Annotated in this window: 95 protein-coding genes, 1 other RNA gene and 2 pseudogenes (2 of these 98 only partly in view); 52 read left to right on the forward strand and 46 right to left on the reverse strand. The window is 58.0% G+C overall.

The window, feature by feature from the left end:
• Positions 1-218: the beginning of a histone deacetylase family protein gene (locus FW764_RS16965; RefSeq protein WP_446434867.1), read on the reverse strand. The gene continues 703 nt to the left of window position 1, outside the view; the window shows 218 of its 921 coding nt (coding positions 1-218); its start codon is at positions 216-218; its stop codon lies off the left edge, out of view.
• Positions 219-293: 75 nt separating this feature from the next.
• Between FW764_RS16965 and FW764_RS16970 the strand changes: the two genes are divergently transcribed.
• Genes FW764_RS16970 through FW764_RS16980 form a run of 3 tightly spaced genes read left to right on the forward strand, consistent with a single transcriptional unit; the run spans position 294 to position 2,355 of the window.
• The gene (locus tag FW764_RS16970) at positions 294-863 is read left to right on the forward strand and encodes a GNAT family N-acetyltransferase (protein WP_446434868.1); all 570 of its coding nucleotides are present in this window, start codon (positions 294-296) and stop codon (positions 861-863) included.
• Between the two features lie 38 nt (positions 864-901).
• A complete protein-coding gene (gene tesB / locus FW764_RS16975; RefSeq protein ID WP_446434869.1) occupies positions 902-1,771 on the forward strand; it encodes an acyl-CoA thioesterase II in 870 nt (289 codons plus the stop codon).
• Positions 1,768-2,355, forward strand: a complete 588-nt coding sequence (locus FW764_RS16980; RefSeq protein WP_446434870.1) for an HAD family hydrolase — start codon at positions 1,768-1,770, stop codon at positions 2,353-2,355. The genes tesB and FW764_RS16980 overlap by 4 nt, the downstream gene beginning before the upstream one ends.
• Positions 2,356-2,395: 40 nt before the next feature.
• Here FW764_RS16980 and FW764_RS16985 read toward each other — a convergent pair whose 3' ends face one another.
• From FW764_RS16985 to FW764_RS16995, 3 genes are all read right to left on the reverse strand, one after another.
• A complete protein-coding gene (locus FW764_RS16985; protein ID WP_446434871.1) occupies positions 2,396-3,382 on the reverse strand; it encodes an alpha/beta hydrolase in 987 nt (328 codons plus the stop codon).
• Complete coding sequence (gene ypfJ, locus FW764_RS16990; RefSeq protein WP_446434872.1) at positions 3,383-4,270, reverse strand: KPN_02809 family neutral zinc metallopeptidase; 888 nt, start codon at positions 4,268-4,270, stop codon at positions 3,383-3,385. It abuts the gene before it with no gap.
• 171 nt (positions 4,271-4,441) lie between these two features.
• Positions 4,442-4,858, reverse strand: a complete 417-nt coding sequence (locus FW764_RS16995; protein WP_446434873.1) for a membrane lipoprotein lipid attachment site-containing protein — start codon at positions 4,856-4,858, stop codon at positions 4,442-4,444.
• A gap of 199 nt (positions 4,859-5,057) precedes the next feature.
• On the opposite strand from FW764_RS16995, the gene FW764_RS17000 reads away from it, so the two are divergent.
• The gene (locus tag FW764_RS17000; RefSeq protein ID WP_446434874.1) at positions 5,058-5,936 is read left to right on the forward strand and encodes a DMT family transporter; all 879 of its coding nucleotides are present in this window, start codon (positions 5,058-5,060) and stop codon (positions 5,934-5,936) included.
• Between the two features lies 1 nt (position 5,937).
• Here the strand turns inward: FW764_RS17000 and FW764_RS17005 are convergent, their stop codons facing one another.
• Positions 5,938-7,272, reverse strand: a complete 1,335-nt coding sequence (locus tag FW764_RS17005) for an MFS transporter (protein ID WP_446434875.1) — start codon at positions 7,270-7,272, stop codon at positions 5,938-5,940.
• Between the two features lie 213 nt (positions 7,273-7,485).
• On the opposite strand from FW764_RS17005, the gene quiC reads away from it, so the two are divergent.
• The gene (gene quiC / locus FW764_RS17010) at positions 7,486-9,387 is read left to right on the forward strand and encodes a 3-dehydroshikimate dehydratase QuiC (RefSeq protein WP_446434876.1); all 1,902 of its coding nucleotides are present in this window, start codon (positions 7,486-7,488) and stop codon (positions 9,385-9,387) included.
• Between the two features lie 81 nt (positions 9,388-9,468).
• Positions 9,469-10,134 carry a TetR/AcrR family transcriptional regulator gene (locus tag FW764_RS17015; RefSeq protein WP_083356659.1) on the forward strand — a complete coding sequence of 222 codons (666 nt, stop codon included), beginning with the start codon at positions 9,469-9,471 and terminating at the stop codon, positions 10,132-10,134.
• Between the two features lie 54 nt (positions 10,135-10,188).
• Here the strand turns inward: FW764_RS17015 and FW764_RS17020 are convergent, their stop codons facing one another.
• Both FW764_RS17020 and aroQ read right to left on the reverse strand, forming a co-directional pair.
• On the reverse strand, positions 10,189-11,037 hold the full coding sequence (locus FW764_RS17020; RefSeq protein ID WP_446434877.1) for a shikimate dehydrogenase: 849 nt from the start codon (positions 11,035-11,037) through the stop codon (positions 10,189-10,191).
• A gap of 5 nt (positions 11,038-11,042) precedes the next feature.
• On the reverse strand, positions 11,043-11,483 hold the full coding sequence (aroQ, locus tag FW764_RS17025) for a type II 3-dehydroquinate dehydratase (protein ID WP_446434878.1): 441 nt from the start codon (positions 11,481-11,483) through the stop codon (positions 11,043-11,045).
• Between the two features lie 308 nt (positions 11,484-11,791).
• On the opposite strand from aroQ, the pseudogene FW764_RS17030 reads away from it, so the two are divergent.
• A pseudogene (locus FW764_RS17030) lies at positions 11,792-11,979 on the forward strand (DUF2442 domain-containing protein); the annotation flags it as partial.
• Here the strand turns inward: FW764_RS17030 and trmA are convergent.
• Both trmA and FW764_RS17040 read right to left on the reverse strand, forming a co-directional pair.
• The gene (gene trmA, locus FW764_RS17035) at positions 11,962-13,041 is read right to left on the reverse strand and encodes a tRNA (uridine(54)-C5)-methyltransferase TrmA (protein WP_446434879.1); all 1,080 of its coding nucleotides are present in this window, start codon (positions 13,039-13,041) and stop codon (positions 11,962-11,964) included. The pseudogene FW764_RS17030 and the gene trmA sit on opposite strands and share 18 nt — an antisense overlap.
• Positions 13,038-14,333: an NCS2 family permease gene (locus tag FW764_RS17040; protein ID WP_446434880.1), complete on the reverse strand. Its 1,296-nt coding sequence runs from the start codon at positions 14,331-14,333 to the stop codon at positions 13,038-13,040. Before FW764_RS17040 ends, trmA begins: the two co-directional genes overlap by 4 nt.
• Before the next feature lie 210 nt (positions 14,334-14,543).
• Here FW764_RS17040 and FW764_RS17045 point away from each other — a divergent pair, with 210 nt between their 5' ends.
• From FW764_RS17045 to FW764_RS17060, 4 genes are all read left to right on the forward strand, one after another.
• A complete protein-coding gene (locus FW764_RS17045; protein ID WP_446434881.1) occupies positions 14,544-14,987 on the forward strand; it encodes a DUF4879 domain-containing protein in 444 nt (147 codons plus the stop codon).
• Between the two features lie 97 nt (positions 14,988-15,084).
• Positions 15,085-15,609 carry a (2Fe-2S)-binding protein gene (locus FW764_RS17050; protein WP_446434882.1) on the forward strand — a complete coding sequence of 175 codons (525 nt, stop codon included), beginning with the start codon at positions 15,085-15,087 and terminating at the stop codon, positions 15,607-15,609.
• The gene (locus tag FW764_RS17055; protein ID WP_446434883.1) at positions 15,606-16,595 is read left to right on the forward strand and encodes an FAD binding domain-containing protein; all 990 of its coding nucleotides are present in this window, start codon (positions 15,606-15,608) and stop codon (positions 16,593-16,595) included. The genes FW764_RS17050 and FW764_RS17055 overlap by 4 nt, the downstream gene beginning before the upstream one ends.
• Positions 16,592-18,775 (forward strand): xanthine dehydrogenase family protein molybdopterin-binding subunit, encoded by a 2,184-nt coding sequence (locus FW764_RS17060; protein WP_446434884.1) that lies wholly within the window; start codon positions 16,592-16,594, stop codon positions 18,773-18,775. Before FW764_RS17055 ends, FW764_RS17060 begins: the two co-directional genes overlap by 4 nt.
• A gap of 155 nt (positions 18,776-18,930) precedes the next feature.
• Here the strand turns inward: FW764_RS17060 and FW764_RS17065 are convergent, their stop codons facing one another.
• Positions 18,931-20,169 (reverse strand): MFS transporter, encoded by a 1,239-nt coding sequence (locus FW764_RS17065; RefSeq protein ID WP_446434885.1) that lies wholly within the window; start codon positions 20,167-20,169, stop codon positions 18,931-18,933.
• A 329-nt stretch (positions 20,170-20,498) separates the two neighbouring features.
• Here FW764_RS17065 and FW764_RS17070 point away from each other — a divergent pair, with 329 nt between their 5' ends.
• Genes FW764_RS17070 through FW764_RS17080 form a run of 3 tightly spaced genes read left to right on the forward strand, consistent with a single transcriptional unit; the run spans position 20,499 to position 23,127 of the window.
• A complete protein-coding gene (locus tag FW764_RS17070; protein WP_446434886.1) occupies positions 20,499-21,938 on the forward strand; it encodes a cytochrome ubiquinol oxidase subunit I in 1,440 nt (479 codons plus the stop codon).
• A gap of 1 nt (position 21,939) precedes the next feature.
• Positions 21,940-22,947 carry a cytochrome d ubiquinol oxidase subunit II gene (cydB, locus tag FW764_RS17075; protein WP_446434887.1) on the forward strand — a complete coding sequence of 336 codons (1,008 nt, stop codon included), beginning with the start codon at positions 21,940-21,942 and terminating at the stop codon, positions 22,945-22,947.
• A gap of 12 nt (positions 22,948-22,959) precedes the next feature.
• Complete coding sequence (locus tag FW764_RS17080) at positions 22,960-23,127, forward strand: DUF2474 domain-containing protein (protein WP_071489954.1); 168 nt, start codon at positions 22,960-22,962, stop codon at positions 23,125-23,127.
• Positions 23,128-23,192: 65 nt separating this feature from the next.
• On the opposite strand, the gene FW764_RS17085 is transcribed toward FW764_RS17080, so the two are convergent.
• A complete protein-coding gene (locus FW764_RS17085) occupies positions 23,193-24,317 on the reverse strand; it encodes a methyltransferase (RefSeq protein ID WP_446434888.1) in 1,125 nt (374 codons plus the stop codon).
• Between the two features lie 167 nt (positions 24,318-24,484).
• Positions 24,485-25,195, reverse strand: coding sequence for a helix-turn-helix transcriptional regulator (locus tag FW764_RS17090; protein ID WP_446434889.1), 711 nt, complete (start codon positions 25,193-25,195; stop codon positions 24,485-24,487).
• Between the two features lie 458 nt (positions 25,196-25,653).
• Between FW764_RS17090 and FW764_RS17095 the strand changes: the two genes are divergently transcribed.
• Positions 25,654-26,430: a ferredoxin--NADP reductase gene (locus FW764_RS17095; RefSeq protein WP_446434890.1), complete on the forward strand. Its 777-nt coding sequence runs from the start codon at positions 25,654-25,656 to the stop codon at positions 26,428-26,430.
• A 48-nt stretch (positions 26,431-26,478) separates the two neighbouring features.
• Here the strand turns inward: FW764_RS17095 and mscL are convergent, their stop codons facing one another.
• Positions 26,479-26,895: a large-conductance mechanosensitive channel protein MscL gene (mscL, locus tag FW764_RS17100; protein ID WP_110621846.1), complete on the reverse strand. Its 417-nt coding sequence runs from the start codon at positions 26,893-26,895 to the stop codon at positions 26,479-26,481.
• A 287-nt stretch (positions 26,896-27,182) separates the two neighbouring features.
• Here mscL and katB point away from each other — a divergent pair, with 287 nt between their 5' ends.
• Genes katB through radA form a run of 3 tightly spaced genes read left to right on the forward strand, consistent with a single transcriptional unit; the run spans position 27,183 to position 30,724 of the window.
• Positions 27,183-28,724: a catalase KatB gene (katB, locus tag FW764_RS17105; protein WP_446434891.1), complete on the forward strand. Its 1,542-nt coding sequence runs from the start codon at positions 27,183-27,185 to the stop codon at positions 28,722-28,724.
• 57 nt (positions 28,725-28,781) lie between these two features.
• Positions 28,782-29,321 carry an ankyrin repeat domain-containing protein gene (locus FW764_RS17110; RefSeq protein WP_446434892.1) on the forward strand — a complete coding sequence of 180 codons (540 nt, stop codon included), beginning with the start codon at positions 28,782-28,784 and terminating at the stop codon, positions 29,319-29,321.
• 35 nt (positions 29,322-29,356) lie between these two features.
• Positions 29,357-30,724, forward strand: coding sequence for a DNA repair protein RadA (gene radA / locus FW764_RS17115; RefSeq protein ID WP_017139308.1), 1,368 nt, complete (start codon positions 29,357-29,359; stop codon positions 30,722-30,724).
• 68 nt (positions 30,725-30,792) lie between these two features.
• On the opposite strand, the gene FW764_RS17120 is transcribed toward radA, so the two are convergent.
• Positions 30,793-31,161, reverse strand: a complete 369-nt coding sequence (locus tag FW764_RS17120; protein WP_446434893.1) for a PilZ domain-containing protein — start codon at positions 31,159-31,161, stop codon at positions 30,793-30,795.
• A gap of 174 nt (positions 31,162-31,335) precedes the next feature.
• Here FW764_RS17120 and FW764_RS17125 point away from each other — a divergent pair, with 174 nt between their 5' ends.
• The 3 genes from FW764_RS17125 to yjiA all read left to right on the forward strand — a co-directional run bounded on the left by FW764_RS17125 (position 31,336) and on the right by yjiA (position 34,753).
• The gene (locus FW764_RS17125) at positions 31,336-33,402 is read left to right on the forward strand and encodes a carbon starvation CstA family protein (protein WP_083356679.1); all 2,067 of its coding nucleotides are present in this window, start codon (positions 31,336-31,338) and stop codon (positions 33,400-33,402) included.
• A 15-nt stretch (positions 33,403-33,417) separates the two neighbouring features.
• Positions 33,418-33,615 carry a YbdD/YjiX family protein gene (locus FW764_RS17130; protein ID WP_003176208.1) on the forward strand — a complete coding sequence of 66 codons (198 nt, stop codon included), beginning with the start codon at positions 33,418-33,420 and terminating at the stop codon, positions 33,613-33,615.
• Between the two features lie 130 nt (positions 33,616-33,745).
• Complete coding sequence (gene yjiA, locus FW764_RS17135) at positions 33,746-34,753, forward strand: GTPase (RefSeq protein WP_446434894.1); 1,008 nt, start codon at positions 33,746-33,748, stop codon at positions 34,751-34,753.
• A gap of 74 nt (positions 34,754-34,827) precedes the next feature.
• Here yjiA and glyA read toward each other — a convergent pair whose 3' ends face one another.
• The 6 genes from glyA to FW764_RS17165 all read right to left on the reverse strand — a co-directional run bounded on the left by glyA (position 34,828) and on the right by FW764_RS17165 (position 50,105).
• The gene (gene glyA, locus FW764_RS17140; protein WP_064454215.1) at positions 34,828-36,081 is read right to left on the reverse strand and encodes a serine hydroxymethyltransferase; all 1,254 of its coding nucleotides are present in this window, start codon (positions 36,079-36,081) and stop codon (positions 34,828-34,830) included.
• 240 nt (positions 36,082-36,321) lie between these two features.
• Positions 36,322-40,173, reverse strand: a complete 3,852-nt coding sequence (locus FW764_RS17145; RefSeq protein WP_446434895.1) for a sensor domain-containing protein — start codon at positions 40,171-40,173, stop codon at positions 36,322-36,324.
• 519 nt (positions 40,174-40,692) lie between these two features.
• On the reverse strand, positions 40,693-41,298 hold the full coding sequence (gene cysC, locus FW764_RS17150) for an adenylyl-sulfate kinase (protein WP_446434896.1): 606 nt from the start codon (positions 41,296-41,298) through the stop codon (positions 40,693-40,695).
• Entirely contained in the window at positions 41,282-42,799 is a 1,518-nt protein-coding gene (locus FW764_RS17155; protein ID WP_446434897.1) for a TolC family protein, read from the reverse strand. Before FW764_RS17155 ends, cysC begins: the two co-directional genes overlap by 17 nt.
• A 48-nt stretch (positions 42,800-42,847) precedes the next feature.
• The gene (locus FW764_RS17160; protein ID WP_446434898.1) at positions 42,848-49,204 is read right to left on the reverse strand and encodes an Ig-like domain-containing protein; all 6,357 of its coding nucleotides are present in this window, start codon (positions 49,202-49,204) and stop codon (positions 42,848-42,850) included.
• 55 nt (positions 49,205-49,259) lie between these two features.
• Complete coding sequence (locus tag FW764_RS17165) at positions 49,260-50,105, reverse strand: sulfotransferase family protein (protein WP_446434899.1); 846 nt, start codon at positions 50,103-50,105, stop codon at positions 49,260-49,262.
• 660 nt (positions 50,106-50,765) lie between these two features.
• Here FW764_RS17165 and FW764_RS17170 point away from each other — a divergent pair.
• The gene (locus tag FW764_RS17170; protein ID WP_446434900.1) at positions 50,766-51,353 is read left to right on the forward strand and encodes a phage tail protein; all 588 of its coding nucleotides are present in this window, start codon (positions 50,766-50,768) and stop codon (positions 51,351-51,353) included.
• 51 nt (positions 51,354-51,404) lie between these two features.
• Positions 51,405-51,716 carry a DUF6916 family protein gene (locus tag FW764_RS17175; RefSeq protein ID WP_446434901.1) on the forward strand — a complete coding sequence of 104 codons (312 nt, stop codon included), beginning with the start codon at positions 51,405-51,407 and terminating at the stop codon, positions 51,714-51,716.
• A 56-nt stretch (positions 51,717-51,772) separates the two neighbouring features.
• Here FW764_RS17175 and FW764_RS17180 read toward each other — a convergent pair whose 3' ends face one another.
• From FW764_RS17180 to FW764_RS17195, 4 genes are read right to left on the reverse strand one after another with little or no spacing between them, the layout of a single operon-like run.
• Positions 51,773-52,267, reverse strand: a complete 495-nt coding sequence (locus FW764_RS17180; RefSeq protein WP_446434902.1) for a GNAT family N-acetyltransferase — start codon at positions 52,265-52,267, stop codon at positions 51,773-51,775.
• Positions 52,268-52,279: 12 nt separating this feature from the next.
• A complete protein-coding gene (locus tag FW764_RS17185; RefSeq protein ID WP_446434903.1) occupies positions 52,280-54,376 on the reverse strand; it encodes a site-2 protease family protein in 2,097 nt (698 codons plus the stop codon).
• Positions 54,377-55,696, reverse strand: coding sequence for an efflux RND transporter periplasmic adaptor subunit (locus tag FW764_RS17190; RefSeq protein WP_446434904.1), 1,320 nt, complete (start codon positions 55,694-55,696; stop codon positions 54,377-54,379).
• Positions 55,693-56,472, reverse strand: a complete 780-nt coding sequence (locus FW764_RS17195; protein ID WP_446434905.1) for an efflux RND transporter periplasmic adaptor subunit — start codon at positions 56,470-56,472, stop codon at positions 55,693-55,695. Before FW764_RS17195 ends, FW764_RS17190 begins: the two co-directional genes overlap by 4 nt.
• A 683-nt stretch (positions 56,473-57,155) precedes the next feature.
• Here FW764_RS17195 and ettA point away from each other — a divergent pair.
• Positions 57,156-58,847 (forward strand): energy-dependent translational throttle protein EttA, encoded by a 1,692-nt coding sequence (gene ettA / locus FW764_RS17200; protein WP_130908752.1) that lies wholly within the window; start codon positions 57,156-57,158, stop codon positions 58,845-58,847.
• A 351-nt stretch (positions 58,848-59,198) separates the two neighbouring features.
• A complete protein-coding gene (gene gdhA, locus FW764_RS17205; protein ID WP_446434906.1) occupies positions 59,199-60,536 on the forward strand; it encodes an NADP-specific glutamate dehydrogenase in 1,338 nt (445 codons plus the stop codon).
• On the opposite strand, the gene FW764_RS17210 is transcribed toward gdhA, so the two are convergent.
• A complete protein-coding gene (locus tag FW764_RS17210) occupies positions 60,533-61,027 on the reverse strand; it encodes a GreA/GreB family elongation factor (RefSeq protein ID WP_446434907.1) in 495 nt (164 codons plus the stop codon). The two genes, gdhA and FW764_RS17210, sit on opposite strands and share 4 nt — an antisense overlap.
• Before the next feature lie 70 nt (positions 61,028-61,097).
• Positions 61,098-61,454 (reverse strand): hypothetical protein, encoded by a 357-nt coding sequence (locus FW764_RS17215; protein WP_446434908.1) that lies wholly within the window; start codon positions 61,452-61,454, stop codon positions 61,098-61,100.
• Between the two features lie 428 nt (positions 61,455-61,882).
• On the opposite strand from FW764_RS17215, the gene FW764_RS17220 reads away from it, so the two are divergent.
• Positions 61,883-62,173 carry a DUF3077 domain-containing protein gene (locus FW764_RS17220; protein WP_446434909.1) on the forward strand — a complete coding sequence of 97 codons (291 nt, stop codon included), beginning with the start codon at positions 61,883-61,885 and terminating at the stop codon, positions 62,171-62,173.
• Positions 62,174-62,228: 55 nt separating this feature from the next.
• Here FW764_RS17220 and FW764_RS17225 read toward each other — a convergent pair whose 3' ends face one another.
• The 3 genes from FW764_RS17225 to FW764_RS17235 form a co-directional block, all read right to left on the reverse strand.
• Complete coding sequence (locus FW764_RS17225; RefSeq protein ID WP_446434910.1) at positions 62,229-62,534, reverse strand: chorismate mutase; 306 nt, start codon at positions 62,532-62,534, stop codon at positions 62,229-62,231.
• A 171-nt stretch (positions 62,535-62,705) separates the two neighbouring features.
• Positions 62,706-64,559, reverse strand: coding sequence for an Lnb N-terminal periplasmic domain-containing protein (locus FW764_RS17230; RefSeq protein ID WP_446434911.1), 1,854 nt, complete (start codon positions 64,557-64,559; stop codon positions 62,706-62,708).
• A gap of 90 nt (positions 64,560-64,649) precedes the next feature.
• Positions 64,650-65,138 (reverse strand): DUF3015 domain-containing protein, encoded by a 489-nt coding sequence (locus FW764_RS17235; RefSeq protein ID WP_083356699.1) that lies wholly within the window; start codon positions 65,136-65,138, stop codon positions 64,650-64,652.
• Between the two features lie 267 nt (positions 65,139-65,405).
• Here FW764_RS17235 and FW764_RS17240 point away from each other — a divergent pair, with 267 nt between their 5' ends.
• Complete coding sequence (locus FW764_RS17240) at positions 65,406-67,844, forward strand: Lon protease family protein (RefSeq protein ID WP_446434912.1); 2,439 nt, start codon at positions 65,406-65,408, stop codon at positions 67,842-67,844.
• Between the two features lie 252 nt (positions 67,845-68,096).
• Positions 68,097-68,414: a PA4575 family protein gene (locus FW764_RS17245; protein WP_446434913.1), complete on the forward strand. Its 318-nt coding sequence runs from the start codon at positions 68,097-68,099 to the stop codon at positions 68,412-68,414.
• Between the two features lie 40 nt (positions 68,415-68,454).
• On the opposite strand, the gene FW764_RS17250 is transcribed toward FW764_RS17245, so the two are convergent.
• Entirely contained in the window at positions 68,455-70,275 is a 1,821-nt protein-coding gene (locus FW764_RS17250; RefSeq protein WP_446434914.1) for a hypothetical protein, read from the reverse strand.
• A gap of 165 nt (positions 70,276-70,440) precedes the next feature.
• Between FW764_RS17250 and FW764_RS17255 the strand changes: the two genes are divergently transcribed.
• A complete protein-coding gene (locus FW764_RS17255) occupies positions 70,441-70,929 on the forward strand; it encodes a TIGR00645 family protein (protein ID WP_071485524.1) in 489 nt (162 codons plus the stop codon).
• Between the two features lie 15 nt (positions 70,930-70,944).
• Here FW764_RS17255 and FW764_RS17260 read toward each other — a convergent pair whose 3' ends face one another.
• Positions 70,945-72,378, reverse strand: coding sequence for an ArnT family glycosyltransferase (locus FW764_RS17260; RefSeq protein WP_446434915.1), 1,434 nt, complete (start codon positions 72,376-72,378; stop codon positions 70,945-70,947).
• Between the two features lie 126 nt (positions 72,379-72,504).
• Positions 72,505-73,530 carry a hypothetical protein gene (locus tag FW764_RS17265; RefSeq protein WP_446434916.1) on the reverse strand — a complete coding sequence of 342 codons (1,026 nt, stop codon included), beginning with the start codon at positions 73,528-73,530 and terminating at the stop codon, positions 72,505-72,507.
• A gap of 732 nt (positions 73,531-74,262) precedes the next feature.
• Between FW764_RS17265 and FW764_RS17270 the strand changes: the two genes are divergently transcribed.
• Positions 74,263-74,964, forward strand: coding sequence for a hypothetical protein (locus FW764_RS17270; protein WP_446434917.1), 702 nt, complete (start codon positions 74,263-74,265; stop codon positions 74,962-74,964).
• A gap of 118 nt (positions 74,965-75,082) precedes the next feature.
• Here FW764_RS17270 and FW764_RS17275 read toward each other — a convergent pair whose 3' ends face one another.
• Both FW764_RS17275 and FW764_RS17280 read right to left on the reverse strand, forming a co-directional pair.
• On the reverse strand, positions 75,083-76,768 hold the full coding sequence (locus FW764_RS17275; protein ID WP_446434918.1) for an ATP-binding protein: 1,686 nt from the start codon (positions 76,766-76,768) through the stop codon (positions 75,083-75,085).
• A gap of 8 nt (positions 76,769-76,776) precedes the next feature.
• Complete coding sequence (locus FW764_RS17280; protein WP_446434919.1) at positions 76,777-77,916, reverse strand: DNA cytosine methyltransferase; 1,140 nt, start codon at positions 77,914-77,916, stop codon at positions 76,777-76,779.
• Between the two features lie 396 nt (positions 77,917-78,312).
• Here FW764_RS17280 and FW764_RS17285 point away from each other — a divergent pair, with 396 nt between their 5' ends.
• The 3 genes and pseudogenes from FW764_RS17285 to FW764_RS17295 all read left to right on the forward strand — a co-directional run.
• Positions 78,313-79,659: an ATP-binding protein gene (locus tag FW764_RS17285; RefSeq protein WP_122300845.1), complete on the forward strand. Its 1,347-nt coding sequence runs from the start codon at positions 78,313-78,315 to the stop codon at positions 79,657-79,659.
• Positions 79,659-80,624 (forward strand): O-methyltransferase, encoded by a 966-nt coding sequence (locus FW764_RS17290; RefSeq protein WP_446434920.1) that lies wholly within the window; start codon positions 79,659-79,661, stop codon positions 80,622-80,624. The genes FW764_RS17285 and FW764_RS17290 overlap by 1 nt, the downstream gene beginning before the upstream one ends.
• A 265-nt stretch (positions 80,625-80,889) precedes the next feature.
• Positions 80,890-81,608, forward strand: a pseudogene (locus FW764_RS17295) (IS5 family transposase); the annotation flags it as partial.
• Here the strand turns inward: FW764_RS17295 and FW764_RS17300 are convergent.
• From FW764_RS17300 to FW764_RS17310, 3 genes are all read right to left on the reverse strand, one after another.
• The gene (locus tag FW764_RS17300) at positions 81,568-82,413 is read right to left on the reverse strand and encodes a hypothetical protein (RefSeq protein ID WP_446434921.1); all 846 of its coding nucleotides are present in this window, start codon (positions 82,411-82,413) and stop codon (positions 81,568-81,570) included. The pseudogene FW764_RS17295 and the gene FW764_RS17300 sit on opposite strands and share 41 nt — an antisense overlap.
• A 51-nt stretch (positions 82,414-82,464) precedes the next feature.
• Entirely contained in the window at positions 82,465-83,043 is a 579-nt protein-coding gene (locus FW764_RS17305) for a hypothetical protein (RefSeq protein ID WP_446434922.1), read from the reverse strand.
• Positions 83,044-83,221: 178 nt separating this feature from the next.
• On the reverse strand, positions 83,222-83,953 hold the full coding sequence (locus FW764_RS17310; RefSeq protein ID WP_446434923.1) for an NYN domain-containing protein: 732 nt from the start codon (positions 83,951-83,953) through the stop codon (positions 83,222-83,224).
• A gap of 1,555 nt (positions 83,954-85,508) precedes the next feature.
• On the opposite strand from FW764_RS17310, the gene FW764_RS17315 reads away from it, so the two are divergent.
• The 4 genes from FW764_RS17315 to FW764_RS17330 are packed head-to-tail and all read left to right on the forward strand — an operon-like array spanning position 85,509 to position 88,485.
• The gene (locus FW764_RS17315; protein WP_446434924.1) at positions 85,509-86,915 is read left to right on the forward strand and encodes a YfjI family protein; all 1,407 of its coding nucleotides are present in this window, start codon (positions 85,509-85,511) and stop codon (positions 86,913-86,915) included.
• Positions 86,902-87,255, forward strand: coding sequence for a hypothetical protein (locus FW764_RS17320; protein WP_446434925.1), 354 nt, complete (start codon positions 86,902-86,904; stop codon positions 87,253-87,255). Before FW764_RS17315 ends, FW764_RS17320 begins: the two co-directional genes overlap by 14 nt.
• Complete coding sequence (locus FW764_RS17325) at positions 87,239-88,219, forward strand: integrase domain-containing protein (protein ID WP_446434926.1); 981 nt, start codon at positions 87,239-87,241, stop codon at positions 88,217-88,219. The genes FW764_RS17320 and FW764_RS17325 overlap by 17 nt, the downstream gene beginning before the upstream one ends.
• Positions 88,216-88,485: a hypothetical protein gene (locus FW764_RS17330; protein ID WP_446434927.1), complete on the forward strand. Its 270-nt coding sequence runs from the start codon at positions 88,216-88,218 to the stop codon at positions 88,483-88,485. Before FW764_RS17325 ends, FW764_RS17330 begins: the two co-directional genes overlap by 4 nt.
• Positions 88,486-88,631: 146 nt before the next feature.
• Here FW764_RS17330 and FW764_RS17335 read toward each other — a convergent pair whose 3' ends face one another.
• The 5 genes from FW764_RS17335 to FW764_RS17355 all read right to left on the reverse strand — a co-directional run bounded on the left by FW764_RS17335 (position 88,632) and on the right by FW764_RS17355 (position 95,569).
• The gene (locus FW764_RS17335) at positions 88,632-89,888 is read right to left on the reverse strand and encodes an integrase domain-containing protein (protein ID WP_446434928.1); all 1,257 of its coding nucleotides are present in this window, start codon (positions 89,886-89,888) and stop codon (positions 88,632-88,634) included.
• 187 nt (positions 89,889-90,075) lie between these two features.
• Positions 90,076-90,472: a transfer-messenger RNA gene (gene ssrA / locus FW764_RS17340) on the reverse strand.
• A 103-nt stretch (positions 90,473-90,575) separates the two neighbouring features.
• Entirely contained in the window at positions 90,576-90,857 is a 282-nt protein-coding gene (locus tag FW764_RS17345; RefSeq protein WP_446434929.1) for a hypothetical protein, read from the reverse strand.
• 136 nt (positions 90,858-90,993) lie between these two features.
• Entirely contained in the window at positions 90,994-93,804 is a 2,811-nt protein-coding gene (locus FW764_RS17350; protein ID WP_446434930.1) for an FAD-binding and (Fe-S)-binding domain-containing protein, read from the reverse strand.
• A gap of 70 nt (positions 93,805-93,874) precedes the next feature.
• Complete coding sequence (locus FW764_RS17355) at positions 93,875-95,569, reverse strand: lactate permease LctP family transporter (RefSeq protein WP_446434931.1); 1,695 nt, start codon at positions 95,567-95,569, stop codon at positions 93,875-93,877.
• Positions 95,570-95,819: 250 nt separating this feature from the next.
• Here FW764_RS17355 and FW764_RS17360 point away from each other — a divergent pair, with 250 nt between their 5' ends.
• Complete coding sequence (locus FW764_RS17360) at positions 95,820-96,587, forward strand: GntR family transcriptional regulator (RefSeq protein ID WP_446434932.1); 768 nt, start codon at positions 95,820-95,822, stop codon at positions 96,585-96,587.
• 33 nt (positions 96,588-96,620) lie between these two features.
• On the opposite strand, the gene smpB is transcribed toward FW764_RS17360, so the two are convergent.
• Positions 96,621-97,103 (reverse strand): SsrA-binding protein SmpB, encoded by a 483-nt coding sequence (gene smpB / locus FW764_RS17365; protein ID WP_003235073.1) that lies wholly within the window; start codon positions 97,101-97,103, stop codon positions 96,621-96,623.
• Between the two features lie 166 nt (positions 97,104-97,269).
• On the opposite strand from smpB, the gene FW764_RS17370 reads away from it, so the two are divergent.
• Positions 97,270-97,704 (forward strand): type II toxin-antitoxin system RatA family toxin, encoded by a 435-nt coding sequence (locus FW764_RS17370; RefSeq protein WP_124418492.1) that lies wholly within the window; start codon positions 97,270-97,272, stop codon positions 97,702-97,704.
• Positions 97,697-97,999, forward strand: a complete 303-nt coding sequence (locus FW764_RS17375; RefSeq protein ID WP_446434933.1) for an RnfH family protein — start codon at positions 97,697-97,699, stop codon at positions 97,997-97,999. The genes FW764_RS17370 and FW764_RS17375 overlap by 8 nt, the downstream gene beginning before the upstream one ends.
• 63 nt (positions 98,000-98,062) lie before the next feature.
• Here FW764_RS17375 and FW764_RS17380 read toward each other — a convergent pair whose 3' ends face one another.
• Positions 98,063-98,590 carry an outer membrane protein assembly factor BamE gene (locus FW764_RS17380; RefSeq protein WP_446434934.1) on the reverse strand — a complete coding sequence of 176 codons (528 nt, stop codon included), beginning with the start codon at positions 98,588-98,590 and terminating at the stop codon, positions 98,063-98,065.
• A 98-nt stretch (positions 98,591-98,688) separates the two neighbouring features.
• Between FW764_RS17380 and fur the strand changes: the two genes are divergently transcribed.
• Positions 98,689-99,093 carry a ferric iron uptake transcriptional regulator gene (gene fur / locus FW764_RS17385; RefSeq protein ID WP_083360362.1) on the forward strand — a complete coding sequence of 135 codons (405 nt, stop codon included), beginning with the start codon at positions 98,689-98,691 and terminating at the stop codon, positions 99,091-99,093.
• A gap of 88 nt (positions 99,094-99,181) precedes the next feature.
• On the opposite strand, the gene recN is transcribed toward fur, so the two are convergent.
• Positions 99,182-100,855: a DNA repair protein RecN gene (gene recN, locus FW764_RS17390; protein ID WP_446434935.1), complete on the reverse strand. Its 1,674-nt coding sequence runs from the start codon at positions 100,853-100,855 to the stop codon at positions 99,182-99,184.
• A gap of 254 nt (positions 100,856-101,109) precedes the next feature.
• Between recN and grpE the strand changes: the two genes are divergently transcribed.
• The 8 genes from grpE to FW764_RS17430 all read left to right on the forward strand — a co-directional run bounded on the left by grpE (position 101,110) and on the right by FW764_RS17430 (position 111,577).
• The gene (grpE, locus tag FW764_RS17395) at positions 101,110-101,670 is read left to right on the forward strand and encodes a nucleotide exchange factor GrpE (protein WP_053258083.1); all 561 of its coding nucleotides are present in this window, start codon (positions 101,110-101,112) and stop codon (positions 101,668-101,670) included.
• A gap of 102 nt (positions 101,671-101,772) precedes the next feature.
• Complete coding sequence (gene dnaK / locus FW764_RS17400) at positions 101,773-103,689, forward strand: molecular chaperone DnaK (protein WP_446434936.1); 1,917 nt, start codon at positions 101,773-101,775, stop codon at positions 103,687-103,689.
• A gap of 317 nt (positions 103,690-104,006) precedes the next feature.
• Complete coding sequence (gene dnaJ, locus FW764_RS17405) at positions 104,007-105,131, forward strand: molecular chaperone DnaJ (protein WP_446434937.1); 1,125 nt, start codon at positions 104,007-104,009, stop codon at positions 105,129-105,131.
• 10 nt (positions 105,132-105,141) lie between these two features.
• Entirely contained in the window at positions 105,142-105,948 is an 807-nt protein-coding gene (dapB, locus tag FW764_RS17410) for a 4-hydroxy-tetrahydrodipicolinate reductase (protein ID WP_446434938.1), read from the forward strand.
• Between the two features lie 259 nt (positions 105,949-106,207).
• On the forward strand, positions 106,208-107,344 hold the full coding sequence (carA, locus tag FW764_RS17415; protein ID WP_446434939.1) for a glutamine-hydrolyzing carbamoyl-phosphate synthase small subunit: 1,137 nt from the start codon (positions 106,208-106,210) through the stop codon (positions 107,342-107,344).
• Between the two features lie 105 nt (positions 107,345-107,449).
• Positions 107,450-110,671: a carbamoyl-phosphate synthase large subunit gene (gene carB, locus FW764_RS17420; protein WP_446434940.1), complete on the forward strand. Its 3,222-nt coding sequence runs from the start codon at positions 107,450-107,452 to the stop codon at positions 110,669-110,671.
• On the forward strand, positions 110,668-111,144 hold the full coding sequence (gene greA, locus FW764_RS17425; RefSeq protein WP_446434941.1) for a transcription elongation factor GreA: 477 nt from the start codon (positions 110,668-110,670) through the stop codon (positions 111,142-111,144). Before carB ends, greA begins: the two co-directional genes overlap by 4 nt.
• Positions 111,145-111,172: 28 nt before the next feature.
• The gene (locus FW764_RS17430) at positions 111,173-111,577 is read left to right on the forward strand and encodes an MFS transporter (RefSeq protein ID WP_159959951.1); all 405 of its coding nucleotides are present in this window, start codon (positions 111,173-111,175) and stop codon (positions 111,575-111,577) included.
• A gap of 20 nt (positions 111,578-111,597) precedes the next feature.
• Here the strand turns inward: FW764_RS17430 and FW764_RS17435 are convergent, their stop codons facing one another.
• On the reverse strand, positions 111,598-111,906 hold the full coding sequence (locus tag FW764_RS17435) for a YhbY family RNA-binding protein (RefSeq protein WP_017139256.1): 309 nt from the start codon (positions 111,904-111,906) through the stop codon (positions 111,598-111,600).
• Between the two features lie 106 nt (positions 111,907-112,012).
• Here FW764_RS17435 and rlmE point away from each other — a divergent pair, with 106 nt between their 5' ends.
• The 3 genes from rlmE to folP all read left to right on the forward strand — a co-directional run.
• Positions 112,013-112,663 (forward strand): 23S rRNA (uridine(2552)-2'-O)-methyltransferase RlmE, encoded by a 651-nt coding sequence (gene rlmE, locus FW764_RS17440; RefSeq protein WP_017139255.1) that lies wholly within the window; start codon positions 112,013-112,015, stop codon positions 112,661-112,663.
• 200 nt (positions 112,664-112,863) lie between these two features.
• Positions 112,864-114,774 (forward strand): ATP-dependent zinc metalloprotease FtsH, encoded by a 1,911-nt coding sequence (gene ftsH, locus FW764_RS17445; protein WP_446434942.1) that lies wholly within the window; start codon positions 112,864-112,866, stop codon positions 114,772-114,774.
• Positions 114,775-114,782: 8 nt separating this feature from the next.
• On the forward strand, positions 114,783-115,343 hold the 5' portion of the coding sequence (folP, locus tag FW764_RS17450; RefSeq protein ID WP_446434943.1) for a dihydropteroate synthase. The gene runs 291 nt beyond the window's last position; 561 of the gene's 852 nt are visible here — the first part of the coding sequence; the start codon lies at positions 114,783-114,785; the stop codon falls past the right edge of the window.

Below are 115,343 nucleotides of genomic sequence, written 5' to 3' on the forward strand. Positions count from 1 at the left end.
GACAACTCGCCGTGCAGGTAGCGCTCGATATACCCAGGTTCATGCGCCAGGGCCAGAATCTCTGCGGGGCATACCTCTGGTCGCAGCAACTGACTGTCCTCGGTCAGGCCGCTGTCCACCAAGTGGTCGCGCAACAGGCGAAACTTGTCCATCGGGAACCGGTGGTCTGCCGGGAACTCAGGGCTGTAGTCATCGTGGTAGATCAAGGGCAAGGGCATGGGATTTTCTGACGGGAACCTGCGAAGGATCTTACCAGCGCTGTACACTCACGCACATGGCAAGGGAGGGGACCCATGGAGCCGATACTGGAATTGCAAAGCGCTCGTTTGCTGATGCGCCAATGGCGCGACAGCGACCTGACGGAGTTTGCGCGTATGTGCGCAGACCCACAGGTGATGCGCTATTTCCCGGCCAAACTGAGCCACTTGGAAAGCGCCGCGCTGATTGGGCGGATTCGTGGCCACTTCGCTGAATATGGCTTTGGCTTTTGGGCCTTGCAGCGCAAGGACACCGGCGAATTCATCGGCCTGACGGGGCTTGCGAATGTCAGCTTCGAGGCCGATTTTGTCCCGGCTGTAGAAATCGGCTGGCGCCTGGCCCGCGAACATTGGGGCTTGGGTTACGCCAGTGAAGCGGCCTGGACTGCGCTGCGCTGTGGTTTTGACCGGCTGCAGTTGGATGAAATCCTCGCTTTCACCACCGAAACCAATCTGCCCTCACAAAAAGTCATGCAGGCCATCGGTATGCATTACGATCCGCAGGCAGATTTTGAACACCCCAAGGTCGCAGCCGATGACCCGCTGCGCCATCATGTTTTGTACCGCATCACCCGCGCCCAATGGTTGGACACGCTGCACGGATAAGCAGCCCGGAATGCCCTATAGATTGTAGGAGTTGCTCAATGAGCCAAGTATTGGAAGATCTGGTGGACTTGCTGACCCTGGAGCCGATCGAGGAGAACCTCTTTCGCGGCCGCAGCCAGGACCTGGGCTTTCGTCAGCTGTTCGGTGGCCAGGTGCTCGGCCAGTCGCTCTCGGCCGCCAGCCAGACCGTAGAAGAAGCGCGGCACGTGCATTCCCTGCATGGTTACTTCCTGCGCCCCGGCGATGCGTCGTTGCCGGTGGTGTACTCGGTGGACCGCGTGCGCGATGGTGGCAGTTTCAGCACGCGCCGCGTCACGGCGATCCAGAAGGGCAACCCGATCTTCACCTGCACCACCTCGTTCCAGTACGACGAACAAGGCTTTGAGCACCAGACCACCATGCCCGTGGTAGTCGGCCCGGAGAACCTGCCGTCGGAGCTGGAGCTGACCCAGCAGCGTGCACATCTGATCCCCGAGCACATGCGTGAAAAACTGCTGTGCCCCAAGCCCATCGAAGTACGCCCGGTCACTGAAAAAGACCCGTTCAACCCGCAACCGTCCGACCCAGTCAAGTACGTGTGGTTTCGTGCCGATGGCGCCTTGGCGGACTTGCCGGCGCTGCATAAATACCTGCTGGCCTACGCTTCGGACTTCGGCCTGCTGACCACCTCGTTGTTGCCCCATGGCAAGACGGTGTGGCAGCAAGACATGCAGGTCGCCAGCCTCGACCACGCGCTGTGGTTCCACGCCGACCTGCGCGCCGATGACTGGTTGCTGTACGCCATGGACAGCCCTTGGGCCGGTAACTCGCGTGGTTTCTCACGCGGCAGCGTGTACAACCGCGCCGGGCAACTGGTGGCCTCGGTGACTCAGGAAGGCTTGATTCGCCATCGCAAGGATTGGGCGTGAGCCTGTCGGACGTTCAGCATTGGGTGTTTGACATGGACGGCACCCTCACGGTGGCCGTGCATGATTTTGCGGCAATTCGCGTGGCGTTGGAGATTCCGCCTGAGGACGACATTCTTACGCACCTGGCGGCATTGCCAGCGCACGTCGCGGCCGTCAAGCATGGGGGGCTGCTCGAGCATGAGCGCGAGTTGGCGCTGGGTTCGGTTGCAGCTGTGGGCGCGGTGGAACTGGTGCGCGAGTTGGCTGGGCGCGGTTATCGCCTGGGCATCCTGACCCGCAATGCGCGGGAGTTGGCGCATATCACTCTGGAAGCGATTGGCCTGGCGGACTGCTTTGCTGTCGAGGATGTACTGGGGCGTGACGATGCGCCGCCTAAGCCTGATCCGGGTGGCCTGCTGAAACTGGCGGCAGCTTGGGGCGTATCACCCAGTGAGATGGTGATGGTCGGGGATTACCGTTTTGACCTGGATTGCGGGCGGGCGGCGGGGACCAGGACGGTGTTGGTGAACTTGCCGGAGAACCCGTGGCCGGAGTTGGCGGATTGGCATGCTGAGGATTGTGCCGCTTTACGCCAGATGATCTAAACCTGGCACTACATTTTTAATCCGGTTTCGTCAGTGCCTGCTATTTCCCGAATAACACCTTCTCGCCCTCAGGCGAGGTAAACATCTTATCGCCGTCGTGCCCGACCCCCGGTACTTCCACCCATGTGTGGCTCAACTGCGGATGGCGCGCCTTGAGGTAGTCAAAATAGTTATGCCCACGAATCAACCGGTACGCGCCTTGGGTTTCGGCTTCGCAGCTTTTATCCAGCGCCGGGTGGTCAGGGTCGGTGTCCTGCTGGCCGAGCAGGTAAGTGATGTCGCGTGACACGTAAGCCTGTTCAAGCTGCTGCGCACTGTGGCCTTTGGCGTAGTCCGGCAGGTTTTGCATGCCGTACTTCCAGTCGTTGAAGCCTGGGCAACTGGCCGCGTCAAATTTCACCGGGCGCTGTGGGCTGAAATAGGCGTAGGACGATGGATTGGCTACCACGTAACGCAGGCTGATGCCTTCGGTTTGCAGCATCGGGTGGTCGTGGCCGGCGAGGGCGAAACGCTGCACCACTTGGCCGCCGCCGGAATGGCCGGCCACTACGATTTGTTTCAACGCCGGGAACAGTTTGCGGTTGCCCAAGTGCTTGAGGATCTGGTCGAGCGCGCCGTAGGAACTGACCGGGCCCGGGCCAGCGGACGGTTCGCCGGCCATCCAGTCGTTGCCGTTCCAGCGCAGCACTTGGTTGCCCAGATGGTTGCGCTTTATGTCTGACTCATTGAGAAACTGCGGCGCGATCACCAGGGTATTGGCGGCAACCCCGGCGTGTTCGGCCGCATCTTCGCCGCTTTTCAGGTAGGTCTGTGCATTGCGCAGACGGCCATGCACGATGATCAGCGCGCGGGTGACGTTGGGCAGTGGGTGGTTCCAGTCCTGGCTCAAGCCCAGGCTGAGGTCGCCGGCGTCAAGGTGAAAACGATTGGGGCTGACCACCTTGACGCCGTGCTCTTGCTCGGTGGCCCAGGTGGATGAGGAACAGGCAATCATCACGCCGAACAGCAATCCCAATCGTTTAGTCATCTAAAGACTCTTCGCTGTAAAGGTGTCGCATTGAGTGATCTGGCCCTGGGTGAAGCCGGTCTTGAACCAGCGAACCCGCTGTGCCGAGGTGCCGTGGGTAAATGAGTCTGGCACTACGCGGCCCTGACCCTGTTGCTGCAAACGGTCATCACCGATGGCGTTGGCGGCATTCAGTGCTTCTTCAATATCGCCGGGCTCCAGCCAGTTCAGGCGTTTTTGCGCACGGTTGGCCCACACCCCGGCGAAGCAGTCGGCTTGCAGTTCCTGGCGCACCAGCAGGCCGCCGTCGCCTTGCATCTGTCGGCCCTGTTGCCGCGCGGTTTGAATTTTGGCCGAGATGCCCAGTAGCGTTTGCACGTGGTGCCCGACTTCGTGGGCGATCACGTAGGCCTGGGCGAAATCGCCGGCGGCCTGGAAGCGTTGCGACATTTCCCGGAAGAAATCCAGGTCCAAATACACTTGCTGGTCCGCCGGGCAGTAAAACGGGCCGCTGGCTGACGTGGCCCCACCGCAGGCGGAATTCACCCGGCCACGGAACAGAATCAGTTTCGGGTTCTTGTAGACCAACCCGTTCTCCTTGAAGACCTGGCCCCAGGTGTCTTCGGTGTCACCCAATACTGCGCGTACAAAGTCGGCCTGCTCATCATTGGCCGGTGGCGCCTGGCGCGATTGGGTACTCACCGAGGGCGCTTGCTCACCCTGGCCGGTCAACTGGCCGAGGATCTGCAGTGGGTCCTGGCCGGTCAGCCAGCCGATTCCGACGATCAGCACGATGGCCGTGAGGCTCAGGCCCTTGCCGCCGCCAAACCGCATGCCACCACCACCACCGCCACTGTCATCGCGGGCATCTACCACGTTGTCGCTGCGTCGGCCTTTTTTCCATAGCATGGGGCAATCCTCTCGTTGATCCTGTGCGCGCTCTTTCTAAGAGCAGTGTTGTTGGTACGTATAAATGGCGCCAGCCCGGCTGTCCGACAAGAGACGCGAGTTGCCTGGTATCGCTGCTGTCAGGCCGTGAAGGCCGGGGTGCCAGATGAGCGTGGTGTTAGCAAAACCGATTCAGTCGCGGCAGTAGCCTTCGCCGGTGTCGACGATCAAGCAATCTTTTTTATCCGCCAGCCATTTAAGGCCAGTGGCTTCGCCGTCGCCAGCGCTCAGCTGCTGCGGGCCGTCCGGGCGGGAAAAGGCGATGCCGTCTTCATTGGCTTCACCTTTGAAGGTGCCGGAGTCGCCGGCATCAAGGCCGTACTGCATGGTCAGAATGTAATGGCCACGGCCAATGCTGTCGTCTTTGGCGATGGTCAGGTTCAGCCCTTCCACGCCTATCCACTTGCCGACCCATTTGTCGGTGGGCGGGGTGGCCGGTACCAGGGTGGCTTGCACCGAGGCCGGAGCGGGTTTGGGCGCTTCCTTGGACTCTTGGTTACAAGCGGTGAGCAGGGTGAGGGCAGAAAGCACAAAGAGTGTTTTTTTCATAGCAGCAAGGCCTTGGTTAAAAAGTGTGCAACGCGCGGTTGAACGTGCAGCGTTGGACTCAAATCCCGTGATTTAGTGCGCTGATCGCACGGTGTTTGGTTATGCTCTTGGGGCAGACGCAAGCCCGGCTGCTAGATTACCGGGTTGAGTACTATCGCGTTCAGTGCTCTGGGTTCAACCCGCCATGCAAGAGAATTCAATGACTGTCAGCACACCCCTTTCCGGCGTCAACCATCCCTTAAAAGGCATTCTGCTGATTGTGGTGGCGACGTTTCTTTTTTCCAGCCACGACGCCTTGTCCAAATACCTGGCCGGGTTCTATCCGATTGTGATGGTGGTGTGGGCGCGTTACCTGGTGCACACCTTGTTGATGGCCGGCATTTTCCTGCCGCAATCAGGCTTGCGTGTGCTGCGCAGCAAACGCCCGGGCATGCAGGTGGTGCGGGCGTTGTGCTTGTTGGGCACCAGCCTGTTTTTTACTGCGGCGCTGCATTTCATCCCGTTGGCGGAAGCCACGGCGGTGAACTTCTTGGCGCCGATCCTGGTGACGGCATTGTCGGTGCCCTTGCTCGGTGAGCACGTGACGCGCGGCCAATGGTTGGCGGTGATCTGCGGATTTGTCGGGGTGCTGATCATCATCCACCCCGGCGGTGAGCTGTTCACGCCCGCGGTGCTGCTGCCGCTGTGTTCTGCGCTGTTCTTCTGCTTCTACCAACTGCTCACGCGCATCCTCAGCCAATACGATACGCCGACCACCAGCAACTTTTTCGCCGGGCTGTGCAATACCTTGGTGATGAGTGCAATGGTGCCGTTCTTCTGGCAGTTGCCCTCGCTGTGGCATGGCGTGCTGATGCTGGCGCTGGGCACGTGCGGGATGACGGCCCACTTGATGTTGACCCAGGCCTTCCGCTTCGCGGCGCCGGCGTTGCTGGCGCCGTTTGGCTATTGCCAGATCGTATTTGCGGGGTTGTTGGGCTGGCTGGTGTTCAACCATACCCCCGACTTGACTACGGTGGTCGGCATCGGGGTGATCTGCATGAGCGGTTTGGCCGCTGCCTGGCAGCAGCGGCGGCGTTGAATCACTTGTCGACGGTAGGAATCTGGCGCGGCGCCATGAAGTACATCCAGGTCAGCGCAATGAAGTACATCGCCGGGATCAGGGTGAACAGCACGGTGTAGTTGTTGTTCGTGACCGTGAGGATATGGCCGACGATCTGGGTCATGAACATGCCGCCGATGGCCGCGCACATGCCGCCGAAACCGAACACCGTGCTCATCATGTGCTTGGGCGTGTAGTCCATCACCAGGCTCCAGATGTTGGCAGTCCAGGCCTGGTGCGCGCCGATGGCCAGGGAGATGGCGAACACTGCGACCCACAGCTGGCTGGAGCCGGCGGCCATGATCACGCCGACGATGCAGCAGGCAAACAGCAGCATCGACAACAGCCGTGCCTTGATCGGATTCATCCCGCGGCCGATCAGGAACGACGACAGAATCCCCCCACCCACGCTGCCGAAGTCGGCTGTCAGGTAAATGATGATCAGCGGGATGCCCATCTGAGTCACGTTGATGCCCAAGTTGTATTGCTGGTTCAGAAACGGCGGCAGCCAGTACAGGTAAAACCAGAAGACCGGTGCGGTCATTGCGTAGGCGAGGGCGAAGGCCCAGGTGCCGCGCATGCGTAGAATGCGGCTGAAGGGCACGCTCGGTTGCTGCGGTTCGATTTCCTGCTGCACGTAGTCCAATTCGGATTGTTTGACCGTCGGATGCTCTTCCGGGTTGTAGTACTTCAAACCCCAAAACACCAGCCAGATCAGGCCCAGCGATGCCATGCACAGGAACGCCGCCTGCCAGCCCCACACGTGGAGGATCAACGGCAGCAGCATCGGCGTCATCATCGCGCCCACGTTGGTGCCGGCGTTGAAGATGCCGGTGGCTACGGCGCGCTCACCGGCCGGGAACCACAACCGTGTGGTTTTGACGCAGGCGGGGTAGTTGGCCGCTTCGGTCAACCCGAGGATAAAGCGGCACACCATAAAGCCGACGGCCGACGTAGCCAGGCCGTGGGCGCCGGTGGCCAGGCTCCATAACAGCACTGCGCAGAAGAACACGCGCTTCACGCCGACGCGGTCGATTAAGCGACCTTGCAGCACAAAGCCAATGGCGTAGCCGACCTGGAACCAGAAGTTGATGTTGGCGTAGTCCATCGCCGTCCAGCTCATCTCCTTGGCCAGGATCGGTTGCATCACGCCCAGGGCGGCGCGGTCGATGTAGTTCAGGGTAGTGGCGAAAAAAACCAGGGCCAGCATGCCCCAGCGCGTTTTGCCCACGGCCATGGCGCCGCGGATTTTGTCGCCGATGCCGCTGTGCGGAATGCTGTGGCGCACGGCCACGTCGGGAGTTTGCGAAGGCATGAGGAGGTACCCGTTTTTTGAAATTTTTATGGTGTGTTCTGGGTCTTTGCTACGTGATCGATGGTGCGCAGTGGTTAAAAACTCGTCAATTCGCCAAACCGGCATAGTGTTCGGTAATCGCACAAAAAACTAACCGGTTCGTACATTTTAATTGCTGCGTGTAGGCTAGGGGCGAATAATTTGCTGCAAATAACAATTGCCGGGAGTCGCCCCATGCAACGTTCCATTGCCACTGTCTCCTTGAGCGGCACCCTGCCGGAAAAGCTCGAAGCCATCGCCGCTGCCGGTTTTGACGGGGTTGAGATCTTCGAAAACGACCTGCTGTATTACGACGGCAGCCCGCGGGAAGTTAGGCAGATGTGCGCTGACCTCGGCATTGCCATCACCTTGTTCCAGCCCTTTCGCGACTTTGAAGGCTGCCGCCGCGACCGCCTGGCGCGTAACTTGGAACGCGCTGAGCGCAAGTTCGATCTGATGCAGGAGCTGGGCACCGACCTGGTTTTGGTGTGCAGCAATGCCTGCGCCGATTGCGTGGGCGATGAACATATCCTCCTGAACGACCTGAGCCTCTTGGCCGAGCACGCTGGCCGCCGTGGCCTGCGCATTGGTTATGAAGCCTTGGCCTGGGGCAAGCATGTGAACACATGGCAGCAGGTCTGGAACCTAGTGCGTCAGATCGATCACCCCAGCCTGGGCGTGTTGCTCGACAGCTTCCACACCCTGTCGCTCAAGGGCGACCCGAGTGGCATCGCGCAGATTCCCGGCGACAAAATCTTTTTTGTGCAAATGGCCGATGCGCCGATCCTGGCTATGGATGTGCTGGAGTGGAGCCGGCATTTCCGTTGCTTCCCAGGGCAGGGCGAGTTCGACCTGGCGGGGTTCCTGGCACCGATCATCCAGAGTGGTTACACCGGGCCGTTGTCGCTGGAAATTTTCAATGATGGCTTCCGCGCGGCACCGACGCGGGCGAATGCGGCGGATGGTTTGCGCTCGCTGTTGTACCTGGAAGAGAAAACCCGCGAGCGCCTCAAGCAGGAAGCACCGGCCCAGCCCGTCGATATCTTGTTTGATACGCCCGCCGCGAGCGAATACGACGGCATCGAGTTTCTCGAGTTTGCCGTGGATGAAAACCTTGGCGCCAAACTTACGCAATGGCTGGAGCGCCTGGGGTTCGTCAAGGCCGGCCAGCACCGTTCCAAGAGCGTGAGCCTGTTGCGCCAAGGTGATATCAACTTGATCCTCAACTGCGAGCCCTATTCCTTTGCTCACAACTTCTTCGAAGCCCACGGGCCGTCGTTGTGCGCCACGGCGATTCGGGTCAAGGACAGCGCCAAGGCGTTGCAGCGGGCGGTGGCTTACAAGGGCCAGCCTTTTCGTGGCCTGGTCGGACCCAATGAACTTGAGCTGGCGGCCGTGCGTGCGCCGGACGGCAGCCTGATTTATCTGGTGGATCAAAGCGAAGGCGGGCTCTACGACACCGACTTCAACCTGCAACCGACCACAGCCTCAAGCGGCGGCCTGCTACGCATCGACCATATGGCCATGGCGCTGCCGGCCGACAGCCTCGACAGCTGGGTGCTGTTTTACAAGAGCTTGCTGGATTTTGAAGCGGATGACGAAGTGGTATTGCCCGACCCTTACGGCCTGGTTAAAAGCCGTGCGCTACGCAGCCGCTGTAGCTCGATCCGCCTGCCGCTGAATATTTCCGAAAACCGCAACACTGCCATTTCCCACGCGTTATCGAGCTATCGCGGCTCGGGCGTGCACCACATTGCCTTCGACTGCGCGGATATTTTCGCCGAGGTCAGCCGGGCCAAAGCGGCGGGCGTGCCGTTGCTGGATATCCCGCTCAATTACTACGACGACCTGGCGGCACGCTTTGATTTCGACGACGAGTTTCTCAGTGAACTGGCGTACTACAACGTGCTGTACGACCGTGACGCTAAGGGCGGTGAGCTGTTTCACGTGTACACCGAGCCATTCGAAGGGCGGTTTTTCTTCGAGGTCATCCAGCGTAAAAACGGCTATGCCGGTTACGGCGCGGCCAACGTGGCAGTGCGCCTGGCGGCGATGGCGAAATCGCGCAGTGGCGCGGTGCGTCAGGCGCGTTTGTGACGGCACGGCGAGGTGCTTCCTTCGAGGAGCGCCTCGGCCCATAATCGCGGCCTGCACAACAAAAATGGCCGTGAGCACACCATGACCCTGACCCCCGACCTCTCCGCTGTGTCAGACGCACCGCGTAAGAGTCGTAAGAACAACCCGGAAAAGACCCGCGAAAACATCCTCCAGGAAGCCATCGTCGAGTTTGTTCAGCAGGGGCTGTCTGGCGCTCGCGTGGATGCCATCGCTGAGCGCATCCACACCTCCAAACGCATGATCTACTACTACTTTGGCAGCAAGGAACAGTTGTACGTCGAGGTGCTGGAGAAACTCTACGGCGACATTCGAAACACCGAAACCCGCATGAACCTCACCGCCCTGGAGCCGCGCGAAGCGATTCGTCGGCTTGTGGAGTTCACCTTTGATCACCACGATCAGAACGTGGATTTCGTGCGCATCGTCAGTATCGAAAACATCAACAACGCCGAGTATGTGAAGCGCTCGGACTCGATCAAGGCGATGAACAGCAATATTCTCGAAGGGCTGGGTGCCACGTTGCGGCGCGGCGCTGAGATGGGGGTGTTTCGCCAAGGGTTGAACCCGTTGGACGTGCACCTGCTAATCAACTCATTCAGCTTTTACCGGGTGTCTAACCGCCATACGTTCAGTGAGATTTTTCAGATTGAACTGTCGGATGAGGCGGTTAAACAGCGGCATCGGGAGATGATTTGTGAGTCGGTGATGCGTTACCTGCAGGCCTAATCCTGTGGGAGCAGGCAAGCCAGCTCCCACATCTCTTGGATCGGTTTTCTACAGTTAAGTATTCATGCTCTGGAAGTGCGCCAACATCCTTTGTGCATCCGGCGCTTGTCCACTGAACAACTCAAACGCCTTCACGGCTTGAAATACTGCCATATTGCCACCGTCCAGCGTGCGGCAACCCAAGGCGCGGGCATTGCGCAGCAGCTCGGTTTCCAGCGGGAAATACACGATTTCAGCGACCCATAATTGCGCCCGCAACAAGGCCGGCGGCACCGGCGTGCCGGGCAGCTTGGCCATGCCCATCGGCGTGGTGTTGACCAGCCCATCTGCCTCGGCCATCGCGCTTTCCAGGTAGTTGCCGACCTGGGCGCGACCGGCGCCGAAACGCTGCGCCAGATTATCCACAAGGTCCCCGGCGCGGGCCACGTCCACGTCAAAAATACTCAAGTGTCCTACGCCCTCCGCCAGCAGCGCGTGGGCCACCGCCGCGCCCGCGCCGCCGGCGCCCATCTGCACGACACGTTGGCGGGCGACGTCATTCAAATTGCGCCGAAAGCCTTCGGCGAAGCCCAGGCAATCGGTGTTGTGGCCGATACGTTTGCCGCCCTTGAACACCACGGTGTTGACCGCGCCTATGCCTCGGGCTTCGTCGGACAACTCATCGAGCAATGCCAGGACGGCTTGCTTGCACGGGTAGGTAATGTTCAAGCCGGTGAACTGCATCATCTCGGCGGCGTCCAGCAGGTCGGGCAGGGCGTTGATGTTCAGTTGCAGCGGTTCCAGATCGATCAGGCGATACAAATAACGCAGGCCTTGAGCGTCACCTTCCTGCTCATGCAGGGCGGGAGTGCGGGAGGCTTGGATACCCGAACCGATCAGGCCAGCGAGGATGCGCGGTTTCATCGGGCTCATCCCTTCAAGGTGTGGCTGAGGTGTTCCAGGGCCAGGTGGTAGCCGTGGCTACCAAACCCGGCGAGTACCGCCTTGGCGATGGGTGACACAAAGGAGTGATGCCTGAACGCCTCACGTGCGTGCACATTGGATAAATGCACTTCGATCACCGGCACTTCACTGGCTACCAGTGCGTCGCGAATCGCTACCGAGGTGTGGGTCCAGGCTGCCGGGTTGATCACGATACCGGCGCACCGGGCGCGGGCGCCGTGGATCCAGTCGAGTAACTCGCCTTCGTGGTTAGTCTGACGAAATTCAATTTTCAGCCCGAAGTTTTCGGCGCTGCGGCCACACAGGGCAGCGATTTCAGCGAGGGTTTCATGCCCGTAAGTGGCGGGCTCGCGTGTGCCGAGCAGGTTGAGGTTGGGGCCGTTTAGCACCAGCACGATAGGCAGCATTTAGGGGGACTCCACCGTTCTTATTGGTTGTGGAGATAAAATGTACTGGATGGTTAATTAGGTCAATTGATGATGGCGGATGTGTTCGATTATCGAACCGTTAATCGAAATCTCGAACAGGGCGGCGGCGACCCCTTTTTCCCACGTTCACTATGAGTAGGACGTGCAAATCGCCGTCACCCGTCGTGATCTGGCGAATGCGCGGCCTACGTGATTTCGGTGTTTCAAATGGGGGAGCATTGCCCGCCTCACGTGCATGACAGGGGTAAGGCATGGGATGCACGGTTTGCCGGAAGAATCATTCCTGAAATCTGGATGTTTCGATCACTGGCCTGATCGCCACAAGCCAGCCCTTGATGGACCTGGCCCTGTTAGCCTCACGCAACGGTCGCAAAAGCAGCGCCGCCAAGTCGGCGGCCGCCCAAGCCAACGCAAGAAGGGCGGTCGACCACGCAACAAGGAGGAAGAGAGCGTTGAATTACCGCCGGGTCAATAACACCCCGGATTCCATATGGTGCGTCCACGGGAACTGGTCAAACATCGCACACTGAGTAATCGTGTGCGTGTCATGCAACTGCGCAATGTTCGCCGCCAACGTCTCCGGGTTGCAGGAGATGTACAGGATGTTATCGAAGCGCCGGGTCAGTTCGCAGGTGTCCGGGTCCATGCCGGCACGCGGCGGGTCGACGAAGACGCTACCGAACGCGTAGCTTTTCAGGTCGATGCCGTGCAGGCGGCGGAACGGGCGCACTTCGTTGAGTGCCTCGGTGAGTTCTTCGGCAGACAAGCGCACCAAGGTTACGTTATCCACGGCGTTTTCATCGAGGTTGCTCAGCGCAGCATTAACCGAGGTCTTGCTGATCTCGGTCGCCAGCACTCTGCGCACGCGGGTCGCCAAAGGCAGGGTGAAGTTACCGTTGCCGCAGTACAGCTCGAGTAAATCATCCGGACGATTGCCCAAGGCTTCATATGCCCAGTTGAGCATCTTTTGGTTCACCGTGCCGTTGGGCTGGGTAAACGCGCCTTCGGGTTGGCGATAGCTGAACGTGCGCCCACCCACTTCGAGTTTTTCCACCACGTAGTCGTGGCCGATCACATCGCGCTTGCCCTTGGAGCGGCCGATGATGCTGACATTCAAGTCGGCAGCGAGCTTGTTCGCAGCGGTGTGCCAATGCTCATCCAGTGGGCGGTGATAACACAGGGTGATCATCGCGTCGCCGGCCAAGGTGGTGAGGAACTCCACCTGGAACAGCTTATGGCTCAGGGCGGCACTGGCTTGCCAGGCGGCCTTGAGTTGCGGCATCAACTGGTTGATGCGTGCGCTGGCGATGGGGAATTCTTCGATCAAAATTGGCGTGCGCTTGTCGTCCTGGGAAAACATCGCGTAGTGGCGCTCGCCGCCTTCGCGCCACAGGCGGAACTCCGCGCGCAGGCGGAAGTTCTGCAGCGGCGAGTCGAAGACCTGTGGCTCAGGTGCGTCGAACGGTGCCAGCAGGTCACGCAAGCGCGTGACCTTGTCTTGCAGTTGAGCGGTGTAGCTTGCGGCGTCAAAAGTCATGCGTTGAACCAGCCCAGCTTGATCACAAACAGAATCGACAGGATTACCAGTGCCGGGTTCAGCTCACGGTAGCGGCCCGAAAGCAGCTTGATGGCGGTCCAGGCGATGAAACCGAAGGCGATGCCGTTGGCGATGGAGTAAGTGAAGGGCATCGCCAGGGCGGTGATCACCACCGGCGCTGCAACCGTAATGTCGTCCCAGTCGATTTCGGCCAGGCCGGAGGTCATCAGCACGGCCACGAACAGCAGCGCCGGCGCAGTGGCGAAGGCTGGAACGCTGGCGGCCAGTGGCGAGAAGAACAGCGCCAACAGGAACAGGATCGCGACCACAACGGCGGTCAAACCAGTACGGCCACCGGCACTCACACCCGCAGCGGATTCGATGTAGCTGGTGGTGGTCGAGGTGCCCAGCAAGGAACCGGCCATGGCGGCGGTGCTGTCGGCGATCAGGGCACGGCCCATTTTCGGCATGTGGCCGTCCTTGCCCATCAGGCCGGCGCGCTTGGCGACGCCGATCAGGGTGCCGGAGTTGTCGAACAGGTCAACGAACAAGAACGCGAAGATCACGCTGACCAGGCCGATATCCAGCGCGCCTTTGATATCTAACTGCAGGAAGGTCGGGGCCAGGGATGGCGGCATAGAGATCACGCCGCCGAACGGGGTGACGTTCAACAGGATCGACACGATGGTCACTGCCAGGATGCCGATCAGCACCGCACCGCGTACGGCCAACGCTTCCAGTGCCACGATGAGGATAAAACCAAAGGTGGCCAGGATCGGCGCCGGTTTTTTCAGGTCGCCCAGGCCGACCAGAGTGTTCGGGTTGCCGACCACGATTCCGGCGTTGTGCAGGGCGATCAGCGCCAGGAACAGGCCGATACCGGCCGCAATCGCCGAACGCAGGGGCAGAGGAATGCTGTTGATGATCCACTCACGGATGCGGAAGATCGACAGGAGGAAGAACAGCACCGCCGAAATGAATACCGCGCCCAGTGCCACCTGCCAGGTGTGCCCCATGTGCAGGACCACGGTGTAGGTAAAGAAGGCGTTGAGGCCCATGCCCGGTGCGAGTGCGATCGGGTAGTTGGCGATCAGGCCCATTACGGTCGAACCGATGGCTGCGGCCAAGCAGGTCGCGACGAACACCGCGCCCTTGTCCATGCCGGTCTCGCCGAGGATGCTCGGGTTCACGAACAGAATGTAGGCCATGGCCAAAAAGGTCGTGATCCCCGCGAGGATCTCGGTGCGCACATTGGTGTTGTGTGCCTTGAGTTGAAACAGCTTTTCCAGCATGCCGGCTCCCTGTGACGCTTTTTTGCGTCGTTATTTGTTGACCTCTAAGTCAAAGCACAAACTGCGCCAAGCGCCTGTGGTTTCAGAGAGGATCGGAAAAAGCGGCGCATCATACCAGCAGCCGACGGCCAGTGGCGCATAGGCGTGGTTTTGATGGTGCATGGCCTTGAGGCATACTGCGCCGACGTTTAATACAGGGTCGATAACAGCATGAAAAAAGCCAACGCCAGCAGTCTAGCTCTGTTCGCCGTTATCGGCCTGGGGCTGGTGGCACCGGCTTGGGGCGCGACTGCACCGCCGTTGAGCGAGGTGCGCGTATTCAAGGTTGAGTCGGCCGCTTGCACGGAAACCATTCCTGAAAGGGCGAGCAGTACCCAGATGTGCACGCACCGTGGACCAACCCAGGTTTCAGTGATGGAAGTCGGATTGGGCGAAAGCCCGATGGGCCGTTTCGATGGCGCGGAGTTGAACGGGCAGCGCACGCCTGTGTGCCAGGTCGGCACCATCAGCGAAGTGTGTAACGGCGCCGGCACCGTGATGGGCTATATCTATGTCTTCGACCTGAATGTCCAAGCGCCGGGCTGGTTCGAATACAGCAATGCCTCGATCAATGGTCCGCAAAACATCCTGAAAACGCTGCTCAATATCCGCTGATCAATTGCCTTGAACGCTCAAAACCCCGGGAAGTCGTACCCCTTGAGACGGCGACTTTCCTGAACGCCGCGGATGGATACCAACCCGTGAGGTGTTTATGAGCGCAACCCCCAATGGCGCGGCGGCTAAGCCGTTCGCCAGTCACCCGATACGCTTGACCCTGAATGGCCAAGACCGCCAACTGGAGGTGTTGCCCTGGACCACCTTGCTCGACCTTCTGCGCGAACAACTCGACCTGGTCGGCAGCAAAAAAGGCTGCGACCACGGCCAATGCGGCGCCTGCACCGTATTGCGCGATGGCAAGCGCGTGAACGCCTGCCTGACCCTGGCGGTGATGTGCGACGGCGCCGAACTGACCACCATTGAAGGCTTGGCCGACGGCGACATGTTGCACCCGATGCAGCAGGCCTTCATCAAGCATGACGCCTTCCAGTGCGGGTACTGCACCCCCGGCCAGATCTGCTCCGCAGTCGGCTTAGCTAATGAGGGTCGCGCTCACGACGCCGCACAAATCCAAGAGTTGATGAGCGGCAACCTGTGCCGCTGCGGCGCCTATACCAACATCCGTGATGCCATCGAAGAGGCCTTGCCGGCCTGTCGTGCCCAGGGAGGTGAACAATGAACCCCTTCCAATACAGCAAGCCGGCTGATGTACACGAGGCTGTGCACCTGAGCAGCGCCGCGTCGTGCTTTATCGCCGGTGGCACCAACCTGCTGGACCTGATGAAAGAGAACATCAGCCGCCCGGAACGCCTGATCGATATCACCGGTCTGCCGTTGCATGAGATTGAAGAAACTGCCGAGGGCGGCCTACGCATCGGCGCCTTGGTCAGCAACGCCGACCTGGCCTGGCACCCGTTGATCGAACAGCGTTACCCGTTATTGTCCCAGGCAATCCTGGCCGGCGCCTCGCCGCAACTGCGCAACATGGCCAGTACTGGCGGCAACTTGTTGCAGCGCACCCGTTGCTACTACTTCTATGACGCCAGCGTGCCCTGCAACAAGCGCGAACCCGGCAGCGGCTGCCCGGCGCGCACCGGCTTGAACCGCATTCACGCGATCCTCGGCGCCAGCGAACACTGCGTCGCTACGCATCCCTCGGACATGTGCGTGGCACTGGCGGCGCTGGAGGCGCGGGTACACGTAGAAGGTCGGGGTGGCGCGCGGGTCATTGAATTTGCTGATTTCCATCGACTGCCCGGCGATACGCCGCAGCGCGACAACCTGCTGGCTGATGATGAGTTGATCACCGCCATCGAACTGCCCGCCGATCAGTTGGCCAGTCACAGCCATTACCTGAAAATCCGCGACCGTGCCTCTTACGCTTTCGCCTTGGTCTCCGTCGCCGCCGCCCTCGAACTGAACGGCGACCAAATCATCGACGCCCGCCTGGCCCTGGGCGGCGTGGCGCACAAACCTTGGCGTGACCGTGCAGTGGAAGCCTCACTGATTGGCCAGACGGTGAGCCGCGAAACGTTCAGCAACGCTGCCGACGCCTTGCTGCAAGACGCCGAGTCGCTGGAACACAACGGCTTCAAGATCAAGCTGGCGCGCCGCGGGATTATCCGCGCCCTGAGCGATGCCGCGACTGCTGGAGAGCGCCCATGACCGCTATCGGCAAACCCATGGACCGCGTCGACGGCCTGCTCAAAGTGACTGGACAGGCGCGTTATGCCGGTGAGTTTCCAGGCGAAGACTTGCTGCATGGCAGCGTGGTCTCCAGCACCATCGCCAGGGGCCGGGTGGTCAAGATCGATACCTCCAAAGCGCTGGCACTGCCGGGCGTGGTCATGGTGCTTGATCATCTCAACCGGCCCACACTCGCCAGCTACGATGACGCTTTCGCTGACGCCGATGCGGCGGATGGCGCGCCGTTCCGCCCGCTGTATAACGACCGCGTCCTTTATAGCGGCCAACCCTTGGCCCTGGTGATCGCCGATAATCTGGAACTGGCGCGGCATGCTGGCTCTCTGGTCGAGATCGAGTACGCAAGCGACGCCTTTGAAACCGACTTGGTGGCCATGCAGGAGCAGGCGTATCCATCGCCGCAAACACCCCCCAAGCCACGCGGTAACTTCCAGGGCGAGTGGGCCGCTGCCGCCGTCAGCCTCGACGCTCACTACAGCACGCCGATCGAACACCATAACCCGATGGAGCCCCACGCCAGCACCGTGCTGTATCAGCCGGACGGCACCCTGCACATCCACGACAAGACCCAAGGCCCGCAGAACTGCCAGGCCTATGTGCAGAACGTCTTCGGTCTGGATAAAAGTCAGGTGCGGATTTTTGCCGCGTTCGTCGGTGGCGCCTTCGGCTCGGGCCTGCGCCCGCAGTATCAATTGCCCCTGGCAGTGATGGCCGCGCTGGCGCTCAAGCGTTCGGTGCGCGTGACCCTGACGCGCCAACAGATGTTCACCTTCGGCTACCGCCCGCGTACCTTGCAGCGCTTGCAGATGGGCGCCGCCGCCAACGGTCGCCTGCTGGCATTGGGGCACACCGCAATTGGCCAGACCTCACGCTTCGAAGATTTCAGTGAGCACGTGGTGGAATGGAGCGGCATGCTCTATCACTGCGACAACGTGCAGTTGACCTACAACTTGGTGCCGCTGGATGTATTTACGCCGCTGGACATGCGCGCACCGGGTGCGGCGCTCGGTGTCATTGGCCTGGAGTGCGCCATGGATGAACTGGCCTGTGCCCTCGGCATGGACCCGGTGCAATTGCGTCTGATCAACTACGCCGAGCGTAACCAGAACGAAGACAAACCCTGGTCGAGCAAAGCCCTGCGCGAGTGTTACAGCGAAGGCGCCGAACGTTTCGGCTGGGGCCAGCGCAACCCGGAGCCACGCAGCATGCGTGACGGCAACCAGTTGATCGGCTGGGGCATGGCCGGTGGCGTGTGGGAGGCGTTACAGATGAAGGCCAGCGCCAAGGCGCAGATCGACGCCGAGGGCAAATTGACGGTGAGCAGCGCCACCACCGACATCGGCACCGGCACTTACACGGTAATGACCCAGATTGCCGCCCAAGCCAGCGGCGTGCCGATGGCCGATATCAGCTTTTTGCTCGGTGACTCGTCATTGCCCACGGCGCCGTTGCAGGGAGGATCGTTTACCGTGTCGTCGGTCGGCACCGCCGTGCAGCAGGCGTGCGAGGCACTGAATGCCAAGCTGCTGAAAGTCGCCCGGCAGACTTATCCGGTATTCAAGGACGCTGAAGCGGTGCGCTTTGAAGACGGCCAACTGCATAGCGGTGACGTGTGTGTATCGCTGGCGCAACTGGTTAAAGACAGCGGCCAAGACACCTTGCAAGTGCAGGTTGACAGCGAGCCGGACAAGCAGCGCGAGGGTTACGCCTCGGCGACGCACTCGGCGGTGTTTGTGGAAGTTCGTGTTGACGAGGACCTAGGCACCATCAAGGTCAGCCGGGTGGTCAGCGCGATTGCGGCCGGGCGCGTAGTCAATCCTAAGATGGCCCGTAGCCAGATTCTCGGCGGCGTGGTGTGGGGCATTGGCATGGCGCTGCATGAAGAAACCCAGATCGACCATCAACTGGGGCGCTACATGAACCACAGCCTGGCTGAGTACCACATCCCGGTAAATGCCGACATCGGCGACATTGAGGTGATTTTTGTCGAAGAACATGACGCGATCGTCAACGCCTTGGGTTCCAAGGGCGTAGGCGAGATTGGCATTGTCGGCGTGGCGGCGGCGGTGGCGAACGCGATCTATCACGCCACCGGCAAGCGGGTACGCGACTTTCCCATCACCCTGGATAAGGTGCTGTAGCGCAAACCTTAAAAGCGATGGTTAACCCATGTGGGAGCCGGGCTTGCCCGCGATAGCGGTGTGTCAGCCATCAATCCGGTGCTGACCCCACCGCTATCGCAGGCTAACCAGCTCCCATATTTATTGTATTCCAACATTGGGCTAGGTGGCGGAGCTTAGGCTTTGGCCTCTTCCACCGGCACATGCATGCGGTCGCGGTTGGCCAGGGTAGGGAACAGTTTTATCCACACCCCCGTCACCAGCAGCGTGCCGATCCCGCCCATGACCACGGCGGGCACGGTGCCGAACCAGTGGGCAGTGATGCCCGATTCGAACTCGCCTAACTGATTGGAGGCGCCGATAAACAGGCCGTTGACCGCACTCACCCGGCCACGCATTTCATCCGGGGTTTCCAACTGCACGAACGACGCACGGATCACCATGCTGATCATGTCCGCCGCACCCAGCACTACCAGCACCGCCAGCGAGAACCAGAACGATGTCGACAGGCCGAAGGCGATGGTCGCCACGCCGAACACCCCGACGGCCGTGAACATCACGCGGCCGACCTTGCGGTCCACAGAGAACCGTGCCAGCCACAACGACATCAACAAAGCGCCTACCGCCGGCGCCGAGCGTAGCAGGCCCAGGCCCCAGGCGCCGGTCAGCAAAATGTCTTTGGCGAATACCGGCAGTAACGCGGTAGCACCGCCCAGCAGCACGGCGAACAGGTCCAGGGAGATCGCGCCGAGGATGTCCGGGCGGCTGCGGATAAAGCGAATCCCGGCCAGCAGCGAATCCATAGTTGCCTTGGCTTTGTTCAGCGGGGTCTGGCGGGCGGGCAGATTAAGGGTCAGCACGCAGGCGATCAGGTACAGCGCCACTGTTGGGCCATACACCCACACGCTGCCCAATGCATACAGCAAGCCACCTAGTGCCGGTGCGACGATGGTCGCCAGTTGTTGCGCCGACTGCGAGGAGGCCACAGCCCTTGGGAACAGCGCGCTGGGCACGATGCTCGGCAGCAGCGCCTGAGTGGTGGGCATTTCAAACGAGCGCGCGGCACCCAGCAGGAAGGCGAGGATAAAGATCATCTCGCGGGTCACGTTGCCGCTCAGACCGCCGACGGCCAGGGACAGGGCAATCAGTGCCTGCACGGTCTGGCAGATGGCGGCGACCTTGCGCCGCTCATAGCGGTCGGCCACATGCCCGGTGTGCAGCATGAACAGCACGCGCGGTATGAATTCCACCAGACCGACCAAGCCCAGGTCCAGCACATTACCTGTCAGTTGGTAGAGGTTCCAGCCGATCGCCACGGTGAGCATCTGGAAGCCGCTGGCAGTAAAGATCCGCGCCAGCCAGAACGCGATGAAAGGGCGGTGGTGACGTAACAGCAACGTAGGCTCACTGGGCATCGGCAATGGAGATCAGGTGCGGAGGGAATGGCGAGATTAGCATCAAGCTGTAACAAATAGTTGCAAGGGTTTGCTGGGGGCCTGGCTGAGGCAAGCTGTCACGCGTCAAAAGACCACGCCTTCCTACAGCCAAAATAGGACTACTCTTCCTGCAATGCTTGATCCAGATCAAAACCAGCCCCGGGATTGTTCTGGCGGCCGAAAGGCCGGATTCCCTACGTGTTTGGTTAAAAAAGAAACGAATTGAAATTCGCCACACTCCATATACGTGGGGGCAGTGGGTGCAGGCTCCCAGCCAGCAGCCGGTATTACCTGACAGAGGAAGACTTATGTTCGGTTTGGAGGCGCTAGATCTCGCCCGAATTCAATTCGCGTTCACCATCTCATTCCACATCCTGTTCCCGGCGATCACCATCGGCCTGGCCAGTTACCTTGCTGTGCTGGAAGGCCTGTGGCTGAAGACCCACAACGACACCTACCGTGATCTCTACCACTTCTGGTCGAAGATATTTGCCGTCAACTTCGGTATGGGCGTGGTTTCGGGCTTGGTCATGGCCTACCAGTTCGGCACCAACTGGAGTCGTTTCTCGGACTTCGCCGGCGCCGTTACCGGGCCGTTGCTGACGTACGAAGTGCTCACGGCCTTCTTCCTCGAGGCAGGTTTCCTCGGGGTAATGCTGTTCGGCTGGAACAAGGTGGGGCGCAAGCTGCACTTTTTCTCCACCGTGATGGTCGCTGTCGGTACGTTGATCTCGACTTTCTGGATTCTGTCGTCCAACAGCTGGATGCAGACGCCCCAGGGCTTTGAAATCGTTGACGGCCGGGTGATACCGACGGATTGGTTTGCCGTGGTCTTCAACCCGTCATTCCCGTATCGGCTGGCGCACATGGCCACGGCGGCATTCGTGGCCACCGCGTTCTTCGTCGGTTCCTCGGCGGCCTGGCACTTGTTGCGCGGCAAGGACAACCCAGCGATCCGCACCATGTTGTCGATGGCGATGTGGATGGCCCTGATCGTGGCGCCTATCCAAGCGGTGATCGGTGACTTCCACGGCCTGAACACGCTCAAGCACCAGCCGGCGAAAATCGCCGCGATTGAAGGTCACTGGGAAAATATCGGCAACGAACCGACGCCGCTGATCCTGTTCGGCTGGCCCGACATGAAAGCCGAAAAAACCAAATACGCGGTCGAGATCCCGTACCTCGGCAGCCTGATCCTCACTCACTCTCTGGATAAACAGGTGCCGGCGCTCAAGGAGTTTCCGCCTGAAGACCGCCCCAACTCGACCATTGTGTTCTGGTCGTTCCGGGTCATGGTCGGCCTGGGTTTCCTGATGATCTTCACCGGCATTTTCAGCCTGTGGCTGCGCCGCGGCGACAAGATGTACACGTCCAGGCCGTTCCTGTACCTGGCGCTGTGGATGGGGCCGTCCGGCCTTATCGCGATTCTCGCCGGTTGGTTCACCACCGAAATCGGCCGTCAGCCGTGGGTGGTCTATGGGCTGATGCGCACGGCGGATGCTTCGTCCGGGCATAGCTTGGCGCAGATGACGATCACGCTGGTGTTGTTTGTGGTGGTGTACTTCGCGCTGTTTGGCGCAGGGCTGGGCTACATGATGCGCCTGGTGCGCAAAGGGCCGCAGACTCACGAAGGCAGCGAGCCGACCCACGGTGGGCCTGGTCAGAAACGCACACCGGCGCGTCCGTTGTCCGCCGCCGATGACGGCAGCGATGACGACCACACCCACATCCAGCACAAGGGGAATTGAGATGGGTATTGATCTTCCGCTGATCTGGGCTGTGATCATCATCTTCGGCATCATGATGTACGTGGTCATGGACGGCTTTGACCTGGGTATCGGCATTCTCTTTCCGTTTATTCCGGGCAAAGTCGACCGTGACGTGATGATGAACACTGTCGCCCCGGTCTGGGACGGCAACGAAACTTGGCTGGTACTGGGTGGCGCGGCGTTGTTCGGCGCGTTCCCGCTGGCCTATTCGGTGGTGTTGTCGGCGTTGTACCTGCCGCTCATCCTGATGCTGGTCGGGCTGATCTTTCGTGGCGTGGCCTTCGAGTTTCGCTTCAAAGCCAAGGACGAAAAGCGTCACCTTTGGGACAAGGCGTTTATCGGCGGCTCTGTCGCGGCGACGTTCTTCCAGGGCGTGGCGCTGGGGGCGTTTATCGACGGCATTCCGGTGGTCAACCGCCAGTTTGCCGGTGGCTCGCTCGACTGGGCCACGCCGTTCACGATGTTCTGCGGCGTGGCGTTGGTCATCGCCTATGCCTTGCTCGGCTGCACGTGGCTGATCATGAAGACCGAAGGCAAGTTGCAGGAGCAGATGCACAACCTGGCGCGGCCTTTGGCCTTCGTGGTGTTGGCGGTGATCGGTATCGTCAGCCTGTGGACGCCGCTGGCGCACCCGGAAATCGCTTCGCGCTGGTTCACCCTGCCCAACCTGTTCTGGTTCCTGCCGGTGCCGATTCTGGTGCTGGTGACCATGTACGGTTTGATCCGCGCGGTGGCACGTAATGCGCACTACACGCCGTTCCTGTTGACGCTGGTGCTGATCTTCCTCGGCTACAGCGGCCTAGGCATCAGTCTGTGGCCGAACATCATCCCGCCGTCGGTTTCCATCTGGGACGCCGCAGCGCCGCCGCAAAGCCAGGGCTTCATGCTGGTCGGGACGTTGTTCATTATCCCGTTCATCCTGGGCTACACCTTCTGGAGCTACTACGTGTTCCGCGGCAAGGTCACCCACGAAGACGGTTATCACTAGGAGGGTTGTTGTATGTCCGGCAAACCGTCGTTGCATGAGATTGAACAGGCCGAGAAACAGCCGTTGTGGCGCCGCCTTGGGTGGCTGGCGATGATCTGGACCGGCAGCGTGCTGGCCCTGTTCGTCGTAGCCAGCTTGATGCGCATGTTTATGAGTGCGGCCGGCCTGACCACCCACTGACATCCCAATCCGGGCCTCGCGGCCCGGCTTTCCAGCCCTGTCACTCGTAAGAGCGGCAGGGTTTTTTATTTTCGCGCTTTGAGTATCACGAATTTCGGCGTGGTAGCGACTTGCTCGACACCCCGGAATAACCGCGCCAGCTTGGTGTGATAACCCAAGTGACGGTTGCCGACTATATAAAGGGCGCCGCCAACCACCAGCGCTTCGCGCGCCTGTTGGAACATGCGCCAGGCTAGGAAGTCGCCGACCACCTGTTGCTGGTGGAATGGCGGGTTGCACAGCACCACGTCCAACGAGTGTGCTTCTTGCCCAGCCAGGCCATCGTCGGCGCGTACGGTCACTTCGCGCCCGCCGAGCGTGGCTTGCCAGTTTTCAAGCGCCGATTGCACCGCCATGTAGGACTCATCCACCAGTGTGTACTGCGCGTCTGGGTTTTGCATTGCGCTGGCGATCGCCAGTACACCGTTACCGCAGCCCAAGTCCGCCACGCGGGCGCTGCCCAGGTTTTTCGGCAAGTGCGGGAGGAAGGCGCGGGTGCCAATGTCCAGGCCTTCGCGGCAGAACACGTTGGCGTGGTTGAGCAATTCGATGCTCGGCGTGTCCAGGGTGTAACGGGTGGGGTAGGGCGATACGGCGGTTGGGCGAGTCGCTACGGTCGCGATCAGCAGGCGGGCTTTTTTTACCGCGAGAGACGCGTGCATCGGCCCGATGTAACGCTCCAGCAACTCGCCTGCCGCCCGTGGCAGATGCTTGACCATCGCGCCGGCGATCACTTCGGCGCCCGGTGCCAATTGCCCTTGCAGACGTATCAACTGCTCTTCCAGCAGCGCCAGGGTTTTGGGTACGCGGATCAGTACGCGGTCAAACGGGCCCACCGGCACCTGGCTGGCAGGTACAAACGCTAGTGCATCAAACGCCTTGCCGTTGCGTACCAGGTTTTTCTCCAGGCCAAGGGCTGCGAGAAACGAATCGCCACTGGAGGTGAGTTGCACCTGGCCTTCGAGGCTGGCCGCCAGCGCGCCAAAGCTGTCATTGAGCACCAGTACGCGGGTAGAGGTGGTGGGTTGTTGGCTGGCCAAATGGCTGAGCAGGTACTCGTCGGCGGCATCGAAAGCCTGCAGCGGGTCGTTGTGTTGCTCTGGCTGGCGGATAAGATCGAGTTGGGCGAAGGGGCTGTCAAGCAGGGGCATGGCGGGGCAGGCTCTGGGTCATCGATGGGTGTTGCACGGGTGCTGGCAACCGGCGCAACCATCTGAGCGAACTGCGAGGCACTCCCTGTGGGGCGCATCAACACTCAGAATCGGGCGTAAATGTTACTTTTTTTTAGGTGGGATTACATGCAGTGATTCGAGGCTAGCTAAAACAACCCCGCTTTCGAGGCACAGAGCACGGCAGCGATCTTGTTATTGACCCCCAGCTTCTTGAGGCAACTGCTGATATGGAAGCCCACCGTGCGCTCTGACAGACACAGGATCGTGGCAATGTCCGAGGCAGTCTTGCCCATGGCTGACCATCTGAGGACTTCTGTTTCCCGTGGTGTCAACTTGCAAGGGGGCGCGATGCCCGGCGTGTCGGCATACTTTTGTGCCATCACCGCGTGCATCGCATGACAGAGCCACAGCACTTGGCCGGCTTTCTCGTAAAGCTCTTCAGGGCTGACTTCGCCGGTACGTCGGCCCAGGGTCAACATGCTGAACACCCCTTGGAAGTCATGCACTGCCTGACTCCATCCCAAGTGCACGCCGAACGATCGGGCCAACGCCCATAAGTCCGGAGAGGCGTTGAACGTTTTTTCCTCCCACACAATCGGCAATACACTACGTTTGCAGTGGGCTACTACGGGATCTACGTCAAAGAAATGCGCTTGGTTATAAAGGGCGTTCCATTCATTCGGATAGTTGTTCAGGTTTACGGGCTTTGTTTGGTTAGTTGGTGTTTGGGAACTCATCGTGAAAGAACAGTATTCAAATCCGAGCTGATAGGTGTGGTTGATGACCATTTCGTAAACAGTGGTGATCTTGTTCTCACCTTCCAGTTTGGGGAGCCTTGTGTTGCGCCAGTTAACCATCGGGAACTCTCCATAGGTATTAATGTGACTTGGGGACGTCCTAGCTCCCAATGCTGCACGGGCATGAGTGTAGGACAAGTCCTACATTCTTTGTGTGAAAAAAATTTGCTCGCTATGCGTATTTAATTTTAGCTAATTTGTACAAAGAGTCTCTGTCTGTACATAGGTTGTTCTGGATTGCAGAATGCGATTGTTTTCAATGTCCTATCTGCAATATTAAATTAATGGCGTTTTAAGTGTCTCCCATCATCTAGTGAGGTTAACTAAGGAATGAAATAGCTAAATGATTAGTTCGAGCTAGAGGGAGACTGCAAGGTACAAAGGTTAAAAGTACGTGAAAACCCTAAGCTCACCCCGGCCTGCAAGCGTGTGGCGCAATGCCAATGCCAGTACAAACCAACGGTGTTTCGCCGCGTGACTTTGAGGGACACTAGGGCACCTGTTCAACGGAGCCCCCCATGACGGCCAGTGCTGAGAAATTTACCCGCCAGACCTTGCTCGATGTGCAATCGCTGACCCCTAGCCTGTTTACCCTGCGTACCACTCGGGACCCTGGTTTTCGATTTACCGCAGGCCAGTTCGTGCGCCTGGGCGTGAACAAGCCCGACGGCAGCACCGTATGGCGGGCCTACTCCATCGTGTCTTCGCCGTTTGACGAACACCTCGACTTCTTCTCTATTGTCGTACCGGGTGGCGAATTCACCAGTGAATTGAGCCGCCTGCAGGTGGGCGATACGCTGATGGTGGAGCGCCAAGCCACTGGTTTCCTGACTCTAAACCGGTTTGTGGATGGGCGTGATCTGTGGCTGCTGGGCACGGGGACTGGAGTAGCGCCGTTCCTGTCGATTTTGCAGGACTTCGAGGTGTGGGAAAAATTCGAGCGCATTGTTCTGGTGTACAGCGCACGCGAGGCCAAAGAACTGGCCTATCAGTCGCTGATCAAGGAACTGGGAGAGCGTGAGTATCTGGCCGAATACGCTCACAAACTCATCTATATCCCCACCGTTACACGGGAACAGCACCCCGGCGCGTTGAACGGGCGCATCACCACGTTGATCGAGAATGGTGAGCTGGAGCGCGTTGCTGGCGCTGCGCTGACCCCGGAACACTCCCGCGTACTGATTTGCGGCAACCCACAGATGGTCGATGACACACGCCAATTGCTCAAGCAGCGCGACATGCAGTTGAGCCTGAGCCGGCGCCCTGGCCAGGTGGCAGTGGAAAATTACTGGTAATAAAAAAGGCGCCTGGAATAGGCGCCTGTCTTGCAAAAACCGGAGTGTTCAAAGCGGCTTGTCGTTCTGTGCCTTGAGCAGATCGCGGATCTCGCCCAGCAACACCTCTTCCTTGGTCGGGGTCGGCGGTAAGCTGGGTGCCACAGCTTCTTCGCGCTTCAGGCGGTTGATCGCCTTCACGCCCATGAAGATTGCAAAGGCCACGATCACGAAGTCGATCACGCTCTGGATGAACTTGCCGTAAGCCAGGACAACGGCTGGCACATCACCCTGCGCTGCCTTGAGCGTTATCGCCAGGTCCGCAAAGTCCACACCACCGATCAATAGACCGATAGGCGGCATCACCACGTCGCCTACAAACGAGGAAACAATTTTGCCGAAGGCGGCGCCGATGATGATGCCGACGGCCATATCGACCACATTGCCTTTGACCGCGAAGGCCTTGAACTCACTGATCACGCCCATAGGGTATTCCTTGTTACAGATAAGAAGGGTGGCTGTCAGTGTAAGTCAGTCGTAGAAGGCTTGCGCGACACAACCGTTAACACTGTCAGTTTTTATCGACACATTAAATCGCAAATAGTTTGCACAATGCCACTATTCGCGCGCGGATTACTCGCCATTTCAGTGGGTTACCACACTATTTTCTCAATCGGCCTGGTGGTGTTTTTCTATTTATCTTCTGACTCGCGGGTCACTAGCCTCTGGCAAGCACAACTGAATGTGCACTAAAAAAACCAGAGGAACCCTCGATGAACAATCCAATGCAGCGCGGCCCGGTTATCGCGCGACATGCGCTGATACTGGCGAGCGCCAGCCTGCTTTCGCTGTCCGTACACGCCGCCAACCTGACCCGCGATAACGGCGCCGCCGTTGGCGACAACCAGAACTCGCAAACCGCCGGCGCCAACGGCCCGGTGTTGCTGCAAGACGTGCAACTGATCCAGAAGCTGCAACGTTTCGACCGTGAGCGCATCCCCGAGCGTGTGGTGCACGCCCGTGGCACCGGCGCCCACGGCACCTTTACCGTCACCGACAACCTTAGCGACTTGACCAAGGCCAAGGTTTTCGCCGCTGGCGAGGCCACCCCAGTGTTCGTGCGCTTCTCAGCCGTGGTTCACGGCAACCATTCCCCGGAAACCCTGCGTGACCCACGTGGCTTCGCCACCAAGTTCTATACCGCCGAAGGCAACTGGGACTTGGTCGGCAATAACTTCCCGACGTTCTTTATCCGTGACGCTATTAAGTTTCCGGACATGGTTCATGCGTTCAAGCCCGACCCACGCACCAACTTGGACGACGACTCTCGCCGTTTCGACTTCTTCTCCCATGTTCCAGAGTCCACTCGCACGCTGACCGAGTTGTACTCCGACTCCGGCACGCCGGCCAGTTACCGGGAAATGGACGGCAACGGCGTGCACGCTTACAAGTTGATCAACGCCAAGGGCGACGTGCACTACGTCAAGTTCCACTGGAAGAGCCTGCAAGGCATCAAGAACCTCGACCCCAAGCAAGTCACCGACGTGCAAGGGCGTGACTACAGCCACATGACCAATGACTTGGTTACCCACATCAACAAGGGCGACTTCCCCAAGTGGGACCTGTACGTGCAAGTGCTCAAGCCTGAGGACTTGGCCACGTTCGATTTCGACCCGCTGGACGCCACTAAAATCTGGCCGAACGTACCTGAGCGCAAAGTCGGGCAGATGGTGTTGAACCGTAACCCGGCGAATGTCTTCCAGGAAACCGAGCAAGTGGCCATGGCCCCGGCCAACCTGGTGCCGGGCATTGAACCGTCGGAAGACCGCCTGCTGCAAGGCCGCGTGTTCTCCTACGCCGACACGCAGATGTATCGCCTGGGGCCGAATGCCCTGCAACTGCCGATCAACGCACCGCGCGTCACCGTCAACAACGGTAACCAGGACGGCGCGATGAACGTCGGCAAAACCAGCACCGGTGTGAACTACCAGCCAAGCCGCCTGTTGCCACGCGAAGAGCCGCAAACCGCGCGTTACAGCCAGTCGGCGCTGTCGGGCAGCACCCAGCAAGCGAAGATCCAGCGTGAGCAGAACTTCAAGCAGGCCGGTGATCTGTACCGCTCCTACAACAAGAAAGAACGCCAGGACCTGATCGACAACTTCGGTGGCTCGCTGGCGACGACCGACGATGAGAGCAAGCACATCATCCTGTCGTTCCTCTACAAAGCGGACCCAGAGTACGGCACCGGCGTGACCAAGGTCGCCAAGGGTGATTTGGCTCGCGTGAAAGCGCTGGCAGAAAAACTCACTGACTGACGTTGGTTCCGGTCGGCGCCCTTGCACGGGCGTCGACCCCTGGCAGGAGAACACCCCATGCGTATTTCGGTTGGTTTATTGATGGCGATGCTGGCTTTTGTCGCCCATGCCGAGTCGCCCGACCCGGTCGCGCTCAAGGCGCAGTTGCAGGACTACTATTTCGACGCCGCCCGCCGTGGCGATATCGACATGCTCAACACCTTCATCGACTCCGGCTACAGCCTCAACACCCAGGACGACAAGGGCTACACCGCGCTGATCCTCGCCGCTTATCACGGCCAGGGCTCCTTTGTGGAGCGCTTGCTCAACGCTGGCGCCGACGCCTGTGTGCAGGACAAGCGCGGCAATACTGCGCTGATGGGCGCGATCTTCAAGGGCGAGCTGAAAATCGCCCAGCGTCTGCTCGCCACCGACTGCAACCCCGACCAACGCAATGGCGCCGGGCAGACGGCGGCGATGTACGCCGGGCTGTTCAAGCGCGTCGAACTGCTCGATGAGCTCAAGGCCAAAGGCGCCGACCTCAACGCCGAAGACCCGATCGGCAACAGTGCTTCACGATTAGCCAGTGGTGAAATTCGGACCCCGGCACCGCGCTGAGCTATCATCGCGGTTTTTCAGTTGGAGGTTCTCAAATGGCAAAGGCCAAGCGCATGTACGGCTGCACCGAGTGCGGCGCGACCTTTCCCAAGTGGGCCGGCCAATGCACCGAGTGCGGCGCGTGGAACACCCTGACTGAAACCATGATCGAAAGCGGCGGCGCTGCGGCCCCCACCGGCCGCGCTGGCTGGACTGGGCAACAGGCGCAGATCAAGACCCTGGCCGAAGTCAGCGTCGAAGAAATTCCACGGTTTTCCACCGCGTCCGGTGAGCTGGACCGCGTGCTCGGCGGCGGCTTGGTGGACGGCTCTGTGGTGTTGATCGGCGGCGACCCCGGCATCGGTAAATCGACCATCCTGCTGCAAACCCTGTGCAGCATTGCCAGCCGCATGCCGGCGCTGTACGTCACCGGTGAAGAATCCCAGCAGCAAGTGGCCATGCGCGCCCGTCGCCTGGGTTTGCCCCAGGACCAACTGCGGGTGATGACTGAAACCTGCATCGAAAGCATCATCGCCACTGCGCGGATCGAAAAGCCCAAGGTCATGGTGATCGACTCGATCCAGACGATCTTCACCGAGCAACTGCAATCGGCACCGGGTGGCGTGTCCCAGGTGCGCGAAAGTGCGGCACTGCTGGTGCGGTATGCCAAGCAGAGCGGCACGGCGATCTTCCTGGTCGGCCACGTGACCAAAGAGGGCGCGCTGGCCGGGCCACGAGTGCTGGAGCACATGGTCGACACCGTGCTGTACTTCGAAGGCGAATCCGATGGCCGACTGCGCTTGCTGCGGGCGGTGAAGAACCGCTTCGGCGCGGTCAACGAACTGGGTGTGTTCGCCATGACCGACCGCGGGCTGAAAGAAGTCTCCAACCCGTCCGCGATCTTTCTGACGCGCGCCCAGGAAGAAGTCCCAGGCAGTGTGGTGATGGCCACGTGGGAAGGCACCCGGCCAATGCTGGTGGAAGTGCAGGCACTGGTGGATGACAGCCACTTGGCCAACCCGCGCCGGGTCACTCTCGGCCTGGATCAGAACCGCCTGGCGATGCTGCTTGCGGTGCTGCACCGTCACGGTGGCATTCCTACCCACGACCAGGACGTGTTCCTCAACGTGGTCGGCGGGGTCAAGGTGCTGGAAACCGCGTCGGACCTGGCACTGATGGCGGCGGTGATGTCCAGCCTGCGCAATAAACCGCTGCCACACGATCTGCTGGTGTTTGGTGAGGTGGGCTTGTCGGGTGAAGTGCGACCCGTGCCAAGTGGTCAGGAAAGGCTGAAGGAGGCCGCCAAGCACGGCTTCAAACGTGCGATCGTGCCCAAGGGCAATGCACCGAAGGAAATGCCGGCAGGGTTGAAGGTGATCGGTGTAACCCGACTGGAGCAGGCTTTGGATGCGCTGTTTGAGTAATCAGCACCGCCGCAAGACTCATGTGGGAGCAGGCAAACCGACCCCCACATTTTGATTTGTGTTGGTGGTTAGATTTCCAGCAATGCCGTCAACTCGCGGTGCAATTCTTCCTCGTCGCCCAAATTCAGTTCGATCAGGCGCCTTAGATGGCTGATCGACTCCAAGTCAATATGCTCACACACAAACCCCAATTGCCCATGGTCGTCATGGGCCAGCCTCACTTGCATCCTTATACGCGCCTCTGGGTCCAGGCGGATATCCACGTCGAATGACTCTGCGCGATTGCCCTGCCAGTCATCCGGTCGCTGTACTAACAAGCCTTTCAGCGACAAATCCAGCAATATCACCGGCCAATTCCAGCCGTTTTGCGTAATGTTCGTTCGTGCATCGAAGGCGATACGCCGAAAACGGCGTCGATCAGACGGCTGTTCGCTCATGCTCAAATCCTCTATGGATAGAATGATTGTAGCTGCGAGCGATCAACGGGCTTTTATTTCTGCTTTTTTTACCGTTGCAAGGCTCTAGACCAACGTAGGGGGGTGGCCTTTAAGGCCAGTAGCGCTAAACTCGGACAGGCTGTCCTTTCTGTCCACCCTGGCTGGAATATAAAAATGAAAAATAATAATAGCCTGCTACGCCACTTACCCTGGCTGGTGCTGGCAATCGTAGGTGCGTGCGCCCTAGGCGTAGTGGCCTTGCGCCGCGGCGAGGCGATCAACGCCTTGTGGATTGTGGTCGCTGCTGTGGCCATCTACTTGGTTGCGTACCGTTACTACAGTCTGTTCATCGCTAACAACGTGATGCAACTCGATCCACGGCGGGCCACCCCCGCAGTGCTCAATAATGACGGTCTGGACTATGTGCCGACCAACAAACACATCCTTTTTGGTCACCACTTTGCGGCGATTGCCGGTGCCGGCCCGCTGGTCGGCCCGGTATTGGCGGCGCAAATGGGCTACCTGCCCGGCACCCTGTGGCTGATTGCCGGTGTGGTGCTGGCCGGTGCGGTGCAAGACTTCATGGTCTTGTTCCTGTCCACCCGTCGTAACGGCCGTTCCCTTGGGGACATGGTTCGCGAAGAGATGGGGCGCATCCCCGGCACCATCGCGCTGTTCGGCTGCTTCCTGATCATGATCATCATCCTCGCGGTGCTGGCGCTGATCGTGGTCAAGGCCCTGGCCGAGAGCCCGTGGGGCATTTTCACCGTAATGGCGACTATCCCGATCGCGATGTTCATGGGCGTGTACATGCGCTACATCCGCCCGGGCCGGATTGGGGAAATCTCGGTCATTGGCGTGCTCTTGCTGCTGGGTTCAATCTGGCTGGGCGGGCAGATCGCTGCTGACCCGTTTTGGGCCAAAGCCTTCTCGTTCACTGGAATCCAGATCACCTGGATGCTGATCGGCTACGGTTTCGTCGCCGCGGTACTGCCGGTGTGGCTGATCCTGGCGCCGCGTGACTACCTCTCCACCTTCCTCAAAATCGGCACCATCATCGCCTTGGCGATCGGCATCCTGGTCACCATGCCAGAGTTGAAAATGCCGGCTCTGACCCAATTCATCGACGGCACTGGCCCGGTGTGGAAGGGCGGTTTGTTCCCGTTCCTGTTCATCACCATTGCCTGTGGCGCGGTCTCGGGTTTCCATGCGCTGATTTCCTCGGGCACCACGCCCAAACTGCTGGATAACGAAGTCAACTCGCGTTACATCGGTTACGGCGCGATGCTGATGGAGTCGTTCGTGGCCATCATGGCGATGGTTGCTGCGTCGGTAATCGAGCCAGGTGTGTACTTCGCCATGAACAGCCCGGCCGCTGTGGTTGGCGGTGACGTAATGACCGTGGCGCAAACCGTCAGTAGCTGGGGTTTTGCAATTACTCCGGAAGCGTTGCAAGCCGTGGCCCATGACATCGGCGAAACCACCATCCTGGCACGTGCCGGCGGTGCGCCGACCCTGGCGGTGGGTATCGCGCAGATCCTGCACAGTGTGTTGCCGGGTGAAAACACCATGGCGTTCTGGTACCACTTCGCGATCCTGTTTGAAGCGCTGTTCATCCTGACCGCAGTCGACGCCGGCACCCGTGCCGGGCGCTTCATGTTGCAGGACTTGCTCGGCTCCTTCGTGCCGTCGCTCAAACGTACCGAATCCTGGACCGCCAACCTGATTGCGACCGCAGGTTGTGTGGCGATGTGGGGTTACCTGCTGTACCAAGGCGTGATCGACCCTCTGGGCGGTATCAACACCTTGTGGCCGCTGTTCGGTATCTCCAACCAGATGCTCGCCGGTATCGCGCTGATGCTCGCCACCGTTGTGCTGATCAAAATGAAACGCCAGCGCTACATCTGGGTGACCATGCTGCCAGCGGTTTGGCTGCTGATCTGCACCACCACCGCAGGCTTCATCAAGCTGTTCGACGCGAACCCGGCGATCGGCTTCCTGTCGCTGGCCAAGAAGTACAGCGATGCCCTGGCCAACGGCCAGATCCTCGCGCCGGCCAAGAACATCGACCAGATGCAGCATGTGATCTGGAACGCCTACACCAACGCAACGCTCACGGCGCTGTTCCTGTTCGTGGTGTTCAGCATCCTGTTCTATGCGCTCAAGGTTGGCGTCGCCGCCTGGGGCAACAAAGAACGTACGGATAAAGAAGCCCCGTTTCAGGCTGTTCCGGACGCGTAATCGAGGATTGCAAGCATGTTCAATGACATCAGTCGCCTCGGTAAATACCTCGGTCAGGCCGCACGCCTGATGGTCGGCATGCCCGACTACGATACGTACGTCGAGCATATGCAAACCAAACACCCGGACAAACCGATGATGGACTACAAGGCATTCTTCCGGGAACGCCAGGAAGCCCGTTACGGTGGCAAGGGTGGGCCTAAGTGCTGCTAGCCCGGTATTCGGGCTGGTTGTGAATGACTGGTGGGAGCGGCTTGTGTGAGAGCTGGCTTGCCTGCGATAGCATCACCGCGGTGTAGTTGATACACCGTGGTGTCTGCATCACGGGCAAGCCAGCTCCCACATGGGCCTGCTCCCCCATTTGTTTCTGTGTTTCATCAAGGAGAATATTTTGTCCTCTCCCATCCCCGTCACCATCCTCAGCGGCTTCCTCGGCGCAGGTAAAACCACCTTGCTGCGCCACCTGCTCAAGGTCGAACACGGCCTGAAAATCGCAGTGATCGAAAACGAATTCAGTGATGCCGGTATCGACACCCAATTGCTGGGCGCCGAACCAGTGCAAGTCATGACCCTGTCCAATGGCTGCGTGTGTTGCACCATCCACACCGACCTGACCAAAGCCCTGTACCTGCTGCTGGAACGCTTGGACAGTGGCGAGATCGCCTTCGACCGCCTGGTGATCGAGTGCACCGGCTTGGCCGATCCGGCGCCGGTGGCTCAAACCTTTTTCATCGATGAAGAGCTGCGCGAGCGCTACATCCTCGACGGCATTATCACTTTGGTGGACGCGGCCCACGCCGAACACCACCTGACTCAGACTATCGCCCAGGCCCAGATCGGTTTCGCCGACCGCCTGCTGGTGAGTAAGCGCGACCTGGTGGACGAGGCGACGTTCGACGCCCTCAGCCAGCGTCTGGCCCGCATAAACCGGCGCGCGCCGATTCGTGTGGTTGAGCATGGCGCCATCGACCTGGCTGAACTGCTCGATGTGCGCGGCTTCAACCTCAATGCCGGGATGACGCTGCGCCCGGTGAGTGCCGCGCCGTCCATCGACCGCATTTCCAGCCTGGTGCTGCGCACCGACCAGCCGCTGGATATCGACCGCCTCAGTGAGTTCATGAACGCGTTGCTGGAAGACCACGGCAAGCAACTGCTGCGCTACAAGGGCGTGCTGAACATTGCCGGGGAAGACCGGCGCATGGTGTTCCAAGGCGTGCTCAAGCTCTACGGCTTTGATTGGGATACCGAATGGGCCGAGGGTGAGGCGCGCGAAAGTGTGATTGTGTTTATTGCTGACGAACTGCCAGAAGACAAGATTCGCGAGGGCTTTGCGAAGGTCTACCAATTTTGATTTGAAATGCGATCAGTGATTTCAGGCATAAAAAGCCCGGCTCTAAGCCGGGCTTTTTGTTCAAGCAACTGCAATCAAGCGCCGTATACCGGCAGCTTTTTGCAGATGGCCTTGACCTTCTCACGCACCGCGTCGATCACGGCTTCGTTGTTCAGGTCCGCCAGGATGTCGCAGATCCAGCCAGCCAGTTCCTTGCACTCTGCTTCCTTGAAGCCACGCGTGGTCACAGCCGGAGTACCGAAGCGCAGGCCGGAAGTGACGAACGGCGAACGTGGGTCGTTCGGTACGGAGTTTTTGTTCACGGTGATGAAGGCTTTGCCCAGGGCGGCGTCAGCGTCTTTACCGGAGATGTCCTGCTTGATCAGCGACAGCAGGAACAGGTGGTTTTCAGTACCGCCGGAGACCACGTCGTAGCCGCGTTCGATGAACACACCGGCCATGGCCTTGGCGTTTTTCACGACTTGCTGCTGGTAAGTCTTGAATTCAGGCTGCAGGGCTTCTTTGAAGCAGATCGCTTTAGCCGCGATCACGTGCTCCAGCGGGCCGCCTTGGGCGCCTGGGAATACGGCAGAGTTCAGCTTTTTCTCGATCTCGGCGTTGGCGCGCGCCAGGATCAGGCCGCCACGTGGACCGCGCAGGGTCTTGTGGGTGGTGGTGGTCACGACGTCAGCGAAAGGCACCGGGTTCGGGTAGACGCCAGCGGCGACCAGACCGGCTACGTGAGCCATGTCGACGAACAGGTAAGCGCCGACTTTGTCAGCGATCTCGCGAAAGCGTGGGAAATCCAGGATCTGTGAGTAGGCAGAGAAACCGGCCACGATCATTTTCGGCTTGTGTTCAACCGCCAGGCGCTCGACTTCGTCGTAGTCGATCAGGCCGTTGGCATCGATACCGTATTGAACGGCGTTGTACAGCTTGCCGGAGGAGGAAACGCTGGCACCGTGGGTCAGGTGACCGCCGTGAGCCAGGCTCATGCCCAAGATGGTGTCGCCGCCTTGCAGCAGGGCCAGGTACACGGCGCTGTTGGCTTGGGAGCCGGCGTGTGGCTGGACGTTGGCGTAATCGGCGCCGAACAGTTCCTTGGCACGGTCGATGGCCAGCTGTTCAACCACGTCGACGTACTCGCAACCACCGTAGTAGCGCTTGCCTGGGTAGCCTTCGGCGTACTTGTTGGTCAGAACCGAACCTTGAGCCTCCATGACCGCAGGGCTGGTGTAGTTTTCCGAAGCGATCAGCTCAATGTGCTCTTCCTGGCGCACGGCTTCTTGCTCCATGGCGGCGAAGAGATCGGCGTCGTACTTGGCAATAGTCAAATCACGGCTGAACATGGCGGTCCTCAAGGATCGGGGGCAGAAAAGGAGGGCATTCTAACCCAATGGGTTTTAGATGGCATATGAAAGGACATCATGTCGCGGACAAGTGGGGCTCATCCAGGGATGGGCGGTGTCTGTGCGGCCCTCTTCGCGAGCAAGCCCGCTCCCACACTTGACCGAGTTCCCTCTTTGAAATGCGCTCGAATGTGGGAGCGGGCTTGCTCGCGAAGAGGCCATCCAAAGCGCTGCAAAACCTCAGTCGAACATGAACAGCGCGTCGTTACTGAACTGCGCCTCAAACCGATTCGCCGGCATCGGCCGACCGAACAGATAGCCCTGCACTTCATCGCAACCATGTTCACGCAGGAAATCCAGTTGCTCATGGGTTTCCACACCCTCGGCGATCACCGCCAGGTTGAGGCTGTGGGCCATGGCGATAATCGCCCGGGCAATCTGCGCGTCCTGTTCGCCGGACGGCAGGCCATCGACAAAGGTGCGGTCGATCTTCAACACGTCGATGGGGAATTGCTTGAGGTAGTTCAGCGACGAATAACCCGTGCCGAAATCGTCTACCGCGATGCTCAGGCCGAGGTTTTTCAGGCTGGCGAGGATCTGCATGGCCTCGTTGACCTCACGCATCAGGATACTTTCGGTCAGCTCCAATTCCAGGCACGCCGGCGGCAGGCCGGTGTCCCTGAGGATGGTAGCGATACGCTCGCCCAGTTGGCCATCCGAGAATTGCCGCGCCGAGATGTTCACCGATACTTTCGGCACCCGCACCTTGTTCTGGTGCCAGGTCTTGAGTTGGCGGCAGGCTTCCGCCAACACCCAATCGCCCACGTCCACCACCAGCCCCAACTCTTCCAGCACCGGAATAAAGTCACCCGGCGGCACCAGCCCACGGCGTGGGTGGCGCCAGCGCAGCAGCGCTTCGGCGCCGGTCAAACGTTTGCCATCGCCGCTGAACTGCGGTTGGTAATACAGCACGAATTCGTTCTGCTCCAAGGCGTGGCGCAGGTCGCTTTCCAACTCCAGACGCTCAAGCGCGCTGGCGTTCATATCCGCCTGGTAGAACTGGAAGTTGTTCTTGCCGCGCTCCTTGGCGTGGTACATCGCGGTGTCGGCATTTTTCATCAACTGGCTCAGCTCGTTGCCGTCCTGCGGGCTCAAAGCGATGCCGATACTCGCGGTCACGAAGAATTCGCGGCCTTCGAGGACGAACGGCTTCACCAGGCTCGCCAGAATTTGCTCGGCCACGGTGATTGCGCGGTTCAGCGCCATGTCTCGGCTGGCTCGCGGTTGCAGCAGCAAAGTGAATTCGTCGCCGCCCATGCGTGCCACGGTGTCGTCTTCGGCCACGCAGCCCAGCAGGCGGGTGGCCATTTCCTTGAGCATGCGGTCGCCAGCGGCGTGGCCCAGGGAGTCGTTGATCGGCTTGAAGCGGTCGAGGTCGAGGAACATCAGCACCACCCACGACTTCTGCCGATCCGCCGCCTGCAAGGCGGTGTGCAGGCGATCCTGGAATAGGGTGCGGTTGGGCAGGTGGGTCAGGGCGTCGTAGTAGGCCAGGCGGTGGATGCGCTGTTCGCTGGCCTTGCGCTCGCTGATATCGCTGAAGAAGCACACATAGCTGGCCAGGTCGCCTTCGTCATCGAACACGGCCGTAATGCCGACCCATGCCGGGTAATGTTCGCCATTGCGCCGCTTGAGCCACACTTCACCTTCCCAGGTGCTGTGCTGATGCAGTTGCTTGAGCACATAACGCAGGTGTGCTTCCTGCTGTTCGTCGACGGTGAGCATGTTCGGCAACTGGTCGAGCACATCCGCCACGGCATAACCGCTGACACGGCTGAACGCCTCGTTGGCCTGCACGATGTAGCCCGCCGGGTCGGTGATCAGAATCGCCGAGGTGGAATGTTCGAACACCGTGGCGGCCATGCGCAGGTCTTTCTCGGCGCGGCGTTGCTGGCTGATATCGCGGCCCACACCGAGGATGCCTTCAAATGCGCCGTGCTCGTCCCACACCAGCACCAGGCGCAGCTCAATCGGCACTTTGCGCCCATCGGCGCGCAGGCAGTCGAATAAGAACAACTGGGTTTGCACGTCATCGCGTAGCTTATTCAATGCCGCAAGGTCGCCCAGCGAACGGCTGACCTGTTCCACCAGAGTGTAAATGCCGGTCAATTGTTGCGGGTTGGCAATGATCGACTGCCAGCCATTCTTGAACACCCAATCCACGTCATAACCGAGCACTGCACTGACCGACGGGCTGATGTAGTTGAGGGCCAACTGGCTGTCGGTGGAGCAGATCACGTCGCTGATACTTTCAGCCAGCATGCGGTAGCGCTGCTCGCTGTCACGCAGCGATTCGCTGGCTTCGATCTGGTCGGTGATGTCCTTGGCCACGCCGATGATCCGCGTGACCACTGCTGCCTTGTCGCGTGCCAGTGCTTGCTCGCGGATATCGAAGCGCCGCCATTGGTTATTGCGGTGCCGAAAGCGCAACTGACATTGCAACTGAGTGGTGTAACCGTCATCGCGTTGCTGTTGGCGTAAGTCGTGGTAATACTCGGCGTCTTCTGGGTGCAGCAGGATTTCCCAGAAATACTCGCCCATTTGCTGTAATTCTTCCCTGTTGTAGCCCAGGGTGTGGCCCAAATGGTGGTTGCTGAAGATCATCCGCTGGCTGATCACGTCCTGCACATACAGGTGATCCGGCACGGTGCGCACCACGTCCGACCAGAAGCTTTCGCGCTCCACCAGCGACAGCTCGATCAACTTGCGGCTGGTGATGTCGCTGATGCTTAGGATCACCGCGTTGAAGTCGTCCTGCTGCTCCGGCAGGCGCATCACCAGCCACAGGTATTGGTCATTGCCGGCGACGTCGTTGAGTTGAATTTCCAGCTCCAGCTGTTTTTGCTGGGTCAGGACCGCCTCCAGCACCTGGTAACCGATGGCCGTGGCGTTGCGCGGGCAATCATCGATCAGCCGCTCCCAGGCTTGCTCGCAAGAACTGACGTTCAACAGGCGCACAGCCACCTGGTTGACCTCGGTGATGCGTAACTCCTTGAGCAGTTGCTGGCGCTCTTCAATGTTGTTGTGCAGCCAAGCCTGTAATTGCTCGCGGGTTTGTCCATGGGCTTTGTCGAAGAACGCTTTCAACCCGGACAGATCGAGCACGCACAGCGCCACCCCTGTGCCTTCGAAAATATCTTGATAGCGGCGGCGGCCTTCATGCACCTGGCGCTGGCGGCGGCGCATGTTCAGCAGCACGATCACTGGGATCAGCGAGAAGGCCAGGCCCAGCAGGCATTTGCCGATAAACGCTGGTAGCAACTGTTCCAGTACGGCGCTGCGGTTGAACAGCCCGCGCAACTGCCAGTCGCTTTTGCTCAGGGGCGTGACCAGCACGCTTTTATTCAGCTCGTCCGGCGTCAGCGCAGACGCCCACTGTGCCGGCATGCCGGAATCGCGGCTGACCACGCGGTGGTTCAAGCGATTCTCGATGGCCCACATTGGGCGTTGGCCCTGGCCATCCTGGCGGGTCAGGTTGCTCAGGTAGCTGGGCGCCAGGCGCAGGGCCCAGTACATTTTTGAGCCGCCACTGGGCTGTTGCAGCAACAGATAAATGAGGGTGCCGTCGGCATTGTTACTCAGGTAATAAGGTTGCGAGTGGCTGCGCTGTACCAGCTCTTCAAGCCAGGCGCGGTCCTGGCTGTCTTTGGCGCTGTCACTGATCAATGCGCCGCTTGGCGCCAGCAAGGCGAAACTGCGCAGCTCCGGCAGCGAGCGTTGCAAGGTGCGCATCAGCGCTTGCTGTTGTTCGTCGTTGCGCGGCGGCTCGACCATCGGCAGCAAATTCAGGGCGATTTTTGCACTCAGGGCCATGTTCAGGCTGATCTGTTCAGCCAGGTCGGCGCTGTAGTCGATGGTGTATTGCTGCTGGTCCTTCTGGTTTTGCTGCAATTGGTCCAGCAGTTGCCAGAACAATAACGCGAGCAGCATCAGGACAAGCGTCGCCAATGCGCCTTTGAGGGTGCCGTGCAGGGGCGCTCCCGGCGCTATATGAGCGGCGCGCAGGGGAGTGGGCGGCGTGACTTTGGACAAGCTGTGATCCTGCGGTTTGGCTGGATTGGCGCGCGACGTGCACTATAAGCCGGACGCCCGGAGGGCGGCTAGCATGCCTTGAGTTGTGGCAAAGTGCCAGTCCCGCCTGGCTGGACTGCCCAAGCGCATTCAAGTCGCTTTGCCGGTTACGCGAGGGCGTTCGAGCCCCAGACATTCAGGCTTTTTGCGCACGCAGGCATTGATCACCGTCAACGGCCCGCGCGGCGCATGGCTTGCACGGGCTTGGCCCGCTCAATTGATCAGTCGCTGACGCAAGGTTCACCAAGGCACAATACGCCTGCCTATCCTATAAAGTTTTAGTGACGTCTTGTTTTTGACTGAATGGCCTCACATAGATTGGCTTGTCGGTTGTCGTCATCAGCGCCATGCCTATCCAGCCCCTCGAGAAATATTGCGTGTTGAAGTGACTGAGCCAGGCGTCTTCGGCAATCGACGCCAACGCCTGCAACAACCGTGGCAAATCTACCGGCACCGGCAGTCGTGAATACGCCGCACAGCTCATGTCTTACGCAGCACCGAGCACTCGCCGAGCCAGGTCACCAGACGATCAAGACAGGCCTCCACTGTCTGCGTACCCGTATCGAGCACCAACGAGGCCTGCAACGGTGGCTCATACGGCGCCGAGACCCCGGTAAATCCGGCTAACTCACCTCGTCGCGCCCGAGCGTAATGCCCTTTCGGATCACGCTGCTCGCACACCGCCAATGAAGCGCTGCACCAGACCTCGCGATAGTCCTCGCCCAAACGTTGGGCAAAGACTTCGCGCAGTTCGGCCAATGGCGCAATCATTGCCAGAATCACGAGCTGACCATTTTCCACCAGCAGAGCGGCGAGTTCGCTGGCGCGGCGAATGTTTTCCTGGCGATCCGCGTCACTGAATCCCAAATCCCGACTGAGCCCGATACGCAAGCTATCGCCATCAAGCACCACCGTTTGCCAACCACACCCGAACAACGTGGCGTGCAGCGCTTGAGCCAGCGTTGATTTGCCCGCCGCCGGCAAACCGGTCAGCAAAATGGCCGCACCGCGATGACCATTGCGGACCTCGCGTTGCATACGGCTGATGGTGGCGCTCGGAGCCAGCACGTCATTGCACCGAGGCATTCGCCACCACGGGCAACGAAATATCCCCCGCCGCCCACGCCGACTCACGCTTGGCCAGTGCGTTCGCGATCGCCTGCACGTCCGTGGACTGCACTTGATCCGGCAGCGGATCGAGCCCGGCACTGGCGAAAATCTGGCCGTAGGCATTGCGCAGATCGGCGTAAGAAAGATCACGACGCAGGTCGGCTTGCAGGTTGTTCAGCTCACCCTGAATCAACTCCAGTTCACCAATGCCTGCGGCCTGATGACGATTGCGCAACTGGCCAACGATTTGCCCGTCAATGTCGGACAACTGCTGGCTGGTCTTGAACTGGCGTAACGCCTCTTGATAGTTGGCGTTGGCCACATAAAGCTGCGCCAGCACTGCAATCGACATCGCCTCACGCCGTGCAGCGGCGACTTCTTCGCCAGCCTTGGCGACGTTGATCGCCGCCGGAGCTGAGATCACGTTGAACAGGTTCCAGGTGATTTTCACGCCGTAGTCGGCCCAGCCTTGCTCCACGAGGAACGAGTTGCTGTCGTAATGCCCGCCGGCCGAAAACTCCAGGCCTGGCAGCAAACGCAGCATGGCTTTGCGGGTTTCGGCGGCGCTGATGCGCGTCTGGTAATCCTGCTCGCGCAGTTCCGGACGGCTGGTCAAAGCCTCCTGTTCGAGCTTTGCCAGATCGACCTTGAGTTCGGGAACCTGATAACCATCATCAGTGGCCAACGTGAGATTTGTACCCAGCGGCAGATTGATCAGGGTGGCCAGTTCGGTTTTCGCCAGTGACAGCGCGCGGCGCTGCTCCTCCAATTGACGCGTGGCTTCGATGAGTGATCGCTGATAACCCAAGGCCTGAACCGGGTCGCCGATACGTTGTTCGCTCATGCTCTGGCTGTTTTTTCGGGCAGTGTCGACCCGTACCATCAAGCTGTCGATCTGCTTGAGCAAACGTTCGGCGGCCATCGCTCGCCAGTACGCCGAGCGCACATCCTGGACGATGGTGTTGATCACCTTGCGCCGACGTTCCTGCACGATCAGGCGCTGGTCACCCTGTTGTTTGGCGCTGATATAGCTGACGCCGAAGTCTAGGACGTTCCAGACCATGGTCAGATCCGCCACTTCGCGGTCGCGATCCTGCGAGGTCGACGGTTCCAGCGACTGGGTGCCGGTGCGCACGCTCTGGCTACTGGAAGCACTGACGTTGTTACGCCCCACATACCCGGCATCCAGCGCCATGCGCGGCAGCATGTCGAAGCTGGCCAGGTCGAGCTGCCGCTTGGCCAGCGCTTCCTCCATGATCTTCAAGCGGCCTTCAAGGTTGTACTTCACTGCGCGGGCCATGGCCTGATGCAGCGTCAGGGGGCCGCGCAGCGGCTCCTGATCCTTGTACATGTTTTGCAGGTCGGTTCTGGCCCGCTGTTCACTGACGCTGCGCTCAATCGGTTCGCTGGTGACTGCGCACCCGCTGATCGCTAGCGCCAGCAGGCTGGCGCCGAACAACTTTTGACTCTTATTCATCCCTGGATCGCCCCTAGGTCCCGCTCAGTGTTAATGAGTTGTGTGTTATCAGGCCGACATTTCGCTGATGCCGGCCTGTTGCAGAGCGGACGCCAAGTTGTCGACCCGGTGCTGCTCGCTGTCTTTGAGTTGCTGCAATTGCTCAACCAGGGACGGGGCGCCAAACACGCCGCGCAGCCCTTGGGAAACATCGCCGGCCTTGATCGAATGGCTGCCGAAGGCATTCAGCGAATCACGCGCGGCGTCGCTGTTCTGATTGAACAGACTGGAGAGCGTACTGGTGCCGAACACCCCACCATCGCCGCCGCCAAAGCCAAGAAAACCATGCCCGGCGCCGTCACCCGTGCTGTCACTGCTGGTGAACACCTGAGCAAGGAAACTCGGGCTCAGGGCACCATGGTTCATGAATATGTCGCCCAAGGGACGGATGCCGTTGCCAATCACCCGTTGTTCGAACAACGGCGTAAAGGTCAGCGGTGAGCCAAGGTCGCCCGTCGGTGCGCTGAACACTATCGGTTGCAGCGCGGTGTAAGGCACATCGGGGAACGTCACCGGATCACTGCTGCGGAACTGCGGATTCGGTGTGACTACGAAGGTCGGCGTAGCGGCCGTGTTCACCACGTAATTGTCGGACTGGCTCACACCGGTGCCACTATTGCCCGCCAGGTCACTGACGCCGCCCCGGTTGACGGTGATTGCGTTACTGGCGCTGCTGACATTGGCGCTTGGCGTCAGGGTCGCGGTCCAGGTCTTGCCGCCGTCATTGCTGCTCAGGTTGGACAAGGTGCCATTGGCGACACTGATGTCAGAGAGATCAAAACCGCTGACCACCTCATTGAAGGTGATCGTCACCTGCGAGGTCTGGCCAACACCCAGGTTCGGATTGGCAACCACCACAGTGGCGGTCGGCCGCTCACTGTCCAGGGCATAGTTGTTCGACACCGCCACGATGCTGCCGGCATTGCCCGCCAGATCCGTGACGTTGCTCGTGTCGAGCGCGATGAAATTGCTCGGGTCGGTCACATTGGCGGTTGGCGTGAACGTGGCGGTCCAGGTGTTGCCGCCGTCATTGCTGCTCAGGTTGCTCAAATCGCCGTTGGTCACGCTCAGGTCGGACAGGTCGAAGTTGCTCACCGCCTCGCTGAAGGTGAACGTCACGGTGGTGGTCTGGCCGATACCCATATTCGGGTTGGCGACCACGATGCTCACCGTTGGCCGGGTCGCGTCGAGCGCGTAATTATTGGAGATGGCGATGCTCGCACCGAGGTTGCCGGCCAGGTCCTGCACGCCGGCAGTGTCGATCACGATCAGGTTGGTCGCATCGTTGACGTTGGCAGTCGGCGTCAGCGTGGCGATCCAGGTGATGCCGCCATCGCTGCTGCTCAGGTTCGACAGCGTGCCGTTGGCGACGCTGATGTCCGACAGGTCAAAGCCGCTCACCGCTTCACTGAAGGTGATCGTCACGGTGGTGGTTTCGCCGATGCCCAGGCGATTGTCGGCCACCACGATCGTGGCGGTGGGCAGTGCGGTGTCGATCGCGAAATTATTCGAGTCCGTGGTGCCCACGCCGCTGTTGCCCGATATATTGACCACACCGCTGTTGTCGAGGGTGATGACGTTGGTCGTGTCAGTGATATTGCCGGTGGGTGTGAACGTCGCCGTCCAGGTAATGCCGCCGTCAATGCTCACGATGTTGCTCAGGGCGCCATTGACGATGGTCAGATCAGCGTTATTGAAGTCTGCGACGGCCTCGCTGAAGGTAATGGTCACCGTCGAGGTTTCCCCGGCCTTGAGCGCGGTGTCTGCGACAACAATGGTTGCGGTCGGCACTTCGGTCTGCACCGCGTAATTGCCCGAGTTGGTGGAGCCGGTGCCGGCATTACCGGCCAGATCGCTGATGCCGGTATTGTTCAGGGTGATCAGGTTGGTGAAGTCGCTGACGCCAATGGTCGGGGTAAACGTAGCCGTCCAGGTGACACCGCCGTCGCTCGACGACACGTTGCTCAGCGTGCCATTGGCGACGCTCAGGTCGGAATTGTCGAAACCGGTCACCGCTTCGCTGAAGGTGATGGTCACGGTCGCTGTTTCACCGGGGCGCAGATCGTTGTCGCTCACGACGATGGTCGCGGTCGGACGCTGACTGTCGACGGCGTAGTTGTTCGAATCGCTGGTGCCGCTCCCGGCATTGCCTGCCCCGTCAACGACACCGGTGTTGTCCAGGGTGATCAGGTTGCTGGTGTCGGTGATGCCGGCCGCAGGGGTAAACGTCGCGGTATAAGTGATGTTGTCCGAGGTGCTCAGCCCGGAAAGTGTGCCGTTTTCGGCGGTCAGGTCAGCCAGGGTGAAACCGCTCACCGCCTCGCTGAAGGTGACAGTGACCGTGGTGGCCTGGCCAATGCCCAGCGCCGTATCGGCTACCACAATGGTGGCGGTTGGGCGCTGGGTGTCGATGGCGTAATTATTCGAATCAGTGGTGCCGACCCCCACGTTGCCAGACCCGCTCTGCACCCCGGTATTGTCCAGGGTAATCAGGTTGGTCGCGTCGGTGATATTGGCGCTCGGGGTAAAGGTCGCCGTCCAGGTAATGCCGCCGTCGCTGCTGCTCACGGCGCTCAGCGTGCCGTTGGCGATGGTCAGGTCGGCATTACTGAAGCCCATCACGGCCTCGGAGAAGGTGATCGTCACCGTGGTGGTCTCGCCGATGCTCAGGCTGTTGTCGGCGACCACGATCGTGGCCGTCGGCACCATCGTGTCGATCACGAAATTGCCGGAGTTGGTGACGCCGGTGCCGGCGTTACCGGCCAGGTCAGCGATGCCGGTGTTGTTCAGGCCTATAACGTTGCTCGTATCGTTGACCCCGAGTGTGGGCGTGTACGTCGCCGTCCAGGTGATGCCGCCATCGCTGCTGCTCACGGCGGTCAACGTGCCATTGGGAATGTTCAGATCGGCGTTGGTGAAGCCTGTCACGGCCTCGGAAAAGGTGATGGTCACCAGCGAGGTTTCACCGGCACTGAGGCTGGTATCGGCCAGCACGATGGTCGCGGTCGGGCGTTGCGTGTCGATGGCGTAGTTGTTCGAATCGGTGGTGCCGCTGCCGGCGTTACCGGCCAGGTCAGCGATGCCGGTGTTGTCCAGGGTCACCAGGTTGGTGGTGCCGGTGATATTGCTGGTCGGGGTGAACGTTGCCGTCCAGGTGACACCGCCATCGCTGCTGCTCACGGCCGTCAGCGTGCCATTGGCGATGGTCAGATCGGCGTTGCTGAACCCGTTCACCGCTTCGGAGAAGGTGATGGTCACCAACGATGTGTCGCCGATTTTCAAGGCAGTGTCGGTGAACACGACGGTGGCCGTCGGGCGCTGGTTGTCGATGGCGTAGTTGTTGGAGTCGGTGGTGCCGCTGCCGGCATTGCCGGACAGATCGGAGATACCGGTGTTGTCCAGGGTGATCAGGTTGGTGGCATCGGTAATGTTGGCGGTCGGCGTGAAGGTTGCCGTCCAGGTGATCCCCCCATCGCTGCTGCTCACGGCGCTCAGCGTGCCATTGGCGATGGTCAGGTCGGCATTACTGAAACCCGTCACGGCTTCAGAGAAGGTGATGGTCACCAACGAGGTTTCGCCGATTCTCAAGGCGTTGTCGGCGACGACGATGGTCGCGGTCGGACGCTGCGTGTCGATGGCGTAGTTGTTCGAGTCGGTGGTGCCGCTGCCGGCATTGCCGGACAGATCGGAGATACCGGTGTTGTCCAGGGTGATCAGGTTGGTGGTATCGCTGACGTTATTGGTTGGCGTGAAAGTCGCCGTCCAGGTGATCCCGCCGTCGCTGCTGCTCAAACCGCTCACGCTGCCGTTGGCCACGGACAGATCGGCGGTGGTGAAACCGGTCACAGCCTCGCTGAACGTGATGGTGACCTGCGAGGTTTCCCCAGCCTTGAGCGCGGTGTCCGCGACGACAAGGGTGGCCGTCGGGCGCACAGTGTCGATGGCGTAATTGTTGGAATCGGTCGTACCGCTGCCGGCGTTACCGGCCAGATCAGCGATCCCGGTGTTATCCAGCGTGACCACGTTAGTGGTGTCGGTGACACCGCCGCTCGGCGTAAACGTCGCCGTCCAGGTAATACCTCCGTCGCTGCTGCTCACGGCGGACAACGTACCGTTGGCGATGGTCAGGTCGGCGTTGCTGAAACCGCTGACTGCTTCAGTGAAGGTGATGGTCACCAGCGACGTTTCACCGATTTTCAGGGCCGTGTCAGCGACAACGACAGTGGCTGTCGGGCGCTGGGTATCGATCACATAGTTGCTGGAATTAGTGGTTCCGATACCCACGGTACCGTCAGAGACGGCCGCCACACCGGTGTTGTCCAGGGTGATGACGTTGGTGGTGTCGGTAATGCCGTTGGTCGGCGTGAAAGTCGCGGTCCAGGTGATCCCGCCGTCGCTGCTGCTCACGGCCGTCAACGTGCCGTTGGCGATGGTCAGGTCGGCATTGGTGAAACCACTGACTGGCGCGTTGAAGGTGATGGTCACCAGCGAGGTTTCGCCAATTTTCAAGGCGCTGTCCGCGAGTACGATGGTCGCGGTCGGAGGCTCGACGTAGTTTGGGTTATACGTGCCGCCGGTACTGTAAACCGCAGCCGTGAAAATGGGCGAAGCGCCTGGCGAGCCGCCGTTTGAAGGACCGCCAGCACCACTGGCCGCCGCGTTGCCGGTCATGGCGGCGACGTTGGCAGCGGTGATCAATACCGTACCGCCGTTGTTCCAGATGGCCCCGACGCCACGGCCACCATCACCGCCGTTGGCAAAGTTGCCGCCGCTGCCACCCCCACCGCCGCCGCCACCCGCCGCGAGGTTGTTGCTGATGACTGACGTGCCGATGACTTTCAAGGTGCCGGTCGAGGCGTTGTAAATACCGCCGGCCGCGCTGCCACCAACGCCGCCGACCGCGTTCCAGCCCGAACCACCACCGCCGCCACCAATGGACAGCGTGCTATTGGTCGCGGAGCCGCCGTTGCCGCCGTGACTGTAGCCGGAGGCGCCATTGCCGCCGACGCCGCCAATGCTGGTACCGCCGCGCCCGCCCATGTCGTTCTGGGTGTAGCCGCCGCCATAACCACCGGTATTGGCAGTGCCGGCCCCACCGGCATAGCTCAAGTTGCCTGGGCCTGTCGAACCGCCATGGCCACCTTTACCGCCACCGATCCCACCGCCGCCACCGCCGCCGCCACCGGAGTATCCACCGGACACGCCACCACCGCCGCCGCCACCGGAAGCGGCGTTGGCAGTCACCGTCACGTTATTGAGCGTAAGAATACCGGCGTTGAAAATCCCGCCACCCATGGCGCCCGCCGCTGCCGCGCCACCGTTACCGCCGTTGCCGGCCACCAATCCCTTGGTAATCACCAGCCCGTCCAGTGTCACGGTACTGCCGGAAGTGACTTCCACCACACGGGTCTTGTATTGCCCATCGAGGGTCACGTCAGCCACGCCGTCGTTATTCAAATCGCCATCGACGGTGATGTTCTTGTTGATCAACAACTCGGAGTTGAGCTGCACGGTCATGCCGGCGTTGAACGTGACAATGTCGCCGTTTTGCGCAGACGCCAGTGCCGTACGCAACGAGCCGACACCCGAGTCGAGGTTGTTAGTTGCGGTCCAGGTGGCCAGGCCCCACTGATATTCGCTCATGGCCTTGGTCGACAGGACGTTGGCGCTTTCGATGGTGCCGGTGGCAATTTCCAGATCCCAGTCGCCGCCGATACCGGTGCGGTTGTTCGAAGCGGCCACATCCCGGCCGGTCAGCTGCGCCAGTGAGTCGACGAAATTCAAGCCGCGATCACCCTCGGCGGTGTAGCAGCCGTAAATCAGGATGTCGCCGCCAACGTTCATGTCCTTGCCGATTTCGCCGAGGATTGCGCTGCGCTGCGCGACGTTGTCGGCAGACAGATAACTGTTGCCCAGCCACAGATCGCCAGCGTTGCCATGCGCAATAATCTGCACCGAGCTGACGCCTTGATGCTGATCGAGATAATCGGCGATCTGCTGCAAGCCGTCCTGGGTCGCGTTGAGTTTCACCACCTGAGTGCCGGGAGCAATGCCCTGGAGCAGGCTGTCGGCGTCCTTGACCCGTGAATCGACGAATACCACGCTCTGCCCCGGCACTGCGACGGGGCTGACGGCCGGTGTCGCATCGGCCTGACCGTGGGTGTCCTTACTGGCCACCGGATGATCGGCCGTCGGCGTTTTCGCGGCTTCCGCCGTGGCGTGGCTGTCAGCCTGGGCAGCGGTATCGGCGACCGTCGCCGCAACGGCTCCGTCGAACAGCATGCGCGGCTCCAGCGACATGATCATCGGCGCGGCAAGCGTCTGCTGACATTCGGTTACTCGCGACTTCTGCTTGCTCCACCACATGCTGCTCACCCGGATTCGAACACAGTTGTTGACGCATCAATGAAAAACGCCGCGATCAGTTGACCGCGGCGTCGGACTTCATACGAATGACATTGGCAGCGCTGGCTGAGCCATCAAGCCAAAAAGACAAGTCAGCGTATTGCTTGAACAGGTCCGGCGGCAGAATCGTGCGCCGTGACTGCAGAGCAACCTTGGGTTTGACCTTGTGCAGGCCGGCAACACCAAGGGCTTGATCGAATTGCGGCGCGTCGTACTCCAGATGGTCAAAATCGTGTTCGAACCATGGCTCGCCGATAAAATCGTAGACCAGCCGCAGTACCCGCTCCGGGGCCTGGGTCAGCAAGTCGTAATCGATGATCAGCAGCGAGTCGGCGTGCTCGCCGTAATAGGCTTCCTTGAGCGCCGCCCAGGCAAAACCCACCAGCCGGTTACGCTGAGCCAGGGTTTCGCAGCGGCTGTAGACCGTGTTGCGCTCAACGGCGTCGCCGAACAGCTTGGTGTTTTCGTAAGGGTTGGCGCGGTAGAGGCGTTCAAGGCTGTCCATCACCCACGCAACGTTGCGTACGCAAGCGATGATTTTGGCGTTGGGGAACAGGTCGTTGAGCGCGGGCAGCCGCGAGCTCCATTGACGGTTGGTGTCAAACACCACCGGTTTGTCGGTCTTGTCGGCGTAGTAGGAATCGAAAAGACCACGCAGCAGACGGCGGCGCGTCTGGGTGTCGATCACCGCGCCGAACTCACTGCCGGCGCTGCACTGTTCGAGCACGCTGGAAAAAAGAGCGCCAACCGGGCTGGTCATACCGGCGTGAAACCGCGGATTCTGCAAAAGGATCGCAGAAAGCAGGGTCGAGCCTGAGCGTGGCAAACCGGCGACAAAGTGGAACTGCTGCAATCCATTCACCGTAATCGGAAGTCCTTTTGTTCGACGAAGGGTAGTTCAACATTGACCCCACGACTAGTAGTGTTTTGATATCAGCTAAGAGCAAAAAGAAATAATAAACTTATTTTTTATCGCTAAATAAAAGGTGAAACGATTAGGTCCGCGCAGGACTGATTTAACCGCCAGCTTCGCGACGAAGACTCGCGCTTGGGCTCCACCTGCGCGAACTTGCCAAGTCGCCGCAAACGCCATGCATTCGCCAGGCCCATCAAGCGCTGCCGCCAACGAGACTTGGCGATTACCCGTCAGTTCGGTCCCGACCAGCGACACCCACACCCGTACACGAGTTTACAAACGGGCGATGGCCAACGACGCGAGCATCGGCGAGCCCAACGCAAACGCCGTCAGCTACCGCTTGATGAATACCGGCTTAACTCCGTTTACCGCCATTGCTTGCTCTCGTCGTCTCACAGCGCCCACTACGTTTGAGCCTGTAGCACTTGAGGGCAGGCGCGTTGATGAGCGTCGATGCCGTTCGCTGTTCCACGACATCCGGCAACCTCGCCGATCGCGGTCTACGCTGTGGCGTGGCGTGACCTGGCCACGGAGTGCCCAAGCAAAAGCACAAGCCTGAACCCACTCGCGGCCCGCCGACAATCAATCAGAAGGGATGAGGAATTTATGGACGTTTACATGGGCACAGTTATGACGTTTGCCTTCAACTACGCGCCCAGCGGCTGGGCTTTTTGCAACGGTCAGATGATGAGTGTTTCGCAATACAGCGCGCTGTTTGCGTTGCTGGGCATCAACTATGGCGGCAACGGTGTCCAGACGTTCGGACTGCCCAATCTGCAGAGTCGAATGCCGATCTGCCAGGGCACAGGTCAGGGCCTGTCGACTCGCGTAATGGGTGAAGTTGCCGGCACTGAAGAGGTGATTCCAACCCTCAATAATCTGCCAACCCACACTCACACACTGGCCGGCCTCACGGCCACCACCACCGTGCAACTGGCCAACCCGGCGAGCAACCCGTTGGGCGCCCCGACCGCCACCAACGCCTATATCGGTGCTTCGGGCACAGGGCCAGGTCTGGCGAATATCTTCTCGGACGCACAAGGCGCTTCGCCTGTCCCCCTCAAAGGTGCGCAGACCGCGATCAGCGGCACTATCACCCCCACGGGCAACGGCCAGTCGATGGCGATCATGAACCCGTATCTGGTGCTCAACTTCAGCATCGCGCTGCAAGGCATTTTCCCTGCACGCAACTGAACGACTGCCGGGGGGCCGTCCCCCGGCTTCCTACTTGGCTGGAGCGAAACTATGTTGCAGGCGATTCAAAGCCAACATTTCCAGGAGCTGCTGGGCCGGAGCGGCATCCTGCACTTGCCTGATGGCAGTGCACTGCAAATCCATATCGAATATGTTGAAGAGCAGCCCGCCGCGAAAATGCGCTACAGCGAGCGGATGCCATTCAGTGTCGAATTGAGAAGTCTGGAGCCGACTGAATTTGTCGATGGATTGTGTGCGCTGCAACTGCCAGAGCTCGGGCAGGTGCAGGGCATCTTTGTTTCCCGGGTGCCGCCGATGGGACGGGATCCGCAGTTGGGCTACTTCCACATTGCCTTCAACTGACTCAACAAACATCCCCCCTGTAGGCGCGAGCGCGCTTATGAAGAGCCCCTATCAGTTTATTGGGGATACCAGACAAGTCTTTCGGCGGCCGGATTACTTTCTTCCACGGCAAATCCCAGTGCCAAATAGTGCCGGCGTGCCTGGCGATTGCTGCTCCACACCACCGTCGCCACCGGGCAGCGAATCTGTTGCGCGGCTTTCTGCACGCCTTGCAGCACGGCGCGGCCAAAACCCTGGCCACGCGCCGGCGGGATGAACGCCAGATACAACACGCGAATTTCGTTTGCGCCAAAATCGGTGCTCAAGGCACCGATAGCCGTACCGAGTTTTTCCACCACGTAGTGCATGGCGTTGGGGTAGTTATCCCCCATGCCCTGTTCCTGCACCTGAAACTGCTGGGCGGCTATTTGCTGCACCTGTTCCGGCTCGCCGTCGATCCATTGCAGATCCGGTCGCGCCGTTTGATAAAGGCTTTGCAGAAATGGCCCGTCGGTTGCCCGCGAAGGCCGCACTACCAATCCCTCTGCTGCCACTGCTGCGTTATTCGTCATCGCCGCTCTCCGTTAAAAACCGCTTTCCCTGACCCCCAGTGCCGCCATCCGCCGCCATGCCACACCCAGCAACGACTCGCCGCGCCCCTGCAACACGACCACGCCGCGCAACGGTTGCAGCGGCGTCGGCGCGTTATCGAGCACACTCAAGCGCGCGCCGTACTGCGCCTGCACCGGTTCCGCGCGTTGCTGTTGACCGCGGCGCACGGCAATCGGCCCATGGTGATCGGACGTCAGTGCTTCCTGATCGACGTAGGCAACGCCGTTGGTGTCGACTTCGTCCAGTTGCACCGCGAGCGCCGGGTGCATCGGGTCGTCGGCAATGAACCGGCCGCTGGCGCCGGGCTCGACCCGCCACAACTGCGCTTCGGCCAAATATCCACGCAGGCGTATGCCGTCTTCGACGACCCGGGCCAGTGCATCCTTGCTCGAAATCCAGCGCCCGACGCTCAGGTTTGGCAGCAAATCACGCACATGTCCGGCGTGCGGCGCGCGTAGCAACAGGCGTTCACGGCGGGCCGTGAGCCCGCGGTATTCGGCCACCGCTTCGGCCAGTTTTTGCTCAACGACACCGGCGTCTGCCGCTGTTTCACTGCGGCCAGCCTGTCGGCGCATCAGCAACTGCTGGATCTGGATCTCCCGCCGCACGATGGCGCGCTTCGAATCGAGATCCGGAGATTCCAGTTCGATCAGCACATCCCCTTGGGCGACCTTCTGGCCGTCCTGCACTTTCACCGCTTTGACCCGCGCCGCAGTGGGTGCATACAGAGCGCTTGCGCGTCCGGCCTCTAACATCGTCGGCAGCTCCACGGCGCTGCGCCAAGGCACAATCAGCACTAGCATCAACCCCAGCAATGCCAGACTGAAGAGCACCACGCGGGGGCCATACGCCTGCTCACGGCGGCTCCACCACTGGCGCCATTCACGCATGATCGGCAGAAAGATGAACCACACCAGTTCCACCAGCATCAGGAAGATCCCCAGCACCTTGAAGAACAGGTGATAGACCGCCAGCGCGATCCCGAAGAACAACGCCGCACGCCATAACCACGAGCCATACCCCCAGATCAGCAAACGCCGTTGCATTTTCGGCGACCAAGGTTCCGGCGCGGGCGCGCCATAACCGAACAAAAACTCGCGCAAGCGCCAGCGACACAAGGCAAACGCACGGCCCTGAAGGTTGTCGACTTGCCACAAATCGCTGATCAGAAAGTAGCCGTCAAAACGCATGAAGGGATTGAGATTGACCACCAGCGTGGTAATCCAGGTGGCGCTGGCGAGCATGAACGCAGCCGTGCGTCCCGGGCCATCAGGCAACAACGACCATGCCAGCAGTGCGATGCACGCCAACAGCAACTCAGCCAGCACGCCACCGGCGCCAATCAACAACCGTGCACGACGATCATTGACGCGCCAGGCATCGCTGACATCGGTGTAGAACATCGGCAGCAGCACCATGAACGCCACGCCCATGCTCTGCACCCGGCACCCGGCGCGCTTGGCCATGAACGCGTGGCCGAACTCGTGACACAGCTTGGCAAAGAACAGCGCCACGGCGAACGCCAATGCGCCGCCGAGGCTGAACAGGTGCGGAAAAGTGCCGACAAACCGCTGCCAGTCCCGCGAGACCAGAAACACCCCGAGCGCCAACGTTGCCGGCAAGCCGTAGCGCAACACGCGTGGGCCGAAGCGTTCCAGCCACGGCCAGGCGCGATTGAGAAAGGCGTCCGGACGCCACAGCGGTATGCGGAAAAACAGGTACTGATGCAGAAGGATTTGCCACAGGCTCTGTTTCTGCGCCAAGGCCTTGAGCCGGTAACTGGCGCGCTGTTGATCGTCGAGGGCACTGATCAAATCGTGCCCACGGAGAAACTCCAGCAATTGCTCAAGCTCGGTGCCGTCCAGCGGCAGGCCCGGCTCACGATTGGCCGCACGCAGGACCTGCTCGGTATCGCCCAGCGCCCAGTGGCGCAACAGGCGCATCGCCGCCGCGCCCAGTTTGAAATAACGCCCGCGCACCGGGTCGGCCAGGGTCCAGCGTGGCGAGCCATCCAATGCTGGCGCTGCGGGCGACAGTTGCAGGTCGGCACGTAGGCTCGGCAGGTTCATTTACAGGCCCACGCTCTGGCGCAGACCGGCCAATGGGCGACGCAACAGATACAGCGCCAGCGGCGCACGGTCACCGAAGATTTTCGCCGTACCGCGCAGGCCGATGCGCGGCGGTGCGTCGACGAAATTGGCGTCGAGCCGATACGCCAGTTGCCCGCCAGCCGTCGGTTGTGCTTCGTAGGCCGAGCGCTCCAGCGTCGCGAGGTGGCGCTTCAAGGGATCGCTGTCGAGAAACAATGCGATCTCGGCACCGGGCTCTAAGGCTATCGCGTCGCCCACGGCCAGTTCGATACGCAGTTCGGCCTGGGTCGGGTCGGCAATTTCCATCAGGCGTTCGCCGGTCTGCACGGGTTTGCCGGTCAAGCGTTCGGCATCGGCGAACACCGCGATGCCATCGCGTTCGGCACGCACTTCGCTGCGGTTGAGCAGTTCGCGTGCGTAGTCGCGTTCGGCGCGTTTTTGCTCGACGCGCGCGGCCAGCAAGTCCATCCGCGAGTTGGATTCGGCATCGGTGAACGAGCGCTGGGAATTGGATTTGAGTTCGGCTTCGGCCACATCCAATGCCCGTTCGGCCACATCGGCCTGAGCCGTGAGGGTGGTGCTTTCGAAGCGCAGCAACAGTTCGCCGGTTTTCACCGTCTGATTGGGTTTGACCAGAAACTCGGCGATCACCCCGTCCAGCGGCGCCGCCACCACACGGCCGCCCAGCGGCACCACTTCGGCCGGTGCCAGCACCGATTGACGCACCGGAATGAACAGCCCGAGCAACAGCGCCGCGACCAGTGCCACCTGACGTTTACGCGTCCAGCGCAACCGCCAGGGTTTGCGTGGCTGCAGCGCCAGCCAGGCGTGGCTGTAGGTGTCGCCCAGTTGCGAGAGCAAAACGTGTTCGGAAGGATTCCACGGCACATCGCGGGCCAGCCACAAACCGCCGAACACCTGTCCATCCCGATCAATCAACGGCAGCCAGAACACTTGTGCGGCGGACAAACTGCGCCAATCGGCCTGGATCGATTCGCCGAGCGACTGCGGCGCAATCACCCGCGCCTGCTGCAGCACATCCTGCTTGAACAACTGCGCCACGGCATGCTCGACAAACGCCACGAACGGCGCGTTGGGCTCAACCGCGCTGACGCCGGTCACCGCTTGCACCTTGCCAGCGATCAACAACGCTGCGTGGCGAAAACCGAACAGCGACTGGCCGTCATTGACCAGGCTGTAGGCCAGTTGCGCGGCGTCGCGCGCAGCACGGGTCTGGCGTTCGAGGTCAAGAAAACGCGCAAACACCTGCTCGGCGCCGCCACCGACGGGGGCGTTCAATCAAACTCCGGAAAATGCGCCGTGCCGCTCATGCCGGCCAGCAGGCCTTTGGCTTCTGGGAGTGAGGCGACCAGCAACAGGGTCTGACTGCCCTCGTCGATTCGCGCGCCGAGGCGTTTGACCGTGGCTTTGATCGGTTGACCGGTTTCATCAGGAATAAAGGAAAACGTCTGGCCTGGCTTGAGTTTGGCCATCCAGCGCGACGGCACCAGTAGATGGATTTCCAACGTGCGGTTGTCAACCACGTCCAGCAGCGGCGCACCAGCCGGCACGCTCTCATAGCGTTTGACCTTGCGTTCGACCACTTGCCCGTCGAACGGCGCGATCACGCTGCAGCGTTTGACCTGCACCTTATAAACCTGAGACTGCGCCTGGACTTCGCTGACCTTGGCCTCAGCCCGCGCCACTTCGAAACGCCCGACGGAATTGAGTGCGGCCAATTGTTTGTTGTGCGCCAGCTCTTCACCGGCGCCGCGGCCAGCCGCCTGCGCGGCATTGAGTTGCGCCTGATAGGCCGAGCAATCGAACCGCGCCAGCACGTCGCCCTTCTTGAACGACTCGCCCTCACTGAACGGCAACTCGACAATCCGCCCGGACAGCTCACTGGCCAGAACCGCCTGATCTCGAGCGCGAAGCACACCCCGCGCCTCACTGCTTGCGGCACCCGCCCCGACCGCTGGGCTATCCAGCAGCGGATCGCCTAGCCCGGGCGTTTGCGCCTGAACTGCACACGTTATAAAGGTCAATCCAAAAACCCAACCACGAAAACGCTGCATAACCGCTACTCCCTGACGGATGAGCGGAGTCTACGACAGCGAGGGTTAACGTCAAGCGATAGGCCAGCATTGCGCCTGTTGTTTTTGGTGTAAAAAATCGAAAGAGCCCAACTCAACCCATCGTAAATATTCCTGAGTGGGATATTCCATAACGCTCATATTCGCTTTCCATGAAGGAGTGCATCGAATACACCGAGACGTTCGGCATATGGAGGGAAGACTTGGCTGAAACGAGTAGTTGCCGCTGACCGAAAACTAACCCTTGAGGCTATCAAGGGGGCTGCAAAAAACTTGGGTTGGTGATGCCGCGAGACCCTGCACTCTCACGACACTCGACAGGAATGGGAGTGCCGAGAGAACGCTTGATTCGGTTCTTGCTTTACTCGCGAATGTATAGATCCAGGCTCGAAGTTTTGATGCCCGCCTCGACTGCTCCCAGGTCACCTGAAGGTTCGGGTAGTCAACAGGCCAGTGCGCTTGCACCAACACTTTTCTTCTAGCAACATTGATGCTTATTTCTATCCTCTGATGACCCCACGAGTCGGCCCCAACACTCAACGTTTTCAACGTATAGTGACGAATCGAGTTTGGCTGAGTCAGAAGCACGACTTTTTTGATTTTTGTATCTCGTGCTCAAAATACTAAAAAGCCGAGCAATCTCCGACCCATAGGTGTAATTAAAAATGGCAAAAGGTGACAAACACGGGCAGACAGGTTCGTACGTCTTCACCATGCATCGGCTGGGAAAAGTTGTTCCGCCGAAGCGGGAAATCCTGAAAAACATTTCGCTGTCCTTCTTCCCAGGCGCCAAGATCGGCGTGCTTGGCCTTAACGGTTCGGGTAAGTCCACGCTGCTGAAAATCATGGCTGGCGTTGACACTGAGTTCGAAGGCGAAGCCCGCCCGATGCCCGAACTGAACATCGGCTACCTGCCGCAAGAGCCGATCCTGGACCCGACCAAGACCGTGCGCGAAGTGGTCGAAGAAGCCGTGGCCGTGATCAAGAACGCCCAGGCGCGCCTGGACGAGGTCTACGCCGCCTACGCCGAAGAAGATGCTGACTTCGACAAGCTCGCCGCCGAACAGGCCAAGCTCGAAGCCATCTTGCAGGCCAGCGACGGTCACAACCTGGAGCGCCAGCTGGAAGTCGCCGCCGATGCGCTGCGCCTGCCGGCGTGGGACGCCAAGATCGAATTCCTGTCCGGTGGTGAAAAACGTCGCGTGGCCCTTTGCCGCCTGCTGCTGTCGGCCCCCGACATGCTGCTGCTCGACGAACCGACCAACCACTTGGACGCCGATTCCGTCGCCTGGCTGGAACACTTCCTGCACGATTTCTCGGGCACCGTGGTTGCGATCACGCACGACCGCTACTTCCTGGACAACGTAGCTGGCTGGATCCTTGAGCTCGACCGTGGCGCCGGTATCCCTTATGAGGGCAACTACTCCGGTTGGCTGGAAGCCAAGTCCGACCGTCTGGCTGCCGAATCCAAGCAGCAATCGGCTCACGAAAAAGCCATGAAGGAAGAACTGGAGTGGGTGCGCAAAGGCGCCAAGGCCCGCCAGTCCAAATCCAAGGCACGTCTGCAACGCTTTGAAGAAATGCAGTCGCAGGAATTCCAGAAGCGCAGCGAAACCAACGAGATCTACATCCCGGCCGGCCCACGCTTGGGTGACAAGGTCATCGAGTTCAAGAACGTCAGCAAAGGCTATGGCGACCGTGTGTTGATCGACAACCTGTCGTTCTCCATGCCAAAAGGCGCGATCGTCGGCGTTATTGGTGGTAACGGTGCGGGTAAATCCACGCTGTTCCGCATGCTGATGGGCAAGGAAACTCCGGATTCGGGCACCATCGAAGTCGGTGAAACCGTGCAGTTGGCCTGTGTCGACCAAAGCCGCGAAGACCTGGATGGCAGCAAGACTGTGTTCCAGCAAATCTCTGACGGTTCCGACCAGATCCGCATCGGCAACTATGAAATCCCGTCGCGTACCTACGTCGGCCGTTTCAACTTCAAGGGCGGCGACCAGCAGAAGTTCGTCAAGGACCTGTCCGGTGGTGAGCGTGGCCGCTTGCACCTGGCCCTGACCCTGAAAGAGGGCGGCAACGTGTTGCTGCTCGACGAACCGTCCAACGACCTCGACGTTGAAACCCTGCGTTCCCTGGAAGAAGCCCTGCTGGACTTCCCGGGCGCCGCCATTGTGATCTCTCACGATCGGTGGTTCCTTGACCGCGTCGCGACCCATATCCTGGCGTACGAAGACGACTCGCAAGCAGTGTTCTTCGAAGGTAACTACACCGAGTACGAAGCGGACCGTAAAGTGCGCTTGGGCGAAGCAGCTGCCCAGCCGCACCGTGTACGGCACAAAAAACTGGCCTGATTCGGGTGGGTTTGAAAAAGCGGAGCCTTCGGGCTCCGTTTTTTTTTGCGCGCGTTATTCAGGTGGACCGCGTTGAATTCATTCGCGAGCAAGCCCGCTCCCGCATTCGACCGCATTCCAAAGTGGCAACCCGATCAAATCTGGGAGCGGGCTTGCTCGCGAAGGCGGTTTAACTGCTGGTGCATGCTCTAAGTTGAAATCCCTCTCATGGTGCAAAAAAACACAATAATTTATATCTAATGCACCATTTAAATTCACAAAGGCGACATTTTGCACTTTTCAGGTGCAACATGAATTGCTAAGGTCCGGCTCAATCTCCTTTAAAAACAATCAATTTGCCGAGACGTTTCCATGATCGAATCTGTCGAATCCTTCCTCGCCCGCCTCAAGAAACGCGACCCCGACCAGCCGGAATTCCACCAAGCTGTAGAGGAGGTCCTACGCAGCTTGTGGCCGTTTCTAGAAGCCAACACCCACTACTTGACCTCGGGCATCCTGGAGCGCATCTGCGAGCCGGAACGCGCGATTACTTTCCGGGTGTCGTGGGTGGATGATCACGGCAAGGTCCAGGTCAATCGCGGCTTCCGTATCCAGATGAACAGCGCCATAGGCCCCTACAAAGGCGGCCTGCGCTTCCACCCGTCGGTGAACCTGGGCGTGTTGAAATTCCTCGCCTTTGAGCAGACCTTCAAGAACTCCCTGACCTCGCTGCCCATGGGCGGCGGCAAAGGCGGCGCGGACTTCGACCCCAAGGGCAAAAGCGACGCCGAAGTCATGCGCTTCTGCCAGGCGTTCATGAGCGAGTTGTACCGCCACATTGGTGCGGACGTGGACGTACCGGCCGGTGATATCGGCGTGGGCGCCCGCGAAATCGGCTTCCTGTTTGGCCAGTACAAGCGCCTCAGCAACCAATTCACCTCCGTGCTGACCGGCAAAGGCATGACTTACGGCGGCAGTCTGATCCGCCCCGAAGCCACCGGTTTCGGCTGTGTGTACTTCGCCGAAGAAATGCTCAAGCGCGACGGCCAGCGGGTTGAAGGTAAGCGCGTGGCTGTTTCCGGCTCAGGCAACGTCGCGCAATACGCGGCACGCAAGGTGATGGACCTGGGCGGTAAGGTGATTTCCCTGTCCGACTCCGAAGGCACCCTGTACGCCGAAAGCGGTTTGACCGAGGAGCAATGGTCGGCCCTGCTGGCGTTGAAAAACGTGCAGCGCGGTCGCATCAGCGAATTGGCCGAGCGTTTTGGCCTGGAGTTCCGCAAAGGCAAAGCCCCTTGGGAGTTGGCCTGCGACATCGCGCTGCCGTGCGCCACCCAGAACGAACTTGACGCCGACGCCGCCCGCACGTTACTGCGCAACGGCTGCATCTGCGTGGCCGAAGGCGCCAATATGCCGACCACGCTTGCGGCTGTGGATATCTTTACCGAGGCGGGCATTCTGTTCGCGCCGGGCAAGGCATCCAATGCCGGCGGCGTGGCCGTGAGTGGCCTGGAAATGTCGCAGAACGCCATGCGCCTGCTGTGGACGGCAGGCGAGGTGGACAGCAAGCTGCACAGCATCATGCAGTCGATCCACCATGCCTGCGTGCATTACGGTGAAGAAAACGGCCGGGTCAATTATGTGAAGGGCGCGAACATCGCAGGCTTTGTGAAGGTGGCTGACGCGATGCTGGCGCAAGGTATCGTTTAAGTCTCGGGTTCGACCTGCAGCACTTCAATTATTTGATCGCCGACGGGGCGTTTCCACAGCACCTCGTCGCCCACCTGGGCGCCCAGCAATGCGCGGCCTAAAGGCGAGCCCCAATTGATGAGGTTAGCGTGGGCATCGGCCTGGTCTTCCCCCACCAATTGAATGCGCTGCTGCTCGTCCTGCTCGTTGGCGAAAGTGACCCAACTGCCGATCTGCACCTTGTCGGTGGAGGTGGCCGGCGCCACGACTTGGGCGCTTTGCACGCGCTGGTTGAAGTAGCGTAAATCCCGCTCAAGATCCGCTTGGCGCTGCTTATCGGCTGTTTCGCCTTTGGCGGACTCCACGCTGTATTCCTGCTGTAACTGCGCGACCTTGGCCTGCAACTGCGCCAACCCTTTTGCGGTCAGGCGATTGGGTTGCTCACTGACCTGGCGCTCCACCGGCTGATCGGCCTGGGCGGCGTTGTCCTCGTTAACAAAAGCTCGGCTCATGACATTCTCCCTCTATGGAGTTTGGGCCATGGTCGCCGGGCTTTAGTTTCGCTGGATGTCTGAAAGCGACCTATTGCGCGCGATAAGCCCTGCCGGCGTCGCGGTCTTTCTCATGCTGCCAGGCGCGTTCACGGTCATCCCAGTGATTGTCCTTGTAGTCGCGCAACTCCTCGTTCTCGCGCATGGCCTTGCACTGGCGAAAGCCATCTTCCCAGCCTTCGGCGTATTCGCGGTCCTTCAGATAGCGCGGTACGTTCTTGCGAAACTCCCCGCTGATCACCCCTGCGGCCTGGCGACCGCTGCTGCAACCGTCATCAAAGCCATCGGCAAAAGCCGGTGGATAACCTTTGGCGAGTAAATCCTGATGGGTTGACTGGCAACCCGACAGCCCCACTACCGCGAACAGCATTAACGCGTACCGCAACATTACGTACTCCCTGGCCGTTTCACGGCTGATAGGGGCAGTCTAGTCAGGGATTTGTCGGGGAGGTGTGAAAGCGAGGTGAGAAAGGTGTCGGGTTAAAGGGCCATCAACGACGATTCTCTTTAAATTGCAGGACGTTTCCTAGAGAATCCTTGGTGTATTGCGCCTTAGGGTTTGGGTCACTAGTCTCCTGGCTTCGCTGTGAAAGCAGCGACCGGGTTTAGCGACCCGAATCACTAAGACTCATCCTCTTTACACACTTGGCAGGCGGTTTTGTGCTTGTCGATATCGTGTTATGGCGGCTGTGCGCGGGAGATCTTCGGATCTGCCGGGTGTCTAGGTGACCGGTTCGCTAACCTGCGTACAGCTGCCACCCCTTTATGTTTAGCGACGTGTTGTGGTGGTCCTTTATCTCACTTAGTAGGTACACCATGTCTAAAGTCGTCCCTGATCCACCCCTGTCTTCAATTACCACCCTAGGCGTCGTCACCTTTGGCGACTACGGCGAAAACCAAAAACCACTGTTCCGCGTCAATGCCGGCATGCCGATTGATCAAGCGCTGGAACACGCCTCCACCTTGCTTTTCTACTCAAAGAAACTCCCCATGGAAGCCGCCATGGATGTGCGCGGCGAACAATACGCCTGGGCCGCGCATTATCTGTGTGAGATGGGCAAGGCCGTCGTGGATGACCTGACCCAAGCGATGACACCCACAGCTTAGCAGGCAAATCCTGCTTCTGTGGCGAGCGGGGCAAGCCTGCTCGCCACAAAGGGGGTTATGCCGTCTGGTTATTCGTCAGCGCGGCATGTTCAGCCAATTCCTGCTCAATAAACGCCGCAATCATGGCGCGATACACCTGCTCAGTAACCTCAGGGTTGGCGCCCACCGCCTCGGATAACCGCCGCACCTTGGCGATCACCTGTTCAACCCGTTGCGGCGCCTTGACGCCGTCCGAGTCTTTTTTGAAGCGAGCGGCCTGGGAAACGTAGTGGCCGCGTTCAGCCAGCAGGGCGACGATTTGTTGGTCGAGGCGGTCGATGTTTTCGCGGACTTCTTCAAGGGTGGTGCAGTTAACGGCCATGTTGATGGAGCTCCTGATTGGGTGGGCAATGCGATGTGTCTGAATATACGCGAGGCAAATGTGGGAGCTGGCTTGCCTGCGATGGCGGTGGGGCAGCCAGCCTGGCTGTTACTGATCCACCGACTTCGCGAGCAAGCCCGCTCCCACATTTTGATCTTTGTCTGGCTTTGGTTAGTAGTGATACCACTTCACTTCGAGCATCACTTCATTCACGGGCGTGGACAGATGGCTGTACTCACGCTGGGCACTCAGGCGTAACCCGAGGTTGCGCGACAATTCCCACTGCTGGTTCAGGCTGATACTGCGCCGCACTTCCCCATTGGTGAAGAAGTCGCCCTTGGCCTCCAAACTCAAATTCCCCAGCGGGTTTTTCCACAGTACGCCGGTGTTGAACCCGGCAGCCGGGGAGATGGCTTCGCTGAAGTCGTTGTTGTGCTCAACGCGCACGGTGCCGAGGGCGAAGCCGAGCATGTCGTCGGTGAGTTGCCAGGTGCCGCCCGCGCCGCCGTTGACGTGGGCCACCAAGGTTTCGTCGTCGTGTTTGCCTGGTACGCGCTCCAGGCCGCCGGTCACTTGCCATGACCACGGCTGCAACAGGGCGTTGCGTGGGGTCAGGGAGCGGATGGTCGCCAGGTCCAGTTGCTGCAGCTGCCAGTGGTTGCCTTCGTACTGGCGCAGTTTCATCTGCAGGATTTCAATCTGCGCACCCAGCGGGAAGCCTTCGGCGTTGTCGTTGAGATCGTGGTAGGCCATGCGCAGGCCGTATTCGCCGAATGTCTTGCTGCCACGGGTGCCGATGCCGGCTTGCCAGGTGCGTGATTCATGGCCGTTCTCGGGCAGGCCCGGGCGTTCGACTTGGAGGTCGGGCGCTGGGTTCTGGTTGATCGCGCGCAGCAGTTCGAAGCTGCGTTGCGAACGTTCGGTGTCGCGTTCCAGGCCATTGGCGCGGTAGCGGCCCAGGCGATAGGCGGCGTCGATGATCAGGGCTTGGCGGTCGCGTGGCAGGGCTTTGAACGTTGGCTCCTGCAATTGCTTCTGGTCATCGCTGATTTTCAGCACCCATTGTTGCTCGTCGCCATCCAGCGGCTTGGCGCGTTCCAGCAGTTCGCGCTCACGGGAGGGGCGGTAGTCGATCTTCTCGACCAGGTCTGCCTCTTTCACCGCTTTGACCGTGTCGGTGGGGATCGCGGTCAGCGGGAACTGCTCGGTCAGGCGCAGGCTCGGGCGGGCCACTTGCAGCAGTTCCAGCAGGCGATAGGAGCAGTTTTCGTCGAAGAAGAAGTAGTCGAACTGGATTTGCTTGAGCTCCCACACGTGCCGGACCATGCGCTCGGTCTCGACTTGAGTGAGATTCAGGCGGTATTCCCACAGGTCGCGGTTCTCAAGGCTACGGTATTCCGAGAGTTTTTCCTGATACGGCACCAGGGCGAATAGGCCGGGATAGCCGCCCATCAGACCTTTCCAGGCGTAAAGAATGCTGTTGTCGGAGCCTTCAATATAGGCGCCGAAGTTGATCGCATAGCTGAGCAGGGCGGTCTTGTCTCTCTGCACGTCAGCCTGGTCGATACGCAGCAGGGTGTGACCGAACATCGACGACGGGCTGTTGAGGTAGGCCGCCGGGAAGATCATCACCGCGCTGTGAGGGGCGACGTCCTTGAACCATTGGGTGAATTCTTTGCAGTCCAAGGCGGGCAGGTCGGCCAGGTGCAACTGATCTTTGAGCCAACGGGTACGGGCGGGGTAAACGCACTGGGCGTGTTTTTCGCCGAGGCTTGCCGGGGCATACAGCGCCTCTACGGTCGCCCTCAGCTCTTGGTCCGGGTGGTGCGCGCCATCGGGGGCGAGGAAGAATTTCTTGTCGCTGACATAGCTGCGCCAGCCACTGATCTTGCCGGCTTCGTAATGGCCCAAAGACAGCCAGAACGGATCGTTGGCCAATTGCTGCAAACGTTGATCATCAATATGCGGGGCCGCGTACAGCGGGGCGCAGGCGAAGAGTGCCAACCAGGCAAAGCGTTTGAGCATAGGGGCAACTTAAGTCGGAAATAGTGAGACCCAAAGGGGAGGCGGGTCCAAAATAAAGCCCGCGCCTCGAAAGACGCGGGCGGGTCGAGCTTAAGCCTGGGTCGCGTATTTGGCCAGGCGGGCATCGCTTTTCAGTACAGCCAGGGTGTTGTTGTGCACGTCGTCAGCGGTCACGTCAGCTTTGCTGAAGATCTGCTGGAAGTGCTCGTGGGTCACGGCCGCGAAGTGATCGCGATCTTCCGGTGCAACGCCCAGTACCACCGCGTAGGTGGTCAGTGCTTCGCCGTTGCCTTTGGCCATGTCTTCGGACAGCTCGTTCATCATGCCATTCATGGCAATCCAGGACTTGCCGCCGTAGGTCAGGGCGCTGTTGGTGCTGCAACCGTTGGTGCCTGAGGTCATACCGAAGGTGGCGTTACCCGAGGTGCCGTTGGTGGTGGATGCGAGGAAATGCGCTGGCGTACCGCGCTGGCCTTCAAACAACATGTTGCCCCAACCGCAGTTCGGGCCACCTGGTGCTTCTGCCATTGCATTGAGGGAGACGACGGTGAAGAGAGTACCAAGAAGGATCCGTTTCATAGCTTTGTTCTCTTTGTGTGCAAACCAATGGACAAGGGTTCAGGCGCATCGCAGCGCCCTAGGGGCCAGTTATTAGTCCAACCCGCGCAGTTTGGAGTTTAGGCACGTTCCTAGGGTTCCGTGATTTTTTATAAAACAATCAGTGTTGCCGCGATTTTTTTGTAAGACGTGTCCCCTGGCTATGCTTTCCCAAAGTCGCGCCTTGCCAGAGCGCGTAACCGGGAGCCAGAATGCCGTCATCTGCCCCGCCTGATGTAAGGAAGCCCGATGCCTGATCCTGTTGCTGCCAGCCTGCGTCTAGCGCCCGACGCGCTGACTCGCCCTTTCTCCGCTGAACAGTTCAGCTTCTCGACCACCAATGATTTGGAGCCCTTTCGCGGCGTGCTTGGCCAGGAACGTGCGGTTGAAGCCTTGCAGTTCGGTGTGGCCATGCCACGCCCCGGTTACAACGTGTTTGTCATGGGCGAGCCGGGTACTGGCCGTTTTTCGTTCGTCAAACGCTACTTGAAAGCTGAAGGAAAACGCCTGCAGACCCCGGCGGACTGGGTCTATGTGAATAATTTTGATGAGCCACGTGAGCCGCGTGCCTTGGAGTTGCCGGGCGGCGGCGCGGCGGCGTTCATCGCCGATATCAACGGTTTGGTCGACAATCTGGTCGCCACCTTCCCGGCGGTGTTTGAACACCCGACTTATCAACAGCGCAAAAGCGCCATCGACCGCGCCTTCAACCAGCGTTACGACAAGGCCTTGGACGTGATTGAACGCCTTGCCCTGGAAAAGGACGTGGCGTTGTACCGCGACAGCTCCAACATTGCGTTCACGCCGATGCTCGACGGCAAGGCGCTGGACGAGGCGGAGTTCTCGCAACTGCCGGAGGCTGACCGCGAGCGCTTCCACACGGATATTTCCGAGCTGGAAGAGCGCCTCAACGAAGAGTTGGCCAGCCTGCCGCAGTGGAAGCGCGAGTCGAATAACCAACTGCGCCAGTTCAACGAAGAAACCATCACCCTGGCCCTGCAGCCTTTGCTGGCGCCGCTGTCGGAAAAGTACGCGGAAAACGCGGCTGTCTGCGGTTACCTGCAGGCCATGCAGGTGTATTTGCTCAAATCCGTGGTCGAGCAGTTTGTCGACGACGCCAAGACCGACGCCCAGGCGCGCAAGCTGCTCGAAGAGCAATACTGCCCGAGCCTGGTGGTGGGCCACTCGGTCAACGGCGGCGCGCCGGTGGTGTTTGAGCCGCACCCGACTTACGACAACCTGTTCGGCCGTATCGAATACAGCACCGATCAAGGCGCGCTCTACACCACGTATCGCCAGTTGCGCCCGGGCGCGTTGCACCGTGCCAATGGCGGTTTCCTGATTCTTGAAGCCGAAAAAATGCTCAGCGAGCCCTTCGTGTGGGACGCCCTCAAGCGCTCCCTGCAGTCGCGCAAGCTGAAGATGGAATCGCCGCTGGGTGAGCTGGGGCGCCTGGCCACCGTGACCCTCAACCCGCAAATGATCCCGTTGCAGGTCAAGGTCATCATCATCGGCTCGCGCCAGCTGTACTACGCGTTGCAGGATGCCGATCCGGACTTCCAGGAGATGTTCCGCGTCCTGGTGGACTTCGACGAAGACATCCCGATGGTCGACGAAAGCCTGGAGCAGTTCGCCCAGTTGCTCAAGACCCGCACTTCGGAAGAAGGCATGGCGCCGCTGACGTCGGACGCAGTGGCGCGTCTGGCGACCTACAGCGCACGCCTGGCGGAACACCAGGGGCGTTTGTCGGCGCGTATCGGCGATTTGTTCCAGCTGGTGAGCGAGGCGGATTTCATTCGCCACCTGGCTGGCGATGAGATGACCGATGCCGGCCATATCGAACGGGCGCTCAAGGCCAAGGCCACGCGTACCGGGCGGGTGTCGGCGCGGATTCTCGACGACATGCTCGCTGGGGTGATCCTGATCGACACCGCCGGCGCGGCGGTGGGCAAATGCAACGGGCTGACGGTGCTGGAAGTCGGTGATTCGGCCTTCGGCGTGCCGGCGCGGATTTCCGCCACGGTGTACCCAGGCGGCAGTGGCATTGTCGACATCGAGCGCGAAGTTAACCTCGGCCAGCCGATTCACTCCAAGGGTGTGATGATCCTCACCGGTTACCTGGGCAGCCGTTATGCCCAGGAATTCCCGCTGGCGATCTCGGCCAGTATCGCGCTGGAGCAGTCTTACGGTTACGTGGATGGTGACAGCGCGTCCCTGGGCGAGGCGTGCACCTTGATTTCGGCGCTGTCGAAAACGCCGCTTAAACAGTGCTTTGCGATCACCGGCTCGATCAACCAGTTTGGTGAAGTGCAGGCGGTGGGCGGGGTCAACGAGAAAATCGAAGGCTTCTTCCGCCTCTGCGAAGCACGCGGCTTGACCGGCGAGCAGGGGGCGATCATTCCGCAAGCCAACGTCGCCACGCTGATGCTCGATGAGAAGGTGCTGAAGGCCGTGCGCGACGGGCAGTTCCACATCTATGCTGTGCGTCAGGCGGACGAGGCGTTGAGCTTGTTGGTGGGCGAGCCTGCCGGTGAGCCGGATGAGGAAGGGCAATTCCCGGAAGGCAGCGTGAATGCGCGCGTGGTTGAGCGTTTGCGCGCGATTGCCGAGATGATCAGCGAGGATGATTTGAAAGAGGCGGAGAAGGAGCTGGCGCAGCAGGCGTTGGCGCAAGCCAAGCCGAGCTGATTGTCGTGACGCGGTCAGTGTGGGAGCGAGCAAGCCCGCTCCCACATTGGATCAGCGAAGTATTTGGAAGCGGCGGTGAATTCGCCACTAAATTGACTCCATTCTCAGGGACCAACGCCCGTTGGTCCCTACAGCCTTGGTTTGTACTGGTTTTATTCTATTCTGAGCTTAAGGGATATCTACAGGAGTCGCTGGACAGAGACAGCTTCGCCACGCGCGAGGTTGAACACCGATCTACCGAGGGTCGCCGCCATGCCGCGCAACCTTTGCCTTACCCGCCAATGCCTGGGCCTGGTCACCCGTATCGAATGCTCCATTCGCCCTCTTGCGGGGGATAACGGGATGTGGACGCTGTTGTTTGCGGCCGGAATGACCGGTGAACAGCCTTCCACCATCAAGTCTCAAGGCCCTTTTCATGGGCCTTTCGTGGCAGAAACCATTCTGAGATCAATCGTCGAAAGCCTGATGCTGCACGGCTACGAGCTGGCGGGCGACCCGCAGATATGGTGCCTGCATATGCAGGCCCATCTGCGCCAGCTCAATGGCGGGCATGAGCGCCTGGCCTTGTGATTGATCGCTGCCACGCAGAGCGGGCAGCGATCGGCTGGGGTTATTTGCTCTGCGGCGCGTCCAACTTGACCTCAAAGCCGTATTGCACGGTGTCGAGGTCAGTGCGTTGGTAGCTTTCCAGACTGGTTGGCTGGCCGTAGAAATAATGCACGTCAAACAACGCCGTGCCGTATTCTTCGGCGCGGTGGCTCACGCTGAGGATTTCTTTGAGGTAGTTGCCGCTCGCGTCCTTGGCGTAGAAGCGCCAGCTGTCGGCGGGGAACTCTTTTTGATCAATAATCAGCGCGTTGTCCTTGAGGGACAGGCCTTTGGGCAGCTTGGCCACGTCAATCGTGGCCTTCTCGATGGTAGCCAGGAACAGCGGCACCGAGCCCACTGCAAATGCCGGGGTTTCCGGGAACAGGTTAAGGTCGTACGTGAGCGTGCTGCTTCCCGCGTTCAGCTCGAAAGCCTCTGTCGGCAGTTCGATGGGCTCGCCGCGTTCGCCTTTGTCATCCGCCGTGAAGAAGGTGATGGGCGCATCGCTGTTGTTGCGCTCGGCGCCTACCAAGTCGTCGTTGAACGTGAAGGGGTGGTCAAACACGATCTTTGCGGCGCTGGTGTCTTCAGTCGACTGGCTGATCGTGACGCTTTTTTTCAACTGATCCTCGGTCATTGACGCGTCTTTGAGCCAGCTAGGGGCGCTGTCGTCATAAACTGTGACCGGCATCGGCAAGGCTTGCACGGTCTTTTGCAGGCTGTTCTTGTCGAAGCGCAGCACTGGCAGCTCAAGGTTTTTGTGGGTGAGTGTGGCCTTGGAGAAGTCCAGCACATTGACCTTCAGGTTTTCGATCAAACCATTGAAATAGACCTTGGCGTAATGGCTGCTCTGTTTATGTTCGAAGGCTTTCTGCTCTTCGATCAATTTCTTTTCAAAGGCATCCGACCAGGCCTTCTGTTTTTGCATCTCGGCCAGTTGTTTCTCGTAGAACGCCACTTGTGCGGCGTTTTCATTGATTGAGCCCGCGCGGGTGAGAAATTGCCCGGTGCTGTCGCGGGCTTGCACCAGCAAGGGGTTAGGCGACTCGTCGCCGACCTCCGGCGCCAGCGGCTCGCTGTTGGTCAGCTCGATCTCGGCGTAGTTTTTCTCAAGCCGCAGCAGGTTGAGGGTGATATTGCCCTCGGTGCGTTTGTGACCCACGTCTTTTTTCGACAAATCGAACGTCAGCACCTTGCCCGGTGCGACCACTTCCACCGCGCCCTTGAGGCTGACGGGCTGCGGTTGGCTCTTGTTGTCGGTCTCGATACCCTCGATGAACGGGTAAGTCACGGTCAGGTCATCGGGGTTGGTGAGGCTGGAACTGCTCGGGCTCAGTTGGATACCTGGGTCGGTCTCCGACCATTCCGGCTGAAAGGGGATGACTTTATTGTTGCTCAAGGTCACCGACTGCCATTCCAGGCCGTGGGGGAAGGGGAACTGGTCCGGGGTGTTGAAGTTGAACGGGAACACCGGCTGCAAATCCGTCAGGTAGTCGGAGTGTGAGGCTTTGCGCAGCACGAACAGGCCATTGATGTAGGTGTCCACCAAGGCTTGGGGCGTGGGGTAGTGCTTGAGCAAGGCCAGGGTGTCTTCGCCGTATTCGGCTTCGATGGGCTTGGTGGCAAGCTTGGCTTGCGCGCGCTCCAGCAACAGCAGCGAGCCGCCTAGGTCGGCGATGGCCTCTCTGAGCTTGGGGTCTTGAATGGTGTCCAGTGATTGTTCGAACTTGGCGGTTTTCTCTTCGAGGGTAGCCTGCTTCTGCTCTTCTTTAGGGGAGCAGCCGCTGGCCATCAGCAACACCGCACACAGGCCGAACGTGGCCAAAGGGGATCGCACATCCATTATCTGAGTCTTCCTGTTCGTCAGCATCGAGCCGATTTGCTGGGCTCGACACTAGCAGAAAAACTCTCTTACAGATGCCGCCCAAGTCAGTTTTCTCGCGGTGACAGGTGATTGGACGTGACTGGTATACTCGCGGCCATTTTTAACCACGCTGTGTGAGATTCAATGGAACGCTTTATCGAAAATGCCATGTACGCCTCGCGATGGCTGCTGGCGCCGATTTATTTCGGCTTGTCCCTGGGGTTGCTGGCGCTGGCGCTGAAGTTCTTCCAGGAAGTGATTCACTTGCTGCCGAGCGTGTTCTCGATGGCCGAGTCCGAACTGATCCTGGTGCTGCTGTCGTTGATCGACATGGCACTGGTCGGCGGCTTGTTGGTGATGGTGATGATATCCGGCTACGAGAACTTCGTCTCACAGCTGGATATCGATGAGAGCAAGGAAAAGCTCAACTGGTTGGGCACCATGGACTCTTCATCGCTGAAGATGAAAGTGGCCGCCTCCATCGTGGCGATTTCGTCTATCCACCTGCTGCGCATCTTCATGGATGCCAAGAACGTCGATCCGCAGCATTTGATGTGGTACGTGATCATCCACATGACCTTCGTGATCTCGGCGTTCGCCATGGGTTACCTGGACAAGCTCACCAAGCACTGATGCCCCATGCCGGCCTTACTGCTCGACGAAGTAGTAAGGCTGGCGACCGATTGCCATCTGCTTGATCACGGTGACCTTCTTAGCCAGGTCGTTGGGGCGATCCAGCAGCGCCATGTTGCCGGGCTTGGCCGCGAGAAAGCTGCGCAGCTCCTCTTCGCTTTGCAGTATCGGCAAATAGGCCTGCAGATAGAACACGCTGGCTCCGGCGATGCGCTCGTTGGGTTGGAACAGCACCACCTCTTTGTCTTCGGTTTGATACGCCTTCGCCTGGCTGATCACCGGTACGAAAGACTCACGTAAGTCGGCTTTTGGCGCAAACCAGAAGGCGGCTGTCAGGTAACTGGCGATCAGTAGCGTGAACACGCCAGCGATTACGCCGCGGTGATAACGGTGCAGCACCGGTTTATTCGTTTTGAGCCACGCCAGCAACACCCCGGCGTATTCTGCTGCGAGCACGGCAGCAGCGGGCGTGAGTGCCATCAAATAAACGGTGCGCTTGCTCGAAGCCAGAGTCAGTAATGTGAACTGCGCCACCAGCCACACGCTGAAGAACAGGCGGTAGCGGTTACGCACCAGGCTTTTGCGAAAGTGCCACAGGCCCAGGTACACCAGGATGTTCCAGGGCAGGAAGGCCTCGGGCAATTTGGCGATGTAGTAGTAGAAGGGTTCGTAATGCCCGGCCTCGACAAACGAACCGCTGAACCGCCCGACGCTGTTGGTCCACAGTACTTCGGCCACCGCCTGCATGCCGCCGCGATGAAACAGAAAGCCCAGCCAGATCATCAGTGGCACCAGGGCCAACAGCGTGAACAGCGCCGGCTTGAGCCAGTCGCCGATGCGCAGGCGTTTATCCATCAGGCTGGTGGCGGCCAGGTAAACGAAGATCACAATGCCCGGCATCGCCAGGCCGAGTACGCCTTTGCTCAAGGTCGCGATGACCATGCCTGCGGTAAACAAAGCCCAGGCCCATGTATTGGAGCCCTCGCGGTCGAGCCGCACAGCCTGGTAAAACCCGAGCAGCGCGGCGGTCACGCCAAGGCTGAGCAGCGAGTCCTCACCCACGCCGCGCACGTTGCCCCAGTAACTGGCCATGGTCGCCAGGATCAACGCGGCGCCGAACGCCATCGTCTGCGGCCGCCCGAACTTGCGCAACATCCCGTAAAACAGCATCACGCTGAACAACCCGGCAAACGCCGACGCCAGGCGCACGGCCCAGGTGGTGCCGCCAAACAGCCGAATCGCACCGGCGTCCAGCCACAGGCTCAGGGGCGGTTTTTCCAGGAAGGGTTCTCGAAACAGGCGCGGGATTACCCAATCATTATCCAAGTGCATGGCCATGGCGATCCCGGCTACACGGGCTTCGGTGGAGCCTTGCAGCTCGTGGCTGCCCAGGGCGAAGAAGAACAACACTGCAACGAGAAGGAGCAGCAGAGAAACGGGGCGCGTCATGGATTCAGGCTACCGGGCAGGGGACCGCTCGGAGGAGCGGGCATGTTAATCAGTCAGTATATGTATCCGTTTCTTAACGTTTCGTGAATGAGTGTGGGTTTTTTGTAAGGCCGCCAAACCCGTTATTCAGGGCTGTTTCAGGCTGGGCAGCGCCGCCTTGCCTTGCTCAGTCAACACCGGCTGCAATTGCGCCCAGGTGAAGGACAAGTCGTTGTCGCAACCGTCGCCCGTGGCGCGCGTGGAAAGTTGCAAGCCTTGGGTGTTGAAACTCAGGTCGAAGCTGTCGTACTCAGTGATCGCCGGGCAGCCTTCGTCGGTGCTGGTTTGCTTGGCCAGCCAGGCACTGAACTGGACGGGCAGCTTCACGTGGCCGGAATAGGCGTCATACCATTCTTGATTGCCGCCGAGCCATGTCCACGGGTCAACGCTGTCGCCGGTTTGCAGGTTCCAGGAGTGCAGGCCCCAGCTGATGCCCCTGGCGCCAGTGCCGGCGGCCCAGCGGTAAAACTTGACGGTAATAAATTGCGACGACCAATACGTGGGTTCCACATCGATTTCGCTGGTATTAGCTGAGCCGTTTCGACCGAGGTATTCGCGGCGTTCGTGAAAGTAGTCAGCCTGATCCTCATCGTTGACGGCCAGTGCGGCGAGTTGCCGGTTGATCTTCTGAATGGCAGCGCCGTCACCTTCCAGCTTGAGCGTAACCTGGGCACCTTGGGTCTTGAGGTGATACGCGTGGTTTTCGAAACTTTTCTTCTCGGTCTTCACCGGCAGAGGCGCGGCCTCCAAGGGCGCGTTATAGGCATCGCTGCCACAGCCGTCGGTGCTGATGCGTTGCAAGCTGAGTGGCAACGGCTTGCCGCCCTTGGTTTTGCTCCAGCCACCTGAGAGCGTATCGCCCTGGGGGTTCTGCAATGCCCAGAAACCGGTGTTGCCTTCCTCCACCCACGGCGCGTTATCGCTGGCTTGGGTCAGTTGAATCGGCGTGAGGATGCGCTGGTAGTAGTAACTGCCATGCTCGGCATCGGCGCCGTTGAAACAGGCGGTGACAGCGGATTTACCCAGCGTGCCCTGCCAGACGCCCGCGAGGTCGGCGGCGGAGGCGAGCAAGGGCGTGAAGGCGAGGGTAATGACAGCGAGGGGCTTGAGCACGGGTATCTGACTTCCGGTTGTCTGATAAAGGCCGTCAGGGTAATGGGAAGCGTGGGGGGATTCCAGCGGGCGAGGCGTTGTGAAGCGGCTCGCCTTTTTATGTCCCGCAACATTGAACCTCAGAAACAACAAAACCCGCACTAGGCGGGTTCTGTCGGTGCTTCGAATTGGTGGGCCGGGGTAATCTGAATTAGTATTTTATGTGATTGATTATTATGAATAATGCTAGTTTGGTATTTTGCTTGGAATACCAATTGGAATACCTCACCAGATAGCAATGCCATTACCCAATGCTTGTATCGATCTGACAACCTTGCTTCGCCCGATCATGAGCGGTGATTTTCTGGTGCTGTGGGGACACAGGCTACGTTCGATAAGAGGCTGAAGGTGGTGACAAGCAGAACCGGCCAGGAGCATTCAGTCGCTGGTCAACATTTGCTCTGCCCCGTAAGCGTACATTCGGTAGAGTGGTTCTGTACAAGAACGTCTCGTGACCCATACCGTCTTCCTTTAAAATCATGAAGATACGCATTTAATTGAATTAGGGAGGAGAGAACCGTAAACAACTCATCCTGTTTTCGAGATTTTGTTAACACTTTGCTAAATTTCAGAAACACATGTCCCCTCCGAGAGACCTACGTCCTACAATAATGCATTTGGAGCTACCCAGCTCTACATCTATTAGACCGGTAATTACTGCACAGCAACGTGCAATTGAATGGAGCTCACGGCATGGACCCCAAACATCTTTTCATTGATGAGCGATTGAAAGGTAAATGCATTTACTGTGGTGGCCCTCCAGAAACTGTCGAGCATGTGCCGTCACGTGTGTTTTTAGACAATCCACTTCCAGAAAACCTTCCAGTAGTCGAAGCTTGCCAGAAGTGCAACGCGGGATTCTCGTATGACGAGGAGTATCTCGCATGTTTGCTAGAGTGCGTTATGACAGGGACAACGGAGGTCCAAGGAATCACAAGAGAGAAGATCAAACGGTCACTTTCCAGAAACACCCGATTGAAGCTCCAGTTAGACAAATGCCGAAAAGTTGACGATGCAGGACAAATATGGTGGGAGCCTGAAGACGCACGGGTGCGAAATATCGTCATTAAATTAGCACAGGGACATGCAGCCTATGAGTTAGCCGAATCCTTGGATGATAAGCCTGATGTCTATTCAGTTCATGCAATCCCTACGATGAGTACAGAGGAAAAGCAGGACTTCGAAAAAATTGGAGATGAGTTTCAATATCTGTGGCCCGAAATAGGAAGCCGGGCATTTTTACGCATATCAGGAAAAACCATTTTCCCGGCCAAGACCGGAGACTGGATGATCATACAACCTGTCCGTTATCGATACGCAATTGACTGGCAGGCTGGGATTGATGTCCGTATCGTGCTAGGTGAGTACCTCGCCTGTAGAGTTGTTTGGGGCTAAGAAATGGAGTCTAAAATAAGACACATCAACACCCCATATTGATTGAGAATTCTTAAACAATATGGGGCGCGGGTAGACTTTATAGCTCCATCAGCAAAAATATCAGGACTATAAAAGTTCAGCCTTCCAATAAAGTCTGCAAAGCTTTATAAGCATTATTTCTTATTTGTTTAGCTTCGGAAAAATCAGTTAACACGCCGTCCTCATGAACAATGCCATTTAAGCGAGATACATCTTTTATAAAACTATCTATTGAAGTCTTGGTTCCCCGTCTGACATCAGAATCAAATATCTCCGTATTTTTTGCCGACCAAGACAACATACTAGACAGTGCAGGAGTAAAATCGTTTTTCTGTCTTGCCGTAAAGCTACGACCTTGAGCTGCCTGTTCCTGAAAAACGAAATCCTTTACTTTTTGATAGTGTTTGTGCCTCAACAAATAATCGCGAAGTGCGGCTTCAAATAAGACACGAAGCAATATCATCGCAGTATAAGGATGTTCTTTAATTGAAATCTCTTTAGCTTCATGGAGGAAAGATGCAATTCGTGGCGAATTTGATTTTGCAGAAATATCATATATAAGCATATCCATATCTTTCGTATGGATTGCCTTACTGGCACCAACGCCTCCACTTGATCCTCCAGTTCCTACAGCTCCAGGTTTAGCCGGCGCAGAAGCAACGCCGCCTCCAGACTTGCTTTTTCTCAACTGCCTATTTCTAGTTCGATAATCATCAGCCAGTTCTTTGAGAGAACTTAAAACCTCAACATGCGTCTGATGATTAGTGTTGATACCGGTTTTTTTGGTATCCCATGGCAGCAAAGAAGGATCTTCACTCACATAATGAGCCCACCCTAAAAAGCCATGATACTCATTGTGCCAACTAGTCGTCCAGCCTGTAGTTTTACTTTTATCGGCAACCAAAATTATTCTATCATTACAAACAATATACCAGCCATATTCAGGAGTTAGATTTTTGATTGTCGGCTTTAACTGAGTATAGTCGCTATCAATTTTGGCAATTCGATAGTTCTCATGAAGCCCTGCCTCTAGATATATTGAGACGCCATTTTGCGACATCAAATTCTTGGTTCTTTTTTTCAAAAAACCTGGGTTACGTATTTCGGGACCAAACTCACCACATTTCTTACCATTGACGGTGATCAGAATTCCCTTCTTACAAAAAATGGCATATCTAATTCTGATCTGCTCTCGCAGAGAGTCCTCCCAAGTTTCAGAACCTAGATCACCCAGCACATCTCGCTTAATCCCTCCTATTTCCAGTCGGTAGTAATTACTATTAGCAGTGGGTTGTCTTTGGGCTTTGATGGTCGACTTACTCTCTACCGCTGAACGCACATCGTCTTCTGTAAATTCGAGCGAAAAAGCATGTTTCCCATTGTCGGTCTTAAGCTGGACAGAACTCCCCAGCTTAAAAATTGCTCGATTTAGCCCTACCCCATAGTGGCCTATACCAAAAGCGTGCTTCGATTTTTTACCTATAGTAAAAACCTTTTCTGACAATGTGCTCTCTTCTAGACCTGTGCAATTATCTAGAATAGATACAGCGCTTGCCGAAATTTTTAGATCTATCTTAAATCCCTTATAAGAGGCTGGCAGCCCAAAGGCGTCCTTTTTTGTAGGCTTCGTACCATTTAGAATTTTAGAGCGCGCTGCATCTATTGAATTATCCACAAGGTCATATATGCATTCAATAGTGCTCACATCAGCAGTTAATCCTTGGATCAAATAGTCGGCATCTGAATTAAAACTAACCTCTATACTTTCCTTAGTAACTGCCATATTTCCTCCTAGGCAACCGCTCTATTTTCTAATTTAGTAGCAAGAATGTTCATCAAATGATAAGACATAAATGGGGAAACGCTGTTTCCTATCATACGGAAGGAGTGCCAGATTGTAGGATGGAATAGGAACCAATCAGGAAACCCCTGCAACCTGGCTGCTTCCCGAACAGTTATCACCCTAGGTTCCGAAGGATGGATGGGTCTCATAGCCTGAAAGCTACCCTTATCACTACCCGTGCCTGCTCGTAGCGTAGGGCAGTGCCCCCCCCAAGACAATCTTGGGTAACGACTTATCGATTCCACTTCACCAGGGCGAGTTTCACTGAATCGCTCAATAACAGGTTGAGTATGCTTTGTATTTATTACTCCCGATATTTCACCATGTATTAGGTGATCTAACGACAGCTTTGAACCAAGTCCTTTAGGCGGCATAGCACGCATCTTTAAAGCGTAGTCTGAAATATCGCAGGCTGAAGACTTATAGCGGGCCCAACCAAAAAGCTTTGAGGACTTCAGTTCGTCTTCATAAGGAGAAGGGAGATCACTGATAGCATCCCTCACAGTAACAGGGCTCTTAATCAAGCTGGCAATAATTTCTTGCTCGGAAACTTGATCCATAGATGACCGATCAACCCCAATTATCACAACCCTCTTACGAGACGTGGCTGCGCCACAATCAAGGGCGTTAACCTTCAGTGGACCGACAACATGGTAGTTTTTCGGAATTAAATTAAGTGCGGCCTCTAAAACCGGCTTATTTTTCTCGTCTAAAATTCCTTCAACATTTTCCATCAAGAAAAATCTAGGCTTGAGTTCACGCACTTGTTTAAAATATTGACCAAGCAAAGCATTTCTTGGGTCATCCGTCTTGCGGAGCCCTATGCGACTAAATCCTTGGCAGGGCGGGCCACCAACAATACCATCAACTTTCCGCCCTTTCAGTATGCTCTTCCACATACTCGGAGTTATGAGCGCCAAATCCATATTGATGGTTTGTGTCAGAGGAAAATTTAGACCGTAAGCAGACTGAAGGTCTTTGTCGATGTCCACCGCCGCCAGTGAATGAAATCCAGCCAACGCGGCGCCCAGTCCGAGCCCCCCACAGCCAGAGAACAAATCAATAATAAGAGGTTTTGAATCTGCCATGGCATGTCCCCTATAGGCGAATTGCGGAGAGGATGTCATGAAATGGATTTTTTGTCGATCGCTGGCTTTTCAGTGCCTTTCTCCTGCCAATCGATATCCTGAAACAGCCCCGATTACGCCCACGCTAAATTGACATTTAGCCTGCAGCGAGGAGGCAGATATACCAAGACCCGTGTTTGTGTTTCGGCAATGTCTAGCTGTGCAGCTATCGGGCGGTCCTTGCCATCCAGCCCCTCCGATCTGAGCATGCTTAGAGATCGCGCAGCTCCGACAAAATGGCCTTTGGATGCACACCTATGCATTCACGATACAGGAAGTGATGACGTTTTGCTGGCCAATGGGGTAGCGTACTGACTACAGACGCTGCATTATCATGATCATTCGAGGGAGAGATCTATGACGGAAGCGGACTCTAAGGTCAGAGACAACATCAGCGCAGAGCCTACAAAGGCGTTCTTCGTGGATATGCTGGTACGAGATATCCCACTCGAGCAAGCAGTGCTTGACCTCGTTGACAACTGTGTCGATGGCGCAAAAAGGCTGGCCACGCAAGCTGAGCGACCCTATGAGGGTTGTTCAGTGGAAATCACTATTGATCAAACGCAATTCCGCATCTTGGATAACTGCGGAGGCTTCGACGTGGAAACAGCACGGGAGTATGCCTTCCGGTTTGGACGCCCGTCCGGTGCGAAAGCGACTTCCCATTCGATTGGACAATTTGGCGTGGGCATGAAGCGTGCGCTATTCAAGTTCGGCCGCCACTTTAATGTTCAATCAGCTACGCCAGACGAGTCCTGGGCTGTCGATGTCAACGTGGAGGAATGGGAGGCGGAGCAAGGCTGGAGCTTTCCATGGGCCGAATTTAATAGTGAAAAAATATCAACCGAGAAGCCTGGCACAGATATTAAAGTAACTAATTTGAGGCCAGAGGTATCCTTAAAGTTTGGCACGGCCTGGTTTGTAAACTCCATAATTGGACTTATAAAATCGAAGCACCGACAATTCATATCGGATGGATTGCAAATAGCGGTAAACGAGACGCGCATCGATGCTACGAATATATATCTTTTGGTGGGAGAAGGTTTTGCACCAGGAACCGACATTATCACGTTTGAAAGTGAAGACTCCGCTCCTGTAGTTGCAAAGATAATCGTTGGTGTTGGCCCATCTACTCCTAAAGAAGCAGGCTGGAATGTTATCTGTAACGGCCGCGTTATCTTAGAGGCTGATAGGCGTAGTGTGACAGGTTGGGGATTGCTTGAAGAAGAAGCAGGGAGAACTCTGATTCCCAGCTTTCATAATCAATTTGCACGTTTTCGTGGCATTGTATCCTTTGATTCCGATGATTCCTCTAGAATTCCGTGGAACACAACAAAAACTGATGTTGACCAAGACAGCATTGTATGGAGGCAAACATTCCAGAGAATGTTGGAAATGATGCGGCCAGTAATTGACTTCCTCAATGATCTTGATGCAGATATAGATGAAAATACCCGTGAAAAAAGCGCTTTGTTAGACTTCGTGACCAATGCCTCACCTCGCCGCCCAGAATCTTTTTTGGTAAAAACAAACTTTACCGCTCCAGCACGTGGGTCGATAGTTAAGGGCCCTAAAATGATAAAAATTCAATATTCTCGCACAGTTGATGATGTCGACTTCCTACAAGATGCACTAGGTCTTGGATCGGCTAAAGCTGTCGGTGAAGCTTGTTTTGATATGATTCTGAAGAGGCAGCGCGACTGATGGCAGCTAGTTTTCGAAAAATTGACTATTCTTTGCGTCCTGCCAAATATGCAGAGCGAAAAATGCTTGTTGATGTTTTTCGCCGATTGACACCATTTCAACCGGTTGAAGATTACAACTATGTTGGATTTGGATCGGTATGGTTTTCTGACTTTGTATTATTCCATAAAATACTCGGCATCAAGAACATGGTCTCCATAGAGAAGTCGGAGGCTGCACGTGCAAGGTTTGAGGAAAATAGACCGTTTCAAATTAGGATGGAGTTTTCAACCTCGTCAGAGGCTCTACCAAAACTAGACTGGACTCAACGAACTATTGCTTGGTTAGACTACGATGACACCTTAGTGACTTCAATGCTGCAGGATGTGCGATCAGTTGCTTCACGAGCGTTGTCGGGCTCTATATTAGCGGTGTCTGTGCAGTGTACAAAAGCTAAAGCTCTTATTGAATATCATGAAGAAAATGATCCTTCAAAAGCAAGCGCGATTGAAAGGTTTCGCCAAACTTTTGGTAGGGAGCGCATTCCAGACGAAGCCCGTGATGAAGACTTAGCCGGCTGGCCATACGGTGCGCTGTGCAGAAAAATGTTAGCGACCGAAATAGAGCTGGCTCTATCGGATAGAAACACCGCCCCCGAAACAGCGATGCGCTTTCTACCTATATGTGAAATTGAATATCAAGACGACGCACGTATGACGACTATAGTTGGTGTGTTTGTTACGCCGGAAGACATGCCTCGTTATGAATCGTGCGCTTTTAACAAGTTGGACTTTATACCTCAGGAAAATAAAGCCATTCGTATAGAAATGCCCAAGCTAACAGTTAGAGAACTTCGTAGAATCGAACAGCAATTGCCGAGTGCTGAGGGTGTTGCGCTTTCTCTCGGCTCAATTCCAGTATCAGATGCAGAAAAATTTAGCAAAATGTATCGATATTTCCCAAACTTTGCAGTAATGGAAGCTTAGCCAAACACATAAAACTATTATTAGCACTCAACACATCGATCCAGGCCATTCCTTCCGTAGGATCGACCTGGCGCATATTACTACCGCTCTGACTGCGCCATGCAGTTGGTGTTAAAGCCTGCGAACAGCCACCGTAATTAAAGTTTGACGCCTCAATCAACACGAGCTGCTAGGCTCTGTACGAAATCCCGAGAAACCCAATCGCCGCCCCTCGGAAGCTCAGACTCCCTAGAATCTGCGGCCATCTACGGAAAGGAATTCTGTGATGGCAAAGCGTTACGAACTCTCGGATGAGATCTGGACTGTGGTTGTCGATCTCTTCACCGAAACCCATGGCCGGGGTCGACCCCGCCTGAGCGACCGCCTGATGCTCGATGGCATGCTCCGGGTGCTCCGCTCGGGTGCTTGCTGCGTGGCGAGATTGCCGGAACGCTTCGGCCCGTGGTCAACGGTGTACCACGGTTTCGAGGTTGGCGAAACCAGGGGGCCTTCGACCAGATGCTCAAACGCTTCTTGTACCTGAGACTGAATGAACAAGGCCTGATCGATTTGCAGACCTGGATGCTCGACTCAACCGCTGTACGCGCAACCCGAGCTTCATCTGGCGCAGGGAACAAAGGGTGCCTAACGATCCTTCCGAATACGCTCTAGGCCGCAGTCGCGGTGGCCTGACCACTAAAATCCACATCCTCTGCGACGCCAACGGGCCACCGTTGCGTTTCCTCTTATCTGGCGATCAAGCCAGTGACATCAGCTACACCCAGTCGCCTCTTAGACCAGGTCAGCATTCTATCGAGCCAACGCGGACGCCCGCGTAAACGCTGCAGATGGTTTGCCGACAAGGGCTACGATGCCGAGGCGCTACGCCGATACTGCGACCAATTTCGAATGTAACCCGTCATTGCGCTACGCTCGATGAAGCGCAACCCAAGCCCGGATTACCCTAACATAAGTCTGAGGTTGGGCTTTGGAAGGAGACGTCTGGCCATTCCGGAGAAGCCACCACAAAAGTGTCAGGGTCAATAGCCAAAAACTCATTTCGCTCATACGCTAACAAAGCCCGCCCCCCAAAAGCTATGGTGCCTGAGGCTTTACAGGGCCAATAAACATTGTAAGGGAGGGTATTCAAGTGAGAGTAAACTTTGAATAATTGAGGGCAGCCACCAATGTATGGTCTTTTATTATCACGAATAAATTCAATCAGCACAGAAAAAGGCTCCATTATCATGCCAGTCTCTTTTACTCTATTCGTCTCCTTTAATAAATCATAAACCCGCTCATTGGCTTGAGAGCAATCATCACCAATAAAAGCAAAATATTTGTTGCCTCCTCCTTTCTTTATATGCTTAGAAGCCTCACGAAAGGAAAACTCATTAGTCTCGTTATCAAAATGCAGCGCCCAAATTTTAAAAGATTTAAGCTTCCATGAGTACCCCGCCAAAATAAAACTAACTTCAGCCGGATCCGGAATGCTCTGGCCAACGGGAAGACAAGTGATCCCTTTCCACATCGCATTGAAAATCCTGAGCACATATCCCTTCAATGAAGTCAAATCATAAGCTCTAGAGCGCGTTTTGGGATGCATATTCACAGCTGTTTGTAGCTGCAACATTAGAGGATACGCATTAGCAGTAGTCCCCGCGAAGGCTATAACTGCGTCCCCACGCCCTAAATCCAAAACTTTTGTACCTATATCCCAAGCTCGCCCCCCGCTTAAACGTGAATCACTTGCCACGTATAGCTCTTGAACTTCCTTATGATGTCGAACCCAAGCAGCAACTAAAGTCATAACTTCCACCAAAGAAAACAGCTAGTATGTACAACAAGTCTGCCAGTTTTGCTACTTATAAAAACTCATGCATAGCTTTTCAGCAACATGCTTGGGAAGATTGGGTGCGACTTCCAAAATATCCAAAACTGTAGCATCACTAAAATGCCCGCATTTCTTTCTTATATCACTAACCTTCCTAAATAAATCACCACCTAATCTATTCACCAATCCATTCGCGAGACGGTATTTCTTAAGAGAGACTTTCCCTTGATTGCCTACTGCACTTGAAATAGCAAGCGAAAAATTAACAGCAAGCCCTTCTTCAAGCCAACTGGCTCCGTCGCCTATCGGATAGCCGGGCCTCGGATCGAGTAAATGGATCGTTTCATGAGCTAACTCATGTATTGCCGCTGGCCAATTTTTTGCGGCCGTCAGGCTCAGCTCTGCAAAACCCCCATCTTGATTTTCTGTATTTCTTACATTAGGCCCGCCAGCTTCAAAGGTCGGCTGATAAAGTTTCTTACTTGGATTTCTAGGGCCAAAGAGTTTTTGAGCGCAATCATCTAACTTAAGTTGCAAAGCCCACAATGCTTCCGGGGACGCCTCAGGAGACGTGTCGGGACATACAAAAGAAAAAACTACACTCATATCCGCTCCAAATATGTATTATCGCAAGCGCATGACTTGCTTCTTCCCAAAACCTAAAAATAGAGACTGAAAAACTATACCTGAAGAAGTCAACTCCGATATAAAAATGAATAGCCCCTCAAGGTGCAGCATCTCTATGTTTGACAGACAAAATCCCCCAAAACATCTCGTCAGAATTTTAATTAGTAGAACAGTCTCCACCTATCAGACGAACATGAATATGACTAATCTCTCCGGCTCCAGTAACTTCTTTAACTTCAACATAGGGCTGAGCACGTACTAATGCACCCAATCTTGCAAACCCATAGTTGCGCGCATCAAAAGATGCATTGTTTTTTGTCATATAGGTACCTACAGCAGACAGTGGAGCCCACCCATAATCACGGGCTTTTTCCTCTATCGCTCGGCTTAATATTTCACGAAGATCAGGAAGATCTGCTATTTCTACATGAGCAGCCTGAGCTACAGGCTTTTTAAGTACTTCAAAGAAAATAAATTTGTCACAAGCTGCGATGAACGCCTCTGGGGTCTTCCTCTCTCCCAAGCCATAAACTAGCTTTCCAGATTCACGCAGTCTTGTGGCTAAACGGGTAAAGTCGCTGTCGCTGGAAACAATACAGAAACCGTCCACATTTCCAGAGTAGAGCAGGTCCATTGCATCGATAACACAAGCGAGGTCAGTGGCGTTTTTGCCTTGCGTATATGCAAACTGCTGGACTGGCTGAATGGCATGTTTATGTAAGTGATTTTTCCAACCACCGAGATTCGGAGTGGTCCAGTCTCCATATGCTCTCTTTATCGTGGCGGTGCCGTAATTCGACACTTCTTCCAAGAGTTCCTTCACTACCGAAGATGAAGCGTTATCAGCATCAATCAGTACAGCAAGACGAATTGTATCGGCAGTGGCCATAACCTCTCCTTGGAATGTTTTGAAACGCGGTCATCGCGCTTTACCCAGAAACGGGTCCCCCGTAGACTCACCGATATCACTGTGCCACTGCAAGTAAAAAATTCGGCGTAGCCAGACATGCAAAATTTTCTACGACCAAAGAGATGTTGATCATGACTGTGATATCTGTTCAACAAGGTCGGCTCTTAGACCGATCAAGTGTCAGTGAAATACTTAGAGCCATGAATATTGTTTTCTTAAGGCGACGAACGCTATTACGTAGACTGCGGCTGAAAATACAAAATGAATTCGGTCCTATGATTGAGGACGGCGTTCTCTGTGCTCAGACCTGGCTTGATCGCTCATCGCTACCGCTATGGTGGGTGCTGGCGCAGAGCCGAAAACGTCATCGCCCAGGTGATCCCCAAGATGCGTTCGAAGCTGGTTTTTTGCTGCGGTTGCCGCAGACGCTGAGCATGCGGTGCGAAGCCCCCACTTCCCAATCAATCAGCTTTGATGCTTGAGGCCGTACTTGACGTTTGAGATTTGCTTTTTCCGCCAAACCCTCCGATCCAGCGATCTTTGATCGCGCCGATCAGAGGGTTCACTAGCCCTTTTCAACGCCACCTCATTCCATCACCCTATTTTAAATTTCAATTGGCGCCACGCCGTCGTTTACACGTCGGTAAATTGCCTGCGATCTCTATCTAGCGAAGTGGCTCCAGTGTCAGGAGCCATAGATGGAGGAGTGGCGACACCGGCGACATCGGCGACAACCTATGCCGAACGGGGCTTGGAGCGTGGCGACAAAACTGGCGACAGTCGCCACTTTTTGTATACCTTGGTCGTGACGCTTGACCACTTTTTCGAGTGGGTATAAAAATTGGCGCAAGGACCGCTGTCGTTGACAGCACCAGCCCAGGTAGCCAGAACCTTTAAGGCTACGCCATTAGCGTGGTGGTTCTTCCGAAGTGCGATTAGCGTCCGGCGGCTCGCACGTTCACTCCCCAAGGGTGATGGATGCCTACTCGACTTATCTGCTCACTACGGCAGAGGATGGACCTACCTCGCTGCGTTGCAGCAACCTCACCTCTCGACGCACTTCGCTGCGCCAAACCGCGCCCGTCTCTTTCTCTTGGAAAGAGACGGGCGCTCGTATCACTGCTGCAAGCCACGTTGTACAAGGCATTGCCGCAACTCTCCTCGTGACAATCGTCCTGACAAATCCGATTCGTCGCCGTCCGCAACGACATTGGCACCGGTGCCGCAGCCCATGGACAGGCTGCACCTGACTGACAGTCAGGCATGCCCCAGGTGTCCAGGTCGCTGCTTTCTCCCACTCAGGATCTCCAGGTGCCGAACTCGTCAGTCGGTACAGCCTCCACCCGTCCGCATCTTCGGATGCGTCTAAGGAGGCCAGATTCATGGGTTTATGCCCTTGCTCCCGGTCGTAAGGAGCCGTTCGTTCCGCGTCAGTGAACACCTCACAGGCCGCAGGGGCCTTGATCCCTGATAACACTCAACAGCCGTGGCGGGGCTACGTGAGGACAACCATCAATGTACGAGGAGAGGGCCCATGCAGCAGTTAGATCCGAAGCTTGAACTACCGCGACCGCCTCGACCGCTGATTGAGTCGAATCCCGTGGCCCAGCCTTATCCGGTGCAGGCACTGGGTGGGATTCTGGGGCCTGCGGCGGAGCGCATGGCCGAGGTCATCGGCGTGCCCCAGGCGCTTGCCGCGCAATCGGTGTTGGCTGCCTCGGCGCTGGCGACCCAAGGTCATGCGGGCTTACAGCTCGACGGGAGAAATTATCCCCTGTCGCTGTACTTGATCACCGTGGCCGCGTCTGGGGATCGTAAAACGGCAGCAGATCGATGTGCATTGCTGCCTGCACGAGAATGGGAGCGTGAGCAGTGGCAGCGCTACCGCGAACAACTTTCCCGGTACCGTGCCGCACAGCGACAGGCGCAGCGTATCAACCCCGCCGATCCCGACTCCGCAAACGGCCTGCCGCTCGAAGCGGAGCCCTCGGCACCCCGGCTGATCACCACAGACCCGACTATCGAAGCCCTGATCAAAGGGCTCTGTCATGACTTGCCTAGCATGGGCCTGTTCTGTGACGAAGGCGGACAGTTCCTCGGCAGCAGCACCATGAGTCGGGATAACCGTTTGAAAGCGGTCACGACCTTGTCGTCACTTTGGGATGGCAGCCCGATAGATCGCGCGCGCTCCATGGTTGGTGAAAGCCTACGAGCCTATGACCGACGTTTGAGCCTGCATCTGATGCTGCAACCCTATTTAGCCATGCAGTTACTCAGTGACCCGTTGCTGCAGGGGCAGGGCATTCTCGGTCGCTGTCTGATGACCTGGCCCTCCAGCCTGGCAGGACAACGGAGCTACCAGGCTGTCGACTTGTTGAAAGACGGCGACCTGAAGCGCTATCACCATCGCCTCTCTGCCCTGTTTCATCAGCCTTGGTCACTTTCCCCTGATGGTGCTCTGCAGCTATCACCGCTGACACTCAGTCCGTTAGCCCGCCGTCGCTGGATTGATTTGCATGATGCCATCGAAGCTCAACTGGGTGAGTTTGGTGAGCTGGCCAGCGTGCGGCCCAGCGGTTCGAAGGCCGCCGACAACCTGTTGCGCGTCGCCGGCATTTTGGCCGTTGTGGAGGAGAGCAGTGTCGTGGAGGTCGACCATATCCAACGGGCCTCGGCCTTAGTTGGCTACTACCTCACCGAGATCCAGCGCCTGACCGAGCAGGAGCCGGTGTGCAGGGTAAAAGAAGAGGCGGACCGGCTATTGCGCTGGCTGCAGGTCAAGGATTGGAAGCGCTTCAGTATTCGAGATCTGAATCGCAACGGTCCCCGCTTTGCCCGCAAGAGCAGTCGTCATGCCGCAAAGCTGCTGGTCGAGTTGATTGATCATCAGTGGTTGATCTCCGACGGCCACACCTTCGAGGTGCGTCATGTTCAATCTTGATGAAGCGCTGCGCAACCATCTGGCTCAACGCCAAAAGGAGCCGAAAGTGCGATTTGTCGCCGGCACTGTCGCCACTTTGTCGCCACGCTCAAAGGCAGGCAAGGCAAGGGTTGTCGCCGCTGTCGCCGGTGTCGCAACCCTCCATCGAACTATCACCTCGACGACCTCCATTATCCAATGGTTGGAAGAGCAGGGCGCGCATCTTTACGTCACCGACAACACGCTGTGTTTTCGCCCGACTGATTGGGCTCAGTTCGCGATTGTAAGTGCGCACTGGCGAGCCCTTTTGCATGATCTCGCAGCAGCCGATCAGGAACAGAAAAATGGCTCGGGTCGGTAAGCGAGCAGGGCGCAATTTCGGCTTCGGTCGCCAGCTCAGCTATGCCGGACCGCAAGCACTGAAAGACCTGTTTGGCGACGGCCATTTTGCTACCGTCAAAGCCCATAGTGATCGCTGGCAGGCCTTCGTGCGTTGGTGTCTATCCGAGGAAGGGCCGAGGTTCAATGATGCGCGACAGATCGACCGCGAAGTCCTAATGCGGTACGCCGTCCACGTGCGGGAGCAGGTTGATCAGGGCAACGTCGGCATTGCCACCGCGCAGAACCGACTGTCCAGCGTGAACCGAACGATGGCTGCGCTGCGCGGTGATCAATACGTCAAAATCCCGAGTCCAAGTAAGGCGCTTGGCTTGCAGCGCTCAAGCGTGCGTAGTGAGGCGCCACAAGGCCAAGACCGTGTGCAGGTCAGGCTGATTGCGCAAGCGCTGTCAGAGCGACAGCAACTGAGGGTGAGTGCCATCGTGCTCCTCGCTCGGGAGACCGGCATGCGCCTGCGTGAAGCGATCTTGGCGGACTTGCCCCGGCTGCAACGTGAGGCTCGGCAACTGGGCAAGATCAATATCCAGGACGGCACCAAAGGCGGTCGATCAGGCGCATCGGCACCGCGTTGGATTGCGGTCACGGATCAAGTTCGTGGCGCCCTCGACAGGGCCAGCGAGGCCTCACCCAAGGGCAGTCGGAATCTGCTAACACCTGATGAAAGCTACAAAAATTTCTTACAGACAATCGTACGACCGGCGCGGGACATCATGCATGAGCATGGATTGAAAGGCTTTCATGAACTGCGAGCGGCTTACGCCTGTGAGCGCTATGAACAACTGACCGGCTTCTCCGCGCCCATCAAGGGCGGTCGTGGTCAACGAGAGGATCGAGCACTCGATCAGCGTGCACGTCAGCAGATCAGCCACGAGTTGGGGCATAACCGCATCGACGTGGTGAGTGCCTACATCGGAGGTCGTCGATGAAGTCCGAGTTCGATATGGCGTTGTTTCTGAGCCCCGTGCTCAAAGGTGCGCATGCCACGCGGCAGCGGCATATCAGGCAGGCAGAAAGGATGCACGAGGCGATTCGTGAACGCTGGAGTTGTGCGACCCCTTGGTCCTGGAAGGAAAAGCACACCAGATGGTTTTTAGAGCACTACCTGCGTAGCTCAGCACCAGCGACCATCTATTACTATCAGTTAACAGCAGGTCTGATCCGCCGCAGAAAGGCGCAAATCGTGGTTGTCTGATAGATCTTTAAGCGTGAGCCCCTAAGTATGGGAATGCGGAGCCTTCCCATACTTAGGGGCTTGGCCGAAGAAGCGCAGGCATGCGGCTGATTTAGCGACAGTCGCCACTTCAGTCGCCCTGCTGCACGGCACGAATTGTCGCTTGCTCAGCGTATCGGCACGACGTTACGGTCCCTGTTTTGATTGATGGCGGATGCCGACAGGCTGCCGGTGGCTGCCTTCTGGATATGTTCACTCCACCAGGCCATCATCGGACGCCGGCGTTCGATGTAATCCGCCCGGTTGTAGGCGCTTCGAACTTCGTCTTTATCGACATGCGCCAGCGCGACTTCGATTAGCTCCGGATCCCATCCATGCTCATTCAGAATTGTGCTGGCCATGGAGCGCATGCCGTGGCTGACTAAGCGGTCCTGAAAGCCCATTCGTTTCAATGCCATGTTGGCTGTCTGGCTATTCGCGTGGGTGCGCGGATTTCTATCTGACGGGAACACATATTCCCTATGGCCGCTATGGGGCTTAAGCGTCTCCAATAACGAGAGTGCATGTTCGGTCAGCGGGATTGTGTGCGGACGACGCTTTTTCATTCGCTCCGGAGGGATGGTCCAGATGCGTTTTTCGAAGTCGATGTCTGCCCATCGGGTAGTCGCCGCTTCGGCAGGGCGGGTCATAGTGTGTAGCTGCCATTCGATCAGGCAGCGGGTCGTCCGCTTAATGCTGGCGTTCGCGATTTCCATCATGAGCTCCGGAAGCTCATCTGGTGGTAGCGCTGCCATGTTCTCTTTCTTAGGTTTCTTGAACACCGCTCGAATGCCGCTGAGAGGGTTGGCAAAGATCATTCCGGAATTGACCCCGTAAGTCATGATCTCGTTAAGGCGCTGGCTCACTCGCTTAACTGTCTCGAGGCTGCCTTTGGCCTCAATCGGACGAAGGAGCTTGATGACCATTGGGGCGCTGACTTCGGAGAGAGGCGTTGATTTCATGCTCGGAAAAACATGCAGTGTGAGGGACCGCCAAATGTCTTCGGCATACGCCGGCGTGACGGAATCCTTCTTCAGCTCGAACCAGGCGGTGGCCACGTTCTCGAAGGTGTGTTCCGTTTCCGCTCGTTTGGCTTCCTGTAGCTCATTACGCTGAGCTTTTGGATCGATGCCCTGTGCAAGCAGCTCTCTGGCCTCAACGGTTTTCTTCCTCGCTTGCGCGAGAGAAACCTCGGGATAAGAGCCGAGTGCCATGTTGATTCGATTTTTGGTGACGGGATGCCGGTAGTTGAAATTCCACTGCATCGAGCGATTGACCCTGACTCGCAGTTGGAGCCCGTCGCCATCCGTGAGGACGTAATCCTTGTCTTTCGGTTTGACCGCCTTGAGCTGGCGGTCGGAGAGGCGGGTGGTTTGAGCGCACATGAGAAGTACTCCATGACACCTTTTGGTATTCCCAAGATTAGCGCCGGGTAGCCGGGAATACCATTGGGAATACCAAATTGCCTGGAACTCACAAAGCCTGGAAAGCCTCATGTGGCCCTGAAACCCCAGTATTTACTGGCTTTCAGGCACAAAAAAAGACGTCCGTGGACGTCTTTAGATGATGAAATGGTGGAGCCGGGGGGATTTGAACCCCCGTCCGCCAGTACTCCGCTGTCGGTACTACATGCGTAGCCGTTTCTATTAAGTTAACCCTCAGCGACCCGAAGGGCAGGGTGCTTTGGGCGAGTTGTGTAAGTTTTAGCCGCTTCGTCCACAACGTACTGCACGGCGATTCTGTTCTATATGACAATCACTTTGGGTTTACAGACATCCCCTGGTGATTGCTGGACCCGAAGGTACCAGAAGCTCAGGGCTAAGGCTGCTTACGCAGCGAGAGCGAATTCCTGGCCGTAGTTTTCGTCATTGGCAACTATAAGAAGTTGCAACAGTGGATTTACGAGTTCTGTTACCAACTCGGCATGCACCTAAAGTTTCGCGACCGGCGTCGAATCCTAAACGGCCCCGTGCTTGTAACTCGTTGTTTCATAGTGAGTGACAAGCCTGTGCAGTGTACGCCAAACGTTCGCAGAAGGCCAACCCGAAGGTTGGCCGCGAGCGCGTCAGGGGCTACTGGCCGCCTTTCTCGCTGTTCTGCAAGTCCTGGATGGCTTTGGAGGTGATCTCGATGCACTTCTTGTCATCGCCAGCCGCGTGGGCAGCCTTAGCCTGGGAGACTGCGGTGTCGATTTCGCCGCTTTTGCCACTGGTGTCGGTGGCCAGCAGGGCTTTGCCGTTGTTGATTTTGTCCAGGTTTATCTGGCAAAGGTCATCTGTTTTTCCAGCTGCAAAAACCGGTGAGGCCATCATCGCAGCGGTAATAAACAAGCCAGCAAGAGCGGAACGCTTCATAGGGTATCTCCTTGCGAAAAAGGGCTCGACGCTACTGGCGTTCAAGGCCTGCCAGCGACATCACTGATGAGCCTCGTTCACCGAGGCCTATGCAGATGACTACGCTGGCGTGCAGGGGTTCGGTTTTGTTGGCGGATTAATGCCTCCGCGCCTGGGTGACGCGGTCCACTAAGTACACCAATCCGTGATAATCAATGCCTCCATGCTGGCTCAGGCCGATCTCGCAGGTGCGGCTGGTGGAAATGCCTTCGCTGCAATATTGCACGGCGTCCTTGAGCGAGCGTAGCGAGTGGGCGTTGAGTTCTGGCGTGGTAAAGCCTTTGTCGCCGGCGAAGCCGCAGCAATGGATGCCTTCCGGGATCACCACGGTTTTTGAGCAGCGTCTCGCCAGGTCAATCAAGGCCTGGCTTTCGCCCAGATGCTGGGTGCTGCAGGTGACGTGCACGGCGATGGGCGCTTCCTGCGGTGTGAAGTCGAGGCGGTCCATCAGGTGGGTGCGGATAAACCGTACCGGGTCGTAGAGGTCCAGGCGTGTTTCGCCGAGGTCTTGTACCAGCCGTAGGGTACACGGGCTGGTGTCGCAATAGATCGGGTCGAGGCCGCCACGGCTGGCGTGGAGCAGTGAGCCGATCAATTCCTGGCGTTTGTGTTCGGCCTGTTCGGCATAGCCTTTGGAGGCGAAGGGCTGGCCGCAGCATAGGCTGTCTTGGTTGTCGGGGAAGACAACTTGGTAACCAGCTTTTTCCAGCAGGTCGCGCGTTTTGTCGTACAGCGACATTTGCTCTTTATCTCCCGCCGCCGGGCCCATGGCGCGTGAGACGCAGGCCGCCAGGTAGACCACACGTGGTCGCGTGTCCGTCACTGCTGGACTGAAGCGGATGGCTTTCTCCGGCTGTGGCATGGCGCTGGTCCATTGGGGGATTTGCCCTTTGGACAGCTTGGTCACCGTAGCTGACAGCTTGGCCAGGCGCGGCGCGCCCAGAAGCATGCGCGCGCCGTTGGCGACATGTAGGGTAAAGCGCGCACCTTGCAGTGCAGTGGCGAAATGGCTAGCCAGCCAGTCGGCAGTTTTCTTACTGTCGGCGTCACGTGCGCGCAGCTTTTTCACCAGGTCGCCGGTATTGATGCCTACAGGGCAGCGCTGCGCGCATAGCCCGGTTGCGGCGCAGGTATCGATGCCTTGATAGTGGTAAGCCGCTTCCAGTTGGGTGGTGTCGACGCCCGCGCGTTTTTTCGCCTGGATGTCGCGCCAGATCACAATGCGCTGGCGTGGGCTCAAGGTCAGGCCCTTGGAGGGGCACACCGGCTCGCAGAAGCCGCACTCGATGCACTTATCCACAAGCTCGTCGGCGGCAGGCAATGGCTTGAGGTGCTTGAGGTGGATTTGCGGATCTTCGCTGAGCACCACGTCGGGGTTGAGAATGCCGTTTGGGTCGAGCAGGCGTTTGAGCTGCCACATCAACTGATAGGCATCGCTGCCCCATTCCAGCTCAACGAACGGCGCCATATTGCGGCCAGTGCCGTGTTCGGCTTTCAGCGAGCCACCGAACTCCACCGCCACCAGTTGCGCGACGTCGTCCATGAACGCTTGATAGCGTGCGATTTCTTCGCTGCTGTTGAAGCCTTGAGTGAATACAAAGTGCAGATTGCCTTCCAGGGCGTGTCCGAAGAGGATGGCTTCGTCGTAGTGGTGTTTGTCGAATAACCCGATCAAGCGGTTCACGCCGATGGCCAGTTGTTCGACCGGGAAGGTCACGTCTTCGATGATCACCGTGGTGCCGGTTCTACGCACGGCGCCGACGGCGGGGAAGGTGTCTTTGCGGATGGCCCACAGGCGCGCGTTCTCGATCGGGTCTTCGGTGAAATCGACCTGTCTTTCCACGGGGAAGGGCGCCAGGGCCGCCATGATCAGCGCCAACTGCTCGTGCAGCAACGACGGTGAGGCGGCGCGGGATTCGATCAATAGCGCGCAGGCATTTTCCGATAACTGCTGTACGAAAGCTGGCATGCCCGGCTTGTCCTGGACCGAACGCATGCTGCGCCGGTCCAGCAATTCGACGGCCGAGACCGGCTGCGTTTTCAGCACCGTTACCGCGTTGCAGCAGGTCTCGACATCCGGGAACACGATCAGTGCTGACGCCTTGTTCGGGTGGTCAATCACCGTGTCGTAAGTCACTGCGCTGATAAAGCCTAGGGTGCCTTCAGAACCCACCAACAAATGGCTGAGGATTTCCAGCGGTTCATCGAAATCCACCAGGGCATTGAGTGATAGGCCGGTGGTATTTTTCAGGCGGTATTTATGGCGAATTTTGGCGGCCAATTCAGCGTTTGCCCGTGTCTCGCGTCCCAGTGTCGCCAGGCGTTCAAGCAGCTCGCCGTGCTGTTCACGAAATGCCGCGACGCTGGCGGTATCTTCGGTATCGAGGCGGCTGCCGTCCGCCAGTACCAAACGAATGCCTGCCAGGGTGTGATAAGTGTTTTGTGCCGTGCCGCAGCACATGCCGCTGGCATTGTTGGCGACGATGCCGCCGATTTTGCAGGCATTGATCGACGCCGGGTCTGGCCCGATCTTGCGCCCGAACGGTGCGAGCCACGCATTGGCTTGTGCGCCGATCACGCCGGGCTGCAGGCGGATCTGAGTGCCTTGCCCGCGAATCTCACGGCCATTCCAATTGTCACCCAGCACGATCAGCACCGAGTCGCTGATGGCTTGGCCAGACAAGCTGGTGCCGGCTGCACGGAAGGTCACCGGCACGCGGTCACGCTGGGCCAGTTGCAGCAGCGCTATCACTTCATCTTCCGACTCCACGCGAACCACCAGCTGTGGGATCAGTCGGTAAAAGCTGGCGTCGGTGCCGAAGGCGAGGGTGGAAAGTGGATCGTCGAAGCGACGATCTTTCGGGATCAGTTGTGCGACGTCGCTGAAAAAAGCAGCAGGCAGGCTCATCGGTCCTCCAGAAATAGCTGACGCCGGCGTGGTTGTCCGGCGTCGATTTTTACCCTATTGCGTGCAGGTTTCAGTGCACCAGCATACCGGTGAACCAGTAGGCCTGCGCCAGCGTGATCAACCCGACGATAGTGGCAAAAAACAGGCTGTGCTTGAGGGTAAAGCGGAACAAGTCGGACTCCTTGCCCACCAGGCCAGTGGCAGCGCAAGCCACGGCGATCGACTGCGGCGAGATCATCTTGCCGGTTACGCCGCCGCTGGTATTGGCGGCGACCAACAGCACGTCGTTGACGCCGATCTGGTGAGCGGTAGTGGCTTGCAGCGAGCTGAACAAGGCGTTGGACGATGTGTCCGAGCCTGTCAGAAACACCCCCAGCCAGCCTAGGAAAGGCGAGAAGAACGGGAAGGCTGCACCCGTGCCAGCCAATACTAGCGCCATGGTCGAGGACATGCCGGAGTAGTTGGTGACAAACGCGAACGCCAGCACCATGCCGATGGATAGAATCGGCCAGCGCAGCTCGTAAAAGGTTTCTCTTAAAGTGGTAAGACCAGTTTTTACGTCGATCTTCAGTACCAGCATCGATACGAGAGCGGAGAAGAAAATCGCGGTGCCGGTGGCTGAAATCGGGTCCAGCTTGAACACGGCCGGAATCGCCGTTGGTTGGGTGACGATGGGGGCGACCTTGATCACCAACTGGTCCAAGTGCGGTATCGCGAAGTTGAACACCCAGCTGTACATCGAGCCGCCCGCCGCAAACATCGCTTTGAACGGTTTGAGGGTCCAGATGGTAACCAGTACGGTCAGGATCAGGAACGGAGACCAGGCTTTGAAAATCCGCCCCAGGCTGTAGGGCGAAGCGACGGTTTGGCGTGGTTGACCGAAGCCGCCGACACTGGCGGTAACTACTGCGCTGGAGGTGGCGCCGGCAATTTGTGCGCCAGCGGTGCGCTTGGGCTGCCAGACTTTCAGGAACAGGGTCAGGGCGATCAGGCTGACAAGGGCCGAGGTGATATCCGGCAGTTCCGGGCCGATGAAGTTGGAGGTGAAGTACTGGGTGATGGCAAAACTCAGGCCTGCCACCAGTGCTGCTGGCCAGGTTTCGCGAACACCGCGCAGGCCGTCCATCATGAATACAAGCCAGAAAGGTACGAACAGCGACAACAGTGGTAGCTGGCGGCCGGTCATCGCGCCGATCTTGAATGCGTCAATGCCGGTGACTTGCCCGGCAACGATGATCGGAATACCCAGTGCGCCGAAGGCGACGGGCGCGGTGTTGGCGATCAGGCACAGGCCAGCGGCGTACAGCGGGTTGAAACCCAGGCCAACCAGCAATGCGGCGGTGATTGCCACGGGTGCACCGAAACCGGCGGCACCTTCCAGGAAGGCGCCGAAGCAGAAGCCGATCAGCAACACTTGCAGGCGCTGGTCGTCGGTGATCGACAGGACCGAGCTGCGAATGATCTCGAACTGCCCGCTCTTGACCGTCAGTTTGTAGAGGAATACCGCGGCGACAATGATCCACGCGATTGGCCAGAGGCCGTAGGCAAAGCCATAACCGGCAGCGGCCAGCGCCATATCCATGGGCATCTGGAAAGCAAAGATCGCCACCAGGATCGACAGCCCCAAGGTGATACTCCCGGCGACGTGACCTTTCAGGCGAAACACGGCCAGAGCGAGGAAGAAGAATACGATCGGAATAACGGCGGCCAGTGCGGACAGGCCGAGACTTCCGAGAGGGTTGTAGAGCTGTTGCCAGGTTTGCATATGGGGTGGCCCCTGATTGTTGTTGTTTAGTCGGCTTGGATAATTGGTAATACCAATTTACAGCCGCTGTCGGCTAGAGTAAAAGCCTCGGATGGGGTGTGTCAATTTGCCGCTCGCTAAACTTTGGTCTTAGGGCGTGCTCAGGGTGTTCTGGTCCGATCAATCGAAGCTGTTCTGATAGGTGCTGCAAGCGCGGCGATAGGCGAGAATAGAGCGCCCGGCGAGTGGTCGGGATTGTGGAGAGTGAGTTATGGGGTTTGATCAGGTGCGTCAGCGCCGTTTGTCTGATGACATCGTCGAGCAGCTTGAGGGCATGATCCTTGAGGGCACGCTGAAGTCGGGCGAGCGCTTGCCGGCCGAGCGTGCTTTGGCTGAGCAGTTTGGCGTGTCGCGCCCGTCATTGCGCGAGGCGATCCAGAAACTGGCGGCCAAGGGGCTGCTGGTCAGTCGCCAGGGTGGCGGCAACTATGTGGCGGAATCCTTGGGGTCGACGTTCAGTGATCCGCTGCTGCACCTGCTGGAGAATAACCCTGAGGCCCAGCGTGATCTGCTGGAGTTTCGCCAGACCCTTGAGGCTTCGTGTGCTTATTACGCCGCGCAGCGCGCCACCGAGGTCGATCGTGAGCGGCTTACCGCAGCTTTTGAAGCGTTACAGGATTGCTATACGCGTGTTGATGAGGTGAGTCGGGCGGAAGAGGGGGCGGCGGATGCGCGGTTTCACTTAGCCATTGCCGAGGCCAGCCATAACGCCGTGTTGCTGCACACCATTCGCGGCCTGTTCGATCTGCTCAAGCGGAACGTGGTGACCAACATCGGTGGCATGTACCAGCAGCGAATGGAAACCCGCGACATGCTGATCAGTCAGCACCGGGATTTGTACTTGGCGATTATCGAGGGGCGGGCCGAGCAGGCGCGCGAAGTCTCAACACGTCACCTGTTGTATGTGCAGGAGGTGTTGGAGGAGGTGCGTCAGGAGGTTCAGCGCGTGGCCCGGGCGGAGCGACGTAAAGGCATGTAGCCTGGGTGAGTCACCAAGGCTACATCACAAGGCTTAGTCTTCCTTGCCCTTGTTGCGCACAGCGCGATGCAGTTCACGGTTGGAATCGCGTTCGCGTTCGGTATCACGCTTGTCGTATTCCTTTTTACCCTTGCCCAATGCGATCTCGCACTTGACCAGGTGCTTGCTCCAGTACCAGGACAGGCAGATGCAGGCATAGCCTTTCTGCTGTACGGCGGCGGCGAGCTTTTCCAGTTCGCGAGCATTGAGCAACAACTTGCGCGTGCGCACCGGGTCGGCAATCACGTGAGTACTCGCGGTGGTCAGCGGGGTGATATGGCTGCCGAGCAGCCATGCCTCGCCATCTTTGAGCAATACGTAGCTGTCGACCAATTGCAGTTTGCTGGCACGCAGACTTTTTACTTCCCAGCCGGCCAGGACCAGACCAGCCTCGAACCGATGTTCGATGAAGTAATCGTGTCGCGCCTTTTTATTTTGCGCGATGGTCCCTGTGGGGTGTTTCTTTTGTTTAGCCATAGGGGCGGCATTATAGGGAGTTGCGAGCGTGTCGGCTACGGTCAACCTGCGTGCTTGAGCGTGTTGGACGAATCCCGGACAATACCGGCAGTTCTTTGGTTTTTTTCTCTCGCGGATCGGGCTGTTCTTTCGCGATGTTTGCCTCAGCAGTGGAAGTAACGCTCACATGACGACGCATATTCAACGTTCGGCTTTATTGCCTTATCCGGCGCAGGCGCTCTATGACCTGGTCAACGACGTGGCGCGTTACCCGGAATTCTTGCCGTGGTGTAACACCGCTGAGGTGCTGGAGAGCAGTGATGAGCACATGGTTGCCAGTGTCGGGGTGGCTAAGGGGGGGCTTAGTCAGCATTTTGTGACGCGCAATGTGCTGGTGCCTGGGCAATCTATCGAAATGAATCTGCAGGAAGGGCCGTTCACCCAGCTACATGGGGTGTGGGTCTTCAAGGCGCTGACTGACAAAGCCTGCAAGATCAGTTTGGACCTGTCCTTTGATTACGCAGGGCCGATAGTGCGTGCGACGTTGGGACCTTTGTTCAATCAGGCGGCTAATACCCTGGTGGACGCATTCTGCCAGCGGGCCAAACAACTGCATGGTTGAGATTGAAGTGGTGTATGCCACCGCGGATCGCCAAGCCCTGCTGGCGGTGACGGTGCCGACGGGTACAAGCCTGAGGGCGGCGGTGCAGGCGTCGGGGATTGCAGTGCGCTTTCCGGAGCTCGCACTGGCCGATTGCCCTTTGGGTATATTCGGTAAAGTGGTTGTCGACGCGGATGTGCGTGCGGTGCAGTCGGGTGATCGTATTGAGATTTATCGGCCCTTGCTGGCAGACCCGAAAGAGGTGCGCAGGCTGCGAGCGGTCAAGGCTGCAATGGCCAAGCAACGCAACTCATAAGTCGGCCAAACGGCAGGCAACAAAAAGCCCGGCTTGCCGGGCTTTTCATCAAGCGCCGCAAAATTACTGCGGGCTGGTGTCCAGAGGCTGAGGCGTCGGGACTGGAACGGTTTGCACGCCGTCGACGTCCTTCTGGATCTGATCCAGCAAGGAGCCAGGCTTGGCCGGTACCTCGGACCTCGGTTTCTCCGCTTCCTGCGCAGGCGCAGTCACGTTGGTGCCGTTGTCCTTGCCCAGCAAGGCTTCATCGCGGCTTACGCCGGGCATGAAGTCACCGGACAGGCTGACAAGCTGGTCATTGCCATTGAAGATGACGCTGACGCGCTCCTGCTGGCGTTCACCGCCACCTGGCTGGATGCTATAGAGATAATCCCAGCGATCGGCATGAAAAGTGTCGGTCAGCAGGGGGTTGCCCATAATAAACCGTACTTGCCGTCGGGTCATTCCCGGACGTAACTGGTCTATCATGTCCTGCGTGACGACATTGCCCTGCTGGATGTCGATTTTGTAAACCCCGGGGAATGAACAACCGGCGAGTGCGAGCAGTCCCACAAGGGTGAAACTGGTTAGCAAGAGCTTGGTGTTTTGCATCGGTGGGCGACTTCCACTATCTTGGCTGGGACAACGTAAACGCCGATCATACCCGTATTAAGAGAAGCTGCGAAGCAGCATCCGCGAGAAAGCTAACCATGGTTGAAAATAGCGAACTACGCAAAGCCGGTCTTAAAGTGACTCTGCCACGAGTCAAGATTCTACAAATGCTCGATTCTGCTGAGCAGCGCCACATGAGTGCCGAAGATGTTTACAAGGCACTGATGGAGTCTAACGAGGACGTTGGCCTGGCCACGGTTTACCGTGTGCTGACCCAGTTTGAAGCCGCAGGGCTGGTGGTTCGTCATAATTTCGACGGCGGTCATGCAGTGTTCGAATTGGCTGACGGTGGTCATCACGATCACATGGTTGACCTGGATACCAATGAGGTTATCGAGTTCACCAGTCCGGAAATCGAGAAGCTCCAGCACCAGATTGCTGAGGAGCATGGTTTCGATTTGGTGGACCATAATTTGGTTCTTTACATCCGTAAGAAAAAGTAAAAATCGACACAGATTCGCTCTGTGAAACGATAGAAGGCGACCCTAGGGTCGCCTTCGTGCTTTCTATAAGGTAGAAAAAATGCTCGATTCAGGCTTTGGCGGCCACGACCATTTTCTTCGCGTGAGCCAAGGACTCTTTCGTCAGATCGATACCGCCCAACATCCGTGCCACTTCCTCCACGCGTTCCGATTTGCTCAGCTTGGACACGGCTGTGTGCGTCGCATCGCTTGCGCGTACTTTATGTACAAACAAATGCTGATGTCCTTGGGCAGCCACTTGCGGCAAGTGAGTCACCGTAAGTACCTGGCCGCGATCCCCCAGGCGACGCAGTAATTGACCAACAATCTCGGCAGTCGGCCCGCCGATACCCACGTCGACTTCATCGAACACCAGCGTGGGTACCCGTGAGGTCTGGGCAGTAATCACCTGGATCGCCAGGCTGATCCGCGACAGCTCGCCACCGGACGCCACTTTCGCCAGCGCCTTGAGCGGCTGCCCAGGGTTGGCACTCACCAGCAGTTCCACCTGTTCCAGGCCGTGGGGTTGTAGCTCGTTGCTGGTGTTGGTGCGCAGTTCGATGGTAAAGCGCCCGCCAGGCATGCCAAGGCGCTGAATTTCCTGCTCTACGGCGCTGGCCAGGCTTGTGGCTGCTTGCTGGCGCAGGTCGCTCAGCTCGCGGGCCTTTTCTTGGTAATGTCGGGCGAAAGAGGCGAGTTCGTCGCCCAGTCGCTCAATGGATTCGTCGTTGGCGTTGAGGGTTTCGATTTCATCCAGTAGTTTTTGCTGCATCGTCGCCACTTCGGTCGGCTGGATGCGATGTTTGCGCGCCAGGGTGTAGATGGTATCCAGGCGCTCCTCTATTTCCTGCAAGCGGGCTGGATCGGCATCGAAGTGGTCGAGAAAGCGGTTGAGCTCTCCCACTGCTTCTTCAACCTGGATCTGTGCGCTGGTCAGTAACGTTGTGGCTTCGTTCAGCGAGCCGGATGCATTGTTCACGCTGGACAGGCGATTGAGGCTGGCGGTCAGTGCATTGAGCACGTTGCCGGAATCGCTTTCGCTGCATTGCTCCACCACTTGCCGGCAGATACCCAGCAGGGTTTCGGCGTTGGTCAGGTTCTTGTGTTCCTGTTCCAACTGCTCCAGCTCGGTTTCTCCCAGGCCCAGGCTTTCGAGTTCTTCGAGCTGATAGCTGAGCAACTGGTGACGAGCGCGTTGTTCGTCGCCGGAGTTGGAGAGCCGCTCCAGCTCCTGGCGCGTCTGTCTCCAGCGCTGGGCGGCAAGTTGTACTTGTCGGGCCAGATCGGTGGCACCGGCGTACTCATCGAGCAAACGGCGGTGGGTGTCGGTTTTCAGCAGGGATTGGTGTTCATGCTGGCTGTGGATATCGATCAGCAGTTCGCCCAGGGCTTTCAGGTCGCCAAGAGGACAGGGCGTGCCGTTGATGTAGCCGCGTGAGCGTCCTTCGGCCGTGATGACTCGGCGCAGGATGCATGGGCCTTCATTATTAAGGTCGCGCTCGGCCAGCCAGGCTTCGGCTTCGGGAATGTCTGCCAGGTCAAAGGTGGCCAGGATATCGGCCTTGTCCGCGCCTGGGCGCACCACGCCGCTATCGGCACGGTCGCCAAGGGTCAGGCCCAAGGCGTCGAGCATGATCGATTTACCGGCGCCGGTTTCGCCTGTGATTACGCTCATTCCGCGATCCAGTTCGAGATCCAGATGTTCAACGATGGCGTAGTTATGTACAGACAGGTGCACGAGCATGACGGCCGCTCCCAGGCGTTAGGTCTGGTTATTTATACAGTGTTTTGTTTAGGGCTGACAATCCTGGCGCTTAGCTCAATTTGCTTGATCGAATGACTTTATTAGCGCAATTGGGAATGACTGCTCAGAAATTGATCTGGCGCAAGTGAAAGGCTTTTGGAAGCGCCTGCGCCCTTGAACCTGGAAATTGTGGCCCCATATACCGGAACAGAAGCGCGAGTTTAGTTCGCGCATGATTTTGAAAGGAGAAATCTATGGCTGACGAACAGACGCAGGATACGCAAACTCCAGACGCCAATTCGGCTGCCGGTGATGAACTGGCAACTCGTGTGCAAGTGCTCGAAGAGCAATTGGCCGCTGCGCAGGATCAGTCTTTGCGTGTTGCTGCCGATCTGCAGAACGTCCGCCGCCGCGCCGAGCAGGATGTCGAAAAGGCTCACAAATTCGCGTTGGAAAAATTCGCCAATGACCTGCTGCCGATTATCGACAGCCTGGAACGTGGCCTTGAATTGTCCAACCCGGCCGACGAAAACATCCGCCCGATGCGCGAAGGGATCGAGCTGACCCTGAAAATGTTCCAGGACACCCTGAAGCGTTATCAGTTGGAGGCCATCGATCCGCAAGGTGGCGAGCCGTTCAATGCAGAGCATCACCAAGCCATGGCCATGCAGGAAAGCCATGACCTGGAGCCGAACAGTGTTTTGAAAGTATTCCAGAAGGGTTATCAGCTCAACGGTCGCTTGCTGCGCCCGGCAATGGTGGTGGTGAGCAAGGCTCCTGCACCTGTTGCACCTTCTATTGATGAGCAGGCTTGAAATCCGCCGCAAGGCCCCCATTTATAAGTCAAGCGTTTAAGTGCTACCGCAGTTAGCCACCACTGCTGCGGCATCCAAATTAAAGTTTCGGGAGAGTAAATCATGGGCAAAATTATCGGTATCGACCTGGGGACTACCAACTCCTGCGTCTCCGTGCTGGAAAACGGTGTTGCTAAAGTTATCGAAAACGCCGAAGGCGCGCGTACCACGCCGTCGATCATTGCTTACGCCAACGACGGTGAAATCCTCGTCGGTCAGTCGGCCAAGCGTCAGGCTGTGACCAATCCGCATAACACCCTGTACGCGGTGAAGCGTTTGATCGGTCGTAAGTTCGACGAAGAAGTCGTCCAAAAAGACATCAAGATGGTCCCTTACAAAATCGCTAAGGCTGACAACGGTGACGCCTGGGTTGAAGTAAACGGCCAGAAAATGTCGCCGCCACAAATCTCGGCTGAAATCTTGAAAAAGATGAAGAAGACCGCCGAAGACTACCTCGGTGAAGCGGTAACTGAAGCGGTGATCACCGTTCCGGCCTACTTCAACGACAGCCAGCGCCAGGCGACCAAAGATGCCGGCCGCATTGCGGGCCTGGATGTAAAACGTATCATCAACGAACCCACCGCAGCCGCTCTGGCTTACGGTATGGACAAGGCCAAGGGCGACCACACTGTGATCGTTTACGACTTGGGTGGTGGTACTTTCGACGTCTCCGTAATCGAGATCGCCGAAGTTGACGGGGAGCACCAGTTTGAAGTGTTGGCCACCAACGGTGACACCTTCCTGGGTGGTGAGGACTTTGATATTCGTCTGATCGACTACCTCGTTGACGAATTCAAGAAAGAAAGCGGCATGAACCTTAAGGGTGACCCGCTGGCCATGCAGCGCCTGAAAGAAGCCGCTGAAAAAGCCAAGATCGAGTTGTCTTCCGCTCAGTCGACCGACGTCAACCTGCCGTACATCACTGCAGACGCGACCGGTCCTAAGCACTTGAACGTGAAAATCTCGCGCTCCAAGCTGGAAGCGCTGGTTGAGGACTTGGTTCAACGCACCATCGAGCCTTGCCGCATCGCCCTGAAAGACTCCGGTATCGACGTTGGCTCGATCAACGACGTGATCCTGGTTGGCGGTCAGACCCGTATGCCATTGGTTCAGAAACTGGTTACTGAGTTCTTCGGCAAAGAAGCCCGTAAAGACGTGAACCCGGACGAAGCCGTTGCCATGGGTGCTGCTATCCAGGGTGCGGTACTGGCCGGCGACGTGAAAGACGTGCTGCTGCTGGACGTCAGCCCGCTGACCCTGGGTATCGAAACCATGGGTGGCGTGATGACCGCGCTGATCGAGAAGAACACCACGATTCCTACCAAGAAATCGCAAGTATTCTCGACTGCTGACGACAATCAAGGCGCTGTGACTATTCACGTACTGCAAGGTGAGCGTAAGCAAGCGGCTCAGAACAAGTCCCTGGGCAAGTTCGACCTGGCTGAGATTCCACCAGCACCACGTGGTGTGCCACAAATTGAAGTGACCTTCGACATCGACGCCAACGGTATTTTGCACGTAGGTGCTAAAGATAAAGCCACTGGCAAAGAGCAGAAGATCACCATCAAGGCCAACTCCGGTCTGTCTGATGAAGAAATTCAACAGATGATTCGTGATGCTGAAGCCAACGCTGACGCTGATGCCAAGTTTGCTGAGCTGGCCGGCGCCCGTAACCAAGGCGATGCCCTGGTTCACTCGACGCGCAAAATGGTCTCCGAAGCAGGTGATAAAGTGACCGCTGAAGAGAAAACCGCGATCGAAGCGGCAGTGGTTGCCTTGGAAGTCGCCATTAAAGGCGACGACAAGGCTGCCATCGAAGCCAAGGTTGAGGAGTTGTCGAAAGTCTCCGCACCGGTTGCTCAGAAAATGTATGCCGAGCAAGGCCAGCCGGCAGAAGGCGGTGAGCAGCACGCAGAGCCTGAAGCCAAGCACGACGACGTTGTCGATGCCGAGTTCGAAGAAGTCAAAGAACACAAGTAAGTTGGTTGTACGGTTGACCGCTATCAAGCGGTGACTGGTAGGATGTCGCCGCGCGGGAGCTTGCTCCCGCGTTGGCGTGTCTGGGGTATGCGAATTTTTACAGCATGCGACAAAGTCGAATGTTGGCGGTGTGACTGGGAATGCTCCTGCTTCCTGGCGGACGGTCACCGCGTTTTTTGGCCGGGTCCCTGGCTAAAAGCAGTAATGACCAGGATCGTTGAATTGACGTGAGTTGGGTCCGGGCCTGTATTGGGGCTCAACGAGTTTGGTAAGGCTCAGGAGGGTCTCGCCGAACGTCCTTAAGAGTGCAAAGACTTATGGCAAAGCGTGACTATTACGAAGTGTTGGGTGTGGAGCGCGGCTCCAGCGAGGCGGACCTGAAAAAGGCTTACCGTCGCCTGGCGATGAAGCACCACCCGGACCGTAATCCGGATAGCAAAGAATCCGAAGAAATGTTCAAGGAGGCCAACGAGGCCTACGAATGCCTGAGTGATCCAAACAGGCGTGCGGCCTACGATCAGTACGGTCATGCCGGCGTTGATCCGAGCATGGGCGGCGGCGGTGCCGGTTTTGGCGGTCAGAACTTCTCTGACATTTTCGGCGACGTTTTCAGTGACTTCTTCGGCGGTGGTCGTGGCGGCCAGCGTGGCGGCGCTCAGCGCGGCAGCGACCTGCGCTACACCCTGGAATTGAACCTGGAAGAAGCCGTGCGCGGCACCAGCGTCAATATCCGTGTGCCGACGCTGGTCAATTGCAAACCGTGCGACGGTTCAGGCGCCAAGAAAGGTTCCTCGCCGATCACGTGCCCAACCTGTGGCGGTATCGGTCAGGTGCGGATGCAGCAAGGCTTCTTCTCAGTGCAGCAGACCTGCCCGCGTTGCCATGGTCAGGGCAAGATCATTTCCGATCCGTGCGACTCCTGCCACGGCGAAGGCCGCGTCGAAGAATACAAAACGCTCTCAGTGAAAGTGCCGGCGGGTGTGGATACTGGTGATCGCATTCGCTTGTCGGGCGAAGGCGAGGCGGGGGCTCAGGGTGGGCCTACGGGCGACCTGTATGTGGTGATCAACGTGCGTGAGCACTCGATCTTCCAGCGCGACGGCAAGCACCTGTTTTGTGAAGTGCCGATCAGTTTTGTCGATGCGGCCCTGGGTGGCGAGTTGGAGATTCCGACGCTGGACGGTCGGGTCAAGCTGAAGATTCCTGAGGGCACGCAGACCGGCAAGCAGTTCCGTATCCGTGGCAAAGGCGTTGCGCCAGTGCGCGGTGGTGGTGCTGGCGACCTGATGTGTCGCGTCGCGGTGGAAACACCGGTCAACCTCGGTCGTCGTCAGCGCGAACTGCTGGAAGAGTTCCGCAGCTCGTTGGAAGGTGATGACTCTCACTCGCCGAAAACCACCGGCTTTTTCGATGGCGTGAAGCGCTTCTTCGGCGACCTGTAAGGAAGTGAGTATGCGACGTATAGCCGTAATGGGTGCTGCCGGGCGCATGGGCAAGACCTTGGTCGAGGCGGTGCAGCAGCGCTCGCCGGCCTCCGGGTTAACGGCAGCGATCGTTCGCCCGGGCAGCACGTTGATCGGTGCGGATGCGGGTGAGCTGGCCTCGTTGGGTCGCATTGGCGTTTCGTTGTCGGGCAACCTTGAGCAGGTGGCTGATGAGTTCGATGTGCTGATCGACTTCACATTGCCGGAGGTGATGCTGAAAAACCTGGCGTTCTGCCGTAAGGCAGGCAAGGCCATGGTGATCGGTACCACGGGCTTGAGTGTTGAGCAAAAGCAGTTGCTGGTTGAGGCGGGCAAAGACATTCCGATTGTCTTCGCGGCTAACTTCAGTGTCGGCGTGAACCTGTCGCTCAAGTTACTGGATCTGGCGGCGCGTGTGCTGGGTGATGAGGCGGATATCGAGATTATCGAGACCCATCACCGGCACAAGATCGACGCGCCGTCGGGTACCGCGTTGCGCATGGGTGAGGCGATTGCTGATGCGTTGGGGCGTGATCTGTCGAAAGTCGCAGTGTACGGTCGCGAAGGGCATACCGGTGCGCGTGCGCGTGACACCATCGGCTTCGCTACCGTACGCGGTGGTGATGTCGTGGGTGATCACACCGTGTTGTTCGCCTCCGAAGGCGAGCGACTGGAGATTACGCACAAGGCGTCCAGTCGCATGACGTTCGCCAAGGGGGCCGTGCGTGCTGCGCTCTGGTTGGAAGGTCGCGAGCCTTCGCTGTATGACATGCGTGACGTGCTGGATCTGCACTAATCGGTAGCTAAAACGGTGGCTCAGGATTATTCTGAGCCACCGTTTTTACCCGCTAAGCGATGTCCTGTCGCATTCTCCTGCCTTTAAGGCTCATTAGCGGTGGACCAAAAAAGCCTTTTTCTGTAAGCTACAGCTTTAGTGTGTCCACTAAAAGCGCGCAGAATAATTCAGTGAAGAAGCGGGGTGACGTGTCCATACGTCACTCCGCTTTTTTACAACCTGCGATCGCCCTTTCAGGCTTTATTTACGGGAGGTCTTCTTGACTAAGCCAGCCATACTCGCCCTTGCTGATGGCAGCATTTTTCGCGGCGAAGCCATTGGAGCCGACGGTCAAACCGTTGGAGAGGTAGTGTTTAACACTGCCATGACCGGCTATCAGGAAATCCTTACCGATCCTTCCTATGCCCAACAGATCGTTACCCTGACCTATCCGCACATCGGCAATACCGGTACTACACCGGAAGATGTTGAGTCTGATCGTGTCTGGTCGGCCGGTCTGGTCATTCGTGACCTGCCCCTGGTTGCGAGCAACTGGCGTAACACGATGTCGCTGTCCGATTACCTGAAAGCCAACGACGTTGTGGCAATCGCCGGTATCGATACGCGCCGGCTGACACGCATCTTGCGTGAAAAAGGCTCGCAGAACGGCTGCATCATGGCGGGTGACAATATTTCCGAAGCAGCGGCGATTGCCGCAGCGCAAGGCTTCCCTGGCCTGAAAGGCATGGACCTGGCGAAAGAAGTCAGCACTAAAGAGCAGTACGAGTGGCGCTCCACTGTCTGGGACTTGAAGACCGACAGCCACGCGACCATCGCTGCAGCTGACCTGCAATACCACGTAGTCGCCTACGACTACGGCATCAAGTACAACATCCTGCGCATGCTGGTCGAGCGTGGTTGCCGCGTAACCGTGGTGCCGGCGCAAACCCCGGCCAGCGACGTGCTGGCCCTGCAGCCGGACGGTGTGTTCCTGTCCAACGGCCCGGGTGACCCGGAGCCTTGCGACTACGCCATCAAGGCGATCAAGGAAGTGCTGGAAACCGAGATCCCGGTCTTCGGTATTTGCCTCGGTCACCAACTGCTGGCCCTGGCCTCCGGCGCCAAGACCCTGAAGATGGGCCACGGCCACCACGGTGCCAACCACCCTGTGCAGGATCTGGACACGGGTGTCGTGATGATCACCAGCCAGAACCACGGCTTTGCTGTGGATGAGGCGACCTTGCCAGCCAATGTTCGCGCGATTCACAAATCGTTGTTCGACGGCTCCCTGCAAGGCATCGAACGCACTGACAAGAGCGCGTTCAGCTTCCAGGGCCACCCTGAAGCAAGTCCGGGCCCGAACGACGTAGCGCCGCTGTTCGACCGTTTCATCAATGAGATGGCCAAGCGACGCTGACTGAGTGGCTTGCGGGCGGCCCCGAATGTCGGTGGCCCCCGCGGGCTCTTCAAAGAGTGTTCAAGACGGCTTGCCGACTGACCTGCGGATTTGAGTGACAAACCCATGCCAAAACGTACAGACATAAAAAGCATCCTGATTCTCGGCGCTGGCCCGATCGTTATCGGCCAGGCCTGCGAATTTGACTACTCCGGCGCCCAGGCCTGTAAGGCTCTGCGCGAGGAGGGCTACCGCGTCATCCTGGTGAACTCCAACCCGGCCACCATCATGACCGACCCGGACATGGCCGACGCCACCTACATCGAACCGATCAAGTGGCAGACCGTTGCCAAGATCATCGAGAAGGAGCGTCCGGACGCACTGCTGCCGACCATGGGCGGCCAGACTGCACTGAACTGCGCCCTGGACCTGGAGCGCGAAGGCGTCCTGGAAAAATTCGGCGTAGAGATGATCGGCGCGAATGCCGACACCATCGATAAGGCTGAAGACCGTTCGCGTTTCGACAAGGCCATGAAGTCCATCGGCCTTGACTGCCCGCGCTCTGGTATTGCCCACAGCATGGAAGAGGCCAATGCAGTCCTCGAAAAGCTGGGCTTCCCGTGCATCATCCGTCCGTCCTTCACCATGGGCGGCACGGGTGGCGGTATCGCTTACAACCGTGAAGAGTTCGAAGAAATCTGCGCTCGTGGTCTGGACCTGTCGCCGACCAAAGAGCTGCTGATCGACGAATCACTGATTGGCTGGAAAGAATACGAGATGGAGGTTGTTCGCGACAAAAAGGACAACTGCATCATCGTCTGCTCGATCGAAAACTTCGACCCGATGGGCGTGCACACCGGCGACTCGATCACCGTTGCCCCGGCGCAGACCCTGACGGACAAGGAATATCAGATCATGCGTAACGCCTCGTTGGCGGTACTGCGTGAGATCGGCGTTGAAACCGGCGGTTCCAACGTTCAGTTCGGTATCTGCCCGGACACAGGCCGCATGGTCGTGATCGAGATGAACCCGCGTGTCTCGCGCTCTTCGGCGCTGGCATCGAAAGCTACCGGTTTCCCGATTGCGCGCATCGCTGCCAAGCTGGCGATCGGTTACACCTTGGATGAGTTGCAAAACGAAATCACTGGCGGCGCTACGCCAGCGTCCTTCGAGCCGTCTATCGACTATGTCGTGACCAAGCTGCCACGGTTTGCCTTTGAAAAATTCGCCAAGGCTGACGCTCGTCTGACCACTCAGATGAAGTCCGTGGGTGAAGTCATGGCTATCGGCCGGACCTTCCAGGAATCCCTGCAGAAAGCCCTTCGCGGTCTGGAAGTGGGTGTTTGCGGCTTGGACGAAAAGCTCGATCTGAGTAACCCGGAAAGCATGAGCGTGCTCAAGCGCGAGCTGACCGTGCCGGGCGCCGAACGCATCTGGTATGTGGCTGATGCTTTCCGCGCCGGCATGACCGTCGAACAAATCTTCGGCATGAACATGATCGATCCGTGGTTCCTGGTGCAGATCGAAGATCTGATCAAGGAAGAAGAGAAGGTCAAGACCCTCGGTCTGTCCTCTATCGACCGCGACCTGATGTTCCGCCTCAAGCGCAAAGGTTTCTCCGACATGCGCTTGGCCAAGCTGCTGGGTGTGACCGAGAAGAACCTGCGCACCCATCGCCACAAGCTGGAGATCTTCCCGGTCTACAAGCGTGTTGACACCTGCGCCGCCGAGTTCGCAACCGACACCGCCTACCTGTACTCAACCTACGAGGAAGAGTGCGAGGCTGCGCCGTCGGGCCGTGACAAGATCATTATCCTGGGGGGCGGTCCAAACCGTATCGGCCAGGGCATTGAATTCGACTACTGCTGCGTACACGCCGCCCTCGCGCTGCGCGAAGACGGGTACGAGACCATCATGGTCAACTGCAATCCGGAAACCGTTTCGACTGACTACGATACTTCCGACCGTCTGTACTTCGAGCCGGTAACGCTGGAAGACGTGCTGGAAATCTGCCGCGTCGAGAAGCCGAAAGGCGTGATCGTCCAGTACGGCGGCCAAACCCCGCTGAAACTGGCTCGCGCTCTGGAAGCCGCTGGGGTACCGATCATCGGCACCAGCCCTGATGCCATCGACCGTGCCGAAGATCGTGAGCGTTTCCAGCAAATGGTTGAGCGTCTGAACCTGCGTCAGCCGCCGAACGCCACTGTGCGCAGCGAGGACGAAGCCATCCGTGCAGCCAGCAAGATCGGCTACCCGCTGGTGGTGCGTCCGTCCTACGTACTGGGCGGCCGAGCGATGGAAATCGTCTACGAAGAAGAAGAACTCAAGCGTTACCTGCGTGATGCAGTGAAAGTATCCAACGACAGCCCGGTGCTGCTGGACCACTTCCTCAACTGCGCCATCGAAATGGATGTAGATGCTGTTTGTGACGGCACCGACGTAGTGATAGGCGCAATCATGCAGCACATCGAGCAGGCAGGCGTTCACTCCGGTGACTCCGCGTGCTCGCTGCCGCCGTACTCGCTGCCGGCGCACATCCAGGATGAGATGCGTGAGCAGGTCAAGAAAATGGCCCTCGAGTTGGGTGTTGTCGGCCTGATGAACGTTCAGTTGGCGCTGCAAGGCGAAGACATCTACGTCATTGAAGTGAACCCGCGTGCTTCGCGTACCGTGCCATTTGTTTCTAAGTGCATCGGTGTATCGCTGGCCATGATCGCTGCCCGCGTGATGGCGGGTAAGACTCTGAAGGAAATTGGTTTCACCAAGGAAATCATTCCTAACTTCTACAGCGTGAAAGAGGCGGTGTTCCCATTCGCCAAGTTCCCTGGTGTGGACCCGATCCTGGGCCCAGAAATGAAGTCCACCGGTGAAGTGATGGGCGTGGGCGATACCTTTGGTGAAGCGTTCGCCAAGGCCCAGATGGGTGCCAGCGAAGTGCTGCCGACTGGCGGTACCGCGTTTATCAGTGTGCGTGATGATGACAAACCGCTGGTTGCAGGTGTCGCCCGTGATCTGATCAACTTGGGCTTTGAAGTCGTGGCCACCGCGGGGACCGCCAAGCTGATCGAAGCTGCGGGCCTGAAAGTGCGTCGCGTGAACAAGGTGACGGAAGGTCGTCCGCACGTGGTCGACATGATCAAGAATGACGAAGTCACCCTGATCATCAACACCACCGAAGGTCGCCAGTCGATCGCGGATTCCTACTCCATTCGTCGTAATGCCTTGCAGCACAAGATCTACTGCACCACCACCATTGCTGCTGGCGAAGCCATCTGCGAAGCGCTCAAGTTCGGTCCGGAAAAGACCGTGCGTCGCTTGCAGGATCTACACGCAGGATTGAAGGCATGATCAAATACCCAATGACCGTCCAGGGCGCCAAGGCCCTGGAAGAAGAACACGCCCATCTGACCAAAGTCGTCCGTCCAAAGCTGAGCCAGGACATCGGTACGGCCCGCGAGCTGGGTGATTTGAAGGAAAACGCTGAATACCATGCTGCTCGCGAGCAGCAGGGTATGGTCGAGGCGCGGATCCGTGACATTGAAGGCCGCATGCAGAATGCGGTAATCATCGACGTCACGACCATTGCGCACACTGGCAAAGTGATTTTCGGCACCACCGTGGAAATCGCCAACGTCGAGACTGATGAGCGCGTTGTTTACCACATCGTGGGTGAAGACGAAGCCGACTTCAAACTCGGCAAGATCTCTGTTGGTTCCCCACTCGCCCGTGCCTTGATTGCCAAGGAAGAGGGTGACGTGGTGGCTGTGAAAACGCCCGGCGGCGTTATCGAGTACGAGATTGTCGAAGTTCGTCACATCTGAAGGATGGCGCCCGCTTCATGCGGGCGCCATGCTTTGGCAACTTGCCCAGATGCTTTGGGTGGGCGGCGTGTGGTTGCTGCACATTGGTATATTGCCGACGCTGGGCCTGATTGGCCTGGCGCCGTTGCTGATCGATGAGATCGACGGATTGCTAAGTGCGCTGCTGGTAGGTTTTGCGGCGGCGTGTGTGACGCTCCAAGTGCTGGTGCTGATCAAGGCCGAAGGCTTGGGGAGTTTGTGGCGGGATATTCGCGGCCAACTGCTGTTGATGGCGCTGTATGCATGCGCAATGTTTTGCGTGGTGCATGTGTGGTTGCCGGAAGCGTTGCGCTGGCAGCTATTCAGCTATCTTGTGCTAGGGTTCTCCGGCCTGGTGCTGGTTATACAGCCGGCACCGGGATGGAGTGGCGGGGCGCGCGAAGCACGCCCGTGACCCTTGTTGTCATTTGAAGGCTACTTGAAGCGGTGTACGTTCGACAGTTGCTTGTTGACGCTGAAGTTCTTGCGATACAGCAGCGCCATCTTGCCGATGACCTGAACCAGATCCGCTTTGCCGACCTTGCACAGTTCTGCGATGGCGGCCAAACGCGCTTCGCGGTCAAGGATGTTGACCTTGATCTTGATCAGTTCGTGATCGCCCAATGCGCGTTCAAGTTCGGCTAACACACCTTCAGTCAAACCGTTGTCTGCCACAATCAGAACTGGTTTCAGATGGTGGCCAATGGATTTGTACTGTTTCTTCTGCTCTTGAGTGAGCGGCATAATCTGACCCCTGCGTCTGATCTTGTAAAAAGCGGCGGCCAGTTTACCCGAGCGAGTCCGGGACCGCCCAGTTAATCACGACCCGTTTTATTTTTCGAGGTGGCCCGTGGCCCGTTCCAAAACTAGCCTTAAGTGGCTGCAAGAGCATTTCAACGATCCTTACGTCAAAAAGGCGCAAAAGGACGGCTACCGTTCCCGGGCCAGCTACAAGCTGCTGGAGATCCAGGACAAGGACAAATTGATCCGTCCAGGCATGAGCGTTATTGACCTGGGCGCAGCCCCTGGTGGTTGGTCCCAGGTGACCAGTCGTCTGATTGGTGGGCAGGGCCGCTTGATCGCTTCCGACATCCTGGAGATGGATAGCATCCCGGATGTGACCTTTGTTCACGGTGACTTTACCCAAGACACTGTGCTCGCTGAAATCCTGGAAGCTGTGGGAAATTCGCAGGTAGACCTTGTGATTTCCGACATGGCCCCCAATATGAGTGGATTACCGGCCGTCGATATGCCGCGAGCGATGTTCCTCTGTGAATTGGCGCTGGATCTGGCGGGTCGGGTTTTGCGTCCTGGTGGTGATTTCCTGGTGAAAGTCTTCCAGGGTGAAGGTTTCGACGAGTACCACAAGAACATCCGCAAGCTGTTCGACAAGGTGCAGACGCGCAAGCCGGACTCTTCACGGGACCGTTCGCGAGAGCAATACCTGCTGTGCCGCGGCTTCCGTGGTGTTGAAGGCGCAGAGAGTGAAGAGCGTTTTTGAGGAATTCGAAGAGGGCGATAGGTTTTTTTATGTCGCTTTCGTCACGAAGCTTTACGAATATTGTGTAGTCAAAGTTTCACAAAGGGTTACAGACGGCGCCTGCCAGAGTTGTAGGTAATGTAGTAAGTTAGGCCGGTGAATATCATGCGAAGCGCGCGCCAGTAGCGGAGCTTGCTTCAGAGGGTAGTTAATTGAACGATATGGCAAAGAATCTGATCCTGTGGTTGATCATCGCGGCTGTCCTGGTGACGGTGATGAACAACTTCTCCAGCCCTAACGAGCCGCAGACCCTCAACTATTCCGACTTCATCCAGCAAGTTAAGGATGGCAAGGTCGAGCGCGTAGCGGTTGATGGCTACGTAATCACCGGCAAACGCAACGATGGCGACAGCTTCAAGACCATTCGTCCGGCAATCCAGGACAACGGTCTGATCGGCGACTTGGTGGATAACCACGTGGTCGTTGAAGGCAAACAGCCTGAGCAGCAGAGCATCTGGACTCAACTCCTGGTGGCCAGCTTCCCGATCCTGGTGATCATCGCCGTGTTTATGTTCTTCATGCGCCAGATGCAAGGCGGTGCGGGAGGCAAGGGCGGGCCGATGAGCTTCGGCAAGAGCAAGGCGCGGCTGCTGTCCGAGGATCAGGTGAAGACCACCCTGGCTGACGTCGCAGGTTGCGACGAAGCCAAGGAAGAAGTGGGCGAACTGGTTGAGTTCCTGCGTGATCCGGGCAAATTCCAGCGTCTGGGTGGCCGTATTCCTCGCGGCGTACTGATGGTTGGTCCTCCGGGTACCGGTAAAACCTTGCTGGCCAAGGCCATTGCTGGCGAAGCCAAAGTCCCTTTCTTCACCATTTCCGGTTCTGACTTCGTCGAGATGTTTGTCGGTGTGGGTGCCAGCCGCGTTCGCGATATGTTCGAACAGGCTAAGAAGCACGCGCCATGCATCATATTTATCGACGAAATCGACGCTGTTGGTCGCCATCGTGGTGCTGGCATGGGTGGTGGTCACGATGAGCGTGAGCAGACCCTCAACCAGTTGCTGGTGGAGATGGACGGCTTCGAGATGAATGACGGCATTATCGTCATCGCCGCCACCAACCGTCCGGACGTACTGGACCCTGCGCTGCTGCGTCCAGGCCGTTTCGACCGCCAGGTTGTGGTGGGGCTGCCGGACATCCGTGGTCGCGAACAGATTTTGAAAGTGCACATGCGCAAAGTGCCAATGGGCGACGACGTGGCTCCGGCTGTGATTGCCCGTGGTACTCCAGGCTTTTCCGGTGCTGACTTGGCTAACCTGGTGAACGAGGCTTCGTTGTTTGCGGCCCGTACCGGCAAGCGCATCGTTGAAATGAAAGAGTTCGAGCTGGCGAAAGACAAGATCATGATGGGCGCCGAGCGCAAATCGATGGTTATGTCCGAGAAAGAGAAGCAGAACACCGCTTATCACGAAGCTGGACACGCCATTGTGGGTCGCGTTGTGCCTGAGCATGACCCGGTTTACAAAGTGTCGATCATTCCTCGTGGTCGGGCGTTGGGTGTCACCATGTTCTTGCCGGAAGAGGATCGTTACAGCCTCTCCAAGCGCGCGCTGATCAGCCAGATCTGCTCTCTGTACGGTGGTCGAATTGCTGAAGAAATGACCCTGGGCTTTGATGGTGTAACCACCGGAGCCTCCAACGACATCATGCGTGCCAGCCAGATTGCACGGAACATGGTGACCAAGTGGGGCTTGTCGGAAAAACTCGGCCCGTTGATGTACGCCGAGGAAGAGGGTGAAGTGTTCCTGGGTCGTGGCGGTGGCGGCCAAAGCGCCAGCTTCTCCGGTGAGACAGCCAAGCTGATCGACTCCGAGGTGCGCAGCATCATTGACCAGTGCTACGGCACGGCCAAGCAGATCCTGACCGACAACCGCGACAAGCTGGATGCCATGGCTGATGCGCTGATGAAGTACGAGACCATCGATGCCGACCAAATCGACGACATCATGGCGGGTCGTACGCCTCGTGAGCCTCGCGATTGGGAAGGCGGTTCAGGTACTTCAGGCACTCCGCCAGTAGTTCAGAACGAACGCCCTGAGACCCCGATCGGCGGCCCGGCAGCTGACCTCTAAGGTTTGAAATGACTTCTGCGTTGTCCTCCACCCGGTTGCCTTGCGGCAACCGGGTTCTTGATTTGGCCCATACACATGTCATGGGCATTCTTAATGTAACCCCCGACTCCTTTTCCGACGGTGGCCGTTTCAGCCAGCTGGATACCGCATTGCGTCATGCTGAGGGAATGGTGGCGGCTGGCGCGACATTGATTGATGTCGGTGGCGAGTCGACTCGCCCTGGCGCTCGTGTTGTTTCTCCTTTGGAGGAGCTGGAGCGTGTGGCGCCGATTGTCGAGCGTATCGCCCGTGAGTTGGATGTGATCATCTCGGTTGATACATCGACACCAGCGGTAATGCGTGAGACGGCGCGCCTGGGGGCAGGGCTGATCAATGATGTGCGCTCGCTGCAGCGCGACGGTGCCTTGGATGCTGCGGCGGCAACCGGTCTGCCAGTGTGCCTTATGCACATGCAGGGAGAGCCCGGCAACATGCAGGACAGCCCGCACTATGACGACCTCGTTGGCGAAGTGGGTGGGTTCCTTGCAGAAAGGCTCGCTCAGTGCGTCAGTGCGGGTATCGCTGCCGAC

It is taken from the genome of Pseudomonas sp. 1152_12 (assembly GCF_052850675.1).

What these genes read in the sequence shown, in the direction of transcription:
- FW764_RS16970 (WP_446434868.1), top strand. Translation starts at nt 294, where the DNA reads ATGGAGCCGATACTGGAATTGCAAAGCGCTCGTTTGCTGATGCGCCAA.
- tesB (WP_446434869.1), top strand. Translation starts at nt 902, where the DNA reads ATGAGCCAAGTATTGGAAGATCTGGTGGACTTGCTGACCCTGGAGCCG.
- FW764_RS16985 (WP_446434871.1), bottom strand. Translation starts at nt 3,382, where the DNA reads ATGACTAAACGATTGGGATTGCTGTTCGGCGTGATGATTGCCTGTTCC.
- ypfJ (WP_446434872.1), bottom strand. Translation starts at nt 4,270, where the DNA reads ATGCTATGGAAAAAAGGCCGACGCAGCGACAACGTGGTAGATGCCCGC.
- FW764_RS16995 (WP_446434873.1), bottom strand. Translation starts at nt 4,858, where the DNA reads ATGAAAAAAACACTCTTTGTGCTTTCTGCCCTCACCCTGCTCACCGCT.
- FW764_RS17000 (WP_446434874.1), top strand. Translation starts at nt 5,058, where the DNA reads ATGACTGTCAGCACACCCCTTTCCGGCGTCAACCATCCCTTAAAAGGC.
- FW764_RS17005 (WP_446434875.1), bottom strand. Translation starts at nt 7,272, where the DNA reads ATGCCTTCGCAAACTCCCGACGTGGCCGTGCGCCACAGCATTCCGCAC.
- quiC (WP_446434876.1), top strand. Translation starts at nt 7,486, where the DNA reads ATGCAACGTTCCATTGCCACTGTCTCCTTGAGCGGCACCCTGCCGGAA.
- FW764_RS17015 (WP_083356659.1), top strand. Translation starts at nt 9,469, where the DNA reads ATGACCCTGACCCCCGACCTCTCCGCTGTGTCAGACGCACCGCGTAAG.
- FW764_RS17020 (WP_446434877.1), bottom strand. Translation starts at nt 11,037, where the DNA reads ATGAAACCGCGCATCCTCGCTGGCCTGATCGGTTCGGGTATCCAAGCC.
- aroQ (WP_446434878.1), bottom strand. Translation starts at nt 11,483, where the DNA reads ATGCTGCCTATCGTGCTGGTGCTAAACGGCCCCAACCTCAACCTGCTC.
- trmA (WP_446434879.1), bottom strand. Translation starts at nt 13,041, where the DNA reads ATGACTTTTGACGCCGCAAGCTACACCGCTCAACTGCAAGACAAGGTC.
- FW764_RS17040 (WP_446434880.1), bottom strand. Translation starts at nt 14,333, where the DNA reads ATGCTGGAAAAGCTGTTTCAACTCAAGGCACACAACACCAATGTGCGC.
- FW764_RS17045 (WP_446434881.1), top strand. Translation starts at nt 14,544, where the DNA reads ATGAAAAAAGCCAACGCCAGCAGTCTAGCTCTGTTCGCCGTTATCGGC.
- FW764_RS17050 (WP_446434882.1), top strand. Translation starts at nt 15,085, where the DNA reads ATGAGCGCAACCCCCAATGGCGCGGCGGCTAAGCCGTTCGCCAGTCAC.
- FW764_RS17055 (WP_446434883.1), top strand. Translation starts at nt 15,606, where the DNA reads ATGAACCCCTTCCAATACAGCAAGCCGGCTGATGTACACGAGGCTGTG.
- FW764_RS17060 (WP_446434884.1), top strand. Translation starts at nt 16,592, where the DNA reads ATGACCGCTATCGGCAAACCCATGGACCGCGTCGACGGCCTGCTCAAA.
- FW764_RS17065 (WP_446434885.1), bottom strand. Translation starts at nt 20,169, where the DNA reads ATGCCCAGTGAGCCTACGTTGCTGTTACGTCACCACCGCCCTTTCATC.
- FW764_RS17070 (WP_446434886.1), top strand. Translation starts at nt 20,499, where the DNA reads ATGTTCGGTTTGGAGGCGCTAGATCTCGCCCGAATTCAATTCGCGTTC.
- cydB (WP_446434887.1), top strand. Translation starts at nt 21,940, where the DNA reads ATGGGTATTGATCTTCCGCTGATCTGGGCTGTGATCATCATCTTCGGC.
- FW764_RS17080 (WP_071489954.1), top strand. Translation starts at nt 22,960, where the DNA reads ATGTCCGGCAAACCGTCGTTGCATGAGATTGAACAGGCCGAGAAACAG.
- FW764_RS17085 (WP_446434888.1), bottom strand. Translation starts at nt 24,317, where the DNA reads ATGCCCCTGCTTGACAGCCCCTTCGCCCAACTCGATCTTATCCGCCAG.
- FW764_RS17090 (WP_446434889.1), bottom strand. Translation starts at nt 25,195, where the DNA reads ATGGTTAACTGGCGCAACACAAGGCTCCCCAAACTGGAAGGTGAGAAC.
- FW764_RS17095 (WP_446434890.1), top strand. Translation starts at nt 25,654, where the DNA reads ATGACGGCCAGTGCTGAGAAATTTACCCGCCAGACCTTGCTCGATGTG.
- mscL (WP_110621846.1), bottom strand. Translation starts at nt 26,895, where the DNA reads ATGGGCGTGATCAGTGAGTTCAAGGCCTTCGCGGTCAAAGGCAATGTG.
- katB (WP_446434891.1), top strand. Translation starts at nt 27,183, where the DNA reads ATGAACAATCCAATGCAGCGCGGCCCGGTTATCGCGCGACATGCGCTG.
- FW764_RS17110 (WP_446434892.1), top strand. Translation starts at nt 28,782, where the DNA reads ATGCGTATTTCGGTTGGTTTATTGATGGCGATGCTGGCTTTTGTCGCC.
- radA (WP_017139308.1), top strand. Translation starts at nt 29,357, where the DNA reads ATGGCAAAGGCCAAGCGCATGTACGGCTGCACCGAGTGCGGCGCGACC.
- FW764_RS17120 (WP_446434893.1), bottom strand. Translation starts at nt 31,161, where the DNA reads ATGAGCGAACAGCCGTCTGATCGACGCCGTTTTCGGCGTATCGCCTTC.
- FW764_RS17125 (WP_083356679.1), top strand. Translation starts at nt 31,336, where the DNA reads ATGAAAAATAATAATAGCCTGCTACGCCACTTACCCTGGCTGGTGCTG.
- FW764_RS17130 (WP_003176208.1), top strand. Translation starts at nt 33,418, where the DNA reads ATGTTCAATGACATCAGTCGCCTCGGTAAATACCTCGGTCAGGCCGCA.
- yjiA (WP_446434894.1), top strand. Translation starts at nt 33,746, where the DNA reads ATGGGCCTGCTCCCCCATTTGTTTCTGTGTTTCATCAAGGAGAATATT.
- glyA (WP_064454215.1), bottom strand. Translation starts at nt 36,081, where the DNA reads ATGTTCAGCCGTGATTTGACTATTGCCAAGTACGACGCCGATCTCTTC.
- cysC (WP_446434896.1), bottom strand. Translation starts at nt 41,298, where the DNA reads ATGCCTCGGTGCAATGACGTGCTGGCTCCGAGCGCCACCATCAGCCGT.
- FW764_RS17155 (WP_446434897.1), bottom strand. Translation starts at nt 42,799, where the DNA reads ATGAATAAGAGTCAAAAGTTGTTCGGCGCCAGCCTGCTGGCGCTAGCG.
- FW764_RS17160 (WP_446434898.1), bottom strand. Translation starts at nt 49,204, where the DNA reads ATGTGGTGGAGCAAGCAGAAGTCGCGAGTAACCGAATGTCAGCAGACG.
- FW764_RS17170 (WP_446434900.1), top strand. Translation starts at nt 50,766, where the DNA reads ATGGACGTTTACATGGGCACAGTTATGACGTTTGCCTTCAACTACGCG.
- FW764_RS17175 (WP_446434901.1), top strand. Translation starts at nt 51,405, where the DNA reads ATGTTGCAGGCGATTCAAAGCCAACATTTCCAGGAGCTGCTGGGCCGG.
- FW764_RS17180 (WP_446434902.1), bottom strand. Translation starts at nt 52,267, where the DNA reads ATGACGAATAACGCAGCAGTGGCAGCAGAGGGATTGGTAGTGCGGCCT.
- FW764_RS17185 (WP_446434903.1), bottom strand. Translation starts at nt 54,376, where the DNA reads ATGAACCTGCCGAGCCTACGTGCCGACCTGCAACTGTCGCCCGCAGCG.
- FW764_RS17195 (WP_446434905.1), bottom strand. Translation starts at nt 56,472, where the DNA reads ATGCAGCGTTTTCGTGGTTGGGTTTTTGGATTGACCTTTATAACGTGT.
- ettA (WP_130908752.1), top strand. Translation starts at nt 57,156, where the DNA reads ATGGCAAAAGGTGACAAACACGGGCAGACAGGTTCGTACGTCTTCACC.
- gdhA (WP_446434906.1), top strand. Translation starts at nt 59,199, where the DNA reads ATGATCGAATCTGTCGAATCCTTCCTCGCCCGCCTCAAGAAACGCGAC.
- FW764_RS17210 (WP_446434907.1), bottom strand. Translation starts at nt 61,027, where the DNA reads ATGAGCCGAGCTTTTGTTAACGAGGACAACGCCGCCCAGGCCGATCAG.
- FW764_RS17215 (WP_446434908.1), bottom strand. Translation starts at nt 61,454, where the DNA reads ATGTTGCGGTACGCGTTAATGCTGTTCGCGGTAGTGGGGCTGTCGGGT.
- FW764_RS17220 (WP_446434909.1), top strand. Translation starts at nt 61,883, where the DNA reads ATGTCTAAAGTCGTCCCTGATCCACCCCTGTCTTCAATTACCACCCTA.
- FW764_RS17225 (WP_446434910.1), bottom strand. Translation starts at nt 62,534, where the DNA reads ATGGCCGTTAACTGCACCACCCTTGAAGAAGTCCGCGAAAACATCGAC.
- FW764_RS17230 (WP_446434911.1), bottom strand. Translation starts at nt 64,559, where the DNA reads ATGCTCAAACGCTTTGCCTGGTTGGCACTCTTCGCCTGCGCCCCGCTG.
- FW764_RS17235 (WP_083356699.1), bottom strand. Translation starts at nt 65,138, where the DNA reads ATGAAACGGATCCTTCTTGGTACTCTCTTCACCGTCGTCTCCCTCAAT.
- FW764_RS17240 (WP_446434912.1), top strand. Translation starts at nt 65,406, where the DNA reads ATGCCTGATCCTGTTGCTGCCAGCCTGCGTCTAGCGCCCGACGCGCTG.
- FW764_RS17245 (WP_446434913.1), top strand. Translation starts at nt 68,097, where the DNA reads ATGCCGCGCAACCTTTGCCTTACCCGCCAATGCCTGGGCCTGGTCACC.
- FW764_RS17250 (WP_446434914.1), bottom strand. Translation starts at nt 70,275, where the DNA reads ATGGATGTGCGATCCCCTTTGGCCACGTTCGGCCTGTGTGCGGTGTTG.
- FW764_RS17255 (WP_071485524.1), top strand. Translation starts at nt 70,441, where the DNA reads ATGGAACGCTTTATCGAAAATGCCATGTACGCCTCGCGATGGCTGCTG.
- FW764_RS17260 (WP_446434915.1), bottom strand. Translation starts at nt 72,378, where the DNA reads ATGACGCGCCCCGTTTCTCTGCTGCTCCTTCTCGTTGCAGTGTTGTTC.
- FW764_RS17270 (WP_446434917.1), top strand. Translation starts at nt 74,263, where the DNA reads ATGGACCCCAAACATCTTTTCATTGATGAGCGATTGAAAGGTAAATGC.
- FW764_RS17275 (WP_446434918.1), bottom strand. Translation starts at nt 76,768, where the DNA reads ATGGCAGTTACTAAGGAAAGTATAGAGGTTAGTTTTAATTCAGATGCC.
- FW764_RS17280 (WP_446434919.1), bottom strand. Translation starts at nt 77,916, where the DNA reads ATGGCAGATTCAAAACCTCTTATTATTGATTTGTTCTCTGGCTGTGGG.
- FW764_RS17285 (WP_122300845.1), top strand. Translation starts at nt 78,313, where the DNA reads ATGACGGAAGCGGACTCTAAGGTCAGAGACAACATCAGCGCAGAGCCT.
- FW764_RS17290 (WP_446434920.1), top strand. Translation starts at nt 79,659, where the DNA reads ATGGCAGCTAGTTTTCGAAAAATTGACTATTCTTTGCGTCCTGCCAAA.
- FW764_RS17300 (WP_446434921.1), bottom strand. Translation starts at nt 82,413, where the DNA reads ATGACTTTAGTTGCTGCTTGGGTTCGACATCATAAGGAAGTTCAAGAG.
- FW764_RS17305 (WP_446434922.1), bottom strand. Translation starts at nt 83,043, where the DNA reads ATGAGTGTAGTTTTTTCTTTTGTATGTCCCGACACGTCTCCTGAGGCG.
- FW764_RS17310 (WP_446434923.1), bottom strand. Translation starts at nt 83,953, where the DNA reads ATGGCCACTGCCGATACAATTCGTCTTGCTGTACTGATTGATGCTGAT.
- FW764_RS17315 (WP_446434924.1), top strand. Translation starts at nt 85,509, where the DNA reads ATGCAGCAGTTAGATCCGAAGCTTGAACTACCGCGACCGCCTCGACCG.
- FW764_RS17320 (WP_446434925.1), top strand. Translation starts at nt 86,902, where the DNA reads ATGTTCAATCTTGATGAAGCGCTGCGCAACCATCTGGCTCAACGCCAA.
- FW764_RS17325 (WP_446434926.1), top strand. Translation starts at nt 87,239, where the DNA reads ATGGCTCGGGTCGGTAAGCGAGCAGGGCGCAATTTCGGCTTCGGTCGC.
- FW764_RS17330 (WP_446434927.1), top strand. Translation starts at nt 88,216, where the DNA reads ATGAAGTCCGAGTTCGATATGGCGTTGTTTCTGAGCCCCGTGCTCAAA.
- FW764_RS17335 (WP_446434928.1), bottom strand. Translation starts at nt 89,888, where the DNA reads ATGTGCGCTCAAACCACCCGCCTCTCCGACCGCCAGCTCAAGGCGGTC.
- FW764_RS17345 (WP_446434929.1), bottom strand. Translation starts at nt 90,857, where the DNA reads ATGAAGCGTTCCGCTCTTGCTGGCTTGTTTATTACCGCTGCGATGATG.
- FW764_RS17350 (WP_446434930.1), bottom strand. Translation starts at nt 93,804, where the DNA reads ATGAGCCTGCCTGCTGCTTTTTTCAGCGACGTCGCACAACTGATCCCG.
- FW764_RS17355 (WP_446434931.1), bottom strand. Translation starts at nt 95,569, where the DNA reads ATGCAAACCTGGCAACAGCTCTACAACCCTCTCGGAAGTCTCGGCCTG.
- FW764_RS17360 (WP_446434932.1), top strand. Translation starts at nt 95,820, where the DNA reads ATGGGGTTTGATCAGGTGCGTCAGCGCCGTTTGTCTGATGACATCGTC.
- smpB (WP_003235073.1), bottom strand. Translation starts at nt 97,103, where the DNA reads ATGGCTAAACAAAAGAAACACCCCACAGGGACCATCGCGCAAAATAAA.
- FW764_RS17370 (WP_124418492.1), top strand. Translation starts at nt 97,270, where the DNA reads ATGACGACGCATATTCAACGTTCGGCTTTATTGCCTTATCCGGCGCAG.
- FW764_RS17375 (WP_446434933.1), top strand. Translation starts at nt 97,697, where the DNA reads ATGGTTGAGATTGAAGTGGTGTATGCCACCGCGGATCGCCAAGCCCTG.
- FW764_RS17380 (WP_446434934.1), bottom strand. Translation starts at nt 98,590, where the DNA reads ATGCAAAACACCAAGCTCTTGCTAACCAGTTTCACCCTTGTGGGACTG.
- fur (WP_083360362.1), top strand. Translation starts at nt 98,689, where the DNA reads ATGGTTGAAAATAGCGAACTACGCAAAGCCGGTCTTAAAGTGACTCTG.
- recN (WP_446434935.1), bottom strand. Translation starts at nt 100,855, where the DNA reads ATGCTCGTGCACCTGTCTGTACATAACTACGCCATCGTTGAACATCTG.
- grpE (WP_053258083.1), top strand. Translation starts at nt 101,110, where the DNA reads ATGGCTGACGAACAGACGCAGGATACGCAAACTCCAGACGCCAATTCG.
- dnaK (WP_446434936.1), top strand. Translation starts at nt 101,773, where the DNA reads ATGGGCAAAATTATCGGTATCGACCTGGGGACTACCAACTCCTGCGTC.
- dnaJ (WP_446434937.1), top strand. Translation starts at nt 104,007, where the DNA reads ATGGCAAAGCGTGACTATTACGAAGTGTTGGGTGTGGAGCGCGGCTCC.
- dapB (WP_446434938.1), top strand. Translation starts at nt 105,142, where the DNA reads ATGCGACGTATAGCCGTAATGGGTGCTGCCGGGCGCATGGGCAAGACC.
- carB (WP_446434940.1), top strand. Translation starts at nt 107,450, where the DNA reads ATGCCAAAACGTACAGACATAAAAAGCATCCTGATTCTCGGCGCTGGC.
- greA (WP_446434941.1), top strand. Translation starts at nt 110,668, where the DNA reads ATGATCAAATACCCAATGACCGTCCAGGGCGCCAAGGCCCTGGAAGAA.
- FW764_RS17430 (WP_159959951.1), top strand. Translation starts at nt 111,173, where the DNA reads ATGCTTTGGCAACTTGCCCAGATGCTTTGGGTGGGCGGCGTGTGGTTG.
- FW764_RS17435 (WP_017139256.1), bottom strand. Translation starts at nt 111,906, where the DNA reads ATGCCGCTCACTCAAGAGCAGAAGAAACAGTACAAATCCATTGGCCAC.
- ftsH (WP_446434942.1), top strand. Translation starts at nt 112,864, where the DNA reads ATGGCAAAGAATCTGATCCTGTGGTTGATCATCGCGGCTGTCCTGGTG.